Origin of the sequence: Brucella sp. NBRC 113783 (assembly GCF_040372265.1) — a bacterium.
GTDB classification, from domain to species: Bacteria; Pseudomonadota; Alphaproteobacteria; order Rhizobiales; family Rhizobiaceae; genus Brucella; species Brucella teleogrylli.
The window spans coordinates 111,335-215,125 of record NZ_BAABRX010000008.1 but is presented as its reverse complement, the minus strand read 5'-3'; the positions used below and the strand labels follow the sequence as shown (position 1 = coordinate 215,125).

Below are 103,791 nucleotides of genomic sequence, written 5' to 3'. Positions count from 1 at the left end.
TCATAACCTGAAGGCTGAGGAGGACAAGGAATTAATCCAGCGAATCAATTCCACGACGAACGGCGCTAGCCTGACTCCGCAACCAAATCATCACACCAAAAGCCCCGCATAAACAATGCGGGGCTTTCCGCGTTCTAAGGGCGAGAAAAAGGCGGAGGGCTCTTTTGGTGTCAAAAAGACCAAAGCCTGAGCCCCACCATGGTACTCAAAAGCGCCGGAGAACGCAGTGCGTGGCGTTTTATTAAGTGCATCTAAAGAGTTTGATGCCGAGATAGCTATACGATAACAAGGTCAGTCGCTAACGAGATTTCAGATTGTGCAATGCCGGACGCGGTGAGTGCCTCGCAGAGCTCTATAAGGCGCTCGTACTGACCTGAATCAGTACCTATCAACGTACATCAATGACTTGTTGACGAACCATAGTGTAATGACCTTTTTGATTTTTACTTAATAGGGGGCGCGCTCGGATGCGCGCGGTGCAATGCGATCGTTTCAGGGGATGTGCGCCTCTCTACGCTACGGCATGATCAGGGCCGGACTTGACGTAGCTGCTGTCCCCTTTGTTCGCTCGATCTTCCCAAATGCCGCCGGACGTGGCGTGATTTTTACCTTGCATCATGTTCGCCCTGCGGTCGCTGAACCATTTTCCCCTAATGCACATCTGTCGGTCACACCGGAATTTCTGGAAGAAGCGATCAGCGCGGCAATCGGTGAAGGGCTAACACCCGTTCATTTGCATGACCTGCCCGCTTTGCTTGCTGATAAGGGCGACAGGCGCAAATTTGTGGCGTTCACCCTTGATGATGGCTATCGCAACAACGCCACGTTCGCGGCGCCGATATTCGCAAAATTTTCTGTCCCCTACACAATCTTCATCAATCCCGGGTTTGTGGAACGGCAGCGCAGCGCATGGTGGGAAACTGCCGAAGCATTGACGCGTAAGGCGTCGTGCTTCGCGTTCGATTTTGGCAGAGGGATGGTCAATGTTCGCTGCGAGACACTCAGTGCAAAGCTAGCAGCTTTTGATCGGTTCACAGACTTTGTTCAGGCTATCGATGAAGATGAAGCTGTGCGCCGGATCGATGCGGCAGCGCAGCTCCATGGCGTGGCACCAATGGCGATTGTCGAAAATCTGGTGATGGATGAAGGCGAGTTACGCTTACTGGCGAAAGACCCGTTGGTTCATTTTGGCGCGCATACGATCAACCACGTCAATCTGCGTCGTGTGAAGGATGATAGGCTGCATCAGGAGATAGAGCAGTCTGCTGCTGCTATAGAACGCTATGTCGGGCAGCGCCCGCGCTCTTTCTCTTATCCCTATGGCTGGCCGACTGCCGTTGGTGAACGAGAGACGTCCGCAGTTGCAGATGCAGGGTTTTCCGTTGGGGTGACCACCCAGCCGGGCGTGTTGAGCTGTGACCGCGTTCAATCCCTTATGAGACTGCCGCGTGTGTCGCTGAACGGCTATTATCAGAAGAAGCGCTATGTGAAGGCGCTCATCTCCGGCGTTCCGTTTAAATTCCTGAAAAACAACTGAGACAGTGGTTGCGGTTCGAGGCGGACTCAGACCGCTTATAAGCAAAAATCCCGGACGAAGCCGGGATTTTGAAAGCTAGACTGATCAGAAAACTGGAGCGGGCGAAGGGATTCGAACCCTCGACCCCAACCTTGGCAAGGTTGTGCTCTACCCCTGAGCTACACCCGCTCGCGCCAGCCGATTCTATCAAGAACCGATTCTGTCAGGCCCGCGCTATATGAACCAAGCAAAGAGAGATTGCAACAGGTCGGCACTGCTAATTTTGCATTGTTTTCAACGCATCCGACTGATCATGCAGTTAACAGATTGCAGGCGAATTTACCGCACGCTGGATGCACTTCCCTCCATCACAGCCGGTGCATTGGGCGCCAGCACATTGCAGGACGGAGCTGCTTCAGCTGTCTGCGATGTCGAAGCGACAACGTTTTCCTGTTCATATTTGTCGACCTTCATCGACTTGTTTTCGCGCCAGTTGCCGCGAAGATAAAGAACGCCCGCCATCAGCATGGTGGATAGCATGGCGACCGGAAAACTGAGCCAAAGTGCATCGACACCGAGCCAATCGCGCAAGCCAACCGCAACGCCGAGCCGAACCGGATACATTGATACGAACAGAATGATAAGTGGCCAGATCACCTGTCCATTGGCGCGGACCGTTCCGAACAGGACCATGGAGACACCAAAGGCGATGAACCCCCAGGTCGCCATTTTGCCGATATGCTGGCCGATCGGGATCGCAGAACTGTCAGCGCCGAGAAATATCTCCATCGCCTGCCGGTCGGCCATGAGCAGGACAACCACGAGAACACCGGTCATCAGGATCGCATAGAGCACACCGGTGCGGGTGATGTTGCTGACACGGTCCCAGTTGCCGGCGCCGATATTCTGGGCGGCCATGGCGCTGACCGCCGCGCCAAGCGCCATGGCTGGCATCTGCACATAGGTCCATAGCTGCTGGGTTGCGCCGAAGGCAGCTGTCGTATCGACGCCTTCCTGATTGACCAGCCGCATCATAGTCAGCATAGCGCTCGAAACCACGATCATCTGGATTCCCATCGGCAGCCCCTTGCTGAAGATCAGTTTCAGCACTTTGAGGTCTGGTATGAGAAACCGCAGTTCCTCACCTTTCAAACGCAAGGGGAGATCCTTGCGATAGATGTAGAACAGCATGGCTGCGAGGCTGATGTAATTTGCAACCGCAGTGGCGAGCGCCGAGCCGGATATGCCCAAGGCCGGGATCGGACCGATCCCGAGGATGAGCAGGGGATTGAGGACGATATCCAGGATGACCGCCAGGCCCATGAAGATCAAAGGCGTGATGGAGTCGCCGCTGCCGCGCAGGGCCATCATCAGGATTGTCTGCATAAGGATGGCAGGCATGGCCACGAAGGTGACTTGCAGGAAGGCGCGGGCCAGAGGCGCGATTATGTCCGGCGTACCCAACAGCGTCAGGACATGCGGCGCCAGAAACCAGCCAGCAATGGAAACGAGTATGCTGATCGGCACGAAAGCGCCAAGCGTGGTGCCCGTGATGGCGCGCGCGGTTTCGAGGTCGCGGCGCCCGAAAGACTGCCCGATCAGAATGGTCGAGGCCATGCCGAAACCGAAGACAAAGGCCGTGAGCAGAAACATGACGAGATTGCCGTTGGTCGTGGCCGCCAGCGCATCCGTTCCGAGCAAATGGCCGATCCAGATCGTATCGATGGAACCGTTTGCCGATTGCAGGATCGACGATCCAAGCGTCGGTAAGGCGAAGAGCAACAGGGCTTGATTGATCGGCGCTGTCGTCAGATCCATCTGTGTCTTCATACGCCCTCAATAATATTATGAATTACGTTTTACGAAATGCAGCGTTTCCAAATTAAACCGAATTATCAAAACTGCTACAGCTTTATTGTTCCGCATTGTCGGGGCCACAAATCTGGCGGCTTTACGGCAAGATTTTATGTAAGTTTAGCTTTGACGAATACATCGTAACGGGTGCTTTTGCCCAAGATTTGATGTGAGGGCTTGCGCAAGCCCGCCATCGGTTCGGCACGCAACGGCCACTTCAGCACCACCCGATTGACCGCTGCTTCGAGCGCCACCTGCATCAGCTTTTCCGCATCGGGATCAGTGCCAACGATCTCGCGGATCTGTCGCATTTCCTTTTTGACGAGCGCCGTGTTGCCGCGTGGCGGGTGCATCGGATCGACCATCACCACCTGTGGCCGCAACGCTGGCAACAGCTCGCAGGAATCGCCGTGCAGCAAGGTCATCCGCGCCACGGTTTCAGCATATTGGCCGCCTTCTGCCGCGGCGCGCGCTAGACCCTCCGCCAGCAATGCATGCATTTTTTCCGAGCGCTCGATCAAGGTGACGCGAGCGCCAAGCGAAGCGAGCAAAAATGCGTCGCGTCCTAGACCCGCCGTCGCATCGACAATCTCGGGTGTGACGCTGCCGGTAAAGCCAACGGCTTTGGCAAGCGCCTGTCCGCGTCCTTCACCGGAGCGAAACCGGTGACCGACAGCACCGCCGACGAAATCGACAACCAGCTCCGATGTATCTATTTTCTGCGACATCTATGATCTCGACACAGGATCAGAACGGGCAAGGCGCGGTGAATGTCACGTCGCGCCCGTCGGGATGGCGGAAGGCTAGCTGTTCCGCATGCAGAAGCAAGCGGTCGGCTGCTGCCAGTGCCGCGCCGTCCGCATAAAACTCGTCGCCCAGAATGACATGACCGATTGCCAGCATATGGACGCGTAATTGATGCGTGCGGCCAGTCAGAGGAAAGAGACGCAAGCGCGTGCTGTTTTCACCGCGGCTCAAGACCTGCCAGCGTGTCTGGGCCGGTTTGCCATGCTCGTGGTCGACCCGATGGCGCGGCTTGTTGTCGGGATCGATAGCCAGCGGCAGATCGATGAAACCTTCGTCGCTGTCCATATGTCCCCAGACTTCGGCAATATAGGATTTTTCGGTGGTCCGGGCCTCGAACTGCGCGGCCACATAAGCATGGGCTTTTTTGTTCAGCGACATCAGGACCAGACCGGACGTGTCCTTGTCCAGACGGTTGATCATCAGCGCGCGGGGAAACTGCTTTTGCACCCGCGTGGCAAGGCTGTCGGAGAGGGTGGGATGCCGACCGGGGACAGACAAAAGCCCGCTTGGCTTGTCCAGCACCAGAAGATCCGCATCGCGATGAACTATGGAGATATAAGGCTCCAGCGGCGGATTATAAATGGGGGCAACGGATGACAACACACTCATGCTGCCTTCTAGCATGGTTCATTGGGCACAGAGAAGTATTGCTGCGATGCTAGGTTATGGATTTCGATGAAGAAAATGGCGGAGAGGGTGGGATTCGAACCCACGGTGGAGTTACCCCCACGCCGCATTTCGAGTGCGGTACTTTCGACCACTCAGCCACCTCTCCGCATTGTGCAATCCGGTAAAGCGATCTATATAATCGCACCGTCAAACAGCATCAAAAGCGAATGCTAAGTGTGTAGCGGCTCAATAGCGGGCTGATTGCAATTAGACAAGACCTAATTTGCATTCTCTCGTGAAAATTCTTGACTTTTCCCACGTTCCGAACCTATAAGCACCAGACCTTAGGCGTGGGGCAATCCGCGCCTATTGTTTTGATTGATGATTTCCGGGTTTTCCGGGGCGGCAATCAAGGGGCGCAAGCCCTTCACTTAACCGACTGATAAAAAGACGGCCCATCACTTCGGCGCTAATGTCGTGGAAATGAGAGCCGGACCGAACAACCGAAAGGACAACAAATGTTCGCAGTCATCAAGACCGGTGGCAAGCAGTACCGCGTTGCCGCAAACGATCTGATCAAGGTCGAAAAAGTTGCTGGCGAAGCCGGTGACATCGTAGAATTCGCAGAAGTTCTGATGGTCGGCTCGACCATTGGCGCACCAGTCGTCGCAGGCGCTCTCGTGACCGCCGAAGTCGTCGAACAGGGCCGTGCCCGCAAGGTCATCGCGTTCAAGAAGCGTCGCCGTCAGAATTCGAAGCGCACCCGCGGTCATCGTCAGGAACTGACGACGATCCGTATCTCGGAGATCCTCACCGACGGCGCAAAGCCTTCCAAGAAGGCCGCTGAGAAGAAGGCTCCGAAGGCAGAAGCCGCTGAAGGCGAAGCCGCAAAGCCGAAGAAGGCAGCGCCTAAGAAGGCTGCAGCCAAGGCCGAAACGGCTGAGTAAGTAGAGAGATTAAAGGAGAACACCAATGGCACACAAAAAAGCTGGCGGTTCCTCGCGTAACGGTCGCGATTCAGAATCCAAACGCCTTGGCGTGAAGAAGTTTGGCGGCGAAGCTGTGCTCGCTGGCAACATCATCGTGCGTCAACGCGGCACGAAGTGGCATCCGGGCGCCAATGTTGGCCTCGGCAAGGACCACACTATTTTTGCAACCACGAACGGTTCCGTATCTTTCCGTACGAAAGCCAACGGCCGCACGTACGTATCGGTAAACCCGATCGCGGAAGCAGCAGAGTAAGCCGGGCCTCTTAAAACCACCGGCGTCCCATCGGACCCGGTGTATATGGCAGCCTAGCCAAAAGATCGAAGGGAAGATGGGACCACCATCTTCCCTTTTTGCATCTGGAGGACAGAAAAATGGTTGTCGACGTTTTAGAAGAAGATTGTTACGCAGAAAGCTGTATGAGCCGGGATGAGGGTTTTGCCGATCTCTCCCCCGGTCTGGCGGCTGATCTGGAGCCTGAGTTGGCTCCCGTTTTAGATTGCCCCGTCTTGGTCACCGAAAGGCTGGTTCTGCGCCCGCCGCATGTCGAAGACGTAGATGCCATTTCCTATCTTGCCAACAATCTCCGTGTTTCGGGCATGCTCACTCGCATGCCGCATCCATATACGCGTGAGAATGCCGTCGATTTTGTTGATCGCGTGCGAAAAGGCGAGATGGGCAATTGCATCTACGCCATTACACAAGCTGAGACCGGCATCTTTATGGGTTGTTGCGGCATCCATGCGAATAAACATGGCGACGGGCTGGAGATCGGCTACTGGCTGGGCGAACCCTATTGGGGGCACGGCTTTGCAACTGAGGCCGCTCATTCGCTGATCGATCTGGTGTTCCGGGCAACGGCGGTCAACCGGCTGCATATTTCCTGCCGGGCGACCAACAACGGATCGCGCCGTGTGATTCACAAGTGCGGCTTCCAGTTCAGCAGCATGGGCATGTCGGATACGCTTGCCGCCGGAAACGTTCCGGTCGAACGCTATGTTCTCGACCGGCGCACCTGGATCGGCCTGAGAAGCTGGCAGTCATAAGATAATGAGGCCCTGCGGCCTTGTCCGCAGGGTCCGCAATTATCGGAGAGCGAAATGAATGATAAACATGGAAGCGCGCCAGAAAAGATCGTGCTGCGCGCCCTGGATAAGGGCGATCTGCATCGCTATCGCGCCATCAGACTGAGCGCACTGAGCCGCGCGCCACTGGCCTTTGGTTCGAGTTTTGAGGAAGAAAATGCCTATTCCGACAGCGTGTTTGCGCGCCGTCTGGAACAGGTGAATGGCAATATCATCTTCGGTGCTTTCGACGGTGAAAATCTGCTGGGAACGGCAGGCGTGTTTCGTCATGAACGCAAGTCCGAACGTCATCGCGGAACGCTCTGGGGCGTCTATGTGGCGCCGGAAGCGCGTGGACTGGAACTGGGCAAGGCTCTGGTTCAAAAAGTTATCGAACATGCTGCGGCGCATGTCATCGTTCTCGACGCCAAGGTGGTGGCGACGAACGAACCGGCAAAGCGGATTTATGAGGCGCTCGGCTTCAAGACCTATGGGACTGAGCCGAAGTCGCTTTTTGTGCAGGGGCAGTATCTGGATCAGGAACTGCTCTATATCGACTTCAGCGATGCGGTCTGGAAAGACAAAATCGGATGAAATCCGGCTACTGCAACTGTTTGCAGGAAACGGGTTTTGCTGTAATTGCAATTTGGCTCGCGCAATAGGTTGCGCGGGCCCGGGTTTAAGGCGTGAATGCGCCGCAAGAGGTAAGGTTCAATGAAATTTCTCGATCAGGCCAAGATCTATATCCGCTCCGGCGACGGCGGGGCAGGGGCCGTATCGTTTCGCCGCGAGAAATTTCTTGAATTCGGCGGTCCCGATGGCGGCGACGGCGGCCGGGGCGGTAATGTCTGGGTTGAAGGCGTGGATGGTCTCAACACGCTGATCGATTATCGCTATCAGCAGCATTTTCGGGCCAAGACCGGCATGCATGGCATGGGCCGCAACATGACCGGCGGCAAGGGTGACGATGTCGTTCTCAAAGTCCCGGTCGGAACGCAGGTTTTTGAAGAAGATGATGAAACGCTGATCTGCGATATCACCGAAGTCGGCCAGCGCTATCGTCTGGCCAAGGGCGGTAATGGCGGTTTCGGCAATCTGCATTTCACGACCTCGACCAATCGCGCGCCGCGCCGCGCCAATCCCGGACAGGAAGGCATCGAGCGCACCATCTGGCTGCGTCTGAAGCTGATCGCCGATGCCGGTCTGGTCGGTCTGCCCAATGCAGGCAAATCCACCTTCCTGGCCAGTGTGACAGCAGCCAAGCCGAAGATTGCGGACTATCCATTTACCACGCTTCACCCAAATCTTGGTGTTGCGCGCGTGGATGCACGTGAATTCGTGATCGCGGATATTCCGGGTCTGATCGAAGGCGCCAGCGAAGGCGTGGGCCTTGGCGACCGTTTCCTCGGCCATGTCGAGCGCACGCGGGTTCTGTTGCATCTGGTGTCGGCGCAGGAAGAAGACGTGGCGAAGGCCTATAAGGTCATTCGCGGCGAGCTTGAAGCCTATGAACATGGTCTCGCTGACAAGACGGAAATCGTCGCGCTGTCGCAGATCGATACGCTCGATTCCGATGCGCGCAAGGCCAAGGCCAAGGCGCTGAAGAAAGCCTGCGGGCGCGATCCGCTGCTGCTTTCCGCTGTCAGCCATGAAGGCATGAACGATGCGCTCCGCCAGCTTGGGGCTGTTATCGATGCAAGTCGCGCACAGGAAGCCGGAACGGCGCAAGTCGAAGAATAAGACTGAATGCGGCGAGAGGAATGAGAGCATGCTGAAGCAATTGAAAGACTATCGCCGCATTGTTGTAAAAATTGGTTCCGCCCTTCTGGTGGATCGCGCCAAGGGGCTGAAGCGCGACTGGCTGGAAAGCCTGGGACAGGACATTGCCGCCCTCCATCACGCAGGCGTCGAGGTGCTGGTGGTGTCGTCGGGCGCGATCGCGCTGGGGCGCACCGTGCTTGGTCTGCCGAAGAAAGCGCTGAAGCTTGAGGAAAGTCAGGCCGCAGCCGCTGCCGGTCAGATCGCGCTCGCCAAGGCCTATGCCGACGTGCTCGGCGGCCATGGCATCAAGTCGGGCCAGATTCTGGTGACGCTTTCCGATACTGAAGAGCGTCGCCGCTATCTCAATGCGCGCGCGACCATCGAGACGCTTTTGAAGCTGAAGGCCGTGCCGGTCATCAATGAGAACGACACGGTGGCGACGACAGAAATTCGCTATGGCGACAATGACCGTCTGGCCGCCCGCGTGGCGACCATGATGGGCGCTGATCTTCTGATCCTGCTTTCTGACATTGACGGGCTTTATACGGCGCCGCCGCACAAGAACCCGGATGCCGCGTTTTTGCCGCTGGTGGAAACCATCACGCCGCAGATCGAGGCGATGGCTGGTGCAGCTGCTTCCGAACTGTCGCGCGGCGGCATGAAGACCAAGCTTGACGCGGGCAAGATCGCCAATGCCGCTGGAACGGCGATGATCATCACCTCGGGTATCCGCATGGGGCCGCTTTCGGCGATTGATCGCGGTGAGCGTGCGACTTTGTTTGAAGCTGCCCGCGCGCCGGTCAACGCCTGGAAGACCTGGATTTCCGGCAATCTGGAACCGGCAGGCCGTCTGTCCGTGGATGCAGGTGCCGTGAAGGCGCTGAAATCGGGCAAGTCGCTTTTGCCAGCGGGTGTGAAGGAAGTGAGCGGCCAGTTCGAACGTGGTGACACGGTTGCCGTGCTAAACGAGGACGGTCGCGAGATTGCGCGTGGGCTGATTGCTTACGATGCCGATGATGCGCGCAAGATTGCCGGACATAAAAGCGATGAGATCAGCACCATTCTTGGCTATGATGCCCGGGCGGCTATGATCCATCGCAATGATCTCGTGGTGCGCGGCGCAGCCGTGGCTGCCGAGACCGAAAATGCCTGAACACTGAAAGGCGGGGAGAGGATGCTGAATAAAGTGGAAGCTGGAAGCGACATAGCCGCGATCATGGCCGAAGTGGGCCGCAAGGCGAAAGCCGCCGCAGCACCACTGGCGATTGCGGGTGCGGAACAGAAGAACAAGGCGCTTCTGGCCGCAGCCGACGCCATTCTCCAAAGCCGCGACGCCATTCTCGACGCCAACAAGCTTGATCTGGCCAATGCCGCCGAGAGTGGGATGGCCGCTTCCTTCGTGGATCGCCTGACGCTGGACGACAAGCGCATTGAGGCGATTGCAGAGGGCATCCGCGCCATTGCAGCATTGCCTGACCCGGTTGGCGCGGTTATCGCCGAATGGGATCGTCCCAACGGTCTGCATATCGAGCGCGTGCGCACACCGCTCGGCGTTATCGGCGTCATTTATGAAAGCCGCCCCAATGTGACGGCGGATGCGGGCGCGCTCTGCCTCAAGGCTGGCAATGCGGTGATCCTGCGCGGTGGTTCGGATTCGGCCCATTCGTCAGCGGCTATTCACAAAGCCCTGGTGGCGGGACTTGAAGCGGGCGGCCTGCCTGCCGATGCCATCCAGATCGTGCCGGTGACGGATCGCGCGGCGGTCGGTGAAATGCTGAAGGGCCTCGACGGCGCTATCGATGTGATCGTCCCACGCGGCGGCAAAAGCCTCGTCGCGCGCGTTCAGTCGGAAGCGCGGGTGCCGGTTTTTGCGCATCTGGAAGGCATCTGCCATCTTTATGTCGACAAAACCGCCCAACTCGACATGGCGCGCAAGATCGCGGTCAATGCCAAGATGCGGCGCACGGGCATTTGTGGATCAGCGGAAACGTTGCTGGTGGATCGCGCCGTCGCTTCGACGCATCTGGTGCCGATCCTTGAGGATCTGGCCGCCAAGGGCTGCGAAATTCGTGGCAGCGAAGAGGTGAGGGCGCTCTATTCGGCAGCGATAGTGGCGACGGAGGAAGACTGGGCCACCGAATATCTGGACGCGATCATTTCCGTGGCGCTTGTGGATGGTGTCGATGGCGCAATCCGGCATATCAACCGGTATTCCTCGCATCACACCGAAGCCATCGTCGCCGAGGATGCGGAAGCCGTTGCGCGTTTCTTCAACGAAATAGACTCCGCCATTTTGCTGCACAATGCCTCGACGCAATTTGCGGATGGCGGTGAGTTCGGCATGGGTGCGGAAATCGGCATCGCCACGGGCAAGATGCATGCGCGTGGCCCGGTGGGTGTCGAGCAGCTCACCTCGTTCAAATATCGCGTTCGCGGCAACGGGCAGATTCGAAGCTGATGCGCTTTGGCTTCGGTCTTTCCGCATTGAAGGAACAATATCCCGATGTGGGTGCGCATTATCTGCGCATGCCGCATGCCGAAAAAGGCATGGCGGTCGGCCTGTTTGGCGGTTCGTTCAATCCCCCGCATGGGGGTCACGCGCTGGTCGCGGAGATCGCCATCCGGCGGCTGAAGCTCGACCAGCTCTGGTGGATGGTAACGCCCGGTAATCCGTTGAAAGACCGTCGCGAATTGGCGCCATTGGCGGAAAGGTTGCGGTGGAGCGAGGAAATCGCCAGCGATCCGCGCATCAAGGTGACGGCGCTCGAAGCTGCCTTCAACGTGCGCTATACCGCCGATACGCTGGCCCTGATCCGCGACGCCAACCCGGGTGTGCATTTCGTCTGGGTGATGGGCGCCGATAATCTGGCTTCCTTCCATCGCTGGCAGCGCTGGCGCGAGATCGCCAATAATTTCCCGATTGCGGTGATCGACCGTCCCGGCTCGACGCTGGCTTACCTGTCGTCGCGCATGGCGCAGACTTTTTCGCATAGCCGTCTGGACGAGCAATATGCGCCGACGCTGGCGCGCCGCACACCACCGGCCTGGACCTTCATCCATGGGCCGCGTTCTTCGCTTTCATCAAGCGCCATTCGCAAGTCGGGTACACGATCTTGATGGTTTCGTGGCTGTCTCAACAAGATATGCGCAAAAAAGAACAAAATATTGAAAAAGTGAACGGCCCTGTAAGGTCCTGACTCTTGAAACAAAACAGGGACTCTGCCTATCTTAGCTATGTACGGTGCTTTTAACTGCCGTAGCAGCTTGTTCTTGTTAGAAAGGCAATACACTGAGAACAGCACTTGAGAAGAAGGCTCACCACGCGCCTTCACCGGTCAGGATGAACGAGACAGATCTCGTGTCCCAGACCTTCGACGCGGCCTTGGCCAGTCTCGAAAACTCCAAGGCAGAATCCATCATCCCCATCGACATTCGCGGAAGATCAACGATCGGCGATTATATGATCGTCGCGTCGGGCCGTTCGCACCGTCATGTGACGGCTGTGGCCGACCATCTTTTGCAGGCGCTGCATCAAGCGGGCTGCAAGAACCTGCGGGTCGAAGGGCTAGAAAGTGGCGATTGGGTCCTGATCGACACGGGCGATATCATCGTGCACATCTTCCGACCGGAAGTCCGTGACTTCTACAATATCGAGAAGATATGGCTCGATGACGATTTCGACGACGAACGCGCGTTGGGAACCGTCCATTGACCTGTCGTCTGCTGCGACCCGGCAGGCTTTAACTCCTGCCATATTGAGGGCGCGATGCGTGTGAGTGTTTATGCCGTGGGCCGGATGAAAGCCGGCCCCGAACGGGAGTTGGTCGAGCGCTATTTCGACCGTTTTTCCAAAGCTGGCCCGCCTTTGGGGCTGGAATTCGCCGGTGTGAGCGAAATCCCGGAAAGTCGTGGCCAGACCGTTGATTTGCGCAAGGCCGAGGAAGCGCAACGCATCCATGAAGCGCTGGATAATGGCGCGGCTCTTATTCTTCTCGACGAACGCGGCAAGGCGCTGGGTTCCGAAGCCTTTGCCGAGCGCATCGGGCGCATGCGTGATGATGGCAAGCGGCAGCTGATCGTCGCCATCGGCGGTCCAGATGGGCACGACCCGGCATTACGGTCGCGCGCCGATCTGGTTCTGGCGCTGGGCGAATTGACCTGGCCGCACCAGATTGCCCGCATTCTGATTGCCGAACAGCTTTATCGCGCTGCAACCATTCTGGCTGGCCATCCTTATCATCGGTCGTGAAAATCTTTGTTTCTTTGCTAAAGCGTTTCTTCTTGGGATTGCACTCTGCAAACAGAAGCGTTTAATGGTCTTACTCTATTGTTTTTATTAGAATATTCTGAAATGCACGAGGAAATGAGTAAGCCTACCGTCATCACGCTCTCGACCATTCCGCCCCGGTTTCACCTTTTAAAGCCAACGCTGCTGTCGCTTCTGTCACAAAGGCTGAAGGCGGCTGAAGTTCGGCTTTATATACCGCACACATACAGGCGCTTTCCCGATTGGGATGGGCGGTTGCCGGAAGTGCCTGCGGGCATAACGATCGTCCGCTGTGACGAAGATTTCGGCCCTGCGACCAAGGTTTTACCGGCTGCCCGTGATCTCAAGGGGCGGGACGTGGATATTCTGTTCTGCGACGACGACAAGATTTACGATGCCGACTGGCACCGGCGCTTCAAGACGGAAGCTGAGCGCAAGCCGGGTCATTGCATTGTTGAAGTCGGTGAAACATTTCCCGATATTGCCGATGCAGGCAGGCCTGCCGACCGGCTTCCGCGCAGTCGCTGGAGGGTCAAGGACGGCAAATACAGAATGAAGCGCATTGCTTCGCTGTTTTTGCACAAGCCGGACCTGAGCACGCCGGGCTATGTCGATCAGATTTCCGGCTTCGCTGGCGTTCTCGTTCATCCCGATTGGTTCGATGAATTGTTCTACGATATTCCCGACATCATGTGGACCGTGGATGATCCCTGGATTTCCGGCCATCTGGAAAGACGCGGCATTCCCATCTGGATGATCGGTGAAAACAGCCGCCGCGCCGAGGGTAAGGGAAGCGGCGTGAGCGCGCTGCTGAACCATGTCGAAGACGGACAGGATCGCGTGGATGCGGACCTGCTGGTGATCGATTATTTCCGGCAGCAATACGGCATCTGGCAAAAAACCGAAATGGTTGACGAAAAGGCGAGCCATCGCACGGCTTCCATGCGCGAAATGATGCGGCGCAGAAAAGTCGAGCTGGGATTGATGGCTGCTTGATGTCGTTCTGGAAACGAACTCTTTTTTGGTAATCAGGGTTTGCGATCATCGGGCTTATGGTTGATGTTTCGTTAACGGTATCGGGATAGGTTGGTCCCGATACCGTTTTCGGCTCTGAATTTGGCCTTGTTTCGTCCCGATAGAACACGCATGAGTCCTGTACTTCTTCCCAGCAAGCTCCGGCTGCTCGCTCTAACGCGGGTGGGCTTGTTTACGACCTTCACTGTTATTGGCATGATTGGGTATCCTCTGTCCGGCATTGCGCAGGATGCCTTGCAGCAGCAGCGCGATCAGGCGGCAGGCGAATATGAGCAGCTGACCAGTGAACTGACTGTGACCGGAGACAAGCTCAAGCAGCTGGAAAGCGAGGTTGCGAGCCTCAAGAAGGATCAGGACACGATCACCGCCGCCCTGATCCAGTCGGCCAAGACCGACAAGAAATTACAGCAGGACATTGCCGATATTGCCGAAAAGCTGGTCTCCCTGCACGAGCAGGAGGCCGGTATTCGCACATCGTTGCGGGCGCGGCGCGGGGTGCTGGCCGAAGTGCTGGCAGCCTTGCAGCGTATGGGGCTCAATCCGCCGCCTGCCATTCTCGTCCGGCCCGACGATGCGCTTGCATCGGTGCGCAGCGCCGTGCTGCTTGGCGCGGTCGTGCCGGAAATGCGCGGGCAGGTGGAAGAGCTGACCGGCGATTTGAAGGATATGCAGACGGTCACCGCTTCCATCACGCAGGAGCGCGAAAAGCTGCAACAGACCCGCACCACGCAGGCCGAGGAGCAGAAGCGCCAGTCGCTTTTGCTTGAAGAAAAGAAAAAGCTGCAGGCGCAGTCGGAACAGGAAATGGAAGCGCAGCGCAAGCGCTCGGCAGAACTGGCGGCGAAGGCGGGCAGCCTCAAGGAACTGATCGATACGCTTGACAAGCAGATGGCGGGCGTGCGTGACGCCGCCGATGCGGCGCGCAAGGCGGAAGCCGAGCGTCTGGCGTCGGCGCGGGAGCGCGCAGGCGAGGCAACGCCCGATGACAATCATCTGCGTGCGCAGACGAATTTCGCTTCCCTACAGGGAAAACTGGTACTCCCGGCGGCGGGCAAAACTGCACGCCGCTTCGGCGACAAGGACGGTGCTGGCGGCGCGATGATGGGGCAGGTGCTGGAAACCTTGCCTTCTGCCACGATTACGTCACCTTCCGATGGCGTTGTACTTTATGCGGGACCGTTCAGATCTTACGGGCAACTCTTGATCCTCGATGCTGGCAATGGATATCATATCGTGATGGCAGGCATGGGGCGAATCGATGTGGCGCAAGGCCAGTTTGTACTGGCGGGCGAGCCGGTCGCGGCGATGGGCGATAAACTTCTCGCGAGTGTTGCGCCGATAGAGGTGGGCAATGGTGCGCCGTTGCTTTACATTGAGTTTCGAAAAGATGGAAAACCCGTCGATCCGGCCCCATGGTGGACCGAGCGGCTTTCTGGAAGGACGTAAAAATGATACGTAAACTGTCGCTGCTGTTCGCCGGAGCCCTGATGGGAGCTTCCGCCATGGTGATGGTGCAGGGCGCTCCAGCTTCGACGGCTTTCGCAGCCGCCAAGGATGCTGACGTCTACAAAGACCTGGCGCTCTTCGGCGATATTTTCGAACGTGTGCGCGCGCAATATGTGACGCCGCCAGATGACAAGAAGCTGACGGAAAGCGCCATCAACGGCATGCTGACCTCGCTCGATCCGCATTCGTCCTATCTCAATCCGGAAGCCGCGCAGGATATGCGCGTGCAGACCAAGGGTGAATTCGGCGGCCTCGGCATTGAAGTCACCATGGACAATGATCTGGTGAAGGTGATTGCGCCGATCGACGATACGCCCGCCTCGAAGGCCGGTGTTCTCGCGGGCGATCTCATCACCAAGATCGATGGTCAGGAAGTGCGGGGCCTCAGCCTCAGCGATGCGGTCGACAAGATGCGCGGTGAAATCGGGTCCTCGATTGAGCTGACGCTCATGCGTCAGGGCGTCGACAAGCCGATCACGCTCAAGATTGCGCGCGCCGTCATCAAGGTGAAGGCCGTTCGTTACCGTGTCGAAAACGATGTCGGTTATGTGCGCGTGATTTCGTTCACCGAACAGACCGCTGAAGATCTCGGCAAGGCGATCAAGGATATCCAGAGCAAGATCCCGGGCGACAAGCTGAAGGGCTTCGTGCTTGATCTGCGCCTCAATCCGGGTGGTCTGCTCGATCAGGCCGTGGCTGTTTCCGACGCTTTCCTCGACAAGGGCGAAGTGGTTTCGACTCGTGGCCGCGATCCGCAGGACGTGACGCGCTTTGACGCCCGCAAGGGTGATCTGACCGACGGCAAGCCAGTGATCGTGCTGATCAATGGCGGTTCGGCCAGCGCTTCGGAAATCGTTGCGGGCGCTCTTCAGGACCACCGCCGCGCGACGGTGCTTGGCACACAGTCCTTCGGCAAAGGCTCGGTGCAGACCATCATCCCGCTTGGCGAAAACGGATCGCTGCGTCTGACCACGGCGCTTTATTACACGCCATCGGGCAAGTCGATCCAGGGCAAGGGCATCACGCCGGACATCAAGGTGGAACAGCCATTGCCGCCGGAACTAAAGGGTGAGGACGTCGTTCGCGGCGAATCCGAACTCAAGGGCCACATCAAGGGTAATGCCGAAGATGACAATGGCTCCGGTTCGTCGGCCTATGTTCCTGCCGATCCGAAGGATGACATCCAGCTCAACGAAGCTCTGAAGCTTCTGCGTGGTGAAGTGGCGAATGCCGCATTCCCGCCGGATCCGAAGAAGGGCGTGCTGAACTGATCGTTCCATGCTGGATCTGAACAGCCCGCTCGGACTGGACAAGAAACCGCGAAAGCGCGGGGGCGAACGCTCCCGCGCTTTTCGTTGGTCTTTGCTTGGCTTGGGCGCGGCAGTCGTACTGGGTATCGCGGGCGGTATGATGTTCACCGTCTGGCAGACCAACCGCGATGCTTTTCGCAAACCTGAAAAGGCGGCAATTGCCGAGGCGCAAACGCCGCCCGACGCCGCGGTCAAAACTGGGCAGCAGGCATCGACTGCGACCGGTAACACACCCGCGCCGGGCACCGCGCTGCGCGGAACCGGGGGGCAGCAAACCGGCCCGGCAATCATCAAGGTCACGCCTGATATGCCCAATGTCACTGCCGGGACGGCAGATGGCAATGTCGTCGTTGTTCAGAACCAGCACAAGGCAGGGCAGGACCAGCGGGTCGCGCATCTGCCGGAAAAGGCGCTGGTCGAGAAAAGCCCGACCGGACCATTGCCGGTGCGCGGGGCAGATGGTTTGCGCCCGATGGATGCCTATGCGGTGGGCTGGTCGGGTGCGCGGGGCGCAAGGATTGCGCTGGTTATTGGCGGGCTTGGCCTGTCACAGACCGGTAGCATGGAAGCTGTAGACAAGCTGCCATCGGAAGTGACGCTGGCCTTTGCGCCGCAGGGCAACAGTCTGCAGCGGTGGATGCAGGCGGCGCGCCAGAACGGCCACGAGCTGTTGCTGCAATTGCCGATGGAGCCATTCGATTACCCGCGCATCAACCCGGGGCGCAATACGCTGACGGTGGATGACGGGGTCGCCAAAAACCAGACGTCGCTTTTGTGGGCCTTGTCGCGCATGACCAATTATGCCGGGGTGATGAACTATATGGGCGCGCGCTTTACCGGCGAGGCGGAAGCATTCGCGCCGGTGCTGGGCGAGATCGGCAGGCGCGGGCTTTATTATCTGGATGACGGCACGTCAGCGCGTAGTCAGGCCGACCGGATCGCACAAAAGGACGCCGTACCATTTGCTGCTGCCGATGTGCTGATCGACGCGTCACAGGACCGCTCGGCGGTGCTTGACCGTCTCGAAGAGCTGGAACGCATTGCACGCGCCAATGGCAGCGCGATTGGCACCGGCTCCGCTTTTGGCGTGACCGTCGATGCGGTGCGGGATTGGGCCAACGAGGTCAAGAAACGCGGCATCGAAATCGTTCCGGTTTCGGCGCTGGTCCGTGACCCGGAACGTCAGTAAAACTTACATATCACGGAGAATGTCATGTCGAAGCATAAAGGTCCGGTCGATCCTGAAAGCTTGCCATATCGCCCCTGTGTCGGGCTGATGGTGTTGAACAAGGCCGGTCTGGTCTGGGCAGGTCATCGCATCGTCATTCCGGGCGATGAGATGGATGGCGCGACGCAGCTCTGGCAGATGCCGCAGGGCGGGATCGACAAGGGCGAGGACCCGGTCGAAGCCGCATTGCGCGAGCTTTATGAAGAAACCGGCATGAAGTCGGTCTCGCTGCTTGCCGAAGCGCCGGACTGGATCAATTATGATCTGCCACGGCATCTGGTCGGTCAGGCGCTTAAGGGCAAATATCGCGGCCAGACGCAGAAATGGTTCGCCTATCGTTTCGAGGGTGACGAGAGCGAGATCGCCATCAACCCGCCGCCCGGCGGTCATACGGCTGAGTTCGACCGCTGGGACTGGAAGCCGATGCAGCAACTGCCGGAGCTGATCGTGCCGTTCAAGCGGAAGGTCTACGAGGAAGTTGTCGCCGCTTTCCGGCATCTGGCGCCGTGATTTTTGGGCGCATTCTGTCGTAATTTCAGAGTGTGCTCAAATTTGCGCACCCCTCTTGTGCGTTGGACCAACATATTGTCAACTCACTCCAGTTGCGCCGGGTGACGGCGCTCCAACTGATTGTTTTGACGCACATCTCGCCCGAAAACCGTTTCACACTTTTCGGGATGTGCTCTGGAGGGAGAAAAGCGCATGGATGTTGGAAGTCTAATCGTATTTCTTTTTGTCGGCCTCGTCGCGGGCTGGCTGGCCGGTAAGGTTGTGCAGGGCGGCGGTTTCGGCATGATCGGCAATATCATTGTCGGCGTGATTGGCGCGTTCTTCGCGGGCTGGCTTTTGCCGCGCCTCGGCTTTTCGGTCGGCGGCGGTATCATTGCCTCGATCATCAATGCATTCATCGGCGCGGCGATACTTCTGATCATTCTGCGCATCGTCAAACGCGTCTAGAGTGTCAGCATGTTCTGCAAGGCCCGGCTTGTTGAAGCCGGGTCGTTCCATTCCCGAAGTCACGTGACATGACACCGAATTCCAAACTGTCGCTCGGTCTGGTTCTCACCGCATCGGCTGGTTTCGTTGATGCAATAGCCTTCCTGCAACTGGGCGGGTTCTTCGCTTCCTTCATGAGCGGCAACACCACGCAGCTCGGTGTCGCGCTTGCCGGTCAACCCGGCGTGCAGGGGACGGTGTTGGTCTGGTTTCCCGCCGTGCTGATCGTCCTGTTCTTCAGCGGCGCGTTTCTGGGCACGCTTGCCGTGCGAGCCTATGGTCGCTGGGGCAGCCTTTATGTCATGGCAAGCGTGGTAGTGATGCTCGTGCTGGTCAGTATCCTGCGGCGCGATGGGGCCATGCTCGTCCAGCCGGTGCTGCTGCTTGCCGCCGCCATGGGCGCGCAGAATGCCGCCGTGCAGCCGATCGGCGCGGCGCGTCTTGGCGTTACTTATGTCACGGGAACGCTATTCAATGCTGCCGCAGACCTCGCCGGTGCATTTCGCGGCGAAGTGCCGAAATGGCGCTGGGCGCAGCACGCCGCCGTGTGGCTGGCGCTGATGCTGGGCGCGGTGGGAGGCGGGTTGGGCCATTACTATATCGGCCTCGACGCCTTGTTCGTGCCGGTCGTGATGATTGTCGGTGTGATGGTTGCTTATGTCAAACTCAAGTGAATAGCGATTTTTCGCTTTCGACCAGTTCCGAGATCAAGGCCGATACCGCCGTCACACGGCGCAGCGTTCGGGCGGATTCATGATAGGCCAGCCAATAGGCGCGGCGGATGACCCGGTCCGGCAGAACCGGCACCAGATCGGGATCGGCGCGCGCGATGAAGGCATGCAATATGCCGATGCCCGCACCTGCGCGCACCGCTTCCACCTGGCCCAGCGCGCTCGACACTTCAAAAGCCGGTTTCCAGTCGCGACTGATTTCCGGCGCATAGGCGAGCGACGGGTTGATGACCAGATCTTCCACATAGCTGATCATGCGATGGTGGCTAAGGTCCTCGGCAGTTTCCGGCGTGCCATTGGCTTCCAGATAGCTGCGATGGGCATAGAGGCCGAGCGTATAATCGACCAGCCTGCGCGCGATAAGCCGCCCCTGATCCGGGCGTTCTACGGTGATGGCGATATCGGCCTCGCGCCGGGACAGCGAGAAGGACCGCGGCACCGGCACCAGCTGGATGGTGAGGTCTGGATATTGCTGTGTCAGGCGGGCAAGGCGTGGCGCCAGAAAGGTCACGCCGAAACCATCCGGCGCGCCGATGCGCACCGTGCCCGAAACCGCGACATCGGCATTGCCGACCTGCGCGCGGGCGGAGAGCATTTCCGCTTCCATGCGCTCGGCGGCGAGCAAAAACTCCTCGCCTGCTTGTGTTAGCGTCGAGCCATTGGTGCGCCGCGTCAAAAGTGTGGTGGAGAGCGCGGTTTCGAGCGCCGTCAGCCGTCGCGCCACGGTGGTGTGGTTCAGACCAAGCCGCTTGGCTGCGCCCAAAATCTGGCCCGAACGCGCCACCGCGAGGAATATTCGAATGTCATCCCAGTTCATGATGTAGGAGTACTATAAAAAATGCACAACGGATACGCTTTTCAGCGTCTTGCAATCACGAATTTGCAGAGTCAGGATAGGGATAACGATGGGGACGATGCGAGTCCTCATAAACGGTAATCAGGGAGGTTTCTCGATGCGCAATATCGGACATTTTATCGGCGGCAAGCATGTTGCCGGTAATAGCGGTCGCACCGCCGACGTTTTCCAGCCGCTCGACGGCACGGTTCAGGCCAAGGTGGCGCTTGCGACCAAGGATGAAGTGCGCGCTGCCGTTGAAAACGCCAAGGCTGCCCAGCCTGCATGGGCCGCGACGAACCCGCAGCGCCGCGTCCGCATCCTGCGCAAGTTCCTCGAACTCGTCGAAGCTGAATATGACAGCCTGGCCGAACTTCTGGCGCGCGAGCATGGCAAGACGATTGCCGATGCCAAGGGCGACATTCAGCGCGGTCTTGAAGTTGTGGAAGTCTGCCTCGGCTCTGCGCATATGCTGAAGGGCGAGTTCACCGACAATGCCGGTACGGGCATCGACACCTATTCCATGCGTCAGCCGCTCGGCGTTGTTGCCGGTATCACCCCGTTCAACTTCCCGGCCATGATCCCGCTCTGGAAGGCTGGTCCAGCGATTGCCTGCGGCAATGCCTTTGTTCTGAAGCCATCCGAACGCGATCCGGGCGTCCCGATGCGTCTGGCTGAACTGTTCATGGAAGCGGGTCTGCCTGCCGGCATCTTTAACGTCGTCAATGGCGACAAGGATGCCGTCGATGCGCTGCTCGACGATCCGGATGTGCAGGCCATCGGCTTCGTCGGCTCCACGCCGATTGCCCAGTACATCTACGGTCGCGGCTGCTCGAACGGCAAGCGCGTTCAGTGCTTCGGCGGCGCCAAGAACCACATGCTCATCATGCCCGATGCCGATATGGACCAGACCGTCGATGCGCTTATCGGCGCTGGTTACGGCTCGGCAGGCGAACGCTGCATGGCAATTTCGGTTGCTGTGCCAGTCGGTGAAGATACCGCCAACCGCCTGATGGAAAAGCTCATCCCGCGGGTTGAATCGCTTAAGATCGGCCCGTCCACCGACAATTCTGCCGATTACGGCCCGGTCGTCACGCAGGCTGCCCTTGACCGCATTCGCGGCTATGTCGATCTCGGTGTCGAAGAAGGCGCGAAGCTGGTTGTCGATGGCCGTAACTTCAAGATGCAGGGCTATGAAAATGGCTTCTACATGGGCGGCTGCCTGTTCGACAATGTGACGCGCGACATGCGCATCTACAAGGAAGAGATTTTCGGCCCGGTTCTCTCCGTTGTCCGCGCCAAGAATTACGAGGAAGCGCTCGCATTGCCGAACGATCATGAATATGGCAACGGCGTCGCCATCTTCACCCGCGACGGCGATGCGGCCCGCGATTTCGCAAGCCGCGTGCAGGTCGGAATGGTCGGTATCAATGTGCCGATCCCGGTTCCGATCGCTTACTACACCTTTGGTGGCTGGAAGGCTTCCGGTTTCGGCGATCTCAACCAGCACGGTCCGGATGCATTCCGCTTCTACACCAAGACCAAGACCGTCACCTCGCGCTGGCCGTCTGGCGTGAAGGACGGGGCAGAATTCGTCATCCCGACGATGAAGTAATTAGGCGCTACTCCTGCCTCATCCTGAGCTTGTCGAAGGATTTGGCAGGTGGCTGTGGGCACCTTGTCCCCCGTAAAACCCCACCCAAGCGGTGGGGTTTTTGTTTTCCAGTGTTTTGCGGTAGGATTCCTCGTCCGACTGTGCTACGGCGACGCTGTCCCCTTTCCTGAATGCAAAACGCTTCAGCAACGAAGAGACCGTTTCCTATGGCTGTCAGCTCCAAGCATATTCCCGCTCCCGATCTTCATCGGGTGCGCCGCGCCCTCCTTTCCGTTTCCGACAAAACCGGCCTGATTGAATTCGCCAAGGCGCTCCATGCGCATGGCGTCGAAATCCTCTCGACCGGCGGCACTGCCAAGTCCATTGCGGCGGAAGGCATTCCGGTGCGCGACGTTTCCGAAATCACCGGCTTTCCTGAAATCATGGACGGGCGCGTGAAGACGCTGCATCCGGCAGTCCATGGCGGCCTGCTCGCCGTGCGCAACGACCCGGAACACGTTGCCGCAATGGAAGAGCACAAGATCGGTGGTATCGATCTTGCCGTGATCAATCTCTATCCGTTCGAGGAAGTGCGCTTCCAGGGCGGCGATTACGACACGACCGTCGAAAACATCGACATCGGCGGCCCGGCCATGATCCGCGCTTCGGCCAAGAACCACGCCTATGTCGCCACCGTTGTCGATCCGGCCGATTATGCCGAAGTGGTCACCGAGCTTGAAAAGCATGCCGGTTCGCTGCCGCTCGCTTTCCGCAAGAAGCTGGCCGCCAAGGCTTTCTCGCGCACCGCAGCTTATGACGCGGCGATTTCCAACTGGTTCGCCGAAGCCATCGAAGAAGAAACGCCAATCTGGCGCTCGGTTGCGGGCAAGCTGCATTCGGTCATGCGCTATGGTGAAAACCCGCACCAGACTGCAGGCTTCTATCTCTCCGGCGAAAAGCGCCCGGGCGTTGCGACCGCAACCCAGCTTCAGGGCAAGCAGCTTTCCTACAACAACATCAACGACACCGATGCGGCTTTCGAGCTCGTCGCCGAGTTCGATCCGGCGCGCACGGCTGCCGTCGCCATCATCAAGCACGCCAATCCGTGCGGTGTGGCGGAAGGCGCATCGATCAAGCAAGCCTATCTGAAGGCGCTGGCGTGCGATCCGGTTTCGGCGTTCGGCGGCATTGTTGCGCTCAACAAGACGCTGGATGAAGAAGCCGCCGAGGAAATCGTCAAGATTTTCACGGAAGTCATCATCGCTCCCGATGCAACGCCGGGCGCGCAGGCCATCGTCGCCGCCAAGAAGAACCTGCGTCTTCTGGTGACGGGCGGTCTTCCTGACCCGCGCGCCAAAGGTATCGCTGCGAAAACGGTTGCCGGTGGCTTGCTGGTTCAGTCGCGCGACAATGGCGTCGTCGATGATCTCGACCTCAAAGTCGTGACCAAGCGTAGCCCGAGCGAAGCCGAGCTGAACGATATGAAGTTCGCCTTCCGCATTGCCAAGCACGTCAAGTCGAACGCCATCGTCTATGTGAAGGACGGCGCAACGGTTGGTATCGGAGCTGGCCAGATGAGCCGCGTCGACTCGGCGCGTATCGCTGCCCGCAAGGCGGAAGATGCAGCCGAAGCCGCCGGTCTGGCAGAGCCGCTGACCAAGGGTTGCGTGGTTGCCTCTGACGCATTCTTCCCGTTTGCGGACGGCCTGCTTTCTGCCGTTCAGGCAGGCGCTACGGCGGTTATTCAGCCGGGCGGCTCCATGCGTGACGAAGAAGTGATCGCTGCTGCCGACGAGCATGGCATTGCCATGGTCATGACCGGAATGCGCCATTTCCGTCATTAATTCATCGACTTAGAAATCTGAAAACGAGCCCCGAAACGAAAATTTTCGGGGCTTTTTGTTTTCATTGAGTTTCGAATTATTTCGTTTTAAATTCGTTTATGAGCGCTCACGTAAATACGGGAGCTGCTTTGCATCAGGGGGAGGACGCGGAGGCATAGCAAGCTTTTTCATACCTGATGTAAACTAAAAGCATTTTACACAAACATATTCGAACGGGAGGATACTGTGAGTACCAAGCAATTTATCGGCTCCATCGATCAGGGAACCACCAGCACGCGCTGCATCATTTTCGATCAACTGGGCGATGTCATCGCGATGGATCAGCGCGAGCATGAGCAGATTTACCCCAAGGCCGGCTGGGTGGAGCATAGCCCGCTTGAAATCTGGCGCAACACGCAGCACGTCGTCGCGGAAGCGTTGAAGAAGGCCAAACTGACGGCAGCGGATATCGCCGCGATCGGCATTACCAACCAGCGCGAGACGACGCTGCTCTGGGACAAGGCGACCGGCCAGCCGCTTTATAATGCGCTTGTCTGGATGGATACGCGCACCGCCGATCTGGTGGCGCAATATACGAAGAATGGCGGTGCGGATCGTCTTCGCGCCCGGACGGGGCTGCCGATCACCACCTATTTCGCCGGACTGAAGCTGCGCTGGATTCTCGACAATGTTCCGGGCGCGCGCCAAAAGGCCGAAGCAGGTGAGGCGCTATTTGGCACCATCGATACATGGCTGGCCTGGAACCTTACCGGCGGACCGGATGGCGGCATTCACATTACCGATGTCACCAATGCCTCGCGCACGCAGTTGATGGATATTGCAAGCCTGCAATGGGATGCGGAAATTCTGGACCTCTTCCATATTCCGCGCGCTTGTCTGCCGGAAATCCGCTCATCGAGCGAGGTTTATGGCGAGATTTCGGTTCGGTCCCTGCGCGGCGTCCAGTTTGCGGGAATTCTGGGTGACCAGCAGGCAGCTTTGTTCGGTCAGGCCTGTCTTGAGCCGGGCGCGGCCAAGAACACTTATGGCACGGGCTGCTTCATGCTGATGAATACGGGTGACAAGCTCGTTTCGTCCGATTACGGCCTGCTGACCACCGTTGCCTATAAGATCGGCGATGCCCCGCCGTCTTATGCGCTGGAAGGCTCCATCGCCATTACCGGCGCGCTGGTGCAATGGCTGCGCGACAATCTCGGTATCATCCGCAACAGCAGCGATATCGAAACGCTCGCCCGTACTGTCGATGATAATGGCGATGTCTATTTCGTCCCGGCATTTTCCGGTCTTTATGCGCCGCATTGGGAATCGTCTGCGCGCGGCGTCATTGCCGGGCTGACGCGCTTTGCCAATAAGGGTCATATTGCCCGCGCTGCACTGGAGGCAAGCTGCTATCAGGTGCGCGAGGTGCTGGAAGCCATGGTAAAGGATTCCGGCGTGGAGATCGGTGAACTGCGCGCCGATGGCGGCATGACTGTCAACGAATTCGTCATGCAGTTTCAGGCCGACATTCTGGATGTCCCGGTGGTCCGCCCCAAGATCGTGGAAACCACGGCGCTGGGGGCGGCTTACTCGGCTGGGCTTGCCGTCGGCTACTGGAAATCCATGGAAGATGTTGTCGAAAACTGGCAGGTCGGCCATCGCTGGCACCCGAAGATGCCGAAGAAGGAGCGTGAACGCCTGTTCGCCTCATGGGAAAAGGCGGTTCAGCGCTCCCTGAACTGGGTGGATTAAGGCCAATTCGGCGCTCTATAAGGCCGCCTTGTCGGCAGGATAGGGCGTCGCTTTCGTCAGACAGAGACCAGCGGCGAAGAAGATCACCAGCACCGCCATTCCAATGGCTGCCGACCCGCTGATGGCGGTGACGGTGGCGACAAGAAATGGCGCGAGGAAACTGGTGGCGCGGCCCGCCAGCGCGTAGATGCCGAAATAGCGTCCCGACTCTTCCGGCTCGATGCTGCGGGCAAACCATGAGCGCGACGAGGCCTGCACAGGGCCGAAGGCCGCGCCGATCATCAGGCCATAGATGAGATAGGCATGTTCGGCAGGCGTCGAAAAAAGCCCCTGCGCGGTGCTTTCCGCAAAGGGTAGCAGCCCGAAGAACGTATAATCGCGCCCTGTCGATACAATGCCGAGCGTGGCGAGCAGCAACAGGATCAGCGATGCGATGACCACGGCTTTTGAGCCGAAACGTGAATCGACGCGGCTGGCGACAAGGCAGCTGAAGATCGCCATCACATTAAGGATCATGCCGAACAGGCCGATCTCGGTAATCGACCAGTGAAACATGGCGGCAGCATAGCCGCCGCCCAGCGCCAGCAAAGCGTTGACGCCGTCCTGATAGACCATGCGGGCAATGAGAAAGCGCAATATGCCGGAGCGCTGGCGCACCTCGCGCAGCGTGGCTTTCAGCTCAGAAAGGCCATGGCGTAGCGCCTTGCGCAGAGGTTCGCCGCGCGCCGAATCCGGGGTGAACAGGAACATCGGCAGCACAAAGATCAGATACCAGAGCGCTGCAAGCGGGCCGGTGATGCGGGCGTCTTCACCGGTGGTCGGATCAAGGCCAAAAAGAGGATCAACGCCGATGATCGTTTTGCCGGTTTGCGGTGACCCGGCCAGAAACAGCACCACGAAGACCAGCACGATCATGCCGCCTAGATAACCAAGCCCCCATGCGATATTGGAAATGCGTCCGATATCTGCACGTGGCACAAGACGCGGCATCATGGAATCATTGAAGACGATGGAAAATTCAGCTGCCACCGAGGCGATCGCAAAGGCCAGCAGCACCCAGAACAGGCTTGCTCCCGGCGCCGCGAACCAGAGGAGCGACAGGCTGACGATCTTCAGAACGGCGAAGAAGCCGATCCACGGTTTGCGCGCGCCGGTGCGGTCGGAAACAGCGCCGAGCACAGGCGACAGAATGGCGATGATAAAGCCCGCCGCCGCGATGCCATAGCCCCATGCAACTTGCCCGGCTTCCGGGCTTGCCGCCATGCGGGAGATAAAATAGGGGCCGAAAACAAAGGTCGTGACGACGGTAAAAAACGGTTGCGCCGCCCAGTCGAACAACATCCAGCCCCATATGCCGCGCCGTGACGCATAGCTGCGTTCGCTGACTGTCAGATCGCTCAAATGCCACTCCCTTGCGAATGTGGCCGGAGCTTATAGGGCGAGCGACAACCTCACAAATGAAAAGGGCGGCCTTAAGCCGCCCTTTCATTTTTATTGCCGGGCGCGGATTACTGCGCCAGATCGGACATCAGGCCAGCGGCGACAGCCAGCCGCGAGACGGTGAGGTCGCCGCCTTCGGTGAGCGCGACCATGCGATTTCTGACCTGCTCGATCCGGACGCCGTCCGCATCGAGCCACGCCGCTGCCGGGTCTTTCTCCTTGGCGAAGCGCTTCAACGCCGCGATGGTGATCCCGCGTGCCGCCTGCGTGATGGTCTCGCTCGCACGCGACAGGGCCAGTCCGTCATAATAGTCGGTGACGGGGATGGACCGTGCCGCATCTTCGATGCGTCCGATGCGGAAGGCTTCCAACACGCCAAAATAGGCCTTGGCGGTTGCCACCAGATCGGCGTTCGCCAGATGCGCGATCAGCGCGATATCCGGCATGATGCCCGCAAGCTGGAGATTGGCGAGACGCTGGGCCAGCTTTTCCGGTGCGCCCTTTTCCACGAAGGCAGCCTTGTCGGCACGCACCGTGTTGCGCAGGAATTCAGGCATCAGGCCTTCGAAACGCGGTTCCAGTTCGGCACGCGCCTTGACGATGGTGCCGACCAGTTCGGTGAGGTTTGCGCGGGTCGTATCATTGCGCAGCACCCATGCCGTCGTCGCCTGCAACATTTCGCCGACGAGATGGTAGAACTGGTTCTGCACATCGCCCGGCACGCGATTGTCGAGCGCATCGATGGCGTCATAGACTGCGTCGATCTCGAAACCGTCACGCACCGCGATATAGGCGCGAACAATATCCGAAGGCGACTTGCCGGTCGTGTCGGCCAGACGGCTGATGAAGGTGATACCGCCGCGATTGATGACATCATTTGCCAGCAAGGTTGCAACGATTTCCCGCTTCAGGCGGTGGCCCGAGATTTCCTCTGCGTAAGTCTTGGCCATACGTTTCGGGAAATAGCCGAACAGCAGTGACTGGAAGTAAGGCTCGTCTGGAAGCGCACTTGCCACCAGATCGTCACTGAGCGACAGCTTGGCATAGGCCAGTAGGACCGCCAGTTCCGGGCGGGTCAGTGGATGGCCTGCCTTCTGGCGATCAGCCAGTACGGTGTCGGACGGCAGATACTCGACCTTGCGATCCAGCAGTTTGCGGTGTTCCAGTTCCGCCATGAAGCGGGCCTGGTAGGGGAGTTCGGCAAGTCCCTGACGTTCGCTCAGCGAAAGCGCCAGCGGCTGCAGATAGTTGTTGCGCAGCACGAGCTCCGAAACATCGTCGGTCATGCTGACCAGAAGCTTGTTGCGGGCAGGGCGCTTGAGCTTGCCCGAACGCATAGCAGCGGCCAATGCGATCTTGATATTGACCTCGACGTCCGAGCAGTTGACGCCAGCCGAATTGTCGATGGCGTCGGTGTTGCTGCGACCGCCTGCAAGCGCATATTCGATGCGCCCGCGCTGGGTCATGCCGAGATTGGCGCCTTCGCCGATCACACGGGCGCGAACATCCGAACCGGTGATGCGAATGGCGTCATTGGCGCGGTCGCCCACCTGCGCATCCGTTTCGCTGGACGCGCGGATATAGGTGCCGATGCCGCCGAACCATAAGAGATCAACCTGCGCTTTCAGGATGGTCGTCATGATTTCCTGCGGCGTCGCCGTGGTCTTGGCAAGGCCGATGGCAGCCGCTGCCTCGGCAGACAGGGTGATGGTCTTTTGGCTGCGGCTATAGACACCGCCGCCCGACGAAAGCTTCGAGCGATCATAGTCCTGCCAGCTTGAGCGCGGCAGTTCGAACAGGCGCTTGCGCTCGGCAAAGCCGTCCGCCGGAACCGGGTTCGGATCGATGAAGATATCGCGATGGTCGAAGGCGGCAATGAGCCTGATCTGCTCGGAAAGCAGCATGCCATTGCCGAACACATCGCCCGACATGTCGCCCACGCCGACAACCGTGAACGGCTCGGTCTGTATATCCATGTCGAATTCACGGAAATGCCGCTTCACGGCTTCCCAGCCGCCACGGGCGGTGATGCCCATGCCTTTGTGGTCGTAACCGGCAGAGCCGCCCGACGCGAAAGCATCGTCCAGCCAGAAATCATGCGCCTGACTGATGGCATTGGCCGTATCGGAGAAGGTGGCCGTGCCCTTGTCGGCGGCGACGACGAAATAAGGATCGTCATTGTCGTGGCGCACGACATTTTGCGGCGGCACCACAGCGCTGTCATGGATATTGTCGGTGACCGACAGAAGCGTCGAGATGAACACCTTATAGGCGTCGCGTCCCGCTTCGAAGACGGCATTGCGGTCGCCGCCCACCGGCAGGCGCTTCGGATAGAAGCCGCCCTTGGCGCCGACCGGCACGATCACCGCATTCTTGACCTGCTGCGCCTTGACGAGCCCCAGCACTTCGGTGCGGTAATCCTGCGCGCGGTCCGACCAGCGCAGACCGCCACGGGCGACCGCTCCGAAACGCAAATGCACGCCTTCGACTTCCGGGCCGTAGACGAAAATTTCGCGATACGGGCGCGGATCGGGCAGTCCATCGACCAGCCGCGGATTGAGCTTGAAGGCGAAGGTGACACGCGGCTTGCCTTCGGCATCCAGCGTATAGGCGTTGGTGCGCAGCGTCGCTTCGATCAGGTTGCGGAACCGGCGCAGGATCTGGTCGTCGTCGATGCTCGGCACACCGAGAAGGGCGGTTTCGATGGCGTCGATCAGCTTCTTTTCCGCTGCGTCACGGCGCTTGGCCGTTGGGTTGAAGCGCAAATCGAACAGCGAATAGAGATCGCTGGCGATTTCCGGATACCGGTTGAGGGCGGCGGCGATGAAGCCCTGCGAATAGGCGATACCCGCCTGCTGCAGATAACGGCCATAGGAGCGCAGAATCATGATCTGGCGTGCGGTGAGGCGGGCCGTCTGCACCAGCGCGTTATAGCCGTCATTGTCGGCAAAGCCGTCCCAGACAGTGCGGAACACGTCTTCCAGCATTTCGCCGTCATCGGAAAGATCAACCGGTGCGCCATAGGCGTTCACAAGCTGCATGTCGTGCACATAGACCGGCGCACCATCTTGACCGGCATGGGGCAGATCAATGGTCTGTTCGCTGACGACGCGGAAGCCCATATTTTCCAGAAGCGGAACGCGCTGCGACAGCACCACCGGCGCGCCGTGATGATAAAGTTTTAGCGAAACCGCATCCGGTCCATCGGTGCGATAACGGTAGAAATCCACGAAAAGCGGTGCTTCCGGGCTGAGACCCGCAATGCGCTCCGCATCGACCAGCGCTTCCGGTGCGGTGAAGATTTCGCGATAGGATGGCGGGAAGCTCGCGGCCAGCGCCACGACACCAGCATCGGCGTTTTCCACGCTTTCACGCACCGCATCTTCCCAGGTGCGGACGATGGAACGCACTTCCGCCTCCAGCGCTTCGCGATCCACATGCGGCGTGGAGCGTTCGTGACGGCGAATGACGAACTGAACGCGCGTCAGGCCGTTTTGAAGGAAGACCGGATGGAATTCAAAGCTGTCGCCGCCATAGACGTCGACGAGATAGCGACCGATCTTTTCACGTACGACCGAGTCGTAACGGTCGCGCGGTATATAGACCAGCACGGTCGCGAAACGGCCAAAACGGTCGAGGCGCGGAATGGCGCGCACACGCGGACGCTCGCCCAGCGCGAGGATGAGTTCGGCATTGGCCGTCAGGCTTTCCGTGTCGATCTGGAAAAGCTCGTCGCGCGGATATTCTTCCAGCACGTTGATCAGCGCCTTGCCAGAATGGTCTTCCCGGTTGAAGCCCAGGTGCTTGATCACCGCATCGGCCTTCGAGCGAATGAACGGAATGCTGGACACCGAGCTTATATAGGCGACCGAGGTGAACAGGCCGACGAGGCGCAGTTCGCCAATGGCTTCGCCCTTCGGTCCGAAAATCTTCACGCCGATATAGTCGAGATAGGAGCGGCGATGCACCAGTGACAGCGTATTCGCTTTGGTGACGATCAGCGGCTCGTTGCTGTCGAGGAATTCGGTAACCTCGCGCGGCGTGACGGTATCGTCGTCATCCTTGCGCAGCACGCGCACTTCATTGTCGCCAAGGACGCCCAGCGGCTCCTTGACGGCGACGAGGCTGCGCTTCTTGCCCGAACCTTCAAAAGCAAGCTCACGCATGCCGAGGAAGATGAAATGATCGTCGCGCAGCCATTCGAGGAAGGCGATGGCTTCCGGCATGGCGGCATTGCCGTTCAGCTCGTAAGCGCGCTGGTAATCTGCGATGGCGTCATCGAGACGCTTCAGCATCGGCTTCCAGTCGCCGACGGCAAAACGCACCTGTCCGAGAACGCGCTTGAGCCCGTCCGTCAGGTCGGCCTTGGCCTGCTTGCCGAGCGCTGGCAGATGAATCTGTACAAGGCTGACGCGCTCAACGCCCTTGGCAGGTGCGAGCTGCGATGCTTCGCCGAGAATAACCAGCCCATCCTTTTCCCGGGTAACATCGAGAACCGGGTGCACGACCATGAAAATCTGGCCGACGTGATTGTTCAGCTCGCCCAGAATGGAATCGAGCAGGAACGGCATATTGTCGTTGACGATGGTGATTACGCTCACCGGGCGACCATGGCGTTCGATACCGTTATCGACGCTGATGATGCTTTTGCCCTTGCGGTAGGATTCAAGAGCCGCATAGCCATGACGGGCTGAACTGTCGAGCGCTTCGGCGTCGTAAGCTGCCAGATCTTCTGGCGGTGCCCACTCGAAGAGAAGCTGCGAGAAGGCTGCCAGCGCCTTGGGCTTCCCCCCCTTTTTGTCCTCTTTGCTTGCCTTGGAATTCTTAACTTTGCTCGACCGATCCTGCTTTGCAGTCACGTCGGATACTCCTGTCATGATGGCAATGCGCGCCAAACTAGCAGATCAGACATTTCTTTCGATGACAAATTGCTGCGACTATCGAAAAAAATCCTGAAAAGTCAGAAAAATGGCATCTAATCCATTTAATTTGGAATAAAATATCGAAAACTTTGGGCGATTTTTCTAAAAATACCGGGGAAATTCCCGGCGCGCTAAAAATTGGCGTCAGCCGACGGCGGAATTGCCACAATTCAGACCAAAGTCGTAGATGATTCTGAGATGCTGGCGCTGTCAGAGCTCGATCAGATGATCGTCCAATTCGTTCATATTATCGGCGCCTGCGGGGAAGTGCTTTTCCAGCAACGTGCCAGCCTGATCAATCGCCGTGACGAAGCCCTCCGCCATTTGTGACCGCGATGCGTGATGGATCAGCGTCGCGACAATGGCGTTCCATTCGTCTTGCTCAACACGGGCATGGATGCCTGCATCGGCAATCACTTCGGCATAATGCTCGGCCATGGAAACAAACAGCAGAATGCCGGTGCGGTTTTCGGTGATGTGGACATTGCGCGCCAGAAACTGTTGCAGCGCATTGAGATGGGCGCGCTTGTAGCGGATGCGGCGAGGCACCAGCAACATGCGGATCGATGGTAGCAGCCAGAGAACCAGCATGGCCGAAATGAAAGCGGCGAGAATGGACAGGCCGAACATCGGCAGGCTGATATCAAACCAATACCAATGGGCGAGGCAGGCTGCGATCACCGAAGCAAGCAGGATGCCGCAGGTTGCGACAAAGCCAGCTGCAAAGAAATAGTCGTCGCTGCTGCGCGCCAGCACCGCATAGATTTCGCCACTGGTGCCTGCTTCCGCGTCCCGGATGGCGTCAGCGATGCGAGCATGGTCTTCGGCGCCGATCAGCGTATGGTGCTTCATCGCTACCTCTCCCTACCAGCTTCCAGAGGCGCCGCCGCCCCCCGATGAGCCGCCGCCCCCGCCAAAGCCGCCACCGCCGCCGCCGGATGACCAACCACCGCCACCACCCCAGCCGCCGCCGCGACCGCCGGAGCTGCCGCTTGAATTGGTGTTCAGCGTCATACCCAGCCATTCATAGCGTCCGGGGCCGAGCTTGCGTCCGAAGATCGGGGCAAGCACTGCGAAGCCGAACCCGCCGAAGAAAATCAGACACCAAAAGGTGATGAAGATGACCGCAACCCAGTCCACATCGTCACTACTGGTTTGCGCATTACGCTTGGCGCGCGCTTCCAGTTCGGCGGCGTCGCCGGAGAGAACGGAGAGAATGCCGTCCACGCCCTGCACGATGCCGCCACTATAGTCGCCGGTGCGGAAGGCTGGAATGATGGCGCCGTTGATGATGACGCTCGACAGCGCGTCGGTCATGGTGCCTTCAAGCCCGTAGCCGACCTCGATGCGGACTTTGCGGTCGTTCGGGGCGACAACGAGCAGTATGCCGTTATTTTCCTGCCTCTGGCCGAGAGCCCAGCTGCGGAAAAGGCGGTTTGAATAGGATTCGATGTCCTCGCCATTGAGGCTCGGCACCGTCACCACCACCACCTGATCGGAGGATTTAGCCTCGAAATCCGCCAGTTTCTGGGTCAGTTGCTGCCGTTCAGCCGGATCGATGATGCCTGCATTGTCCACCACACGGCCGGTCAGCGCCGGTGTGGCCTTCTGTGCCGTATCCTGCGCCCATGCAGCCGAGGTTGGTTGCAGGGTCAGGACAGCGGAAAACAGCAGAAGCAGGCATGCAAACAGGTATCGCGGCCAGTGAAGGCCGCGATGCCGATGCCGGAATGCTGCGCCCGTCGCCACGGAAGCGACCGTCAGTTAAACTTGACTTGCGGTGCTGCCTGGCTGCCGGCGTCGGCGCTGAAGGTCTGCATCGGTTGCGCGTCGCGATACCAGATCCACGTCCAGATCATGGTCGGCATGGTCCGCAGCGTGGTGTTGTAGACGCGAACCGCCTCTATATAGTCGCGGCGCGCCACGGCGATGCGGTTTTCCGTGCCTTCAAGCTGCGATTGCAGCGCAAGGAAATTCTGGTTGGCCTTGAGGTCCGGATAGCGCTCGACCACCACCATCAGGCGCGACAGGGCGCTGGTGAGGTTGGCCTGATTGTCCTGAAACTGCTTGAAAAGTTCAGGATTGTTGAGCGTTTCCGGCGTGATCTGCACCTGCGTCGCCTTGGCGCGCGCATCGATCACCGCTTGCAGCGTTTCCTTTTCGTGGGCGGCATAGCCCTTCACGGTCTCGACCAGATTGGGCACGAGATCGGCGCGGCGCTGGTACTGGTTCTGCACCTCGCTCCAGGCGGCCTTGGCCTTTTCCTCATTGGTCGGAATCGTGTTGAAACCGCATGCCGAAAGCAGCGGAACCAGAAGGGTGAGACCAAGGGCGATGAGAATACGGCGGAAAGAGAAAGAAGAGGCAACCGTCGCAGCCGACATGGGTTTCTCCTGAAAAAAGACGCTTTGCCAAGCGCCCGAGTACGGATGTCGTGGCCCGAATATTCGCATTCACGAAAATGCGAGCCGTCAAATCAACAAGATAGCGTAATTTTGCGCAGCGTCCAGCCCGTTTGCAACACTGTTCCACCCCTGTCCGGGCGCAGAGGGCGGGTGGGCCAGAACCGGCTTCGCGCTTGCAATGGCGCAATTCTATGTTGACTCTATCAACATCTTCAATATTGATAGAGTCAACATAGGGGAGGCGCCGAACCACGGCGTATGCAGCAATGACGGAACCGACCAATCAGGCTGACATCGGCGCATTGCGCGCCTTCAATCGAGCCTATACGCGTCGTCTCGGCCTGTTGAACGCGCATCTCGACAAAAGCCCGTTCACCCTGACCGAAGCGCGCATTCTCTACGAGATAGCAAACCGCACCGCGCCGACGGCGGCGGACATCATGCGGGCGCTGGGGCTTGATCGCGGCCAGCTCAGCAGAACATTGAAGCGCTTCACCGAGCGCGGACTGATCGAGACGGAACAGCACCCGGATGGCGGGCGCAGCCGCCCCATTCTGCTGACCGAAGCTGGCCGCAAGACGTTCAACGCTCTGGAACGCAATACCTGTGATACAGTGGGCGAACTTCTGGATGGCTTACAGCCCGACCGCCGCCGCGATCTGCTGACGGCTGCCGGGGCAATCATGCGCGTTTTCGACGAGGGGCAAAACGGGCAGGTGCAATTGCGTGATCTCAAAGCCGGTGATCTCGGCTGGATCATCCATCGTCAGGCCATCCTCTATACCGGCGAATATGGCTGGAACAATGAGTATGAGGCGCTTGTCGCCCGCATTCTTGCTGATTTCACGGAAAATTTCGACCCTGCCCACGATGCCGGCTGGGTGGCGGAAATCGACGGTCGCGTGGTCGGTTCAGTCTTTTTGGTCAAGGGCGGTCAGCCCGGACTTGGCAAGCTGCGCCTGCTCTATGTCGAGCCGGATGCGCGGGGCGCAGGTGTGGGGGCGAAACTCGTCAACGCCTGCATCGAGCGCGCGCGGGCTGTCGGTGATGAGCATCTCACGCTCTGGACGAACAGTGTGCTGACCGCCGCTCGGCGTCTTTACGAGCGCGCCGGATTTAAGCTTGTCGAAGAAGCGCCACACCATTCCTTCGGTGTCGATCTGATCGGTCAGATATGGGAACTGGACCTTACGGCAAGTCTTCAAGGACAAATGAAGGCCAGCGCATAAAAGAAAAGCGGCGGATTGCTCCGCCGCTTTCTCAAAATGCAAACTGCGCGAAAGATTATTCGCTTGCAGCAGCTTCTTCAGCCGGAGCGGCTGCGGCTTCAGCGGCAGCAGCAGCAGCTTCTGCAGCCTTCGCAGCAGCTTCTTCTTCAGCCTGCTTGGCCAGAGCGATACGCTCCTGAGCCTTCTTGCCCGGCTCACCCTTGGTCGGGTTGCTGCGGGCCGGACGCTTGGCAATGCCAGCCTGGTCGAGGAAGCGCAGAACGCGGTCGGTCGGCTGTGCGCCCTGGGCGATCCAATGCTGGATGCGGTCGGCGTCGAGCTTTACGCGTTCAGCGTCCTTGGCCAGCATCGGGTTCCATGCGCCAACGGTTTCGATGAAACGGCCGTCACGCGGGCTGCGGACGTCGGCAACAACGACGTGGTAGTAAGGACGCTTCTTGGAGCCAGCGCGGGCGAGACGAATCTTGAGGGACATTTTTTCTTTCCTTTAGACAAATTGTTCGGCCCTGACGGGCTATCGGTTGTTCTGCCCATCTGGGCAATGGATCGAGCCGTTATCGGCTATTTATTTTCCGCTGTGGTTGGCAGCGGCATGCTCATGATGCCGAATGACTTCCTTCACGATGAAGTTCAGGAATTTTTCGGCGAAATCGGGGTCGAGATGGGCATCGACAGCCAAAGCGCGAAGACGCTCGACCTGACGCTTTTCGCGAGCCGGGTCAGCCGGGGCGAGGCCCCGTTCGGCCTTCAGCACGCCCACTGCCTTTGTGCAGCGGAAGCGTTCAGCCAGCATATGGATCAGCGCCGCATCGATATTGTCGATGGAGGCGCGCAGTGACAGAAGTTCGGCGGGTGCAGTGTTCTGTTCGTCGCTCATAATGCTCACTTTTTCTTCGGCAGACCCGGAAGGCCGCCACCGAGACCCGGAAGCTTGGGTCCGCCCAAACCGGGAAGACCGCCGCCCGAAAGCCCAGGCAAACCGCCGCCTTTCGTCAGACCGGCTGCTTCCGCCTGCTTGGCAAGCGCCTCAAGCTGCTTCGGGTCCATCTTCGACAGATCCGGCATGCCGCCGAGGCCGCCCATGCCGCCACCCAGACCGCCAAGGCCCATCTTGCTGGCAAGACCGCCCATCATCTGCTTCATCATTCCGCCTTTGCCCTTGCCCATGACTTTCATCATGTCGGCCATCTGGCGGTGCATCTTGAGAAGCTTGTTAATGTCGGCGGCGTTGGTGCCGGAACCCTTGGCGATGCGCTGCTTGCGGCTGTGCTTCAAGAGGTCCGGATTGGCGCGCTCAGCCTTGGTCATGGAACCGATAATGGCAAGCTGGCGGTCGAACACCTTGTCGTCGAGGCCGGCTGCAGCAACCTGATCCTTCATCTTGCCCATGCCGGGCATCATGCCCATGATGCCGCCCATGCCGCCGAGCTTCTTCATCTGGCCCAACTGGTCGGCGAGATCGTTGAGATCGAACTTGCCGGACTGCATTTTCTTGGCCATCGCAGCGGCTTTTTCCGCGTCGATGTTTTCAGCAGCTTTTTCGACGAGCGAAACAATGTCGCCCATACCCAGAATGCGGTCGGCGATGCGCTTCGGATAGAATTCCTCAAGCGCATCCATTTTTTCGCCGGTGGCGATCAGCTTGATCGGCTTGCCGGTGATGGCGCGCATCGAAAGCGCTGCGCCGCCACGGCCATCGCCGTCCATGCGGGTCAGAACGATACCGGTAATGCCGACGCGTTCATCGAAATTGCGCGCCAGATTCACGGCGTCCTGACCGGTCAGGCTGTCGGCGACAAGCAGAATTTCATGCGGATTGGCGGCCTTGCGGATATCCGCCATTTCCACCATCAGCGGCTCGTCGATATGCGTGCGGCCTGCGGTGTCGAGAATGACGACGTCATGGGCGCCGAGCTTTGCAGCCTGAACGGCGCGCCTGGCGATTTCAACCGGCGACTGACCGGCGATGATCGGCAGCGTGTCGACGCTGGTCTGGATGCCCAGCTGGCGAAGCTGCTCCTGCGCGGCGGGACGGCGCGTATCAAGCGACGCCATCAGCACCTTCTTGCGCTGGCGTTCGGTGAGGCGCTTGGCGATCTTGCCGGTGGTGGTCGTCTTACCCGAACCCTGCAAGCCGACCATCATGATGACGACCGGTGCCGGTGCGTTGAGATCGATGGAAACGCCTTCGGTGCCGAGCATCTCGATAAGCTCGTCATGGACGATCTTGACGACCATCTGACCGGGCTTGATGCTCTTCAGGATTTCAGCGCCGACGGCCTTCTCACGAACGCGGTCGGTGAAGGAGCGAACCACTTCCAGCGAAACGTCGGCTTCGATGAGCGCACGACGCACTTCGCGCAGCGCCGCCGTCACGTCGCTTTCGGAGAGAGCGCCGCGTCCGGTGAGGCCGTTCAGAATGGAGCCAAGACGCTCCTGAAGTGATTCAAACATCGCGTTTCCTTATATCCGGGAATAGGCGGGAGGCTTCATCCGGGATAGATCGTCCCGCGTGTCTGCCAGTTCAAGAAGCACCCAAAGCGATACAGCACCCGAGGGCGCATCGCGCTGTCGGATGTGGACCTCCGGGATCGTTTTATACCATAATGGGTCCCGGTCGGTGGCTCGCGTTCTGAAGATCGCGGATAGATTGAGGGGTGGATTAGGCGTCGAAGAGCCGAATGTCAAGCAAAACTCGGTCAAATTGCCGTTCTTTCACCCAATTTAGCGCATATCCGCCGATGACAATACAGTGTGGTAATGGCAAATTCCCGCATAAGGCGAATCAATTTCGCTAAACAGTTCACAGCTGATCACTTCACAAGGAGAGAAGAATGGCGTTGACTGCCAAGGGCCGGATTTGGGCGGCGACAGTTCTTGCAGCAGGCATGTTTGCGGGTGCAGGCGCGGCTGAAGCCGCACAATGCGGCAACAATGCTGCCGGCTACAATGCGTGGCTGCAGCAGACCCTGAAGGAAGCGCCGTCGCGCGGCGTTGGCAAGGCGGGCCTCAGCGCGCTGGCCAACACCAAATATGCGCAGGCCACCATCAATGCCGACCGCAACCAGAAGAGCTTCAAGCTCTCCTTTGAAGACTTCATGAAGAAGCGCGGCGCGGATACGATCATCAAGCGCGGCAAGGCCATGAAAGCGCAGAACGCGGCTCTCTTCGCCAATATCGAAAAGCGTTATGGCGTTCCTGCCGGTCCGTTGATCGCGATCTGGGGCATGGAAACCGGCTTCGGCAACTATCTTGGCAAGCAGCACACGATTTCAGCCGTTGCAACGCTGGCCTATGATTGCCGCCGCACCGAATATTTCACCGGTCAGCTTTATGCGGCTCTCAAGCTGGTCGATCAGGGCGATCTCAGCCCGCAGGCAGTTGGCGCCATGCATGGTGAAATCGGCCAGACGCAGTTCATGCCGGCAAACGTCCTGAAATACGGCGTCAGCGGTTCGGGCAGCGCCCATTTCGACCTGAAGAACAAGGCGGATGCTCTCCACTCGACTGCCAACTTCCTGGTCGGTCACGGTTGGAGCCGTGGTGCAGGCTATCAGCCGGGTGAGCCGAATTACGGCGCGATCCAGGGCTGGAACGCCGCGCAGGTTTACCAGCGCGCCATTGCCGTCATGGGCAAGGCCATCGACGGGAATTAACAGAAACCACGGAGCGCTGCCAAAGCGCTCCGCTCTGCCTGGAAACAAAAAAGCCCCGGTCGAACCGGGGCTTTTTATTGCCGTCTGGCAGGAATTACAGAATAGGCTCACCGGCTTCGGGGCGTTTGAAGTCGCCGCTCTGCTGATCCATGACCCAGAGCTCGCCGGTCGAAATATCGAACCATGCGCCGTGCAAGGTGAGCTTGCCCTTCTTCTCCAGAATATCGACGCAGGGGAAGGTGCGCAGATTATTGATAGAGTAGCGGATGGAAATGCGCTCCAGCGCTGTCTGACGCTCGGTCGGCGTCATCAGGCTGTTGCCGCTGACGGCTTCAGCCGCAGGTGCAATCAGGCTCATCCACTTGCCGATGAAATCACCGGGCGACAGGGGCGCGCTTTCCGTATCGAGCGCAGCCTTGATGCCGCCGCAGCGCCCATGGCCCATGACGACGATGTGCTTGACCTTGAGGCTTTGCACCGCAAATTCCAGCGCAGCCGATGCCGCATGAAACTCGCCGTCAGGCTCGTAAGGGGGAATGAGATTGGCAACATTGCGCAGGACAAACATTTCGCCCGGCGCAGAGTTGAAGATTGTTTCGGGAGCAGCGCGGGAATCGCAGCAGGCAATAACCAGAGTTTCCGGTGATTGTCCTTTTTCCGCCAGTTCGCGATAGCGCGCGGTTTCCCGTGCGAAATGCTCCGTCATGAAGGTTCTGTAACCTGAGAGGAGTGTGTCCGGAAGATCAGCCATAACGTTCCAATATCCCTAACGAAAACCGAGATCAATCAAAATGATCATGCCGCAGAAAGGTCGCTGAGGCGTCAGGCGCGCAATCCCTTGGTCGGGTGCACAAGACGGCGCGTCTGCACCATGGCCATCGGCGAGGCGAGGCTGGAGGCATCGGCTTCCAGCATCAGTTCGTCGGCGCCGCGTTTTGCCGACCGCGCCATGATTTCGAACACGGCAGCGGTGGTGCTTTGCAGAGTCTTTTCTTCCGACAATCCTGAAAGGCGGCGCGCAAGAAACACCGCCGATGTCAGGTCGCCGAGTCCGTTGGTGGGGCCGTCTACCTTGCGATGTTCTGCCATCAGCGCCATGGTCGGCGTCAGCAATATATTGCCGATGCTGCCCGCCATCAGCGGGAAGGCGGAGGTGACCAGCATGGTTGCCGGGCCAGCGTCCAGGGCAGCTTCCATCAGTGATTTGTTGTCTTCGAGCGGCACGCCGGTCAGCCAGGACAGTTCAAACCGGTTGGGGGTGGCGATATCCGCAAGCGGCATAAGTTTGTCGCGAATGCCGATGGCGGTTGCCTCGGGCACATAGAGGCCCTTTTCATCGCCGATGACCGGATCGCAGAGATAGACGGCGTTCGGGTTGCGCGCCTTGACGCCTTTGACCAGCTCAGCGACAGCTGCCGCCTGTTCCGGGTGACCCAGATAGCCGGTCAGGATTGCGCCGACTTCGCCCAGCCACGGGGCGCGCTGGAGATCCTGCATCAGGCGGGAAAACTCTTCGGGCGGTGGCACGATGCGTCCGGCAGGACCATGGCCGGGATGCCAGGGCAGGACAACCGTTGGCACAGCCCAGACCGGAAAGCCCAGCGTTTCCAATGCGAAGACGGCTGCCCGGTTACCCACCGAACCGCGCACGACATGGCTTGAAATGACAATAACGGTTGTCGCGTCCGAAGGCGCAGAAAGCGTCATGTTAGACCTAGCTTTGCATGAGATAAAAGACGAGCCAGACGATGATCGTCAGCGTGATGAGAAGGCCCAGCGTCCGCCCGATGCGGGTGGCCCAGAGTTCGATGCGGTCGTTTTCAGGTGTGTCCCCGGCGGCAAGGTGTGTGGCGGTGCGGGCAAAACCACGGCGGACGATACCTTCCGCGCCGGTTTGCTCGCGTTCCAGCCGCTCCAGAATACGGCGCGCTTCTTCCTGGCGCTCGCGTCCCGGACCGCCGGCGTCCTCGCCTATGCCAGCCTGCTGGCGTTCACCCATGATCTGCCTGCCTTGCCGAAGTGACTCACATCCGAAACCCGGCATAGCATCGTGCCCGAAATGATGTTCTGCAAGCGGAATAGTTGCATTCTATGTGAGCTTAACGACAAGCTTGCCAAAATTGCCGCCGTCGAGCATCGAAATGAAGGCCTTTGGCGCGTTTTCGAGCCCCTCCACAATGTCTTCTCGATAGCGGATTTGTCCGTCAGCGATCCATTTCGCCATATCGTGATAAAATGCGGGGCGTTGATCGCCAAAGTCGCGCTGGATGAAACCGCGAATGGTCAGGCTCTTGGACAGGATATCACGCATCACAAGCGGCAGGCGGTCGGGACCGTCGAATGGGCCGCTCTGGTTATACTGCGCGATAAGCCCGCAAACCGGCACACGGGCAAACTGGTTGAGAAGTGGGAAAACTGCTGCAAAGACCTTGCCACCGACATTTTCGAAATAGACGTCGATGCCGTCCGGGCAGGCCAGCGCCAATTCCTGTGCGAAATTCGGGCTGCGATGGTCAACCGCAACATCAAAACCGAATTCGTCAATCAGCGCCTTGCATTTATCTGCGCCGCCGGCAATGCCGATGGCCCGCGCGCCTTTCAGTTTGGCGATCTGACCGACCGCAGAACCGACAGGACCTGTCGCTGCCGCAACGACCACCGTTTCGCCTTCCTTGGGCTGGCCGATGGTCAAGAGGCCGGAATAGGCGGTGAAGCCCGGCATGCCGAGAACGCCAAGGGCGGTGGTGAGCGGTGCCTGTTCAGGGTCAAGTTTGCGCAAGGTGGAGGCATTGGCCACCGCATAGCTTTGCCAGCCGGAATGAGACAAGACGAAGTCACCGGGCGCGAAGCCCGCGCTGCGGCTTTCCACCACTTCGCCCACCGTGCCGCCTTCCATGACGGAACCGATTTCCACCGGGGCGGCATAGGATTTGGCAGCGCTCATGCGACCGCGCATATAGGGGTCGAGCGAAAGATAGCGCAGCTTCAGAAGCACTTCGCCTTCGCCAGCGCTCGGAACTGCCGCTTCTTCCAGCCGGAAGTTTTCCGCCGTGGGGCGTCCGTCTGGACGCGATGCAAGCACGATGCGCTGATTGATCTTTTCGCCCATGGGATAAACTCCTGTTGTTGAGGACCGCCTTAAACCGGAACGGCATGCGATGCATCCGGTTCCGCGACGGTTACTCACTTTTGAAGACGGCTTGGTGAAGAACTGCTATGGAATGATGTAACAGTGATTTGTAAATCCATTCGCTTTGAGGCCAAAGCAAAATGACCCAAGATACGTTGTTTCTTCTGACCCCGGGTTTCAAAGATCCGGCCTATCCCGGACAGGAATTCTATTGCTGGCACTGCGCGCTGATTGAGGGTGTTCTGGTGTCGTTTCCGTCGCTCGGTGGAGATCTGAAGATCGAGCGCGTCGCATTTTCCCGGCCACGTGAGAAGGTGATCCAGCTTGCGGGTGAGGAAAACCAGTCACTGCCATTGCTGATCTTGAAGGACGGCGACCGCTCGCCGCTGGAAACGGGCACCTATCTGGGGCGTTCGCTGATTGCCGATCCACACAAAATTCTGGCCGCGCTGACAGAGCGGCACGGTTTCCCAACGCCGCATCCGTGAACGTGTAAAAGCGTTAGACGTAGCTTCCGAGCGCCACGCGGCTGAACTGCCAGTTGACCTCCGGCAATTCGGAGGCCGGGAAGGACAGCACGATCTGCTTGGATGTGACAGGTCCGCGGAACCCAGCGAAGAAGATCGTGTCTTCCAGTTGCGGCGCGACTTCGAAACAGGAGAAAACCCAGGTGTCGTCCCGATCGGCAGACAGGACGATCAGGCCGTTCTCGTCATAGGAAATGTCGACCGACGGGTGCAGGTGGAACCGCACCGCAATATTGTCGCGTCCATTGGCTTTCAGCGGTCGTCCGTCGCCACGGTAAAAGCGATCTGCCCCCTGAATGACGCTGCCATTGTGCGACAGCACGAGACGGCGCTCGTGATAAATGCCGAACAGGCGCGCATAGCCGTCATGGCTCGCCACAAAACCTTGTCGCCCCATTTCTTCGATGCGGTCACGCTGTACGCGCGTCGGTCCGGCAATGATCGGCGTACCGATCATGTTGGAGAGGCCAGCATTGAGGCTGAACCGGCACGACGATGTGTCGTTGATAGTCGCTGTCGAATGGGCAGCCGTGGAGCGTCCCAATGGACGAAATTCCGGCGGGCCGAAACGGTCGATGCCGGAATTGACGATATAGCGCTGGCGTCCGGAGGACATTTCAAAGGCAAGGCAGCCCGCATGGGCATCCCGCGAGGCAGTGACCGGCGGCGGCAGGCCGGTATCGGCGATGATGGTCGTCGATCCCATGGAAAGACGTTCATAGCCGGAATAGGGCGCATGGGTCAGCGGTGAGCCGGCGGTTTCGTCATGACGCAGCACGGAAATGATCCATTCCAGCATTATCGGGCCCACGCCGTTGAACAGTGCAAGGCTGCCATCCTGATGGCGGAAGAAGCGCAATGCGGGCAGCATACGCTCAACCGCCTCGATCAGGGCCTTGGGTGGCGATTCCGTGCCATTGGCATAGGTCTGGCGCAGCGGCAGAAGATCGGCCAGCAGCTCCAGAACGGTTACCGGATTGCGCGAAATATGCCCGCCATCGGGCAAAATCTGGCGCTTCAGTTCATATTCGAGATTGCGTCGGGCGGCGCGGGCAGTCGGCGGTGAGACCGGCAATGCAAGGGCGGCGAAAGCGAGCGCGATACGCGCGCGCAGACGCTCTTCGCCGTCGTCCATCGCGCCCGCAACGGTGCGCAAGTAGCGGACCTGCATGGCGAGAGACCGCATGAATTTGCGATAGGCCGGCATTTCTGCGCCGGAGAGGATCAGGTTGGAATGCTGCAACCAGGCGATGATGCGCTGTGCTGTCACTTCTGGCGCCCATGCGAGACCGCCGATGCGCTTGCCGAACATGCGCATCCAGTCATCGACCAGCGCCCGCGCATTGGCGGTCGCCAGTTCGCTGTTGGCGCTTTTTAAATGGCGCAGCCAGCCGAAGCTCTGAAGCGCTGCTTCCCATTCGGGGGTCGGCGGCTCAACGGCAAATGGCGAAAGCCCGCCGGTTTCGACAAGGCGACCTGCCAGCGCGAAGCGCCCGTGATAGAATTCCTGCGCCAGCTGCGGGTCGGCGACGCGCAGATCGGGCGGTGCAATCAGGATACGGTCGGGCGTAAAGCCGGTGAAGCGCCAGCTGTAAAGCGGCCCCATACGCAGGCGGCGGCTGAACTTGCGCCACGCCTGTGCAACGGCCAGTCCCCAAAGGTGAGGGGTTTCGCTCAGCGCGACTGCCACCCGGTCTTTCTCCGTATCTTTTGTCATTGTGCCTACGCATTATCCAACGCAAAACCGCTTCGCACTTTTGCTGGAAATGCTCAAATCCTTTAGGCCGGATCAGAATTCCAGCCTTCTTTACAATTCTATAGAATGATGAATCGAGCGTTAACCATAACGGGTATCGCACCCCGTTATGACAATTTTTACGATTTAGTTTGGCTTACGCGCGCCGCTTGAAGCGTGCTGCGAAGAAACCGTCCATGCCCGCCCTATGCGGATCGCCGTTGAAACGCTCGGGCGGAAGATCGGCTGGCGTGGAACGAAGATAGCCTTCGCTGGTGATCAGACCTTCCAGACCGGCGCAATCGTCCACGGTGATCGGGAAAGGCTCCAGCAGCGGATTTTCTGCCGCCTTGCGGGCCATTTCCTCGCCCTCAAGCGGATGCAGCGAGCAGTTGGAAAAGACGATGACGCCGCCGGGCTTTACCAAGGTTGCAGCATGGGCCAGCAGCTTGCCCTGAAGATCGGCAAGCTTGGTGATATCCTGTGGCGTCTTGGTCCACGGAACGTCGGGATGACGGCGCACCGTACCGGTGGAAGAGCAGGGCGCATCGAGCAGAACCGCGTCGAAAAGCTCTTCCGGCGCAAAATCCATCAGATTGGTCGCAACGGTCTTCGCCTCGAAACCGAGACGCTCCAGATTGCCGCGCAGGCGCTTCAACCGGTTTTCCGACAGGTCGAGCGCGGTGACATCGGCACCCTGTTGCACGAGCTGGGCCGTCTTGCCGCCGGGCGCGGCGCAGAGATCGGCGACGCGTTTGCCCTTGATATCGCCCATCAGGCGTGCAGGCAGGCTTGCCGCCACGTCTTGCACCCACCAGTCCCCCTCGGCGAAGCCCGGAAGGTCGGTCAGCGCACCCTCCACCGTCTGCACACGGACAGAACCGTTCGGCAGCGCAATGCCGCCCAGTTTTTCGGCCCATAGCTCCGGGTCGCTCTTCACGGTGAAATCGATTGGCGGCTCATAGGCATGCATGGCGAAGATGGCCGCAGCCTTTTCCGCGCCGTAAGCATCGACGATGCTCTTGGCGAACCATTCGGGCACGTTGCCTTCCGGTAGCAACGTGTGTGCCAGCGCGCGTTCCTTGTTGCGCGACAGGCGACGCAGCAATGCGTTGACCAGACCGGCATATTTGCGATTGCGCGGATCGGCATTGGCGGCTTCCACCGCCAGATCCACCGCCGAATGGTCGGGAAGGTTGAGATAGAAAATCTGCGCCACGGCGACATGCAGCAAATGCTTCAGCGCAACGGCATTTTCCGGCAGCGGGCGGTCGAGACGTTTGGAAATGGCCCGTTCAATGGCGCCGCGATTGCGCAGGCTTGCACCCAGAATCGCACGTACCAGCGCGCGATCACGCGGCTCCAGCGCCAGATATTGCGGATGGCCATGGCTGTTGTCGGTGAGACCGTCCAGCGAGGTGTTCTTTTCGATCACCGCACCCAGCAGGCGCGCCGCACATTGACGCGCGCTCAAGCCGGGGCGTTCCACCGCGTTGTTCTGCACCGATGGCTTGTTGTTTCCGCGCTTTGGCGCGGGCTTCTTATCGTTCACGCTATTCTGCTTTTATGAGATGATTTTCAGGACCATGGCCCCCGATAACCGGAACCGCCACTGTTGTTATCGCCTGCATTACCACTTCTTTGGCCCCAGGGACCACTGTTTTGTGACGGGGCAGCAGCGCGGGGAGCCATTCCGGTTGAGCGAATGCCCATTTCTCCGGCCAATTGTTCAAGCGCCGCGATGCGATTGTCGGTGTCCGGATGGGTTGAGAAAAGATTGTCGGCACCCCGTCCGCTCAGCGGATTGATGATGAACATATGCGCCGTTGCCGGGTTGTGTTCGGCATTTTCATTGACGGTCGCCTTGGCGCTGCGGGCGATCTTGTTAAGCGCCGAAGACAGCCATAGCGGGTTGCCGCAGATTTCTGCGCCACGTTTGTCGGCGGCATATTCGCGGGTACGGCTCACGGCCATCTGAACGATCATCGCGGCAAAGGGCGCGACGATCATCGCCAGAATGGTGCCGATAACACCAATGACACCATTGCCGTTTTCGCGGTTGCCGCCGAGGAAAAAGGCGAAATTGCCGAGCATCGAAATGGCACCGGCCAGCGTCGCCACGATGGTCATGGTGAGCGTATCGCGGTTTTGCACATGCGCCAGCTCATGCGCCATCACGCCCGCGACTTCTTCCGGCGTTAAGCGCTGGAGAAGACCCGTGGTGGCGGCGACAGCCGCATTTTCGGGATTGCGCCCGGTGGCAAAGGCGTTGGGCTGGTCCTCGTGGATGATGAACACCTTTGGCATCGGCAAGCCGGCATTGGCGGCAAGTCCGCGCACCATGCGGTAATAATCCGGCGCCGTGCGCTCATCGACCTGCTGCGCATTGTACATCCGCAGCACCATCTTGTCGGAGTTCCAGTAACCGAACAGGTTCATGCCGACAGCAAACACCAGCGCGATCATCATGCCGCCGCCGCCGCCCAGCAAATAGCCGATGCTCATGAACATGACTGTCATGAGAGCAATCAGCATGGCAGTTTTCGTCATATTCATGCGTCGTGATCTCCAATTCAGCGAGAGTTTATCTCAAACAGGGTTTTGCGTCCCACCTATTCCTGCCTATATGATGGGTATCAAAAGCCTGCGCTTCAATAATAGGACTTCAGCGGATGACCGATAAACGCGACGAAACCGACATCGACGAGAACGCTGCGCCGCGCAAGTTTGACGATCTGCCTCCGGCTGCCCAGCGCGCCCTCAAGGAAGCGGAAGAACGCCGCGCTACCGAAACCAGTGCCAAGGCCCCGCGTGAAATCGGCGGGCGCGGTGGCAAGGACCCGGCGCGTTTCGGCGATTGGGAGATTAAGGGTAGGACAATCGACTTCTAAGCTTCGGATATTTCAGCTACCGCGGCCTGCGCGCGCCCCTCATCCTGAGCCGGTGCGTAGCACCGTGTCGAAGGACGAGGCTGTGCTTCCCTCCTGATCCTTCGAGACAGCGGCCTTCGACAAGCTCAGGACGCTTCCTCAGGATGAGGAGGGCGCATCCAAAAATGAAAAGGCCGGGAAAATCCCGGCCCTTCTGTTTTACTTCTTGTTTTGACGGTTTTCGATCAGGTCGTCCACCACGCCCGGATCGGCGAGGGTTGACGTGTCGCCCAGTGAACCGAAATCGTCTTCGGCGATCTTGCGCAGGATACGGCGCATGATCTTGCCCGAACGGGTTTTCGGCAGGCCGGGCGCGAACTGGATCTTGTCCGGTGTGGCGATGGGGCCGATTTCCTTGCGCACGTGCTGGGTCAGCTCCTTGCGCAGTTCGTCGGCGTCCTGTGTTTCTGCGCCGGTCATCAAGGTGACGTAGCAATAAATGCCCTGTCCCTTGATCCCGTGCGGATAACCAACAACGGCAGCTTCGGAAACCGAATGATGTGAGACAAGCGCCGATTCGATTTCCGCCGTGCCGAGGCGATGGCCGGAAATATTCAGCACGTCATCGACGCGACCGGTGATCCAGTAATAACCGTCTTCATCGCGGCGGCAGCCGTCACCGGTGAAATACTTGCCCTTGTAGGTGGAGAAGTAAGCCTCGATGAAGCGCTTGTGATCGCCGTAAAGCGTGCGCATCTGGCCGGGCCAGCTGTCGGTGATGCAGAGATTGCCATCGGTCGCACCATCGACCACATTGCCTTCATTATCCACGAGCTCCGGCTTGACGCCGAAGAACGGGCGCGTGGCGGAGCCGGGCTTGAGGTCGGTCGCGCCGGGCAGCGGCGTGATCAGAATGCCGCCGGTTTCCGTCTGCCACCAGGTATCGACGATGGGCGACTTTTCCTCGCCGACCACATGATAATACCATTCCCAGGCTTCCGGATTGATCGGCTCGCCGACCGAGCCAAGCAGGCGCAGCGATGAGCGGGAAGAACGCGTCACAAATTCATCGCCAGCGCCCATCAGCGCGCGGATCGCCGTTGGCGCGGTATAGAAGATGTTGACATGGTGCTTGTCGATGACTTCCCAGAACCGGCCCTGATCGGGGAAATTCGGCACGCCTTCAAACATGAGCGTCGTGGCGCCATTGGCCAGCGGTCCATAGACGATATAGGAATGGCCCGTGACCCAACCCACATCCGCCGTGCACCAGTAGGTGTCGCCGTCGTGATAGTCGAAGACATATTGGTGCGTCATCGAAGCATAGACGAGATAGCCGCCGGTGGTGTGCAGCACACCCTTCGGCTTGCCGGTGGAGCCGGACGTGTAGAGGATGAAGAGCGGATCTTCCGCATTCATCGGTTCCGGTTCGCAATGCGGCTCGACGCTGGCGACTTCCTGATGATACCACAGATCGCGGCCACGGCCCCAGCTGACCTTGCCGCCGGTGCGGCGCACGACCAGCACCTTGTTGACCATGACATATTGCTTGGCGGCAATATCGATGGCGGTGTCGGTGTTTTCCTTCAGCGGAACCGGCTTGCCGCCACGCACGCCTTCATCGGCGGTGATGACAAATGTGGATTCACAATCGACGATACGACCGGCCAGCGCTTCGGGTGAGAAGCCTGCGAAAACCACGGAATGCACCGCGCCGATGCGCGCGCAGGCGAGCATGGCATAGGCGGCTTCCGGAATCATCGGCAGATAGATCGTGACGCGGTCGCCCTTCTTGACGCCATGCTTCTTGAGCACATTCGCCATGCGGCAAACGTTCTCATAGAGCTCGCGATAGGTAATCTTCTTGTCGATATAGGGGTTGTCGCCTTCCCAGATGATGGCGACCTTGTCGCCACGGCTCTTCAGGTGGCGATCAATACAATTATAGGAAACGTTGGTGACGCCGTCTTCATACCACTTGATGGAGACGTCGCCGTTGAAATCGGTGTTCTTGACCTTGGTGAAAGGCTTGAACCAGTCGATGCGGCGACCGTGCTTGGCCCAGAAGCCATCCGGATCGCTCACGCTTTCCTTGTACCATTCGAGGTAGGTCTCATTGTCAATGAGCGTGTTCTTCTTTGCCTCCGGCAGCACGGGGTAAAGCTTTTCCGACATCATTTCCTCCAAGTTTCACCAACGTCCTCTCGTCGGTGCGTGGTTCGTAACCACTGTTGGGTCTTATCTAGCTTCCTAAGCGGTGAAGGTAAATTAGACGATAGGACCGTCTGCCGTCCACAATGACGCAGGTTAAATCTCTGCATTGGCAGCACTCATGCCTCTATGGTGTTAACATATTGTTTTTACACTTTAAAAACTATTTGGAGCGATTATCTCAAATACGGGAGCCAAATATATGGCTCTTCAAAAAAAGGGGAAATCGCCATGACGACGTCCGCTTTTCACGCGAGATCGGCCTTCGAACTGCAACTCGCCGGTTACGGTCTGACGACGGCAAAACTTTTCTATCACATGCCGGATCACCCGCATCTGCTGCAGCTGTTTGTCTGGCAGGAATATGATGTCGCGCCGGAATTTCCGGTGCTGCATCATTTCATCGAGTTCTGGAAACGGGAGATCGACGGGCCGCTGCATTCGGTGACATATACCCATTGCCGCTTGCTCGGCCCATCGGACTGGAAAAATGTGCAGGGGGAGATCGTTCTGCACTAACTTCCTGCACGACTGAAAAAAATCAGGCCGGAGACGTATAGGACCGACCGCCGAAAATCGCTGAGCCGACCCGAACCGAGGTCGCGCCGAAGCCGATAGCGGTCTCATAATCGCCTGACATGCCCATGGAGAGCTTCTCGACGCCAGCTTCGCGGGCGAGCTTTTCCAGCAGGGCAAAATGTGGTCCCGGGTTTTCATCGGCAGGCGGGATGCACATCAGCCCTTCGATGGCGAGGCCATGTTCATCACGACAGCGGGCGACAAAGGCGACGGCGTCCTTCGGTGCGATGCCGGCCTTTTGTTCTTCCAGACCCGTATTGACCTGCACATAAAGTTTCGGGCTCTTGCCCTGCTTGGCGATCTCGTCGGCAAGCGCGGCTGCGATCTTCTCGCGGTCCACCGTTTCGATGACGTCGAACAGGGCGACGGCATCGGCTGCCTTGTTGGATTGCAACGGGCCGATCAGATGCAGTTCGATGCCGGAATAATGGTCGCGCAGTTCAGGCCATTTGGCTTGTGCTTCCTGCACACGGTTTTCCCCGAAGACGCGCTGTCCGGCGTCGAGCGTCGGGCGGATCGCATCCGCATCGAAGGTTTTCGACACGGCGACGAGCGTGACCGAACCTTCGTTGCGATGCGCTTCCTTTTCGGCATTGGCGATTGCGGCCTTGACCGTGTTCAGGTTCGTGACGATATCTGACATGAAACTCTCGCTTTCAGGCTTTTCATCCGCAAAAGGTTGACGCTTTCGCCAATACGTGGTGAAGGTCGCCATTAAATATCGACTCTCCTTATTGCATCACCTTCGTACGAGTAAATACGGACATGGCAGCCGAACGTTATAATCCGCGCGTGGCGGAAGCTCACTGGCAGAAAGTCTGGGAAGAAAACCGGACTTTCGAAACGGACAACAGCGATCCGCGCGAGAAGTATTATGTGCTTGAGATGTTCCCCTATCCATCGGGGCGCATCCATATGGGCCATGTGCGCAACTATGCGATGGGCGATGTCGTTGCCCGCTACAAGCGTGCCAAGGGTTTCAATGTGCTCCACCCGATGGGTTGGGACGCGTTCGGCATGCCTGCGGAAAATGCCGCGATGCAGAACAAGGTGCATCCGAAGGAATGGACCTACCAGAACATCGAAACGATGAAGCGCCAGCTCAAGTCCATGGGCCTGTCGCTTGATTGGTCGCGTGAATTCGCGACCTGCGATGTGGAATATTACCATCGTCAGCAGATGCTGTTCATCGACCTGTTCGAAAAAGGTCTGGTGACGCGCAAAACCTCCAAGGTCAACTGGGACCCGGTGGACAACACCGTGCTCGCCAATGAGCAGGTGGTGGACGGTCGCGGCTGGCGCTCAGGCGCGCTGGTCGAACAGCGCGAACTGACGCAGTGGTTCTTCAAGATCACTGATTTCAGCGAGGAATTGCTGGCCGGTCTCGACACGCTCGACCAGTGGCCGGAAAAAGTTCGCCTGATGCAGCGCAACTGGATCGGCAAGTCGGAAGGCTTGCAGGTTCGTTTCGCGCTCGACGGCAAGACGGCACCGGAAGGCTTCTCGGAAATCGAGGTTTACACGACGCGTCCCGACACACTGTTCGGCGCGGCTTTTGTCGCGATTTCCGCCGATCATCCGCTGGCCAAAAAGCTTGCCGAAGGTAATGCTGCGCTGACCGGCTTCATCGAAGAATGCCACCAGCACGGCACCTCGCTTGCAGCGCTTGAAACCGCTGAAAAGAAGGGCTTTGATACCGGCGTCAAGGTCAAGCACCCGTTCGACGAGAACTGGGAGCTGCCGGTCTATGTCGCCAATTTCGTGCTGATGGAATATGGCACGGGCGCTGTTTTCGGCTGTCCGGCGCATGACCAGCGCGATCTGGATTTCGCCAATAAATATGCGCTGAAGGTAACGCCGGTCGTGCTGCCGAAGGGCGAGGACGCTGCCACTTTTGCCATCACCGACTCGGCCTATACCGATGACGGCGTGATGATCAATTCGCGTTTCCTCGATGGTCTGGCGCCGGAAGCAGCCTTCAACGAGGTTGCAAACCGTCTGGAACAGACCACGCTTGGCAATCGTCCGCAAGCGGCCCGCAAGGTGCAGTTCCGTCTGCGCGACTGGGGCATTTCGCGCCAGCGCTATTGGGGCTGCCCGATCCCGATGATCCATTGCGAGAGCTGTGGCGTCAATCCGGTGCCGCGCGCCGACCTGCCGGTCAAGCTGCCGGACGATGTGGATTTCGACCGTCCGGGCAATCCGCTGGATCGTCATGCCACGTGGCGTCATGTGAAGTGCCCGAAATGCGGTGGCGAAGCCCGGCGCGAGACCGACACGATGGATACGTTTGTCGATTCGTCCTGGTACTATGCGCGCTTCACGGCGCCGTGGGAAAACGAGCCGACCGATCGTGCGATTGCAGACCGCTGGCTGCCGGTCGACCAGTATATCGGTGGTGTCGAACACGCGATCCTGCATCTGCTCTATTCGCGCTTTTTCACCCGCGCCATGAAGGTTACGGGCCATGTCGGTCTGGATGAGCCCTTCAAGGGCCTGTTCACGCAGGGCATGGTTGTGCACGAAACCTACAAGGCCGATGGTCAGTGGGTTGCTCCTGCCGATATCCGCATTGAGGACATTGACGGCAAGCGCACCGCAACCATGCTGGACAGCGGTGCGCCGGTTGAAATCGGTTCCATCGAGAAGATGTCGAAGTCGAAGAAGAATGTCGTTGATCCTGACGATATCATCTCTTCTTATGGTGCAGATACTGCGCGCTGGTTCATGCTGTCCGATTCGCCGCCGGAACGTGACGTTATCTGGACGGAAGCAGGCGCCGAAGGCGCACATCGTTTCGTGCAGCGCGTCTGGCGTCTGGTGTCGGAAGCAGCCGAACATCTGAAGGATGTCGCGCCGAAGACCGGTTCGCAGGGCGAAGCGCTTGCCGTTTCCAAGGCCGTGCATAAGACGGTCAACGCTGTTGGCGACGATATCGAAAAGCTCGCTTTCAATCGCGGCGTTGCGCGACTTTATGAGCTGGTGAATGCGCTTGCAGCACCGTTGCAGCTTGTCGCTTCGGACAAGGCCGATGATGAGCTGAAGGGCGCTGTTCGTGACGCCACGGAAAAGCTTATCCAGATGCTCGCACCGATGATGCCGCATCTTGCTGAACAGTGCCTGACGGAACTGGGCGGCAAGATCGCCGGACAGCAAACGTTGGTCGCCCGCGCGCCATGGCCGCTCTTCGACGCCGCATTGGTGGTGGAAAACGAGATCGTGATGCCGGTGCAGATCAACGGCAAGAAGCGTGGGGATTTGACAATCGCCCGCGACGCTGATCAAGCTAGCATCCAGCAGGCGGTGCTCGAACTTGACTTCGTCAAGGCTGCGCTCAACGGGGGCTCGCCGAAGAAGATTATCGTGGTGCCGCAAAGGATCGTCAATGTCGTTGCCTGATCGTTTCCTCTCCGCAATCAAGACTTTCCGCGTCGCTTTTGTGGCTGTGGGAGCTGCGGTTCTCCTTGCTGGCTGCACGGTGCAGCCGCTTTATTCGTCGGGCGGCGGCGCCGGTGGTTCGATCGGCGGCAGTGTGACGCCGGATATGCGCACCAAGCTTGCTTCCGTGTCCATCGATCCGGCTGGCGATGTCTATGGCCAGCAGGTGCGCAATCGCCTGATCTTCCTGCTCGGCGGTGGCGCTGGCGAACCAGCCAACCCGATGTATCGTCTGAGCCTCGGCCTCAGCACGAGCACGATTTCCGCCGTGAGCGTGGATATCGGCGATCAGACCGACCGCACGGGCCGTCCATCGGCTGGTATCGTCAAGGCGACGTCGAATTTCGTGCTGCGTGACAAGGACGGCAAGCCGCTTGCCACGGGCACACGAACGACGGGCGCTTCCTTTGATCGTCCGCGTCAGGAATTCGCAAACCTTCGTGCAGAACGCGATGCGCGCAAGCGCGCCGCGGAAGAACTGGCCGAACAGGTTTTCCTCGCATTGGCGCAGAAGCTGTCGAAGCTCTGATCGTTCCTCTGATCTGAAATCACAAAAGCGGCGCTTCCGGGCGCCGTTTTTTTTGTTTCGCTAACCACAAAAAGGCTCAAGGAATTCAGCAAGGTAACATTGCTGTTCCCTGCAAACATTTTTATAACTCCTTGTTTTAAATGAACTAATTTACAATTTGCATATTGCCCGAGGCGTGACGCGAAAAATGGGAAGCGACTTCCCCATGCGTCATGCGTGAAAGCCGCGCGGTGTGTCCGTCGGTTCAATCATTATTTCAGGAGTATTCAGATGATGCGATTTTCAGACCTCATGAAAGGCATGGCCTTTGCGGCACTAGGCGTGGCGGGACTGGCCGTTGCGGGTCCGGCAGCGGCACAGGAAAAGGCAGCGCCGTTGCAGTGGCAGTTTTTCCAGGCCGATGAGAATGGCTTCAACCGGACGCCGGTTCTGTTGACGGGGGAAAAGGAAGCCATTCTGCTCGATGGCGGTTTTACCTTCTCCGATGGCAAGGCAGTTGCCGAAAAGATCAGGGAAACCGGCAAGAAGCTCACCACGGTCTATGTCAGCCAGAGCGACCCCGACTATTATTTCAACCTGCGCGAGATCAAGTCGGCTTTCCCGGATGTCAAAATCATCGCTGCTCCTGAAACCGTTGCCGCCATCAATGGCAATGTCGAGACGAAGCTTAAGGTCTGGGGACCGCAGCTGAAGGATAATGGCCCGCAGAACCTCTCCGATCTGGTCCTGCCGCAGGCCTCGGATGTGAAGACGCTCACGCTGGAAGGCAACGAGATTGAGATCGTCCCGGCTGAAGGCATGAAGAACCGCCGCTATCTTTGGGTGCCATCGCTGAAGGCGGTGTTCGGCGGCGTGTTGATTGGCGCAGGCGAGCATATCTGGCTGGCCGATACGGCTGACAAGGCGCAGCGCGAGGCATGGATCAAGAACCTCGATGCGATTGCGGCGCGCAATCCTGAAGTGGTTGTCCCGGCCCATATGATGGCCGGTTCTGCGACGGATGTTTCGGCGGTCAAATTCACCCGCGATTATATCGCTGCATTCGATGAGGAGGCCGACAAGGCCAAGGATAGTGCCACGCTTATCGCTGCGATGAAGAAGCGCTATCCGGATCTGGGCGGCGAAAGCAGCCTGGAACTGGGCGCCAAGGTCATCAAGGGCGAGATGAAATGGGAATAATGCGCGGCCAAGAGACAATCGCCGGTTCGAGCCTGTGACGGCCTTGGCCGGTTGATTGGAATTTGTGGTTCGCATCGAGACGGATATAAAGGGCGGCGCGGCATGTGCCGCCCTTGTTGTGTCAGCCTGTTGTGGAGATCATGCGCCTCGCTTCCTTTTCGGCCAAAGGCTATCGTTCGCTGCGTTCTGTCCGGTTCGATCTTGGACAGGTGACGGTGTTCGTCGGTGAAAACGGGGCGGGCAAATCCAATCTCTATCGGGCTTTGCAACTGATCAAGGCGGCTGCGGAAGGCAATTTCTCCACGGAGATCGTGCGGGAAGGCGGCATGCAGTCGGCCATGTGGAGCGGCGGTCGTCGCAAGCACGAATCGGCGCGGATCATTCTGGAAGCGGATTTCGAGGACGAAAGGCTGGCGTCGCGCCTTTCCTATCGGGTGGAGGCGGGTTTGCCGCCACCTGTTTCCGGGGCATTTCCTTTCGAGCCGCAGATCAAGGAAGAACAGCTTAATCTCGATACGGGTCGTCGCCCGGTCGATCTCATGGACCGGCGCGGTCCGGCGGTCTTTGCCCGCGATGGGGAAGGGCGGCGCATGGAGCATCCGACGCGGCTTCTGACATCGGAAAGCGGGCTGGCCGTGCTTGGTCAGTCGGGCCATTATCCCGAGATCGGCGACCTCGCGGCGCAACTGCGTGGCTGGCGATTTTATCACGGCTTCCGAAGCGACCGCGACGCTCCTGCACGCCAGCCTTCCATTGCGGCCACCGCAGCCATGCTGGACGAGGATGGCGGCAATCTTGCCTCAGTCTTTGCCACGCTTGCGCATATCCGTCAGGATACGGTCGATCTGGATCGCTTTATAGAAGAGGCGCTGGATGGTGCGAAACTGGTCGTTCCTTATCCGGAAGAAACCGCCAGTTTCGGCCTGAATTTTCCAGCTTTCCCGCCCCGCATCTTTCGACCCGGCGAATTGTCCGACGGACAGATTCGCCTATTGGCGCTGGCGGGCGCGCTTTTAGCCTACCGCCTGCCGCCATTGATCGCGCTGAACGAACCGGAAGCAAGCCTGCACCCGGACATGATCCCGTCACTTGCGAGAATGATCGCGCAGGCATCCGAGCGCAGCCAGATCTGGGTTGTAACCCATTCCAGCGCTCTTGCCAGCGCTATAGCCGAGCATTGCGGCAGCAGGCCGATTCGGGTCAGCAAGCAGGATGGTGAAACGGTTCTGGAATAAAAAAGCGGGCCGAAGCCCGCCTTTCATTTGTTTCGCAAAAATCGCTGATTAAGCGATCTTCTGACCGGTCTTCGCCCAATCGGCGAGGAAGGTTTCGAGGCCCTTGTCGGTCAGCGGATGCTTGACGAGCGCCTTGAGCGTTGCCGCAGGCGCGGTCACGACATCGGCACCGATCAGCGCTGCTTCCTTGACGTGATTGACGGTGCGAACCGAAGCGGCAAGAATTTCGGTGCGGAAATCGTAATTGTCATAGATCGTGCGGATTTCCGCAATCAGTTCCATGCCGTTGATAGCCATATCGTCGAGACGACCGATGAACGGCGAAATGAAGGTCGCGCCAGCCTTGGCTGCAAGAAGCGCCTGATTGGCCGAGAAGCAGAGCGTCATATTGACCTTGTGGCCATCGGAAGACAGAGCCTTACAGGCCTTCAGTCCGTCGAAGGTTACGGGCAGCTTGATGCAGATATTATCTGCATATTTGGCGATGTGGGCAGCTTCCTTCATCATCTGCTCATATTCGGTCGCGGCAACTTCGGCAGAAACCGGACCCTTGACGAAGGAGCAGATTTCCTTGGTAACTTCCTCGATATTGCGACCCGACTTCAGGATGAGGGATGGGTTGGTGGTCACGCCATCGACCAGTCCAAGGTCGTTCAGTTCGCGGATTTCCTTGACGTCCGCAGTGTCCACGAAAAACTTCATAACAGCGTTCCTCCATAGTGAGCGCGGGTGGTTTTGGGAGCTAAATCCGTTTAAGTCCCGGAAGGTGGCTTTTCTTTAGCGCAAAGCCGCGCCAAGGTCACGCGATCATGTCGAAAGATTCGCACGATATTGCTAACCCTGTTCTGGGCCTGTTTTCGGACGCGCTGCCGGGCTTCACGCCGCGCGTGGTTCCCGTGCTGGTGCCTATGCCAGCAGAACGGCCTTATTCTTATATGGTCCCGGAGGGCATGAACGTCCAGCCCGGGTCGATCGTGCGCGTCCCGCTCGGACCGCGTGAAGTCGCGGGCATCGTCTGTGAGGGCGAAACCGATGCGGTCGACGCCAAAAAGCTCAGAGCGATTTCCGAAGTGTTCGATTGTCCGCCGGTGGATGGCGAGATGCTCCGCTTCATGCGCTGGGCTGCGGATTACACGCTTTCGCCGCCCGGCATGGTGGCGCGTATGGTTTTGCGCGTGCCTGCCGCCTTCGACCCCGAGCCGTCTGTGCCGGGCCTGCGTTATTCCGGCGGTGAACCGGAGCGCATGACCGACGCGCGCGCCCGCGTGATGGAGCTTGCCCGCGACGGGCTTGCCTGGACCCGGTCGGGTCTCGCCCATGCGGCGGGCGTTTCGGCAACGGTCGTAGAGGGATTGAAGGCGCAGGGCGTCTTTGATGAAGTGATGCTGCCACCGCCCGCCGTAGTGGCGAAGCCCCACACGGATTATGCCCGCGCCACGCTCTCGGAAGACCAGCAGGCAGCTGCCGAAATGCTTTCTGATTCCGTCGCGGCGGATTGTTTTTCCGTTTCCCTCCTCGATGGCGTGACGGGATCAGGCAAGACCGAAGTTTATTTCGAAGCTGTCGCCAAGGCGCTCGATCAGGGCAAGCAGGTGCTGATTCTCCTGCCCGAAATCGCGCTGACACAGCAGTTTCTCGACCGCTTTCATGATCGTTTCGGTGCCAAGCCCGCCGAATGGCATTCAGACCTTGCGCCCCGCACCCGCGAGCGCGTCTGGCGTCAGGTCACGGAAGGCACGGTACGGGTGGTTGCGGGCGCCCGTTCGGCGCTGTTTCTGTCCTTCAAGGAACTGGGGCTGATCGTGGTCGATGAAGAACATGATCCGGCTTACAAACAGGAAGACCGGGTTTTCTACAATGCCCGCGATATGGCCGTCGTGCGCGGCCATATTGGCGGTTTCCCGGTGGTGCTGGCTTCGGCGACACCCTCCATTGAAAGTCAGGTCAATGCGGATCAGGGCCGCTACAAGCGAATCAAGCTTTACGGGCGCTATGCGGAAGCCGCACTCCCCGATCTTAAAACCATCGACATGCGGCGGTCACCGCCGCCGCCGGGACGCTTTCTGTCGCCCGCACTCACCGAAGCGGTCGGCAAGACCGTCGCGCGCGGCGAACAGGCCCTGCTGTTCCTCAACCGTCGCGGCTATGCGCCGCTGACATTGTGCCGGGTGTGCGGTCACCGCTTTCAGTGCCCGCAATGTTCAAGCTGGCTGGTCGAGCATCGCTTTCGCGGCCAGCTGATGTGCCATCAGTGCGGTTATCATGAGCCGACGCCGGAAGCCTGTCCCGAATGCGGCACGCTCGATCATCTGGTCGCCTGTGGCCCCGGCGTGGAACGGATCGCGGAGGAAGTTGCCGCGACGTTCAACGAAGCGCGAATCATAGTGCTTTCGTCTGATATGGCGGGCGGCGTGAAGCGGCTGCGTCTGGAACTCGACGCCATTGCGAAGGGCGAGGCGGATATCGTCATCGGCACGCAGCTCGTCGCGAAGGGGCACAATTTTCCCAATATGACGCTGGTAGGTGTGGTGGATGGCGATCTGGGGCTGGCCAATGGCGACCCGCGCGCCGCCGAACGCACGTTCCAGCTTCTCAATCAGGTGACGGGCCGTGCGGGCCGTACGGGTCGCAAGAGCCTCGGTTTGATCCAGACCTATCAGCCGGATCATCCGGTGATGCGCGCCATTGTCAGCGGCGATGCGGAAGCCTTTTATGCCCGCGAAATCGAGGAGCGGGAGCGCAGCGCTCTGCCACCATTCGGACGGCTTGCTGCGCTGATCATCTCGGCCGATAACCGCCCGGATGCGGAAAACCATGCGCGCGCGCTTCGCCGCGCCGCGCCGTCCTCTTCGGAGGTTTCCGTACTCGGTCCCGCTGAAGCGCCGCTGGCGCTGGTGCGCGGCAGGCACCGCTTCCGAATATTGATCCACGGGACAAAACGCGCGGATATTCAATCCTTTATCCGTGCTTTGCTGGCTGCATCACCCAAGGAGCGAGGCTCAATCCGGGTGCAGGTTGACATCGACCCGCAAAGCTTTTTGTAAGGTTGGGCAACTATCGACGTTCATGCAAGAAATAGGGGCTTGCTTCTCTAGTCGCTAGAGGATGCAGACTGGCTTTCAAGGTTCCAATGAGGCTTGAGACCAATGAAATATACCCCTTCCCAACCCGCGCAATCATCAGCGAAGAATGGTCCCGGATTCTGGCTGGTCGCCCTTTTTGGGCTGGTGGTCTGGACATTGTTAATGTGGTTTGCCTATTCCATCTCGGATGCTGTGATCGTCTGGATCAGCGGCAACGGAGCGGTTCTGGCCGAGACCGGAAAAAGCCTGATCGGCTCGGAAGTAACAGCGCTGCTGGATACGACCAAACTGGACCAGATAGCCGGTTCAGGTATTGAATTGCTGCAGAGTTTGCTTGCGCCCGCACTTGCGATCATCTGGGTGATCGGTGCCGTGGCCATCCTCTTCATCCGGTCGATTCTGGCGCGTATCATCGGGATGCGCGGTTCGCTGTCGCGCTGAGGACTGGCTCCATTGATGTGCGTTCATGCCGTGCGATCGGTTTTCGTTTGGGCAAAACTGGTTTATAGCCGTGCTGTTCAAATTGAGGGGTGATCGCGATGGAATTCTATCTTCCCACCACGACCGGCGAATGGCTCGCCTGGAGCTCGGCAGCCGTGACGGCCTTTGCGGGCATCGTCATGCTGTTTGCGCCCGGCATCACCATGAAGCTGTTGCGGTTGCAGCCGGTCAATGCGCGACCGGAAGCGTTCAGTTCCATCCGCGCCGTGCTGGCCGGTCCATATCTCGGTCTGGGGCTTGGCTGCCTCATTTTTGCACAACCCTTCTTGTGGGTTGTTCTGGGGGCGGCGTGGGGCTTCGCCCTGTTCGGGCGCTTCATCTCGATGATGTCCGATAATGTCGGACGCGGCGGCGGCACGATCTATAACTGGTTGGCAGGAATTGTAGAATTCCTTCTGGCCGCCGGGCCATTGCTCTACGCTTTTGGCTTCATCGGTTAACCCTGCGACTTTTTTGATCGGAAAACGCGACAAAACTTACACAAAAGTGCGGGATTCGCGTGTTGCGAGTCCGGTTCGTCTATGCTAGACGGCAATCACATTTCGGTGTTGACGTGCTCGCGCGTCAGTGGTTTTCCGGAAACATTCAATAAAATCATCGGCTTGGCGTCCTGAGCAACATTGGGCCCCAAAAGGATGGTTTCAACGTAGAGAGCAGGTTGTTCGTGGCTGAAACGTCTTCGCTCATTTCAGGTGTGGCACAGCGTTACGCCGGATCGCTTTTCGAGCTGGCGCTCGAAGCCAAGTCCGTTGCTGCTGTGGAGAAAGATCTTGTTCGTTTCGAGGCGCTTCTGAGCGGAAGCGAGGACCTCAAGCGTCTGATCTCCAGTCCGGTATTTTCTTCGGAAGACCAGCTCCATGCGATCGGCGCCATTGCCGACAAGGCGGGCATCAAGGGTCTGGTAGGAAATCTCCTGCGCGTCGTCGCAGCGAACCGCCGCCTTTTCGCCCTGCCGGGCATCATCGCCGCATTCCACAAGATTGCTGCTGAACATCGCGGAGAAGTTTCCGCCGATGTCACTTCCGCGCATGCGCTGACCGCTGCGCAGGAAAACGAATTGAAGGCAACGCTGAAGAGCGTGGCCGGCAAGGACGTGACGATTAACGTCACCGTCGATCCGTCGATCCTCGGCGGTCTTATCGTCAAGATGGGTTCGCGTCAGATCGACACGTCCCTTCGCACCAAACTATCTTCTCTCAAGCTTGCACTGAAAGAGGTCGGCTGATGGACATCCGCGCTGCGGAAATTTCCGCTATCCTGAAAGAGCAAATCAAGAACTTCGGCAAGGAGGCTGAGGTCTCCGAAGTCGGTCAGGTTCTGTCCGTCGGCGACGGTATTGCTCGCGTCTATGGTCTGGACAATGTTCAGGCTGGTGAAATGGTCGAATTCCCCGGCGGCATTCGCGGCATGGCGCTCAACCTTGAAAACGACAATGTTGGTGTCGTTATCTTCGGTGCCGACCGTGACATCAAGGAAGGCGACGTCGTCAAGCGTACCGGCGCCATCGTTGACGTGCCTGTTGGTCCGGGTCTGCTCGGCCGCGTTGTCGACGCTCTCGGCAATCCGATCGACGGCAAGGGCCCAATCGTTGCTACCGAGCGTCGCCGCGTCGACGTCAAGGCACCGGGCATCATCCCGCGCAAGTCGGTTCATGAGCCAATGTCGACCGGCCTCAAGGCTGTTGACGCTCTGATCCCGGTTGGTCGTGGTCAGCGCGAGCTGGTCATCGGTGACCGTCAGACCGGCAAGACCGCCATCATTCTCGACACCTTCCTGAACCAGAAGCCGATCCACGACAACGGCCCGGACAGCGAAAAGCTTTATTGCGTTTACGTTGCTATCGGCCAGAAGCGTTCGACTGTTGCTCAGTTCGTCAAGGTTCTCGAAGAGCGCGGCGCACTCGAATATTCGATCGTTATCGCTGCTACCGCTTCCGATCCGGCTCCGATGCAGTACCTCGCTCCGTTCGCAGGTTGCGCAATGGGCGAATACTTCCGTGACAACGGTCAGCACGCTCTCATCGGTTACGACGATCTGTCCAAGCAGGCCGTTGCTTACCGTCAGATGTCCCTTCTGCTTCGTCGTCCTCCGGGCCGTGAAGCTTATCCGGGCGACGTTTTCTATCTGCACTCCCGTCTTCTCGAACGCGCTGCAAAGCTCAACGACGAAAACGGCGCTGGCTCGCTGACGGCTCTGCCGGTCATCGAAACGCAGGGCAACGACGTTTCGGCCTTCATTCCGACCAACGTGATCTCCATCACCGACGGCCAGATCTTCCTCGAAACCAACCTGTTCTATCAGGGTATCCGTCCGGCTGTTAACGTCGGTCTGTCGGTTTCGCGCGTTGGTTCTTCGGCTCAGGTCAAGGCCATGAAGCAGGTTGCCGGTTCGATCAAGGGCGAGCTCGCCCAGTATCGTGAAATGGCCGCCTTCGCACAGTTCGGTTCGGATCTCGATGCCTCGACCCAGCGTTTGCTGAACCGTGGCGCGCGTCTGACCGAGCTTCTCAAGCAGCCGCAGTTCTCGCCGCTCAAGACGGAAGAACAGGTTGCTGTGATTTATGCCGGTGTGAATGGCTATCTCGACAAGATCGCCGTCAACCAGGTTGGCAAGTTCGAAGCAGGTCTTCTTTCTTCGTTGCGCACCGAGCACAAGGATGTGCTGGATGCGATCCGCGATCAGAAGGCACTCACCGACGACATCAAAGCAAAGCTCAAGGCAGCGGTCGACGCGTTCGCCAAGTCTTTCGCTTGAATTTTGTGACGGGATGAACGGATGCCTTCACTAAAGGATCTGAGAAACCGTATCGCCTCGGTCAAGGCGACGCAGAAAATCACCAAGGCGATGCAGATGGTCGCCGCGGCGAAGCTGCGCCGTGCCCAGGAAGCTGCGGAGGCCGCTCGGCCTTACTCGCAGCGCATGGGCGCCGTTCTCGCTAATATCGCGCAGAATGTCAGCGGCGAAGATGCACCGGCATTGATGGCCGGTACAGGTAAGGACGACGTGCATCTGCTCGTCGTCTGCACTGCAGAACGTGGCCTTTGCGGCGGTTTCAACAGCCAAATCGCACGCCTGGCGCGCGATCATACCCGCAAGCTCCTCGCTGAAGGCAAGACGGTCAAGATCATCACGGTCGGCAAGAAGGGCGCAGATATTCTGCGTCGTGAATTTGCCTCTCTGATCATCGACCACGTCAATTTGCGCGAAGTCAAGCAGCTCGCTTTTGTGCATGCCGACCAGATCGGCCACAAGGTGATCGAGCTGTTTGAACAAGGCGCATTTGATGTCTGCACCCTGTTCTATTCCGAATTCAAGTCGGTGATTGCACAGATCCCGACTGCGCAGCAGATCATTCCGGCTTCGGCTGGCGATGTTGCGCAGGCGGACGCTGCAGGCGATGCGATTTATGAGTACGAACCTGATCCTGCGGCGATCCTGAGCACGCTGATCCCACGCAACATTTCGGTCCAGATTTTCCGCGCACTGTTGGAAAATGTGGCGGGCGAAATGGGCGCGAAGATGAGCGCCATGGACAATGCGACGCGTAATGCCGGTGACATGATCAACAAATTGTCGATCACGTATAACCGTCAGCGTCAGGCTCAGATCACCAAGGAACTGATCGAAATCATTTCGGGCGCGGAAGCGCTCTAGGGTTTACCGCATGGTCTATCCGGGAAGTCTGCAACTTTTCGGGACCATGCTAACGGAAGGTAAGGATCGATGGCAAAAGCAGCGACCCCGAAAACTACCGCCGCGGCCGAAGCAAAGCCGGCAGCGGCGAAGAAGGCTCCAGCCAAGGCTACACCAGCTAAGGCGGCTGCCGCCAAGACGCCAGCAGCTCCCAAGGCTGCAGCGACCGGTGCAGTTGGCAAGATCACTCAGGTCATCGGCGCTGTTGTCGACGTACAGTTCGAAGACGGTCAGCTGCCGCTGATCCTCAACGCTCTGGAAACCGACAATCTGGGCAACCGCCTGGTTCTCGAAGTTGCGCAGCATCTGGGCGAAAACACCGTTCGCACCATCGCCATGGACTCGACCGAAGGTCTGGTTCGCGGTCACGAAGTGCGCGACACCGGCAACCCGATCATGGTTCCGGTTGGTGAAGAAACGCTTGGCCGCATCATGAACGTCATCGGCGAGCCGGTTGACGAAGCTGGTCCGATCAAGACCACTGCGCGCCGCGCGATTCACCAGGAGGCTCCTGAGTATATTGAACAGTCGACCGAAGCTGAAATCCTGGTAACGGGCATCAAGGTCGTCGACCTTCTCGCTCCTTACGCCAAGGGTGGTAAGATTGGTCTGTTCGGCGGCGCCGGCGTCGGCAAGACCGTTCTCATCATGGAATTGATCAACAACGTCGCCAAGGCGCACGGTGGTTACTCGGTATTCGCGGGCGTTGGTGAACGTACCCGTGAAGGTAACGATCTTTACCACGAAATGATCGAATCGGGCGTCAACAAGCTCGGTGGCGGTGAAGGCTCCAAGGCCGCACTCGTTTACGGTCAGATGAACGAGCCTCCGGGTGCGCGCGCTCGCGTTGCCCTTTCGGGTCTGACGGTTGCTGAAAACTTCCGTGACAAGGGCCAGGACGTTCTGTTCTTCGTGGACAACATCTTCCGCTTCACGCAGGCTGGTTCGGAACTTTCGGCTCTTCTCGGCCGTATTCCTTCCGCTGTGGGTTATCAGCCGACGCTGGCAACCGACATGGGCGCGATGCAGGAACGCATCACCACGACGACCAAGGGTTCGATTACCTCGGTTCAGGCAATTTACGTTCCTGCCGACGATTTGACCGATCCTGCACCGGCTACGTCGTTCGCTCACTTGGACGCGACCACCACGCTGAACCGTTCGATCGCTGAAAAGGGTATTTACCCGGCTGTGGATCCGCTGGAATCCACGTCGCGTATGCTCGACCCGATGATCGTTGGTGAAGAACACTACGCCGTTGCCCGTCAGGTGCAGGCGATTCTGCAGCGCTACAAGGCTCTTCAGGACATCATCGCCATCCTCGGCATGGACGAACTGTCGGAAGACGACAAGCTGACCGTTGCGCGCGCTCGTAAGATCGAACGCTTCCTGTCGCAGCCGTTCTTCGTTGCTGAAGTCTTCACCGGTTCGCCAGGCAAGCTTGTCGCGCTCGAAGACACCATCAAGGGCTTCAAGGGCCTTTGCGCAGGTGAATACGATCATCTTCCAGAACCGGCCTTCTACATGGTCGGCTCGATTGAAGAAGCGATCGAAAAGGCGAAGAAGCTGGCTGCTGAAGCCGCTTGATGAATTGAGTTTCCCGGTGGGCCGAAAGGCCCACCGAGACGACCTGTTCATTTGTTTGAGCACGATCTTTTCGCAAACCGGTTTCCAGTTTCGAGATCACGCTCAGGAAATTTAAGTGAGAACCATGGCTCAAGCTTTCCAATTCGAACTCGTGTCGCCTGAACGCCTCCTGCTTTCCGCGCAGGTGACGGAAGTCGTCATTCCGGGTAGCGAAGGCTATCTGACGGCTCTCGCCGGTCATTCGCCGCTGATGTCGACGATCATGCCGGGAGTCGTTTCGGTGAAGCTTGCCGACGGCAAGTCTGACTCTTATGTGGTTTTCGGCGGTTTTGCCGATATTACCCCGCAGAGCTGCACCGTGCTGGCCGAATCCGCAACGCATGTCGACGCCATTGAGCCGTCGGACATTACGCGCCGCATCGATGAAGCCCGTAAGGCGCTCGATGATGCGACTTCGCCGGAGCATCGCACCAAGGCCGAAATCTTCCTGCACCAGCTGATGACGCTGCAGGGCGCGGTTATACCGGGCTGATACGGTAGAAAATTCACATATATTTGGGAAAGCGGACTCTGGTCCGCTTTTCTTTTTGGTTTTATTGTTCGTGTATATTTTTCTTATTTAAAATTTATTCATACTACCCGTTACTTCGGTTCTTTAATTCAGTCGCTCGCGAAGATCTTATTCTCGCACAACCTACCTTCAGCGGGTTTAAACTTCACGCTTGCGTGAGTTTTGCGTGCGGCCATTGAAAATGAACCGTGGGCCATTTATCCAGAAACACAATCGTTAGTTTACTAATATATAAGGCATCGGATATGAGCACCGCAGATCTCAGAGCAGAAATGATTGATGCCATGGCGAAGGTCAACCGCAGGCTTCGCACCGTTTTTGACGCCAGGGTAAAAGAGCGGGGCCTGACACTGGCGCGCGCGCGCACGCTACTGGCATTGATCGAGCAGGAAGGTCTTTATCAAAAGGAGCTGGCCGAAACGCTGGAGATCGAGAATGCGACCATGGTTCGTCTTCTCGATGGCCTGGAACGCCAGTCATTCATCGAGCGCCAGACGGTCGAGGGTGATCGCCGCGCCAAGCGGGTGGTGATGACCGAAGAGGGCAAGATTCTGGCCGAGCAGGTCGAAAAGCTTGCCGGTGATGTGCGTGAAGACCTGCTTGAAGGCGTGACCGACGAGGAATTGAGCGTGGCGCTGAATGTGTTGCGCAAAATGTCGGAATCAATGAACAAGACACATTGAGCGTCGCTCTCTTCGCACGACAACCAGCCGGGGCTAGCGTTCCGGCTTTTTCGTTTGCTCACGGTTTTGTGTAAATCTGCCCTTAAGCTGGTCTACTTGTGCCATTTTTCGGTCGCCAGTGCAGCGTTCACTGCACCCACAATTTTCAGGTTGGCTGCCGGGAGCGCCGGAAATGCGTTATTCGACTCAGACCCTTGTGGGCCTCATGGCTATTCTTTCCATCGTTTCGGTGCAGGCCAAAGATATGCGCCACGGTACCCGCCATTCCTATGCGCTGGCGCTCAACGATGTGAATACGGATGACGGCATGGTTTTCGACACCAATGCATCGACTTCGTTCGACGTGGCGACCGAGCGCACGCGAAGAAATGTTGTTTTGCGTTGAGCCGCCAGAGCATTTCCAGCAAAAGTGCGTAGCGCCTACGCGGGGAAATCAGTCCACTGGACTGATTTCTGCTCCCGCTTCGATACGTAGGATAATGCTTAAAAACAAATAAATAGAGCGGTTCCACGATTCCGTCTCAAACGTCAAATTCGAAAAATCCACTAGATACATATACTTGCTAGTGGTCTTTTTGATTCCAACATTTGCTCAGCGCGTGAACCGAGGGATGCAAATGTTGGAATCAGACCACTAGGTCAGGGGGCAAGCGTGCGCAGATATTCCATCAGTTCACTTGCCGTATTGCTGGCGCGTTCCGGTTCGCGTGACACGATGGCCTCAATGAGCGCCGCATGGGCATTCGCTGAACCGGTGATGCTGGCCGAGGGCCGCAAACGGAACCAGAACCGGCGACTATGCGTCTGAAGCGGGGCCGCGAGACGGGTCGCATAAGGATTATTGGCCGCCGAGCCAAGCACGATGTCGAAAGCCTTGTCGGCATCAAGAAATGATTGCACATCTTCATTGGGAATTGCCTGCCGCATGGCGGCCGCTGCCGCTTCCAGCCGCTGATAGTCACGCGGGCTGCCGAAACGGGCGGCATCGCGCGCCAGCACACGCTCGACGCCTTCGCGGGCATCGAGAACCTTGGCGAAATCCTTGGGGTCGATGGGCGTGATCGCAATGCCGGAACGGGGGCGAACCTCCATCAGCCCTTCCCAGGCAAGCCGCTGAATGGCTTCACGCAGCGGCGTGCGGCCCATGCCCGTCAGCTCAATGAGCGTGCGTTCATTGACCACAGCTCCCGGCTCCAGCTCAAGCGTGACGACCATGCGTTCCAGCGTCTGATAGGCTTGCTCGGCAAGGCTTTCGCCGCCCAGGCTATCAATGGCGGGGATCGATTTGCCGGTGGCGCTCTTGATCGACCGTTCGCGGAGGCTCGTCTGTGTCATGTGGTCCAGTGTCTTCTATGATGGCAATTGACAGGAAACGATCCTACAAATATATCTCTGATATATCAATATCGACCAAGGTAATAGCCTTGCCGCACCCGTCCTCGCACTACCGGGTTTGAGCATAGTGTTATTCCGAAAATTTGTTGGACGGGGGATTTTCCCAATTTCAAAGTTAGCCTGATTTCGAACCAGCGTCGTGCCGGGCAGGGATCGATAGCGAATACGAAATCAGTTACCGGGAACCCGGTATTGACAAAGGCAGGGGCTCCATTCGTGATGACGCCTCGATCTGCATCGGTGGGGAGCCGCAAAAAGAATGAAATCTGATCCCAAAAATCAACAGAAAATGGGTCAGCAGGATATTGTTATCATCGGCGGCGGCATTGTCGGTTCTGCGACGGCAGCCTTGCTTGCCGAGGCCGGACGAAATGTCCTCGTCATCGATCGCACGGGCATCTGCGAGGAAACCAGTTCGGGCAACGCGGCGGCGCTTGCTTTTTCGGATATTCTGCCGATGGCGTCCAAGGGCGTCATGCGCAAGGTGCCGGGCTGGCTGATGGATCCGCTAGGGCCGTTTTCGATCCGCCCGTCCTATTTTCCGAAAATGGTGCCGTGGCTTTATCGTTTCTGGCGCGCCAGCAGCGCCGGGGCGCTGGAGAAAACCGCTGTCACACAGGCAAATATCATGCGGCTTGCGGAAAGCGAGATGCTGGCCCTGATCGACCGGGCCGGTCTGCGCGACCGCTTGCGGGAAGACGGCAATCTGGAGCTTTATGAATCCGAAGCGGAACTGACTGCCGCGTTGCCAAGCTGGGAAATTCGCGAGAAGGCTGGCATTGCGCACGAGCATGTCCACGGCGCGCGACTGGCCGAATTGCAGCCGGGCCTAAGCCCGCGCATTGTGGCGGGGACTTTCGTGCCCGGCTGGAAGAATGTCAGCGATCCGAAACTGTTCGGACAGGCCATCTGGGCCCATGCGGAGCGCCTCGGTGCGCGCTTCTCGAAAGCGAAGGTGACGAGCGCGCAACCGGCTGATGGCGGCGCGCGCGTGCGTCTTGAAGACGGCACGGAAATCAGCGCGAAGAACCTCATCGTGATGACGGGCGCCTTTTCGCGGGAATTCGCCAAGGGCTTTGGCGATGTCGTGCCGCTTGATACCGAGCGCGGTTACAACACCACGCTGCCGGTCGGTGCTTTCGATGTGAAGCGGCAGCTCACCTTCCCAAGCCATGGTTTTGTCATCACGCCGATGGCGACAGGCTTACGCGTCGGCGGCGCGGTTGAATTCGGCGGGCTTGATCTGCCGCCAAATTATGCGCGCTCCAAAGCTATGTTGACCAAGGCCTCCCGCTTCCTGCCGGGTCTCAAGACCGAAGGCGGACGCGAGTGGATGGGCTATCGTCCGTCCATTCCGGACTCTCTGCCGGTCATCGGACGGGCCTCATCTGGCGGCAATGTTTTCTACGGCTTCGGCCACGGCCATCTGGGGCTCACGCAATCTGCAGCGACGGCACGCCTCATCCGCGATCTGATCACCGGCGCGAAGCCTGCAATCGATATCGAACCATTCAAGCCTCAACGTTTTCGGAACTGACCATCATGGCAAGACATTCTTTTTTCTGCGTCGACGGACATACCTGCGGCAACCCAGTGCGCCTGGTGGCTGGCGGCGGCCCGAACCTCGAAGGTTCGACCATGATGGAGAAACGCGCGCATTTTCTGCGCGAGTTTGACTGGATCCGTACCGGCCTGATGTTCGAACCGCGCGGCCACGACATGATGTCTGGCTCGATCCTCTATCCGCCGACGCGCCCGGACTGCGATGTGGCGGTGCTGTTCATCGAGACCTCGGGTTGCCTGCCCATGTGCGGTCACGGCACCATCGGTACGGTGACCATGGCGATCGAGCAGGGCCTCGTGACACCGAAGACGCCTGGCAAGCTCAATCTCGACACGCCAGCGGGTCTCGTTGCCATCGAATATGAGCAGAACGGCCAGTATGTGGAGCGCGTGCGCCTCACCAATGTTCCGGCTTTCCTTTATGCGGAAGGCTTGGAAGTGGAATGCCCCGATCTTGGCACGCTCAAGGTCGATGTGGCCTATGGCGGCAATTTCTACGCTATCGTCGAGCCGCAGGACAATTACACCGACATGGCCGATTACAGCGCCTTGCAGCTGATCGCCTGGAGCCCTGTTCTGCGTCAGCGCCTGAATGAGAAATACAAGTTCCAGCACCCGCTGCTCGCCGATATCAATCGCCTGACGCATATTCTGTGGACCGGCAAGCCGACCAAGCCGGAAGCACATGCCGGCAATGCCGTGTTCTATGGCGACAAGGCCATCGACCGTTCGCCTTGCGGCACCGGCACATCGGCTCGCATGGCGCAGCTGGCCGCCAAGGGCAAGCTGAAGCCGGGCGACGAATTCGTGCATGAATCTATCATCGGTTCGCTGTTCCACGGTCGCGTGGAGCGGGCGGTGGAAGTCACGGGGCCTGAAACGGGCCAGGAAACCGTGTTGCCGGGTATTATTCCGTCAATTGCGGGCTGGGCACGCATGACCGGTTATAATACGATCTTCATCGATGACCGGGACCCTTTTGCTCACGGTTTCACAGTTGCATAAAAACGGGTACGGCTGGTCAAAAATGACCAGCCACCCTATTTCTTGCCTTTTGAGGCTTCGGGGAAAATATGGAATAACGCGCCCGTTTCGGTAGAAAAGGACGCATAAAGGGGCTTTTCATAGGGGACATAACCGGTTTGCGGAGAGATGAAGCAATTAGTCTTTTGTTTTAGACGAAAGGGCTTGCATTCCGTGATGCAGCCGTTAGGTGTAATCGACCGGGAAAAAAATGAGGGTGCACGAAATAATAATGCGCCAATAAGATTCCGGCTTGTAAAATGGGTGGCTTTTCGATGGAATATTTCCTCCAGCAGGTGATCAACGGGCTCGCGCTCGGTTCGATCTATGGCCTGATCGCCATCGGCTACACGATGGTCTATGGTATCATCGGCATGATCAACTTTGCTCATGGCGATGTCTTCATGCTCGGCGCCTTTATGGCGCTGATTGTTTTTCTCATCATCACAACTTTCATCGGGGCGCTGCCGATTGCGTTGCTGCTGCTTCTGATGATGGTGGTCGCTATGCTCATGACCGGCTTGTGGAGCTGGACGATTGAGCGCGTGGCCTACCGGCCGCTGCGCGGTTCGTTCCGCCTTGCGCCGCTGATCACGGCAATCGGCATGTCGATCGCATTGTCCAATTTCGTCCAGGTAACGCAGGGCCCGCGCAACAAGCCGGTTCCACAGCTTCTGAACGGCTCCTACAGCCTGTTCGGCACCGACGTCACGATTTCGCTGAAGCAGATCGTCGTGATCGTGGTCACCGCCGTGCTGCTGACGATCTTCTGGTACATCGTCAATCGCACGTCGCTTGGCCGCGCCCAGCGCGCCTGTGAGCAGGACCGCAAGATGGCCGCACTTCTCGGCATCAATGTCGACCGTGTGATTTCGCTGACCTTCGTGATGGGCGCCATGCTCGCAGCCGTCGCCGGTACGCTTTATCTGTCCTTCTACGGTGTGATTTCCTTCGCCGACGGGTTCATCCCCGGCGTTAAGGCGTTCACGGCCGCGGTTCTGGGCGGTATCGGTTCGCTTCCGGGCGCTGTTGTCGGCGGCCTGCTGATCGGTCTGATCGAAGCGCTCTGGTCGGCTTATTTCTCGATCGACTACAAGGATGTCGCGGCGTTTTCGATCCTGGCCATCGTGCTGATCTTCATGCCGTCGGGTATTCTTGGCCGTCCTGAAGTCGAAAAGGTGTAATCATGGCTGTACAGTCGAGTTCACGCCCGGATTCCCTTTTTGGCCGGGCCATTCGCGAGGGTATCGTCGCCGGTCTTCTGGCGCTGGGCCTCTTTATCCTGATCATCGGTTTCAAGACCGAGCAGAACATCAACAATGAACTGGTGCTGGTGCAGCGCTGGGGTGCACTGGCCGTCATGGTTGCGCTGGCGGCGGTGGGACGCTTCCTGTTCGTCGCCTTCCTGCAGCCGCAGCTGGAGGCGCGCAAGCTCGCCAAGAGCAGCCGGACGGTTGCCGCCACCGATGGCCAGTCATTCTTCCGCACCCATTTCTCCAAGCTCGGCGTTGCCTTCCTCTTTGCCTATCCGATCCTGATCGTTCTGGCGCTGGGCTGGCAGGGCTCGCTCAAATGGGTCGATAATTTCGGCGTCCAGATCCTCATCTATGTGATGCTGGCCTGGGGGCTCAACATCGTCGTCGGTCTCGCCGGTCTTCTTGATCTCGGCTATGTGGCTTTCTACGCGGTCGGCGCCTATTCCTATGCGATCCTGTCCAGCTATTTTGGCCTGTCCTTCTGGATGCTACTGCCCATGGCAGGCATTCTGGCCGCAACCTGGGGCATCATTCTAGGCTTCCCGGTCCTGCGATTGCGCGGTGATTATCTGGCCATCGTGACGCTCGCTTTCGGTGAAATCATCCGTCTGGTGCTAATCAACTGGACCGATCTCACCAAGGGCACCTTCGGTATTTCGGGTATCGCCAAGGCCACCTTCTTCGGTTTGCCTTTCAAGGCCGGCCCGGATGGTTTTGCCGCCCATATGGGAATTGCCTTCTCACCGGCGCATTACAAGTTCTTCCTCTATTACGTCATTCTGCTGCTGGCACTTCTGACCGCCTGGGTCACGATACGTCTGCGCCGCATGCCGGTTGGCCGTGCGTGGGAAGCGCTGCGTGAAGACGAAATCGCCTGTCGTTCGCTCGGCATCAACACCACGACCACCAAGCTCACGGCTTTTGCCACGGGCGCCATGTTCGGCGGTTTTGCAGGCTCGTTCTTCGCGGCGCGTCAGGGCTTCGTGAGCCCGGAATCCTTCGTGTTTCTCGAATCGGCGGTTATTCTCGCCATCGTGGTTCTTGGCGGCATGGGATCGCTCGTCGGTATCGCCATTGCTGCAATCGTCATGATCGGCGGCACGGAAATCCTGCGTGAAATGGGCTTCCTGAAGGCGATCTTCGGTCCCGATTTCACGCCTGAACTCTATCGTATGCTCATCTTCGGGCTCGCCATGGTGGTTGTCATGGTCTGGAAGCCGCGCGGTTTTGTCGGAAGCCGAGAACCAAGTGCGTTCCTGCATGAGAAGAAGATGGTGTCGGGTGCCTTTACCAAGGAAGGGCACGGCTGATGGCGGAGACAGCGAGAATGCCTGACAATGTTCAGAAAGACACTGTTCTTCAGGTTGAGCATCTGTCGATGCGCTTCGGTGGCCTTGTCGCCATCAACGATCTGAGCTTCGACGTGAAGCGTGGTGATATTACCGCGCTGATCGGCCCGAATGGTGCCGGTAAAACCACGGTCTTCAACTGCATCACCGGCTTCTACAAGCCGACTGGTGGCATGTTGACCATGCATCGCAATACGGGCGAGACTTTCCTTCTGGAGCGTCTTCCTGATTTCCAGATCACCAAGCAGGCCAAGGTGGCGCGCACCTTCCAGAATATTCGCCTGTTTTCGGGCCTGACCGTTCTGGAAAATCTACTGGTCGCGCAGCACAACACGCTCATGCGCTCGTCGGGTTACACGGTCCTTGGGCTTCTCGGCCTGCCGGGTTACAAGAAGGCCGCCAAGGAGGCTATCGAAAAGGCACGTTACTGGCTGGAAAAGATCAACCTCACCGCACGTGCGGATGATCCGGCTGGCGATCTGCCCTACGGCGATCAGCGCCGTCTGGAAATCGCCCGCGCCATGTGCACCGAGCCGGAAATCCTCTGCCTCGACGAACCGGCAGCAGGTCTCAATCCGCGCGAGTCGGCGGAGCTGAACAAGCTTTTGCTCGATATCCGCAAGGAAACGGGAACCTCGCTCCTGCTGATCGAGCACGATATGTCGGTGGTGATGGAAATTTCCGACCACGTGATCGTGCTGGAATATGGCACCAAGATTTCCGATGGATCGCCGGAAGAAGTCCGCAACGATCCGCGCGTCATCGCCGCTTATCTCGGCGTGGATGACGAGGAAATCGCCGAGCTGATCGATGAGGCCGACAAGCCCGGTACGGGCGATCCGGCGGATTTCATCGCGACCCAGCTTGCCGAAGAAGCGATCGAGCAGGAAAAATCGGCGGAAGTCGTGCAGTTCGCCGGTGGACTGGCCGCGCCACGCGATGGCAAGGCCGACAACCTGACGCTCGTCAAGGGCATCGGTGCGGTCAACGAGAAGAAGCTGAACGAGCACGGCATCTATCATTTCGATCAGATCGCCGCGTGGTCCGAGGCCGACATCAAGCAGGCCGAAACCTATCTGGAATTCGATGGCCGCATCGCCCGGGAAGACTGGGTGGGGCAGGCGGCGCAATTGGCCGCCGGTCAGGCGACCGAATTCTCGAGCCGCGTCGAAGCCGGTGATGTTCCGACGAGCCACAAGACCACTCCCGCAAAGGCGCCGCGCAGCCGCAAAGCTCCGGCCAAGCCGAAGAAGGGAGGCGAATGATGCAGGCTGAAACCATGCAGAAAAAGCAACCGCTTCTGGCTGTTGAAAAAGTCGAGACCTATTACGGTAACATCTGTGCGCTGAAGGGCATCGACCTGACGGTGGACGAAGGTGAAATCGTAGCCCTGATCGGCGCCAATGGTGCTGGCAAGTCCACGCTGATGATGACGATTTTCGGTTCGCCGAAAGCGCGCACCGGTCGCATTCTCTTCAACGGCAAGGACATTACGTCCATGCCGCCGCATGAGATTGCGAAGCTGCGTATCGCGCAGTCGCCGGAAGGGCGTCGCATCTTCCCGCGCATGACGGTTCTGGAAAATCTCCAGATGGGCGCGAGCCTCGACAATCAGCAATACTTCGAAGAAGACGTGAAGCTGATGTTTGACCTGTTCCCGCGTCTCAAGGAGCGTATCAGCCAGCGCGGCGGTACGCTGTCGGGTGGTGAGCAGCAGATGCTGGCCATTGCCCGTGCGCTGATGGCGCGTCCGAAGCTTCTGCTTCTCGACGAGCCGTCGCTTGGTCTCGCACCGCTGATCGTCAAGCAGATCTTCGAGGCAATCAAGGAACTGAACCGCACACAGGGCCTGACGGTGTTTCTCGTCGAGCAGAACGCATTCGGCGCGCTCAAGCTCGCCGACCGCGGTTATGTGATGGTCAACGGGTCGATCACGATGAGTGGTTCGGGCCGCGATCTTCTGGCTGATCCGGAAGTGCGCGCCGCCTATCTCGAAGGCGGAAGGCATTAAGGAGGAAATCATGCAGGGTATTCTCTACGAAGAACCGTCTTTCTGGCTGTTTTTCCTCATTACGTGTCTTCTCGGCGGCTGGGCTGCCTGGATGACAGGCCGCGCCTGCGCGCAGACCTGGCGCAGCCTGCCGCAGCTGCTGGTCTATCTGATCCCGCTGGGCGCTGCGGTGCGTTTCATCCACTTCGCGCTGTTTGAAGGCACGCTGCTCTCGCTGCACTATTATCTGGTGGACACGATCGTGCTGATGATCATCGGTGCGATCGGGTTCCAATATACGCGCACCAAACAAATGGTGCGGCAGTATGGCTGGCTTTATGAAAAAGCTTCGCCGCTGAGCTGGAAAGCAAAATAATTCGAAGCTTCGCCGTTCGCGGCGGAGCTTTTTTTACAAGATCACGTTGACAGTATCATGATTCAGCGTAGATATTGCTGAGTATTCAGCAAGATAATAATGCGATGCAAAACGTCGTATCGGGGTAAATACAAGGATGGGAGTTCCAAAAATGAAGAAGTATCTTTTTTCGGGCGTGGCTCTTGCTGCTGTGATGGCTTTTGGTGGCTCTGCATGGGCTGATGTACTTCTGGGCATCGGTGCGCCGCTGACCGGCCCGAATGCCGTTTACGGTGCGCAGATCCAGAAAGGCGCCGAAGCTGCTATCAAGGAGATCAACGATGCCGGCGGCATCAACGGCGAGAAGATCGCAATCACGCTCGGCGACGACGTTTCGGATCCGAAGCAGGGCATTTCGGTGGCTAACAAATTCGCTGCCGATGGCGTGAAATATGTTGTCGGTCACTTCAACTCGGGCGTTTCGATTCCGGCTTCGGAAGTTTATGCCGAAAACGGCATTCTCGAAATTTCGCCTGCTGCAACCAACCCGGTCTATACCGAGCGCCAACTGTGGAACACGTTCCGTACCTGCGGCCGTGACGACCAGCAGGGTATCGTTGCCGGTCAGTACATCTTCGACAACTTCAAGGATGCGAAGATCGCCGTCATTCACGACAAGACCCCCTATGGTCAGGGTCTTGCCGATGAAACCAAGAAGAAGCTCAATGAACTCGGCACCAAGGAAGCCCTTTATGAAGGCGTGAACGTCGGCGAAAAGGACTTCTCGGCGCTGATCGCCAAGCTCAAGCAGGCTGGCGTGACGGTTGTCTATTGGGGTGGCCTGCATCCGGAAGCTGGTCTGATCATCCGTCAGATGGCTGACCAGGGCCTCAAGGCCCAGTTCATCTCGGGCGACGGTATCGTGTCGAACGAACTGGCTTCGATTGCTGGCGACGCTGTTGCCGGTACGTTGAACACCTTCGGCCCGGATCCGCGCAACAACCCGGACAACGCCGACCTCGTCAAGAAGTTCCGCGACGCTGGTTTCGAGCCGGAAGCCTACACGCTTTATTCCTATGCAGCTGTTCAGTCGCTCGCTCAGGCCGCCAAGGCCGCGGGCAGCAACGACCCGCAGGAAGTTGCCAAGGCGCTGAAGGAAAAGGGCCCGTTCAAGACCGTGCTCGGCGATATTTCCTATGACGAAAAGGGCGATCCGAAGCTCCCGGGCTACGTCATGTACAAGTGGGAAAAGGGCGCTGACGGGAAATACACCTACATTCAGCAGAAGTAAAAACGCATTATTATTGCGTCAATGGAGAATGCCCGGTCATCGTGCCGGGCATTTTTCTTTTGTTTGCTAATATAAAATCTTAAAAAACAGAATGGTCTGATTGAGCGCGTTGATCTTGAGGGGGGCAATGCGCGCGCAATTTTCTGTAAAAAATGTATTTAAAAACAGTGTATTATAACATTTCCGATACTCGACCTATTGTTGAATGACCTCCGTCGCATGACCTCATGCGAAAAACGCCGAAAGTTGAGGATTTCTACGCTTTACTTTTACGTCTCTGCGATTTTACCTAGCAAGGTGATTTTGCGTAGTGTGATTCTCTACGTTTAATCTCGCCTTCTGGGGAGGAGGCCGGTCATGCGGGCGGAGGTGCTTCATTTTCCCCCAAACTGCACCCGAAACGGGAATGCGGAATAGCCGGTTTCTTTCGACATAAAGAGACAGGGCAGTGCCGGTTCAGTTGGCAATGCTCGAAGTGGGAGTAATCGAAATGAAGAAGTCTTTGTTCTGCGGCGTTTGCCTTTCGGCTCTGGTCGCTTTTGGCGGCGCAGCCTTTGCCGATGTCATGCTCGGTGTTGGCGCGCCTTTGACCGGCAGTCAGGCCGCATTTGGCGAGCAGATCAAGCGTGGTGTTGAAGCTGCTGTCGCGGAAGCCAATGCCAAGGGTGGCATGAATGGCGAAAAGATCAGCATCGTTTATGGTGATGATGCCGCCGATCCGAAGCAGGGCATTTCGGTTGCAAACAAGTTCGTTGGCGATGGCGTTCAGTTTGTCATCGGCCACTTCAATTCCGGCGTCAGCATTCCGACATCGGATATCTATGCCGAAAACGGCGTGCTGATGATCGCACCGGGCACCACCAACCCGACCTTTACCGAGCGTGAACTGTGGAACACCTTCCGCACCTGCCGTCGTGACGACCAGCAAGGCATCGTCGCCGGAAAATACATGGCCGACCATTACAAGGATGGCAAGGTTGCGATCCTGCACGACAAGACGCCTTACGGTCAGGGCCTTGCCGACGAGACCAAGAAGTCGCTCAACGAGAACGGCATGAAGGAAACGCTTTATGAAGGCGTGAATCAGGGCGACAAGGATTTCTCGGCGCTGATTTCCAAGATGAAGGCCGCAGGCATCACGGCTGTCTATTGGGGCGGCATGCACCCGGAAGCTGGTCTTCTGATCCGCCAGATGGCCGATCAGGGCCTCAAGGCGCAGTTCATTTCGGGTGACGGTATCGTTTCCAACGAACTGGCTTCGATTGCGGGCGATGCGGTGGCTGGCGTCATGAACACTTTTGGCCCGGACCCGCGCGACGACAAGGCGAATGCAGACCTGATCAAAGCTTTCCGCGACAAGGGTTTTGAGCCGGAAGCTTATACTTTCTATGCCTATGCCGGTGTGCAGTCGCTGGTCAGCGCCGCCAATGCAGCAGGCAGCAACGATCCGCAGGAAGTTGCAACGGCGATGAAGGACAAGGGGCCGTTCAAGACCGTGCTGGGTGAAATCTCCTTCGACAAGAAGGGTGATCCAAGCCTGTCGCCTTACGTCATGTTCGAATGGCGGAAGGGTGAAGACGGCAAGTATAATTACTTCCAGAAGTAATTCTGCCTGATATATTGGCATAAATTGCTATAAAATTAATCAGAATGCCCGGCTTTTAGCCGGGCATTTTGTTTTTAATTGGTGGTTGCACAGTTTGTTTGCGCTTGATCATATTGCAAGGTAAGCAATGGCGCCTTCGTCTTTGCAGTTAGGGAGATCTGCCTTGCCTATCAGGAAAATTCTGGTCGCCAATCGATCTGAAATCGCAATTCGCGTATTCCGCGCCGCCAATGAGCTGGGGCTCAAAACGGTGGCCATATGGGCCGAGGAGGACAAACTTTCCCTGCATCGCTTTAAAGCGGACGAGAGCTATCAGGTCGGTCGTGGACCGCATCTGGCGCGCGATCTGGGGCCGATCGAAAGCTACCTGTCGATCGACGAGATCATCCGCGTCGCCAAGCTTTCCGGTGCCGACGCCATTCATCCGGGCTACGGCCTGTTGTCGGAAAGCCCGGAATTCGCCGAGGCCTGTGCCGAAAACGGCATCATCTTCATCGGTCCGAAGCCGGAAACCATGCGCCGTCTCGGCAACAAGGTTGCAGCGCGCAATCTGGCCATCGAAATCGGCGTGCCGGTGGTGCCAGCCACCGATCCGCTGCCGGACGATATGGAAGAGGTGAAGAAGCTTGCGGCACAGGTAGGCTATCCCGTCATGCTGAAAGCCAGCTGGGGTGGCGGCGGTCGCGGCATGCGCGCCATTCGTTCCGAAGCCGATATCGCCCGCGAGGTCACGGAAGCCAAGCGTGAAGCCAAGGCAGCCTTCGGCAAGGACGAGGTCTATCTTGAAAAGCTCATCGAGCGCGCGCGCCATGTCGAAGTGCAGATTCTGGGCGATACCCATGGCAACGCGGTGCATCTGTTCGAGCGCGACTGCTCCATCCAGCGCCGCAACCAGAAGGTCGTGGAGCGGGCGCCTGCGCCTTATCTCAACGATGCGCAGCGTCAGGAACTAGCCAATTACGGCCTGAAGATCGCCCATGCCACCGATTATATCGGCGCGGGTACGGTCGAATTCCTGATGGATGCCGATAGCGGCAAGTTCTATTTCATCGAGGTCAATCCGCGCATTCAGGTTGAGCATACCGTCACAGAGCAGGTGACGGGCATCGATATCGTCAAGGCGCAGATTCATATTCTGGAAGGTGCCGCCATCGGTACGCCGGAATCGGGTGTGCCGCGCCAGCAAGACATTCGCCTCAACGGCCATGCGCTGCAGTGCCGTATCACGACGGAAGACCCGGAACAGAACTTCATCCCCGATTACGGGCGCATTCAGGCTTACCGTTCGGCCTCGGGCTTCGGCATTCGCCTTGATGGCGGCACGGCCTATTCGGGCGCATTCATCACCCGCTATTACGATCCGCTTTTGGTGAAGGTCACGGCTTCGGGCGCGACGCCGCTGGAAGCCATCCGCCGTATGGACCGCGCGCTGCGTGAATTCCGTATTCGCGGCGTGGCGACGAACCTCACCTTCCTCGAAGCGATCATCAATCATCCGAAATTCCAGTCGAACGACTATACGACGCGGTTTATCGACACCACGCCGGAACTGTTCGAGCAGGTGAAGCGGCAGGACCGTGCCACCAAGCTTCTGACCTATATTGCCGATGTGACGGTCAACGGCCATCCTGAAACCAAAGGTCGCGCTAAGCCGGCTAAGGATGCTGCAAAACCACGCGTGCCATGGTTCGGCGATACGCCGGTTGCGGACGGCACCAAGCAACTTCTGGACAGTCTCGGACCGAAGAAGTTTGCCGAATGGGTACGCAATGAAAAGCGCGTTCTGGTCACCGATACGACCATGCGCGACGGTCACCAGTCGCTGCTGGCCACCCGCGTGCGCACCTATGACATTGCGCGCATCGCCAATACCTATGCGCAGGCTTTGCCGAACCTTTTCTCGCTGGAATGCTGGGGCGGCGCGACCTTCGACGTTTCAATGCGCTTCCTGACGGAAGATCCGTGGGAACGTTTGGCGCAGGTGCGCGAGGGCGCGCCGAACCTTCTCCTGCAAATGCTGCTGCGCGGCGCCAATGGCGTTGGCTACAAGTCCTATCCCGACAATGTGGTGAAGTATTTCGTGCGCGAAGCCGCGCGCGGCGGCATCGATCTGTTCCGCGTGTTCGACAGCCTCAACTGGGTTGAGAACATGCGCGTTTCGATGGATGCGGTGCTGGAGGAAAACAAGCTCTGCGAAGCAGCCATCTGCTATACGGGCGATATTCTGAACCCGGACCGGGCCAAATACGACCTGAAATATTACGTCAATCTGGCGAAAGAGGTCGAAAAGGCAGGCGCGCATATCATCGCGGTCAAGGATATGGCCGGTCTTTTGAAGCCCGCCGCTGCACGCGTCCTGTTCAAGGCGCTGCGTGAGGAAACCGATCTGCCGATCCATTTCCACACCCATGACACGTCCGGCATTTCCGCCGCGACAGTGCTGGCTGCGGTGGACGCGGGCGTTGATGTGGTTGATGCGGCGATGGATGCCTTGTCCGGCAACACTTCGCAGCCTTGCCTCGGCTCCATCGTGGAGGCGCTGCATGGTGCCGAGCGCGATCCGGGGCTTGATCCTGAATCGATCCGCCGCATCTCGTTTTATTGGGAAGCGGTGCGCAATCAATATGCGGGCTTCGAAAGCGATCTCAAGGGGCCGGCTTCGGAAGTCTATCTGCACGAAATGCCGGGCGGGCAGTTCACCAATCTGAAAGAACAGGCGCGTTCGCTGGGCCTCGAAACCCGCTGGCATGAAGTGGCGCAGGCCTATGCCGATGTGAACCGGATGTTCGGTGATATCGTCAAGGTCACGCCGTCCTCCAAAGTGGTGGGCGATATGGCGTTGATGATGGTCAGCCAGGATCTGGACGTCAGCGATGTCGAGAACCCGTACAAGGATATCGCCTTCCCGGATTCGGTGGTTTCGATGATGCGCGGTGAACTGGGGCAGCCGCCTTCGGGCTGGCCGGCAGCACTTCAGAAGAAAGTACTGAAGGGCGAAAAACCGTTCACCGTGCGTCCCGGCTCGCTGCTGGCCGCTGCCGATCTCGATGCGGAGCGCAACGGGTTCGAAGAAACCGTGGGCCGCAAGATCACCGATCAGGAGTTCGCTTCGGCACTGATGTATCCGAAAGTGTTCACGGATTTCGCAGCCGCGCAGGAAACCTACGGCCCGACAAGTGTTCTGCCTACGCCGGTTTATTTCTACGGCCTCAAGCCGGAAGAAGAAGTTTTCGTCGATCTGGAGCGTGGCAAGACGCTGGTGATCGTGAATCAGGCGATGAGCGAAACCGACGAGAAGGGCATGGTCACCGTGTTCTTCGAACTGAACGGCCAGCCGCGCCGCATCAAGGTGCCGAACCGCGCCAAGGGTGCCTCCGGCGGTGTCCGTCGCAAGGTGGAAACCGGCAATGACAAACAGGTCGGCGCGCCAATGCCGGGTGTCATCTCGACGGTCGCCGTTACCAACGGTCAGAAGGTTTCGCAGGGTGATGTGCTGCTTTCCATCGAAGCGATGAAGATGGAAACGGCAATTCATGCCGAGCGCGATGGCGTCATTGCCGAAGTGCTGGTGCGCCCCGGCGAGCAGATCGATGCCAAGGATCTCCTGGTCGTCTATTCGGAGTAATTCTTGGTTCAACGGAAGCGGGGCGATTTGGGGTCGCAGTACCCGACGCCTCCGTTTCCCTCATCCTGAGGAGCCGTTGAAAACGGCGTCTCGAAGGGCGAGGGAAATGCACGGCGCCTGCCCTCGTCCTTCGACAGGCTCAGGATGAGGGGGAGGCGTAGCGCCCGTCAGACCGAACGGTCGCTTTCGCAGCAGTGAAACCATCGGAAATCCCATGCCGCGCCTGTCAAAAGGCGCGGCATTTGTTTGCGCTTGCAGTATGTGCAAATTCTGATATGCATGTTTGTGCCGGTTTATGCATGTTTATGCTTGTTGGGAGAATTAAGTGGCGACGGAGCTTTTGCTTCACGAAAGACAGGCGCGTATTCAGGACCTGTTGCAGCAGTCGGGTCGCGTGCTGGCGACGGAGTTGGCTGAGAGCTTTGGCGTGTCGGAAGACACGATACGCCGCGATCTGCGTGATATGGCGGCTGCCGGTCTCTGCAAGCGTGTTTACGGCGGCGCTCTGAAAGCTGCACCGTCATCGCTGTCGCTGGCCGAGCGCGACGGGGAACGCACGGCGGCCAAGGCGGCGCTGGCGGGTGTGCTGCTTGGTCTGATTGAGCCGGGCATGACGGTGTTTCTGGACGCGTCCTCGGTCAACACGGCATTGTCGCGGCTTCTGGTGGAACGCGGCGAGGCGCTCACAGTTGTTACCAATACGCCGTCGATTGCGGCTATTTTGCTTCAGTCGTCGAAAATAGAGGTGATCACGATCGGCGGGCCGATTGATCGCCGTGTCAGTGCGGCGGTGGGCGCGCGGGCCTTGCGCGATGCGGAAACAGTGCGTCCTGATCTGTGCGTGCTGGGTGCCTGCGGCGTTGCGGCGGAAATCGGCGTTACGGCTCTTTTTCTGGACGATGCCGAGTTCAAGCGCACCATTGCCAGCCGCAGCCGGTCTGTCGTACTGGCAATCACCAATGACAAGCTTGGCACTGTTGCAGCGCATGATGTCGTCTCGCTGGATGATATTGGTGTCATGGCTGTTGAACAGGATGCCGATGAGAAATTGCTCGCGCCTTTTGTGGCGGCGGGCGTGAATATATTACGCGCGGCAACAGGCCGTGGCTGAGGGACATATGGAACAGGTTTCCGGACGGGAAGATACCGCGCCGTCGCGCGCGCCGATGATCACCAAAGAGCGTGTCGCTGTCGCGCTGCTCTTTCTGGCTAACGGCTATATTTTTGGCGGCTGGGCTCCGAAAATTCCAGAATTCGCCGCACGCCTTGGGCTGGATAGCGCAGGCATGGGGCTGATGATCCTCGTCTTCGGCGTCGGCTCGCTGGCCATGATGCCGGTGGCAGGCGCCTTGTCGGCGCAGCGCGGTTCCGGCGCGGTGGTGCGTATTTTCGCACTGGCCTTTATTCCGGCGCTACTGATCATCGCTCTGGTGCCCAATGTGGTCACAGCGGTCATCGTGATGTTTTATTTCGGTGGCACCATGGCTGCGATGGATGTGGCGATGAATGCCAATGCGGTCGCCGTGGAAAAATCCATGCGCCGCGCCATCATGTCGTCCTGTCATGCATTCTGGAGCCTCGGCGGGCTTATCGGCGCAGCGACAGGCGGCTTTCTCATCACGCAGTTCGGCTCGACTGTTCATGCGCTGGTCGCGACCATCGCTGCAGCGATAATGATTGCTGTCGCGTGGCCATCGATCATTGCCGACAAGTTCCACCATCCAAGCGGCGAAAAGCAGAAGCTCACCCTGCCGCGCAATCCGCTGCCCTGGCTGGTGGGTGTGATGGCCCTGTTCTCGATGGTGCCGGAAGGCGCGATCATCGACTGGAGCGCTTATCACATGCGCCAGGATCTGGGCGCGTCGGTCACGCTCGCGGGTTTCGGCTTTGCGGCCTTCTCCTTTTCCATGGCGGTGATGCGCTTTGCGGGCGATCTGGTGCGCGACCGTTTCGGTGCGGTGCGGACGCTGCGCGCCTGCACGACAATTGCTATTATCGGCATGCTGATCGTCGGCTTTTCCACCGATCCCTATGTGTCGCTGGTCGGTTTCGCCATCTGCGGCATCGGCATTTCCAACATGGTGCCGATAGCCTTTTCGATGGCCGGCAACATGCCGGGCGTGAATCCGAGCGTCGGCCTGTCGATTGCCACCACGCTTGGCTATTCCGGCATGCTGGTGGCCCCGTCGCTGATCGGCTTTGTTGCCAAACATAGCGGTTTCGGCGTGGTGTTTATCGCGCTGCCAGTCCTGCTTCTTGTTGTGCTGGCCTTTTCCAGCCTCGCCCGCTACGCCGACCAGAAGCATTAGTCTCTATTTTTACGCATTATCCAGCGCAAAACCGCTTCGCACTTTTGCTGGAAATGCTTTTTATTCCGCGGTCCAGCCGCCTTCGACCGGCAGGGCCGCGCCATTGATCTGCGCAGCGGCATCGGTGGCGAGAAAGGCGGCAAGCGCGCCGATCTGCGCGGTGGTGACGAATTCCTTCGTCGGCTGTTTATCGAGCATCACTTCGCGGATCACCGTTTCACGATCCATGTTGTGCGCTTTCATCTGATCGGGAATCTGCGCCTCCACAAGCGGCGTCAGCACATAGCCGGGACAGATGGAATTGGCGGTGATCTTCGCGGTCGCCAGTTCCAGCGCCAGTGTCTTGGTAAAGCCGACAATGCCATGCTTGGCCGCAACATAGGCCGACTTGAACGGCGAGGCGACCAGCCCGTGGGCGGATGCAATATTGATGATGCGTCCCCAGCCGCTCGCGCGCATATGCGGAATGGCGGCGGCGGATGTATGGAAGGCGGAGGTCAGGTTGATCGCGATGATGCGGTCCCACTGCTCGGTCGGGAATTCTTCCACCGGGGCGACATGCTGGATGCCCGCATTGTTGACCAGAATATCGGCGCTGCCGAAAGCCTTGACGCTATCGGCGATCAGCTTGCGGCAGTCGTCGCCCTTCGACATATCGGCTGCGATATAGACCACGCTTGCGCCATGTTCCTCGCCCAGCATGCGGGCAAGCGCATGATCTTCGTCGCGGTCGGTGAAGGAATTGATCACAACGTTGTGTCCCGCAGCCGCCAATGCGTGGGCGATGCCAAGGCCGATCCCTGAATTGGAGCCGGTGACAATAGCGGTTTTGCGGGCAGTTGCGTCGGTCATGGTCTGGCATCCTCGTTTATGATGGCGCGCATAATGAGAGGGCGACAATGCGTCGGCAAGTGATTATATAGATCGAAATCCTCATAAGTGCAGACCCAGTTAAGAACAGAGCAAAATGTCTTCCGAGACCGTCAGCTATTTCTCGCATCCTTTCCCTCGTCGCCAATCGGTGGGCGTCAGTGTCGGCGGCGTTGTCGTCGGCGGCAGCGCGCCGGTTGTCGTGCAGTCGATGACCAATACGGATACGGCGGATGTGGACGCCACCGTCGCGCAGGTCGCAGCCTTGCATCGCGCGGGTTCCGAGATCGTGCGCATTACGGTGGATCGTGACGAATCTGCTGCCGCCGTGCCGAAAATCCGCGAAAGGCTGGAGCGTCTCGGCCATAATGTCCCGCTGGTCGGCGATTTCCATTATATCGGCCACAAGCTGCTTGCCGATCATCCGGCCTGTGCGGAAGCGCTGGCGAAATATCGCATCAATCCGGGCAATGTCGGTTTCAAGGACAAGAAGGACAAGCAGTTCGCCGATATCGTCGAAATGGCGATCCGCTACGACAAGCCGGTGCGTATCGGCGTCAACTGGGGTTCGCTTGATCAGGAATTGCTGACCACCTTGATGGATCGCAATCAGGATGCGGGCGCGCCGTTGAGCGCACAGGAAGTCATGCGCGAGGCCCTCGTGCAGTCGGCGCTGATTTCCGCCAATCTGGCCGAAGAGATCGGTCTCAGTCGCGACAAGATCATTCTGTCGGCCAAGGTCAGTCAGGTGCAGGACCTGATCGCCGTCTATACGATGCTGGCGCAGCGTTCCAATCATGCGCTGCATTTGGGGCTCACCGAGGCTGGCATGGGCACCAAGGGCATCGTCGCCTCGTCGGCTGCCATGGGCATCCTGTTGCAGCAGGGCATCGGCGACACGATCCGTATTTCGCTGACGCCGGAACCCGGCGGCGACCGCACCCGCGAAGTGCAGGTGTCGCAGGAGCTTCTGCAGACCATGGGCTTCCGCCAGTTCATCCCGATTGTCGCAGCCTGTCCCGGTTGCGGACGCACGACATCGACAGTGTTTCAGGAACTGGCGCAGACCATTCAGGACGATATCCGCCGCAACATGCCGGTCTGGCGTGAAAAATATCCAGGCGTGGAAGCGCTATCGGTCGCGGTGATGGGCTGTATCGTCAACGGCCCGGGCGAATCGAAACATGCCGATATCGGTATTTCTCTTCCCGGCACGGGCGAAACGCCGTCCGCGCCGGTGTTTGTCGATGGCAAGAAGGTCACCACTTTGCGCGGCCCTGCCATTGCCGAAGAGTTCCAGAAGATGGTTGCCGATTATATCGAGAACCGTTTCGGCCTTGGGCAGAAGATGGCTGCCGGACAGAATTAACACTACAGTTGCATTCTTCGTGATGCCGGTCTGCAACGCGCAATTTCCTGCGCTCCGGTGCTCACGTACATTGAAGTACGCTCCGCTCCGGTGCTCAAAAATCACTCGTTTCGCCACGGCCTGACGAATTTGCAACTGTAGTGCTAAGCCGAGCAGGTTACTGCGCGCGTCGCAGCTTCTGGTGTTGTTTTTAGTGTTGCCGCCCAGAAGACGAGCGTGGCAAGGCTGATGCCTGCGCCAAGCAGGCACACGCCATTCCAGCCCGCACGGGCATAGACCCAGGTTGAAACCGCTGAGCCACTCGCACTGCCGATGGAATAGAAAACCATATAGGCAGCGGTCAGCCGGTTCTGCGCATCCGGGCGCACGCGATAGATCATGGCCTGATTGGTCACATGGACCGCCTGCAGGCCGAAATCGATGATCAGCACACCCGCGACCAGCCACAGCAAAGACTGTCCGAGCAGGGCGATGGGCGCCCACGCCACCAGCATCAATGTGAGTGCTACGCCGGTCATGCGCTGTGCATGGCCGCGATCCGCAGCACTCCCGGCCCGTGAGGCGGCCAGCGCTCCGGCGGCGCCCGCAAGGCCAAAGAGGCCGATCTCCGCATGGCTCAATTCAAAGGGCGGTGCACTCAGCGGCATTACCAGCGGTGCGAGCAGGGTGGTGATATCGGCAAAGATCAGCATGGCGATGATAGCGCGGATGCGCAGCACGGGCTCCTCTTTGAAAAGGGTTGCGAGCGAGAGGATCAGCGCCGGATAGGAAACGCTTGCGGCTTGTCGGGTCTGGCGCGGCAGGCTGCACCAGAGCATGAGGCCGATCAGCAAGGTAATCACCGCTGAACTGAGATAGACGCTGCGCCAGCCGCCAAGGTCGGTTAGCGCGCCTGCAACCGCGCGGGCGAGCAAGATGCCAAGCACGATACCGCTGGTCACAATCCCCACGACATGGCCGCGCCGCGCCGGTTCGGCAAGGCTTGCGGCATAGGCGACGAGGGCCTGTGTCACCACGGCAAGAAGGCCGGTCGCTGCCATCGCGAGAAAGAGCAAGGATGGTTGTCCGGCAATGCCTACGGCGGCAAGTGTCAGCGAGGACAGGAGAAAATGCGCGACGATCAGTTTGCGCCGGTCGAAGAGATCGCCGAGCGGCACCAGAAAGATCAGGCCCAGCCCGTAGCCGATCTGGCTGGCACCGACGATCAGTCCTGCCGTGGAGCGGTCTAGCCCTATATCGTCCGCCATCACATCCAGAAGCGGATGCGCAAAATAGACATTGGCAACGGCAAGACCGCTCGCAATGGCAAATAGAAGAAGCGTTGGGGTGGATAGCGATGGGCGCGCGTCACTGTTCGCGGCAGTTTGCGCTGCCGCGTCGGGAGAGATCTGCATGATGAGCTCCAGCAATTTTGGTTTTATTATGAAACCATTTTGCTTGTAGCGAAATAAGTTTTATATTGCAACCAAATTGAATGGATGGAGTGAGATGGTTCGCAAGAAGAGCCTGAAGGGCGACTATTGCCCCAGTGCGCGGGCGCTGGATGTGATCGGCGACTGGTGGTCGCTGCTGATCGTGCGCGAGGCCTTTGACGATGTGACGCGCTTCAGTGCCTTTCAGAAGAATCTGGGCATTGCGCGCAATATTCTGGCCGAGCGTCTGCGCAAGCTGACGGGCGAGGGCATTCTGGAAAGCGTGCCTGATCCCAATGGCGGCGCGCATCAGGAATATCGGTTGACTGCGAAAGGGCGCGATCTTCTGCCAGTGGTCGTCGCGTTACGGCAATGGGGCGAGAAGCATCTGTTTACGCCGGAGGAGCCGCATTCACGGCTGGTGGACAGCGTGTCCGGTCACGACATCGCAAAGCTCGACGTGCGCGCACAGGATGGACGCGTACTTTCCGTCGATGATGTCGTTCTGATCAAGGTTCGAGAGGACGATCTCTGAGTATCAGCTCTGGCGTTCGGCGATGAAGCGCGCGGCCTGCTTGAGAATGTCGGCATCCTTGCCGAACGGCGCGAGCAGGCTTTCCGCCTGGGCGACGAGGCCGGACAATTGCTTGCGCGTCCAGTCGATGCCATGCAACGCCACAAGCGTGGCCTTGCCAGCAGCCGCATCCTTGCCCGTTGCCTTGCCCATTGCAGCGGCGTCTGCCGTCACGTCCAGAAGGTCGTCGGCAAGCTGGAAGGCGAGACCAATGGCCGAACCGAATTCCGCCATGCGTTCGCGATCTTCGCAGGAGGCGTCGGCGATGATGGCTCCTGCTTCGCAGGCAAAGCGGATCAGCGCGCCGGTCTTCATCGCCTGAAGCGTGATGATACCGGCTTCGTCTGGCTTTTTTGTCTCGGCCATCAGATCGAGGGCCTGCCCGCCCGCCATTCCGCCAAGGCCGGAAGCGCGGGCAAGGGCGGAAACCAGTTTTACGCGCACGGAGGAATCGAGATCGGTCTCGTCAGCGGCAATAATGTCGAAGGCGTAGGTGAGGAGGCTGTCGCCCGCGAGAATCGCAGCCGCTTCATCAAACGCCTTATGCACTGTCGGCTGGCCGCGGCGCAGATCATCGTCGTCCATGGCCGGAAGATCATCGTGGACAAGCGAATAGCAGTGGATGCATTCCAGTGCAGCCGCGACCCGCAAGACGGCATCGCCGCTCTTGCCGAACAAGGCCGCACTTTCCACAACGAGGAACGGACGCAGTCTTTTGCCGCCATTCAGCACACCGTGACGCATGGCCGCGATCAGCCGTTCCGGTCGGGCGATCTCGCCGGTGCGCAGGCGCTCGTCAAGAAGCCCGATCAGCGTCGTCTCTACTTCGTGGGCGCGACGGTTGAGGGCATCGGTGAATTCGACAGTCACATTTTCCATGATGATCGGCATGGACGAAAGCGCTAATTTGGTCAACTGGGCATATCGATCAGCACAGGCTTTTTCATCAGACGGTCATCAAACGTTGTGTTTCCAGCTTGTTTCCAACGCAGGATTATGGAATCGGGTTCTATATTATTAAAGAATGGTTTATGTCGCTGGGGGAGTACATCAGGCGGTGGACGTGGCCAAAATCATCATCAAGAGCAAAAACGGGCGCAATTACCTGGCTGATCCCGTGTGGGGGCGCCGGATTGTTCTCGCCTTCCGCTTTCTGGTGGTGCTGGCGGTGTTGCCCCTGTTTCTCCTGCTTGTCTATTCGGTTCCCTTCGTGCGCCCGGTCTCGATGCTGATGGTGAAGGACTATGTCCTGTTGCAGGATGTGGACCGGCGATGGGTGAGCATCGACGATATTTCCCCGCATTTGATCAATTCGGTCATGATGGCGGAAGACGGTCAGTTTTGCAGCCATGGCGGCGTGGACTGGCATCAACTGAGCATCGTGCTGGATGATGAGGGCGGCCCAAGCCGGGGTGCTTCCACCATCACCATGCAGACGGTGAAGAACCTCTTCCTGTGGAATGGACGCTCCTTCATTCGCAAGGGGCTGGAATTTCCGCTGGCGCTGGCCGCCGATGCAATCCTGTCGAAGCGGCGCATCATGGAGATTTACCTGAATATCGCCGAATGGGGACCGGGCATTTATGGCATCGAAGCCGCCGCCCAGCATTATTTCAAGCGACCGGCGGCAAAGCTCAATGCGCAGCAGGCAGCCCTTCTCGCGGTGACGCTGCCCAATCCGGCGCTGCGCAATCCGGCCAAGCCGACCCGCAACATGCAGCGCCTCGCACGGGTCGTTGCCGGTCGCGCGGTGCGCTCCGGCCCCTATGTGACCTGCGTACAATAAATGCCGGTCATGAAAAAAAGATCAGACTCCGGCTGGTCAAAGCCCGCAAGAGCGTGTATAGGCACCTGACTTTCCGGAATTTTGTCCGCTGTGACAGGCTCCACCGGGGCCGTGCCGGACGTTTATTGACCGATCAGTGGAGCTGGATCCATGGCAGTACCTAAAAGAAAAACGTCTCCGTCGAAGCGCGGCATGCGCCGTTCGGCTGACGCTCTGAAGGCCCCGACCTATGTCGAGGACAAGAACTCGGGCGAACTTCGTCGTCCGCATCATATCGATCTGAAGAGCGGTATGTATCGCGGCCGTCAGGTCCTCGAAGCTAAGGAATAGGTCTGACGCTGCGGTTACCGCGGCTAGCAGACAGGTTTCAAAAACGCCGTTTCCGGGAAACCGGGAGCGGCGTTTTCTTTTATGATTTTTTTGAAAAATTGTTGAGGTTCGTAATATAGTTAATATTTACTTTTACCTTTTGATAAAAAAACAAAATTAAGCCGCATTTACGGTCAATATTATCAATTGTATGTTGTTTATTTAATAAATTTATCGGTTATGAAAATGGAAGAATATTTCAAATCTGCAATTTTAAACTCTGGAATTTCATTCAGCTGCGTCGTTTCACTGTTCGATGTAATCGACAATGCGAGCTATAATGAATTTCATTCAACGAATATGTCAGATACACCCAGTTTGAATGGGCATTTGGACGAAGATGGCGCCACGGCCATTACGCATTTCGCGCTCAATAATCTGGGATAACTGATGCGATGTGAAGGCCGCGAGTATTTCGCGGCCTTTCTCATTTTGTGCTCAGCCTGCATCCGCAGCAAAGCCTGCCTTTTCTATACCCGCGATCGCGACAGCTTCGTCATTGTCGGACGTATCTCCTGAAACACCGACAGCGCCGATAATTTCTCCATCGCTATTCTTGATGATGACACCGCCCGGCACAGGCACGATTCTGCCGCCGGAGACGCCCGAAAGACCTTCCAGAAAATGCGGGCGGTCCTTGGCCTGATTGTGCAGCCAGCGCGAACCACTTCCGACCGCCAGAGCGCCGAAAGCCTTACCGGATGCGATTTCGAAGCGCAGGATCGACGTGCCGTCCTGACGCTGAAACGCCTTGAGATTGCCGCCAGCATCGAAAACCGAGACCGCCAGCGGCTTGAGCTTCAGTTCGGCGGCCTTGGCAAAGGCCGTCGCGATGATGGAATTGGCCTGATCGAGCGTGAGTTGGACCATGGGGAACTCTCCTGTTTCAATGCAGCTAGTTTAGCGCCTGTCGGATGATCCGCATCCGCTAAAGTACCTCCTTTTCGGAGAAACAGCTTTTCGCTTTGCTGAAGGTTTGATGTAGTCCTTGCCAAGGCGCGCTTTTTGGTTTTTCTCTGTCGCAACAGTTTGTCACGGAGGAATAGCATGACTGCCGCAACCGATCCGAAAGCTATCGTTATCGCCAGCGCCGCGCGTACGGCGGTGGGCTCCTTCAACGGTGCTTTCGCCACTGTTCCCGCCCATGAGCTGGGCGCAACGGTCATCAAGGCGGCTCTCGAACGGGCGGGCGTTGCTGCTGACGATGTCGATGAAGTCATTCTCGGACAGGTGTTGACGGCAGGCGAGGGGCAGAACCCGGCGCGTCAGGCTGCTATGGCGGCTGGCTGCCCGAAAGAAGCAACGGGCTTTGCGATCAACCAGCTTTGCGGCTCGGGCCTGCGCGCCGTTGCGCTCGGCATGCAGCAGATTCAGTCGGGCGATGCGAAAGTTATCGTCGCTGGCGGTCAGGAATCGATGTCCATGGCGCCGCATTGCGCGCATCTGCGCGGCGGCGTGAAGATGGGCGATTTCAAAATGATCGACACCATGATCAAGGACGGACTGACCGATGCGTTTCATGGCTATCACATGGGGATCACCGCAGAAAACATTGCGCGCCAGTGGCAACTGACCCGCGCCGATCAGGATGAATTCGCGCTCGCGTCCCAACAGAAGGCGGAAGCGGCGCAGAAGGCCGGAAAGTTCGAGGATGAAATCGTCCCGTTCACCGTCAAGACGCGCAAGGGCGATGTTGTCGTTTCATCCGACGAATATATTCGTCCGGGCGCGACCCTCGAAGCGCTGACCAAGCTGAAGCCAGCTTTCGACAAGGAAGGCACGGTGACGGCGGGCAATGCATCTGGCCTCAATGACGGCGCTGCGGCAGTCGTGCTGATGGAAGCCGAGGAGGCAAGCAAGCGTGGCGTCAAGCCGCTGGCGCGCATCGTTTCCTGGGCAACGGCTGGCGTCGATCCTTCGATCATGGGTACGGGTCCGATCCCAGCCACGCGCAAGGCGCTGGAAAAGGCTGGCTGGACGGTGGCCGATCTGGAACTGGTGGAAGCCAATGAAGCTTTCGCCGCGCAATCCTGCGCCGTGGTTCGTGATCTGGGTCTCAACCCGGAAATCGTCAACGTGAATGGCGGCGCAATTGCTATCGGTCATCCAATTGGCGCTTCCGGCGCGCGGGTGCTGACCACGCTGCTTTATGAAATGAAACGCCGCGATGCCAAGCGCGGTCTCGCGACACTCTGCATCGGTGGTGGCATGGGCGTTGCCATGTGTGTCGAGCGCGACTGATCAACTTACCGATCAGGCTTTATCTTAGGGGCAGGCTGTGGGTTTCTGCAGCCTGCCTTTTTATGTCCGCAAACACAGGTTTGATAGCGAATGAGGGATAGGGCTGTTTTGGATTACCCGCTCAAAGGTTAACGCCAAACGCCTTCTCTGTTCGTTTTAGGGTGTATCGTTGCGTCAGCTGATGTTTCAATATGGTGCGGTTTGGCAAAAGCCTACCAGATGTGGTGAGAACAAAGAGGGAAAATTGATCGATCACCGATTCGTCGCCGATTCGTTCCGGCTTTGGCCTGAAGGTTAATGAAAACGGCTTTGGCGGCTTGATTTTCGATAACCAACTATTAGGAATTGTTAAGTTTTCTTTAAGCTGCTCAAACTGTCATCGCTCACTCTTGACGCGCTTTGGTCAAAAGTTAACGGCGATGGTGTTTTGTTCTGTTTATGTCAGGACGTTGCGCATGGGAGACTCAGCATATGGTGCCTATCGACAATCCGGTTACCATATGTTGCCGTGAACAAAAGGCGAAGGAATCAGAGTCAGCGATTCGTAGCCGATTCGTTCCAGAGTCGTTCTATTCGTTAAATTGGACCCTTTGTTAAAATCGGGCGTTTGGTAAAACTGTCAGGCTGCCTCTGTAAAAACTCGGGCGGCTTAAACTTAACAGGAGCGCTTTCGGCCAAGGTCGTATAGTGCTATCGCAACACACGACAATCGGCACCCCAGTTGCATGTTGGGGTGCTTGTACCGGGAATCAATTATTGGCATGAACCAACGCCCTGCCCATGATTTGCCGCTGAGCTTGAGCGGTCGCGACGTGACTGCGGTGCTGGGGCCGACCAATACAGGCAAAACCCATCTCGCCATCGAGCGCATGCTGTCGCACGGCAGCGGCATGATTGGCCTGCCGCTGCGCCTTCTGGCGCGTGAGGTCTATAATCGTGTCGTGGAGCGGGTGGGCGTCGCCAATGTCGCGCTGGTCACGGGCGAGGAAAAGATCGTCCCGCCCACTGCGCGTTATTCCGTCTGCACCGTCGAAGCCATGCCGCGCCGCACCGATGTGGCATTCGTCGCCATCGACGAGGTGCAACTCGCGGGCGATCTGGAACGCGGGCATATTTTCACAGATCGCATTTTGCATCTGCGCGGACGGCAGGAAACACTCCTGCTCGGTGCCGCCACCATGCGCGCCATTCTGGAAAAGCTCCTGCGCGGCATCAATGTGGTGACGCGTCCGCGCCTGTCGCATCTGGCCTATGCCGGTTCCAAAAAGATCACGCGCTTGCCGAACCGTTCGGCCATCGTCGCTTTTTCCGCCGACGAGGTTTACGCCATTGCCGAGCTGATCCGTCGCCAGCGCGGCGGGGCTGCGGTGGTCATGGGGGCTTTGTCGCCGCGCACACGCAATGCGCAGGTCGAGCTTTATCAGTCCGGCGATGTGGACTTTCTGGTCGCGACCGATGCCATCGGCATGGGGCTCAATCTCGATGTCGATCATGTGGCCTTCGCGCAGAACCGCAAATTCGACGGCTATCAGTTCCGTGATCTGACGCCAGCCGAAGTGGGGCAGATTGCCGGTCGTGCCGGTCGTCATCTTCGCGATGGCACATTTGGCGTGACGGGGCAGGTGCAGCCCTTCGACGACGAGATGGTCGAACGGGTGGAAGCGCATAATTTCGATCCGGTGAAAGTGCTGCAATGGCGCACGGAGCGTTTCGACTTTTCGTCGATTGAAGCCTTGCGCCGATCACTGGAAACACCGGCACCAGTCGAGGGGCTGGCCAAGGCTTTGCCGGCTGTCGACCAGCAGGCGCTTGAAAATCTGTCGAAAGACGGAGAGATTGTGCGCCTCGCGACAACACCGGCGCGGATTGAACTTTTGTGGGATGCCTGTGCACTCCCGGATTATCGTAAGATCGCACCGGCACAACATGCCGATATCATTGCGTCTATCTATCAGGATCTAGTGCGCCGAGGGAGCGTCGATGAAGATTATATGAGCGAACAGGTGCGCCGCGCCGACAGTACAGAGGGGGAAATCGACACTCTGTCGCACCGCGTGGCGCAAATTCGAACCTGGACTTTTGTGTCGCACAGGCCCGGATGGCTTGCCGATCCGACACACTGGCAGGAAAAGACGCGCGAAATAGAGGACAGATTGTCCGACGCGCTTCATGAAAGGTTGACGAAACGCTTTGTAGACCGCAGGACAAGCGTGCTTATGAGGCGCCTGAGAGAGAATGCCATGCTTGAAGCAGAAATCAGCCCGGCCGGAGACGTGAGTGTCGAAGGCCACAATGTTGGGCAACTGGAAGGATTCCGTTTCACCGCCGACGTCCAGGCCGAGGGGCCAGACGCGAAGGCGGTGAAGACGGCTGCGCAAAAGGCGCTGGCCGCCGAGTTCGATCGCCGTGCGGAGCGCTTTGCGGCTGCTCCCAACGGAGACTTCGCACTTGGTTCGGACGGTGTGTTGCGCTGGGTCGGTGCAACCGTTGCAACTTTGGTCGCCGGTGACGACATTATGAAGCCGCGCACGGTGATCCTTGCCGACGAACAGCTCACCGGTCCGGCACGGGACAAGGTTGCTGCGCGCATCGATCGTTTCGTGGCTCACCACATCGAAACCGTTCTGAAGCCTCTGACCGATCTGGCCGGCGCCGATGCGCTGACCGGCATGACGCGCGGTCTCGCTTTCCAGATCGTTGAGAATCTCGGCATTCTCCAGCGCCGTGAGGTGGTGGAGGAAGTGCGCGGTCTCGATCAGGATTCGCGTGCGGCACTGCGTCGCCTCGGCGTGCGCTTCGGCGCCTATCACGTGTTCATGCCCATGCTGCTGAAGCCGGCTCCCGCCGGTCTCATCACGCTGCTCTGGGCCTTGAAGAACGATGGCCGCGAGCGTGCCGGTTACGGCGATGTGGTCAATGTTCTGGCCGCTGGTCGTACCTCAGTTGTGGTCGATCCGGCTTTCGATCCGATGTTCTATCGTCTGGCAGGCTATCGTGTGCTGGGCCGTCGTGCGGTTCGCATCGATATTCTGGAGCGTCTTGCCGATCTCATCCGTCCGGCTCTGGCCTGGCGTCCGGGTTCGGGTACGCGTCCGGATGGCGCTTATGACGGCGGACGTTTCATCGTCACGCCTGCCATGATGTCGATCCTCGGTGCGACCACCGAAGACATGGAAGAAATCCTGAAAAGCCTGGGCTATCGCCATGAGGCGATGGAAGCTGGCGATGTTGCCGCCAAGCTTGCGGAACTGGATGCGTTCGCTGCCGAAGCTGCCGCCAAGGATGCAGGCGCTGCCGTTTCTGCTGTTGCAGCGGAAGCGGAAAAGCCTGCCGTGCCTGCGGCGGAACCGGTGCCTGCGCCGGTTGTCGCTGTTGAAGTGAAGGCCGAAGAGACCGCACCTGTGGCGGAAGCGCCTGCTGCTGAAGCCGCTGCACCTGCCGGTGACGCGGTTGCGGAAGAGCCGAAGCCGGTTCTCCTGTGGCGTCAGGGCCGTTTCGAAGGTCGTAGCCGCAATCAGGACCAGAACAACCGTCAGCGTCATGGTGGCCAGCACAATCGCGGCCAGCAAAACGAGGCGCGCAAGTCCGAAGGCGGCGACGAGCAAAATGCGCGTGGCGGCAAGCGTTTCGACAAGAACAAGCGCCACAACCATGACGGCGAAGGTCAGGGCAAGCGCGAAGGCTTCAAGGGCAAGCCGCGTGACGGTGGCGGTCGTGATCGCCAGCCGAAGCGCGATCACGCTGCCCCCCATGGCGCGTCTAATGGCAACAAGCGTTTCGAACAGGAACGTCCGGCACGGATCGATCCCGACTCGCCGTTTGCCAAGCTGCTGGCTCTCAAGGAGCAGATGAAGAAGTAAGATGACCGGCGAACACAGCGGAAGACAGCGTATCGACAAGTGGCTGTTATTCGCGCGCGTGGTCAAATCAAGATCGCTGGCGGCGAAACTCGCCGTCGGCGGCAAGGTCCGGGTCAACCGGGATAAGATCGAGCAGGCCGCTCATCAGGTGAAAATCGGCGATGTGCTGACCATCACGCTTGATCGCCGCATCCTCGTTTACAAAGTGCTTCTGCCCGGCGAGCGGCGTGGTCCTGCTCCGGAAGCCCAGCTTCTCTATGAAGATTTGTCGCCAGCGCCAGCCTCTTCGTCCGAGATGACGGCGGCTGCCCTGCCGCAGCGCGAAAGCGGCGCGGGACGCCCCACCAAGAAAGAACGCCGCGATACGGACCGTCTGCGCGGGATTTGATCTGGACGCGTTGCCGCAGCGTTGAAGACAGCTGCGATGGAAATTGCGCCGTAAAGTGTTTTGACGAAAGTGTTTTCTACGCTTAGGGATTGAGACGAAAAGCCGTTTCTGCTGTGTGGCCTATGCTTACAATGCGGCGATTGCACCCTTGTCAGAGAGAGATAAAATCGCTACCTCACGCTGTGTCACGAAGAACATGGCGATGAAAAGGGTCGGATGATCCGGGATTGCTCCATGGGTCGTGATGTCGTGGCGAGATATTCCGTGACGCAGCCATTCCCATGGACCTGTCGAAATATCGGCGCAAATAAACAGGATAGACAAGCCTCCACTCGGGAAGAGGGGCGGTAACAGGAGTTCGACGATGACTTATGTCGTGACCGATAATTGCATTCGCTGCAAATATACGGACTGCGTCGAGGTCTGTCCGGTCGATTGCTTCTATGAAGGCGAGAACATGCTCGTCATCAATCCTGATGAATGCATCGACTGCGGCGTGTGCGAGCCTGAATGCCCTGCCGAAGCGATCAGCCCGGATACTGAGCCTGGCCTCGACAAGTGGCTGGAGCTGAATACGGAATATGCGGCGAAGTGGCCCAATATCACCGTCAAGAAAGATGCCATGCCGGAAGCCAAGGAAATGGACGGCGTCACGGGCAAGCTCGAAAACCATTTCTCCCCGGAGCCCGGCAGCGGCGACTAGGCCCAAAGGCCCGTCTATCGTCTTGTCATCGCATGTAGATTAGCTTTGCCTTTCACTTGCTTTTTCTACACGAAGGCGGCAAAAGACGAATAAAATCACGGGAAAGCACCGGCAAAACAGGTGTATTGAGTTGCCAGACGAGACATATCTGGCAATTTGTTGATTCTTTCGCGAAATTGTGTTAGCCTGCACCAATAATTTCGGTGACTGGACGTCAATTCGTGGCGCAAAAGCGTTTTTCTCAGAAAGGCTGATGTTTTTTACCGGGCTAAAATTGGCACCGGGGTGGATGATTGCGATCAAACGCAAGGTCCTGAAAAGTTGTTGGCTTCTCAGGGCGGTTTTATGCGCCGCAACACCATTCCGTTCCTGCTCCTTTTCTTGCCCGTTAGAGAAAATCTGCCGTTAGAGGCGTTTCCGGTTCATCGCATGTTGCAGTCAGATGAAAAGCATCTGACGCCGCATAAATGCGCCTAACAGCGGCTCAGAGTGCCGATCTGCTTATGAGATCGACTTGCTCTGGCGCCGACAACAGCTTCCGCGCTTCTCAGAAGTGCGGTCGGGTATCATGTGTCAACCGGCGGGTCGCGCCGGGCACAACAGGGAGTATTGAAGCGTATGTCATCCCAGCAGAAAAAATCCGCAATCCGTGGTGGTTTCAAGACCGGTGAGTCGATTGTGTATCCGGCTCATGGCGTTGGTCAGATCGTAGCGATCGAAGAGCAGGAAGTGGCTGGTCACAAGCTTGAACTTTTCGTGATCGATTTCGAAAAAGACAAGATGCGTCTGAAGGTTCCGGTCGCCAAGGCCGCAACCATCGGTATGCGCAAGCTGTCGGAAACGGATTATGTGGAGCGTGCTCTGAAGGTGGTGCAAGGTCGTGCTCGTGTGAAGCGTACCATGTGGTCGCGCCGCGCGCAGGAATATGATGCGAAGATCAATTCCGGCGATCTGATCTCGATTTCGGAAGTCGTGCGCGATCTTTTCCGTGCCGAAAACCAGCCGGAGCAGTCCTATTCGGAACGCCAGCTTTATGAAGCTGCGCTCGACCGCATGGCTCGCGAAATCGCAGCCGTCAACAAGCTGTCGGATACCGAAGCTGTCCGTCTGATCGAAGCCAATCTGGCCAAGGGTCCGAAGCGCGGCAAGGCCGATGCTGAAGCCGACCTTGAAGACGATGAAGTCGAAGCTGCATAAGTTTTGCTTTTCTTGATGTTTAAAAAGCCCGGCGAAAGCCGGGTTTTTTATTTGTGCTGTTCAAAGCGCCTCGTTTCACGCTGGTCTGATTATGTTGGGCGGTGGCGAATATTTGCTTCAAAGTGGAATTGTTTTCTCAAGCGATTGTTTACCCCAGCCGGCTTTTGTCAGCGTTGTCAGATATTTATACTTTTCGAAGGGAACCAGATCGCTTTTCGCGCGTTGTGAAAAGATACCAGTTCGTAATGGGTCTGTTTTGCGGCGTTTGAACGTGTGCCTCAAGACTGTTCCGAGAGGGCGTTCTGAACGACTTATGTAAGTGTTCAATTGTTCTTCGTGTAACTGGCATATCCTTCAGCCTGGCGTCCAGAAGGGTGCCAGTTCAGAACAGGAGAACCAGATGAAGCCGTCATCAATAAGCAGTTCTTCCGCAGTTCCCGCACCTCGCATGCTTCCGGCTGCGCGTAATCTCCCAACGCCAGCCTCATCCTCCCAATCCATGATCCGCAGCGCAATGTCGGCTCCTTATCTGGAGCGCGAAGAGGAGCGGGCTCTCGCCATTCGCTGGAAAGAATTGAAAGACCAGGATGCCCTGCATCGCATCACATCCGCGCATATGCGCCTTGTGATTTCCATGGCCGGGCGTTTTCGCAAGTTCAAGCTGCCGATGAATGATCTCATTCAGGAAGGCTACGTCGGTCTTCTGGAGGCCGCCGCCCGTTTCGACCCGGACCGGGAGGTGCGCTTCTCGACCTATGCTTCCTGGTGGATCCGCGCATCCATGCAGGACTATATTCTGCGCAACTGGTCCATCGTTCGCGGTGGCACGAGCTCGGCGCAGAAAGCCTTGTTCTTCAACCTTCGCCGTCTGCGCTCGAGACTTGCCCAAGCTGACGACAGCATGACCAAGGCCGAAATCTATCGCGAGATTTCGGATCAGCTTGGCGTTTCGGCCACCGATGTGGAGTTCATGGACAGTCGCCTGTCCGGGCCTGACAGCTCACTGTCCGCTCCGGTCAACAATGATGAGTCCGGGGCTTCGCGGCGCATGGACTTTCTGGTCGACGATCATCCGCTTCAGGATGAAGTTGCCGAAAGCTCCATCGATATGGAACGCCGGAACCAGTGGCTGCATGTGGCGCTGCACTCGCTCAATGAGCGCGAGCTGCACATCATCCGCGAGCGGCGTCTGGACGATGATGGCGTGACACTGGAGGCGCTGGGCGAAAAGCTCGGTATTTCAAAGGAACGTGTGCGCCAGATTGAAAGCCGCGCGCTGGAAAAGCTCAAGATTGCTCTGCTCAGCCAGCATGAACTGGCAGCCTATCAGGCTTGAGAAGCGGATAAATCAGGCAACGCAAGAAAAGGGGCGGTTCGACCGCCCTTTCTTTTGGGGTCAGGACTTGTCGCCTTCGAGGCGGTTTGTCCAATCTTCGACCTTGCGGTTTTCCAGACGGCGCACCGCATAGCGCTTCCAGCTATCAGCCAGATGCGGGATATTGGCCATGAGCGCCAGCTCGTCGTAATTCAGCATATCAACATAAAGCAGATGCCAGACGCGGTGCAGCGACCATTCCGGTGAAAGACGGTCGACCAGCACTATGCTGTCGCCAGTCTCCGCTTCCCCTTCTTCCAGCACGCGATAATACCAGCCGGTACGTCCGGTCTTCTGGACGCGGATTGCCATGTCCGGCGTTTCGAAACGCGCATTAAGCTTCCAGCAGGGCTGACGTCCTTGCGACACTTCGACTAGCGCGGTTCCGAAACGGAAACGGTCGCCGACAGCGACGTTGTGTTCGTCGAGGCCGGTGGTGGAAATATTCTCGCCAAAAGCGCCTGCTGCGCCGAGGCGGTGATTGTCGCCGATATCCTTGCGCCACAGGGCGTAATGATCGCGAGGATAATGATGCAGCGCCTTCTCCGGCCCGCCATGCACCTTGCGGTCGCCTTGCTTATCGCAATCCAGCCCGACCGATGTGACACGGACCTTGCCGGTGACGGGGCGCTTGTCGATGGCGCTTGGCGCGTTGCGGGGACCGAGCGGAGCGATCTGGCCTGCAAGCAGGGCGTCGATGCGGGTTTCCATGTTACTCACTGATGATTTTCACGCGGTCGCCGACCGAGACGGTGGCGCCGGCTGGCATGGCGTTGAGCAGGCGGAACAGTTCCAGCTTGCGCGTGGTGCCCTGAACCCGTGACGAAAGGCTCGCCATGGTGTCACCCGGTTTCACCGTCACAACGCGGATGCGCAGCGGCTTGATGGCGTTCTGCTCGGCAGGTGTCAGAAGACGGAAGGACTGCGTCACCGTCTGCGAGGCCGGAAGCAGCGCGGTGCTGCCCTTTGGCGCGGCGGTGAGGAAACGATAGACCTTGTCGTTTGCGCCAATCACCACGATGTCGAACTGCCAGCGGTCGGCAGCGGCACGTGCAGTTGCGGCTGGCAATCCATTGACGGTGGTTGACTGAATGGAGCTTTCATCCAGCCCCGTGACCCAGCCCGATTTGATATAATCGGTGAGGCTGGAACCGGATGGCAGGGATGCGCCGTCAAACCGGATCGCCACTTCGCCGGGACCGCTCGCCATGACCGCGGTGGCGGAATTGTCGATGGTGAAGCCGTCAGGCGCGCGGAACGTTACGCCGAGCTTCGGATGGATGAAGGTCTGTTCGCGAATATAACCCTCATTGGGCGAGTCGCCGTAAAGCAGCCCGTCAATGCCATTGAGGAACGAATCACGGTCGGTTGTGCCGACGCCCGGCGCGCCGATACGGCGGGCATGGCCGAGCGCCAGTTCGATGCGTTGCGGCGTTGCCGGATGGCTCGCGAGGAAGTCGAGGCTGGCATCGGTCGCGCCCGATACGGAACGGAAACCGGTATAGGCTTCCATCGACTGCAGGAAACGTGCCGAGGCGAATGGATCATACCCCGCTTCGCCGATCATCTTGATGCCGATGGCATCGGCTTGCAGTTCCTGATTGCGCGAGAACTGGGCAAGCCGCAGCTTGCCGCGAATGAGCGCTTCACGGCTGGCCGATTCATTATGCAGCACTTCGCTGGCCACGCGACCGGCGATCTCGGTTTCCGCTTCCTTTTCCTGCCGCAGAATGCCGTGATTGGCGACGACGTGGCCCATTTCATGGGCGATTACGGCTGCGACTTCCGAGGAATCATTGGCGAGCGCCAGCAGGCCGCGCGTCACATAAAGATAGCCGCCGGGCAGGGCAAAGGCGTTGATGTTGGGCGAATCGAGAATGGTGATGCGGTAGGTCTGCTCCGGCTTGTCGGAAACGGTCGTGAGCTTGCCCACGATCTTCGCGACCATGCGCTCCAGCCGCTGGTCCTTATATTCGCCGCCATAGGTGGCGAGGATGCGCGGATGCTGTTGCGCGCCGATCTGCGCCAGCTTGTCGTTGCGCGTCACATTATCGACCGTCACCGGATTGTCCGATGGCTGCAAGCCGAGATCCTTGCTGGAATTGATCGACTGGCAGCCGGAAATCAAGGCGACAGCAAACAAGCCAAAGCCAATGGCTGCTTTCCGCCAATTGCGCTGCGCCCGTTCTGGCAGGGAGACTGGAAGACACAGGGAGGCCCGGATACGGGTCTTGTGACGGAACAGTATTTTATCCTCGCGATTCATAGATCATCAGGTCGTCCGCAAATCTAGTCACAGACCAGCAGACGTACAAGCGGCCCAATAGAGTTGAATACGGTTCTTCCGGGCGGATTGCGAACAAAATATGTCCGCTACCGTAACTCTATTTGAGATTTACCCGCGCTTGTCACCGATATAGCGCCGCAGCGCTTCAGGTCCAGTCTCCGACAGGAGGTCGCGAGCGTGGCCTTGCGCCGCAACCGCACCATTTTCGATAAACAGCAATTGCGCATCGAGATAGAGCGCATCTTCCGGCGTGTGCGTAACCATCAACACAGTCATGCCGGTTTCGCGGCGCAATTCATTGACGAGATCGAGCATCTGATGGCGCAATGCTGGCCCAAGCGATGCAAAGGCTTCGTCCAGCAGCAGCACCGGGCGTTCGCGAACAAGTGCGCGGGCAATCGCCACACGCTGGCGTTCGCCACCGGACAGGGCTTCGGGCTTGCGCTGCTCCTTGTCCTTGAGGCCGACGCGGGTCAGCGCTTCGGCGATGGCTGCGCGGTCGCTATCCGTCAGTTTCAGGTTTGGTGCGCGACCAAGGCCGATATTTTGCGCGACGGTGAGATGGGCAAACAGGTTGTTTTCCTGAAACACCATCGAAACTGGCCGCTCCGGCGGCGGCAGTCGGGTCACATCGACACCCCCGATGGCAATGGTGCCGGATGAGGGCGTCTCAAAACCGGCAATGAGGTTCAGGAGCGTGGATTTTCCCGAGCCGCTTGG

The 103,791-nt window shown here is 58.4% G+C and carries 93 protein-coding genes and 2 tRNA genes (1 of these 95 running past the window's edge); 62 read left to right on the top strand and 33 right to left on the bottom strand.

The annotated features are described in order from the left end of the window. The first annotated feature begins 733 nt into the window (after positions 1 to 733). Positions 734 to 1,537 (top strand): polysaccharide deacetylase family protein, encoded by an 804-nt coding sequence (locus ABWW11_RS20965; RefSeq protein ID WP_353411487.1) that lies wholly within the window; start codon positions 734 to 736, stop codon positions 1,535 to 1,537. 93 nt (positions 1,538 to 1,630) lie between these two features. On the opposite strand, the gene ABWW11_RS20960 is transcribed toward ABWW11_RS20965, so the two are convergent. The 5 genes from ABWW11_RS20960 to ABWW11_RS20940 form a co-directional block, all read right to left on the bottom strand. After that, positions 1,631 to 1,705 (bottom strand) — tRNA-Gly (locus tag ABWW11_RS20960). A 150-nt stretch (positions 1,706 to 1,855) separates the two neighbouring features. Next, a complete protein-coding gene (locus ABWW11_RS20955; RefSeq protein ID WP_109369863.1) occupies positions 1,856 to 3,346 on the bottom strand; it encodes an MATE family efflux transporter in 1,491 nt (496 codons plus the stop codon). 134 nt (positions 3,347 to 3,480) lie between these two features. Continuing rightward, positions 3,481 to 4,098, bottom strand: a complete 618-nt coding sequence (locus ABWW11_RS20950) for a class I SAM-dependent methyltransferase (protein ID WP_109369862.1) — start codon at positions 4,096 to 4,098, stop codon at positions 3,481 to 3,483. 19 nt (positions 4,099 to 4,117) lie between these two features. After that, positions 4,118 to 4,786 (bottom strand): pseudouridine synthase, encoded by a 669-nt coding sequence (locus ABWW11_RS20945; RefSeq protein ID WP_109370325.1) that lies wholly within the window; start codon positions 4,784 to 4,786, stop codon positions 4,118 to 4,120. Between the two features lie 76 nt (positions 4,787 to 4,862). Then, a tRNA-Ser gene (locus tag ABWW11_RS20940) sits at positions 4,863 to 4,952 on the bottom strand. 352 nt (positions 4,953 to 5,304) lie between these two features. On the opposite strand from ABWW11_RS20940, the gene rplU reads away from it, so the two are divergent. The 17 genes from rplU (at position 5,305) to ABWW11_RS20855 (ending at position 19,614) form a co-directional block, all read left to right on the top strand. Further along, entirely contained in the window at positions 5,305 to 5,733 is a 429-nt protein-coding gene (rplU, locus tag ABWW11_RS20935) for a 50S ribosomal protein L21 (protein WP_109369861.1), read from the top strand. Positions 5,734 to 5,758: 25 nt separating this feature from the next. After that, a complete protein-coding gene (rpmA, locus tag ABWW11_RS20930) occupies positions 5,759 to 6,028 on the top strand; it encodes a 50S ribosomal protein L27 (RefSeq protein WP_109369860.1) in 270 nt (89 codons plus the stop codon). Between the two features lie 119 nt (positions 6,029 to 6,147). Beyond that, positions 6,148 to 6,819: a GNAT family N-acetyltransferase gene (locus ABWW11_RS20925; protein WP_109369859.1), complete on the top strand. Its 672-nt coding sequence runs from the start codon at positions 6,148 to 6,150 to the stop codon at positions 6,817 to 6,819. A gap of 54 nt (positions 6,820 to 6,873) precedes the next feature. After that, entirely contained in the window at positions 6,874 to 7,431 is a 558-nt protein-coding gene (locus ABWW11_RS20920; protein ID WP_109369858.1) for a GNAT family N-acetyltransferase, read from the top strand. Between the two features lie 120 nt (positions 7,432 to 7,551). After that, a complete protein-coding gene (gene obgE / locus ABWW11_RS20915) occupies positions 7,552 to 8,577 on the top strand; it encodes a GTPase ObgE (protein WP_109369857.1) in 1,026 nt (341 codons plus the stop codon). Positions 8,578 to 8,605: 28 nt separating this feature from the next. Further along, on the top strand, positions 8,606 to 9,751 hold the full coding sequence (proB, locus tag ABWW11_RS20910; RefSeq protein ID WP_109369856.1) for a glutamate 5-kinase: 1,146 nt from the start codon (positions 8,606 to 8,608) through the stop codon (positions 9,749 to 9,751). A 21-nt stretch (positions 9,752 to 9,772) separates the two neighbouring features. Continuing rightward, positions 9,773 to 11,056, top strand: coding sequence for a glutamate-5-semialdehyde dehydrogenase (locus ABWW11_RS20905; RefSeq protein WP_109369855.1), 1,284 nt, complete (start codon positions 9,773 to 9,775; stop codon positions 11,054 to 11,056). Then, on the top strand, positions 11,056 to 11,715 hold the full coding sequence (locus ABWW11_RS20900) for a nicotinate-nucleotide adenylyltransferase (RefSeq protein WP_109369854.1): 660 nt from the start codon (positions 11,056 to 11,058) through the stop codon (positions 11,713 to 11,715). The genes ABWW11_RS20905 and ABWW11_RS20900 overlap by 1 nt, the downstream gene beginning before the upstream one ends. 223 nt (positions 11,716 to 11,938) lie before the next feature. Further along, the gene (gene rsfS, locus ABWW11_RS20895; protein WP_109369853.1) at positions 11,939 to 12,310 is read left to right on the top strand and encodes a ribosome silencing factor; all 372 of its coding nucleotides are present in this window, start codon (positions 11,939 to 11,941) and stop codon (positions 12,308 to 12,310) included. A gap of 54 nt (positions 12,311 to 12,364) precedes the next feature. Further along, positions 12,365 to 12,847: a 23S rRNA (pseudouridine(1915)-N(3))-methyltransferase RlmH gene (gene rlmH, locus ABWW11_RS20890; RefSeq protein ID WP_109369852.1), complete on the top strand. Its 483-nt coding sequence runs from the start codon at positions 12,365 to 12,367 to the stop codon at positions 12,845 to 12,847. Positions 12,848 to 12,961: 114 nt separating this feature from the next. Beyond that, a complete protein-coding gene (locus tag ABWW11_RS20885; protein ID WP_124915903.1) occupies positions 12,962 to 13,861 on the top strand; it encodes a glycosyltransferase family 2 protein in 900 nt (299 codons plus the stop codon). 234 nt (positions 13,862 to 14,095) lie between these two features. Next, positions 14,096 to 15,346, top strand: coding sequence for a murein hydrolase activator EnvC family protein (locus ABWW11_RS20880; RefSeq protein ID WP_244597180.1), 1,251 nt, complete (start codon positions 14,096 to 14,098; stop codon positions 15,344 to 15,346). A 2-nt stretch (positions 15,347 to 15,348) separates the two neighbouring features. Continuing rightward, positions 15,349 to 16,677 carry a S41 family peptidase gene (locus ABWW11_RS20875; RefSeq protein ID WP_121538681.1) on the top strand — a complete coding sequence of 443 codons (1,329 nt, stop codon included), beginning with the start codon at positions 15,349 to 15,351 and terminating at the stop codon, positions 16,675 to 16,677. A 7-nt stretch (positions 16,678 to 16,684) separates the two neighbouring features. Continuing rightward, on the top strand, positions 16,685 to 17,905 hold the full coding sequence (locus tag ABWW11_RS20870; RefSeq protein WP_109369848.1) for a divergent polysaccharide deacetylase family protein: 1,221 nt from the start codon (positions 16,685 to 16,687) through the stop codon (positions 17,903 to 17,905). 24 nt (positions 17,906 to 17,929) lie between these two features. Beyond that, positions 17,930 to 18,454 (top strand): RNA pyrophosphohydrolase, encoded by a 525-nt coding sequence (locus tag ABWW11_RS20865; protein WP_109369847.1) that lies wholly within the window; start codon positions 17,930 to 17,932, stop codon positions 18,452 to 18,454. A 192-nt stretch (positions 18,455 to 18,646) separates the two neighbouring features. Beyond that, positions 18,647 to 18,901: a GlsB/YeaQ/YmgE family stress response membrane protein gene (locus ABWW11_RS20860; protein ID WP_078340905.1), complete on the top strand. Its 255-nt coding sequence runs from the start codon at positions 18,647 to 18,649 to the stop codon at positions 18,899 to 18,901. Positions 18,902 to 18,969: 68 nt separating this feature from the next. Then, entirely contained in the window at positions 18,970 to 19,614 is a 645-nt protein-coding gene (locus ABWW11_RS20855) for a YoaK family protein (RefSeq protein WP_109369846.1), read from the top strand. On the opposite strand, the gene ABWW11_RS20850 is transcribed toward ABWW11_RS20855, so the two are convergent. Continuing rightward, positions 19,607 to 20,488: a LysR family transcriptional regulator gene (locus ABWW11_RS20850; RefSeq protein WP_109369845.1), complete on the bottom strand. Its 882-nt coding sequence runs from the start codon at positions 20,486 to 20,488 to the stop codon at positions 19,607 to 19,609. The genes ABWW11_RS20855 and ABWW11_RS20850 overlap by 8 nt on opposite strands. A 136-nt stretch (positions 20,489 to 20,624) precedes the next feature. Here ABWW11_RS20850 and ABWW11_RS20845 point away from each other — a divergent pair, with 136 nt between their 5' ends. The 3 genes from ABWW11_RS20845 (at position 20,625) to glpK (ending at position 25,675) form a co-directional block, all read left to right on the top strand. After that, positions 20,625 to 22,121: a CoA-acylating methylmalonate-semialdehyde dehydrogenase gene (locus tag ABWW11_RS20845; RefSeq protein WP_109369844.1), complete on the top strand. Its 1,497-nt coding sequence runs from the start codon at positions 20,625 to 20,627 to the stop codon at positions 22,119 to 22,121. A gap of 206 nt (positions 22,122 to 22,327) precedes the next feature. Next, positions 22,328 to 23,944 carry a bifunctional phosphoribosylaminoimidazolecarboxamide formyltransferase/IMP cyclohydrolase gene (purH, locus tag ABWW11_RS20840; RefSeq protein ID WP_121538673.1) on the top strand — a complete coding sequence of 539 codons (1,617 nt, stop codon included), beginning with the start codon at positions 22,328 to 22,330 and terminating at the stop codon, positions 23,942 to 23,944. A 225-nt stretch (positions 23,945 to 24,169) separates the two neighbouring features. Further along, positions 24,170 to 25,675, top strand: coding sequence for a glycerol kinase GlpK (gene glpK / locus ABWW11_RS20835; protein WP_319080575.1), 1,506 nt, complete (start codon positions 24,170 to 24,172; stop codon positions 25,673 to 25,675). Between the two features lie 15 nt (positions 25,676 to 25,690). Here glpK and ABWW11_RS20830 read toward each other — a convergent pair whose 3' ends face one another. From ABWW11_RS20830 to ABWW11_RS20810, 5 genes are all read right to left on the bottom strand, one after another. Beyond that, positions 25,691 to 27,016, bottom strand: coding sequence for an MFS transporter (locus tag ABWW11_RS20830; RefSeq protein ID WP_371831121.1), 1,326 nt, complete (start codon positions 27,014 to 27,016; stop codon positions 25,691 to 25,693). A 167-nt stretch (positions 27,017 to 27,183) separates the two neighbouring features. Then, positions 27,184 to 31,974 (bottom strand): NAD-glutamate dehydrogenase, encoded by a 4,791-nt coding sequence (locus ABWW11_RS20825; protein WP_319080574.1) that lies wholly within the window; start codon positions 31,972 to 31,974, stop codon positions 27,184 to 27,186. A gap of 273 nt (positions 31,975 to 32,247) precedes the next feature. Then, entirely contained in the window at positions 32,248 to 32,889 is a 642-nt protein-coding gene (locus ABWW11_RS20820) for a TPM domain-containing protein (RefSeq protein WP_109369840.1), read from the bottom strand. 12 nt (positions 32,890 to 32,901) lie between these two features. Beyond that, a complete protein-coding gene (locus tag ABWW11_RS20815) occupies positions 32,902 to 33,717 on the bottom strand; it encodes a TPM domain-containing protein (RefSeq protein WP_109370323.1) in 816 nt (271 codons plus the stop codon). Positions 33,718 to 33,797: 80 nt separating this feature from the next. Beyond that, positions 33,798 to 34,421 carry a LemA family protein gene (locus tag ABWW11_RS20810; protein WP_109369839.1) on the bottom strand — a complete coding sequence of 208 codons (624 nt, stop codon included), beginning with the start codon at positions 34,419 to 34,421 and terminating at the stop codon, positions 33,798 to 33,800. A gap of 287 nt (positions 34,422 to 34,708) precedes the next feature. Here ABWW11_RS20810 and ABWW11_RS20805 point away from each other — a divergent pair, with 287 nt between their 5' ends. After that, positions 34,709 to 35,671, top strand: coding sequence for a bifunctional helix-turn-helix transcriptional regulator/GNAT family N-acetyltransferase (locus tag ABWW11_RS20805; RefSeq protein ID WP_109369838.1), 963 nt, complete (start codon positions 34,709 to 34,711; stop codon positions 35,669 to 35,671). Positions 35,672 to 35,726: 55 nt separating this feature from the next. On the opposite strand, the gene rpsP is transcribed toward ABWW11_RS20805, so the two are convergent. The 3 genes from rpsP to ffh form a co-directional block, all read right to left on the bottom strand. Beyond that, positions 35,727 to 36,146 carry a 30S ribosomal protein S16 gene (gene rpsP / locus ABWW11_RS20800; RefSeq protein WP_109369837.1) on the bottom strand — a complete coding sequence of 140 codons (420 nt, stop codon included), beginning with the start codon at positions 36,144 to 36,146 and terminating at the stop codon, positions 35,727 to 35,729. A 90-nt stretch (positions 36,147 to 36,236) separates the two neighbouring features. Next, entirely contained in the window at positions 36,237 to 36,548 is a 312-nt protein-coding gene (locus tag ABWW11_RS20795) for a chorismate mutase (RefSeq protein WP_078339573.1), read from the bottom strand. A 5-nt stretch (positions 36,549 to 36,553) separates the two neighbouring features. Beyond that, positions 36,554 to 38,125 carry a signal recognition particle protein gene (gene ffh / locus ABWW11_RS20790; RefSeq protein ID WP_078339572.1) on the bottom strand — a complete coding sequence of 524 codons (1,572 nt, stop codon included), beginning with the start codon at positions 38,123 to 38,125 and terminating at the stop codon, positions 36,554 to 36,556. A 380-nt stretch (positions 38,126 to 38,505) separates the two neighbouring features. Between ffh and ABWW11_RS20785 the strand changes: the two genes are divergently transcribed. Beyond that, positions 38,506 to 39,327, top strand: a complete 822-nt coding sequence (locus ABWW11_RS20785; RefSeq protein WP_109369836.1) for a lytic murein transglycosylase — start codon at positions 38,506 to 38,508, stop codon at positions 39,325 to 39,327. Positions 39,328 to 39,421: 94 nt separating this feature from the next. On the opposite strand, the gene ABWW11_RS20780 is transcribed toward ABWW11_RS20785, so the two are convergent. The 4 genes from ABWW11_RS20780 to curA form a co-directional block, all read right to left on the bottom strand. After that, on the bottom strand, positions 39,422 to 40,078 hold the full coding sequence (locus tag ABWW11_RS20780; RefSeq protein ID WP_109369835.1) for a carbonic anhydrase: 657 nt from the start codon (positions 40,076 to 40,078) through the stop codon (positions 39,422 to 39,424). Positions 40,079 to 40,149: 71 nt separating this feature from the next. Further along, positions 40,150 to 41,034 carry a pyridoxal kinase PdxY gene (gene pdxY / locus ABWW11_RS20775; RefSeq protein ID WP_109369834.1) on the bottom strand — a complete coding sequence of 295 codons (885 nt, stop codon included), beginning with the start codon at positions 41,032 to 41,034 and terminating at the stop codon, positions 40,150 to 40,152. A gap of 7 nt (positions 41,035 to 41,041) precedes the next feature. Next, positions 41,042 to 41,326 (bottom strand): hypothetical protein, encoded by a 285-nt coding sequence (locus ABWW11_RS20770; protein WP_109369833.1) that lies wholly within the window; start codon positions 41,324 to 41,326, stop codon positions 41,042 to 41,044. A 90-nt stretch (positions 41,327 to 41,416) separates the two neighbouring features. Next, complete coding sequence (curA, locus tag ABWW11_RS20765) at positions 41,417 to 42,436, bottom strand: NADPH-dependent curcumin/dihydrocurcumin reductase (protein ID WP_109369832.1); 1,020 nt, start codon at positions 42,434 to 42,436, stop codon at positions 41,417 to 41,419. 161 nt (positions 42,437 to 42,597) lie between these two features. Between curA and ABWW11_RS20760 the strand changes: the two genes are divergently transcribed. Continuing rightward, a complete protein-coding gene (locus ABWW11_RS20760; protein ID WP_109369831.1) occupies positions 42,598 to 42,945 on the top strand; it encodes a DUF3088 domain-containing protein in 348 nt (115 codons plus the stop codon). Between the two features lie 13 nt (positions 42,946 to 42,958). Here ABWW11_RS20760 and ABWW11_RS20755 read toward each other — a convergent pair whose 3' ends face one another. From ABWW11_RS20755 to htpX, 3 genes are all read right to left on the bottom strand, one after another. Beyond that, complete coding sequence (locus ABWW11_RS20755; protein WP_319080573.1) at positions 42,959 to 44,701, bottom strand: heparinase II/III family protein; 1,743 nt, start codon at positions 44,699 to 44,701, stop codon at positions 42,959 to 42,961. Positions 44,702 to 44,876: 175 nt separating this feature from the next. Then, a complete protein-coding gene (locus ABWW11_RS20750) occupies positions 44,877 to 46,271 on the bottom strand; it encodes an RsmB/NOP family class I SAM-dependent RNA methyltransferase (protein WP_109369829.1) in 1,395 nt (464 codons plus the stop codon). Between the two features lie 26 nt (positions 46,272 to 46,297). Further along, the gene (gene htpX, locus ABWW11_RS20745) at positions 46,298 to 47,275 is read right to left on the bottom strand and encodes a zinc metalloprotease HtpX (RefSeq protein WP_109369828.1); all 978 of its coding nucleotides are present in this window, start codon (positions 47,273 to 47,275) and stop codon (positions 46,298 to 46,300) included. 116 nt (positions 47,276 to 47,391) lie between these two features. On the opposite strand from htpX, the gene ABWW11_RS20740 reads away from it, so the two are divergent. Continuing rightward, complete coding sequence (locus ABWW11_RS20740) at positions 47,392 to 47,610, top strand: DUF1674 domain-containing protein (RefSeq protein ID WP_109369827.1); 219 nt, start codon at positions 47,392 to 47,394, stop codon at positions 47,608 to 47,610. 198 nt (positions 47,611 to 47,808) lie between these two features. Here the strand turns inward: ABWW11_RS20740 and acs are convergent, their stop codons facing one another. Then, positions 47,809 to 49,764 carry an acetate--CoA ligase gene (gene acs, locus ABWW11_RS20735; protein ID WP_109369826.1) on the bottom strand — a complete coding sequence of 652 codons (1,956 nt, stop codon included), beginning with the start codon at positions 49,762 to 49,764 and terminating at the stop codon, positions 47,809 to 47,811. A 267-nt stretch (positions 49,765 to 50,031) separates the two neighbouring features. On the opposite strand from acs, the gene ABWW11_RS20730 reads away from it, so the two are divergent. Next, complete coding sequence (locus tag ABWW11_RS20730; RefSeq protein ID WP_109369825.1) at positions 50,032 to 50,319, top strand: usg protein; 288 nt, start codon at positions 50,032 to 50,034, stop codon at positions 50,317 to 50,319. A 22-nt stretch (positions 50,320 to 50,341) separates the two neighbouring features. Here ABWW11_RS20730 and ABWW11_RS20725 read toward each other — a convergent pair whose 3' ends face one another. Then, positions 50,342 to 51,022, bottom strand: coding sequence for a YggS family pyridoxal phosphate-dependent enzyme (locus ABWW11_RS20725; RefSeq protein ID WP_109370321.1), 681 nt, complete (start codon positions 51,020 to 51,022; stop codon positions 50,342 to 50,344). 122 nt (positions 51,023 to 51,144) lie between these two features. Here ABWW11_RS20725 and leuS point away from each other — a divergent pair, with 122 nt between their 5' ends. The 4 genes from leuS to ABWW11_RS20705 all read left to right on the top strand — a co-directional run bounded on the left by leuS (position 51,145) and on the right by ABWW11_RS20705 (position 56,760). Next, positions 51,145 to 53,778: a leucine--tRNA ligase gene (gene leuS / locus ABWW11_RS20720; protein WP_319080572.1), complete on the top strand. Its 2,634-nt coding sequence runs from the start codon at positions 51,145 to 51,147 to the stop codon at positions 53,776 to 53,778. Then, positions 53,765 to 54,346 carry an LPS assembly lipoprotein LptE gene (lptE, locus tag ABWW11_RS20715; RefSeq protein WP_109369823.1) on the top strand — a complete coding sequence of 194 codons (582 nt, stop codon included), beginning with the start codon at positions 53,765 to 53,767 and terminating at the stop codon, positions 54,344 to 54,346. Before leuS ends, lptE begins: the two co-directional genes overlap by 14 nt. 270 nt (positions 54,347 to 54,616) lie before the next feature. Further along, positions 54,617 to 55,525: an MBL fold metallo-hydrolase gene (locus tag ABWW11_RS20710; RefSeq protein ID WP_244597179.1), complete on the top strand. Its 909-nt coding sequence runs from the start codon at positions 54,617 to 54,619 to the stop codon at positions 55,523 to 55,525. Positions 55,526 to 55,665: 140 nt separating this feature from the next. Then, complete coding sequence (locus ABWW11_RS20705; protein ID WP_109369822.1) at positions 55,666 to 56,760, top strand: AAA family ATPase; 1,095 nt, start codon at positions 55,666 to 55,668, stop codon at positions 56,758 to 56,760. Between the two features lie 48 nt (positions 56,761 to 56,808). Here ABWW11_RS20705 and fsa read toward each other — a convergent pair whose 3' ends face one another. After that, positions 56,809 to 57,462, bottom strand: a complete 654-nt coding sequence (fsa, locus tag ABWW11_RS20700; protein ID WP_109369821.1) for a fructose-6-phosphate aldolase — start codon at positions 57,460 to 57,462, stop codon at positions 56,809 to 56,811. A 107-nt stretch (positions 57,463 to 57,569) separates the two neighbouring features. Between fsa and ABWW11_RS20695 the strand changes: the two genes are divergently transcribed. From ABWW11_RS20695 to ABWW11_RS20650, 10 genes are all read left to right on the top strand, one after another. After that, a complete protein-coding gene (locus ABWW11_RS20695; protein ID WP_319080571.1) occupies positions 57,570 to 59,804 on the top strand; it encodes a primosomal protein N' in 2,235 nt (744 codons plus the stop codon). 102 nt (positions 59,805 to 59,906) lie between these two features. Continuing rightward, entirely contained in the window at positions 59,907 to 60,284 is a 378-nt protein-coding gene (locus tag ABWW11_RS20690) for a hypothetical protein (protein ID WP_124915896.1), read from the top strand. A 98-nt stretch (positions 60,285 to 60,382) separates the two neighbouring features. Further along, the gene (locus ABWW11_RS20685) at positions 60,383 to 60,784 is read left to right on the top strand and encodes an AGROH133_08824 family phage infection protein (RefSeq protein WP_109369818.1); all 402 of its coding nucleotides are present in this window, start codon (positions 60,383 to 60,385) and stop codon (positions 60,782 to 60,784) included. Positions 60,785 to 61,008: 224 nt separating this feature from the next. After that, complete coding sequence (locus ABWW11_RS20680) at positions 61,009 to 61,569, top strand: F0F1 ATP synthase subunit delta (RefSeq protein ID WP_109370319.1); 561 nt, start codon at positions 61,009 to 61,011, stop codon at positions 61,567 to 61,569. Beyond that, the gene (atpA, locus tag ABWW11_RS20675) at positions 61,569 to 63,098 is read left to right on the top strand and encodes a F0F1 ATP synthase subunit alpha (protein WP_124915895.1); all 1,530 of its coding nucleotides are present in this window, start codon (positions 61,569 to 61,571) and stop codon (positions 63,096 to 63,098) included. The genes ABWW11_RS20680 and atpA overlap by 1 nt, the downstream gene beginning before the upstream one ends. A gap of 21 nt (positions 63,099 to 63,119) precedes the next feature. Continuing rightward, complete coding sequence (locus tag ABWW11_RS20670; RefSeq protein WP_109369817.1) at positions 63,120 to 63,998, top strand: F0F1 ATP synthase subunit gamma; 879 nt, start codon at positions 63,120 to 63,122, stop codon at positions 63,996 to 63,998. Positions 63,999 to 64,067: 69 nt separating this feature from the next. Continuing rightward, a complete protein-coding gene (atpD, locus tag ABWW11_RS20665) occupies positions 64,068 to 65,624 on the top strand; it encodes a F0F1 ATP synthase subunit beta (RefSeq protein WP_109369816.1) in 1,557 nt (518 codons plus the stop codon). A 124-nt stretch (positions 65,625 to 65,748) separates the two neighbouring features. Continuing rightward, positions 65,749 to 66,156: a F0F1 ATP synthase subunit epsilon gene (locus tag ABWW11_RS20660; protein ID WP_078339547.1), complete on the top strand. Its 408-nt coding sequence runs from the start codon at positions 65,749 to 65,751 to the stop codon at positions 66,154 to 66,156. 284 nt (positions 66,157 to 66,440) lie between these two features. Beyond that, positions 66,441 to 66,878 (top strand): MarR family winged helix-turn-helix transcriptional regulator, encoded by a 438-nt coding sequence (locus ABWW11_RS20655; protein WP_109369815.1) that lies wholly within the window; start codon positions 66,441 to 66,443, stop codon positions 66,876 to 66,878. Positions 66,879 to 67,050: 172 nt separating this feature from the next. Beyond that, positions 67,051 to 67,263: a hypothetical protein gene (locus tag ABWW11_RS20650; RefSeq protein WP_109369814.1), complete on the top strand. Its 213-nt coding sequence runs from the start codon at positions 67,051 to 67,053 to the stop codon at positions 67,261 to 67,263. A gap of 254 nt (positions 67,264 to 67,517) precedes the next feature. Here ABWW11_RS20650 and ABWW11_RS20645 read toward each other — a convergent pair whose 3' ends face one another. Then, a complete protein-coding gene (locus ABWW11_RS20645) occupies positions 67,518 to 68,213 on the bottom strand; it encodes a GntR family transcriptional regulator (RefSeq protein ID WP_109369812.1) in 696 nt (231 codons plus the stop codon). 319 nt (positions 68,214 to 68,532) lie between these two features. On the opposite strand from ABWW11_RS20645, the gene ABWW11_RS20640 reads away from it, so the two are divergent. The 12 genes from ABWW11_RS20640 to ABWW11_RS20585 all read left to right on the top strand — a co-directional run bounded on the left by ABWW11_RS20640 (position 68,533) and on the right by ABWW11_RS20585 (position 84,640). After that, the gene (locus ABWW11_RS20640; RefSeq protein WP_109369811.1) at positions 68,533 to 69,810 is read left to right on the top strand and encodes an NAD(P)/FAD-dependent oxidoreductase; all 1,278 of its coding nucleotides are present in this window, start codon (positions 68,533 to 68,535) and stop codon (positions 69,808 to 69,810) included. Between the two features lie 5 nt (positions 69,811 to 69,815). Further along, positions 69,816 to 70,841: a 4-hydroxyproline epimerase gene (locus tag ABWW11_RS20635; RefSeq protein ID WP_319081185.1), complete on the top strand. Its 1,026-nt coding sequence runs from the start codon at positions 69,816 to 69,818 to the stop codon at positions 70,839 to 70,841. A gap of 293 nt (positions 70,842 to 71,134) precedes the next feature. After that, positions 71,135 to 72,043 carry a branched-chain amino acid ABC transporter permease gene (locus tag ABWW11_RS20630; protein WP_109370318.1) on the top strand — a complete coding sequence of 303 codons (909 nt, stop codon included), beginning with the start codon at positions 71,135 to 71,137 and terminating at the stop codon, positions 72,041 to 72,043. Positions 72,044 to 72,045: 2 nt separating this feature from the next. Next, the gene (gene livM / locus ABWW11_RS20625; RefSeq protein WP_109369809.1) at positions 72,046 to 73,425 is read left to right on the top strand and encodes a high-affinity branched-chain amino acid ABC transporter permease LivM; all 1,380 of its coding nucleotides are present in this window, start codon (positions 72,046 to 72,048) and stop codon (positions 73,423 to 73,425) included. 17 nt (positions 73,426 to 73,442) lie between these two features. Beyond that, on the top strand, positions 73,443 to 74,729 hold the full coding sequence (locus tag ABWW11_RS20620; protein WP_371831116.1) for an ATP-binding cassette domain-containing protein: 1,287 nt from the start codon (positions 73,443 to 73,445) through the stop codon (positions 74,727 to 74,729). Then, positions 74,729 to 75,475, top strand: coding sequence for an ABC transporter ATP-binding protein (locus ABWW11_RS20615; protein ID WP_109369807.1), 747 nt, complete (start codon positions 74,729 to 74,731; stop codon positions 75,473 to 75,475). Before ABWW11_RS20620 ends, ABWW11_RS20615 begins: the two co-directional genes overlap by 1 nt. Before the next feature lie 10 nt (positions 75,476 to 75,485). Then, the gene (locus ABWW11_RS20610) at positions 75,486 to 75,830 is read left to right on the top strand and encodes a DUF6867 family protein (protein WP_109369806.1); all 345 of its coding nucleotides are present in this window, start codon (positions 75,486 to 75,488) and stop codon (positions 75,828 to 75,830) included. A gap of 151 nt (positions 75,831 to 75,981) precedes the next feature. Continuing rightward, a complete protein-coding gene (locus ABWW11_RS20605) occupies positions 75,982 to 77,100 on the top strand; it encodes a branched-chain amino acid ABC transporter substrate-binding protein (protein WP_109369805.1) in 1,119 nt (372 codons plus the stop codon). A 490-nt stretch (positions 77,101 to 77,590) separates the two neighbouring features. After that, positions 77,591 to 78,706, top strand: a complete 1,116-nt coding sequence (locus ABWW11_RS20600; protein WP_109369804.1) for a branched-chain amino acid ABC transporter substrate-binding protein — start codon at positions 77,591 to 77,593, stop codon at positions 78,704 to 78,706. Between the two features lie 127 nt (positions 78,707 to 78,833). Then, a complete protein-coding gene (gene pyc / locus ABWW11_RS20595; RefSeq protein WP_109369803.1) occupies positions 78,834 to 82,331 on the top strand; it encodes a pyruvate carboxylase in 3,498 nt (1,165 codons plus the stop codon). 325 nt (positions 82,332 to 82,656) lie between these two features. Then, entirely contained in the window at positions 82,657 to 83,442 is a 786-nt protein-coding gene (locus tag ABWW11_RS20590; protein WP_109369802.1) for a DeoR/GlpR family DNA-binding transcription regulator, read from the top strand. Positions 83,443 to 83,449: 7 nt separating this feature from the next. After that, positions 83,450 to 84,640: an MFS transporter gene (locus ABWW11_RS20585; protein ID WP_109369801.1), complete on the top strand. Its 1,191-nt coding sequence runs from the start codon at positions 83,450 to 83,452 to the stop codon at positions 84,638 to 84,640. Between the two features lie 60 nt (positions 84,641 to 84,700). Here ABWW11_RS20585 and ABWW11_RS20580 read toward each other — a convergent pair whose 3' ends face one another. After that, positions 84,701 to 85,492, bottom strand: a complete 792-nt coding sequence (locus tag ABWW11_RS20580) for a 3-hydroxybutyrate dehydrogenase (RefSeq protein ID WP_109369800.1) — start codon at positions 85,490 to 85,492, stop codon at positions 84,701 to 84,703. Between the two features lie 115 nt (positions 85,493 to 85,607). Between ABWW11_RS20580 and ispG the strand changes: the two genes are divergently transcribed. Next, entirely contained in the window at positions 85,608 to 86,879 is a 1,272-nt protein-coding gene (ispG, locus tag ABWW11_RS20575; protein ID WP_319081321.1) for a flavodoxin-dependent (E)-4-hydroxy-3-methylbut-2-enyl-diphosphate synthase, read from the top strand. A gap of 143 nt (positions 86,880 to 87,022) precedes the next feature. Here the strand turns inward: ispG and ABWW11_RS20570 are convergent, their stop codons facing one another. Further along, on the bottom strand, positions 87,023 to 88,273 hold the full coding sequence (locus ABWW11_RS20570) for an MFS transporter (protein ID WP_109370317.1): 1,251 nt from the start codon (positions 88,271 to 88,273) through the stop codon (positions 87,023 to 87,025). A gap of 94 nt (positions 88,274 to 88,367) precedes the next feature. Between ABWW11_RS20570 and ABWW11_RS20565 the strand changes: the two genes are divergently transcribed. Then, positions 88,368 to 88,826, top strand: coding sequence for a winged helix-turn-helix transcriptional regulator (locus ABWW11_RS20565; protein ID WP_121538609.1), 459 nt, complete (start codon positions 88,368 to 88,370; stop codon positions 88,824 to 88,826). A 3-nt stretch (positions 88,827 to 88,829) separates the two neighbouring features. Here ABWW11_RS20565 and ABWW11_RS20560 read toward each other — a convergent pair whose 3' ends face one another. After that, a complete protein-coding gene (locus ABWW11_RS20560; protein ID WP_109370316.1) occupies positions 88,830 to 89,744 on the bottom strand; it encodes a polyprenyl synthetase family protein in 915 nt (304 codons plus the stop codon). 184 nt (positions 89,745 to 89,928) lie between these two features. On the opposite strand from ABWW11_RS20560, the gene mtgA reads away from it, so the two are divergent. Together mtgA and rpmF are read left to right on the top strand one after the other, a co-directional pair. Then, positions 89,929 to 90,651, top strand: a complete 723-nt coding sequence (mtgA, locus tag ABWW11_RS20555) for a monofunctional biosynthetic peptidoglycan transglycosylase (protein WP_171318714.1) — start codon at positions 89,929 to 89,931, stop codon at positions 90,649 to 90,651. Between the two features lie 150 nt (positions 90,652 to 90,801). Next, on the top strand, positions 90,802 to 90,981 hold the full coding sequence (rpmF, locus tag ABWW11_RS20550) for a 50S ribosomal protein L32 (RefSeq protein WP_006467787.1): 180 nt from the start codon (positions 90,802 to 90,804) through the stop codon (positions 90,979 to 90,981). Between the two features lie 477 nt (positions 90,982 to 91,458). Here the strand turns inward: rpmF and ABWW11_RS20545 are convergent, their stop codons facing one another. Beyond that, the gene (locus ABWW11_RS20545) at positions 91,459 to 91,890 is read right to left on the bottom strand and encodes a GlcG/HbpS family heme-binding protein (protein WP_109369795.1); all 432 of its coding nucleotides are present in this window, start codon (positions 91,888 to 91,890) and stop codon (positions 91,459 to 91,461) included. Between the two features lie 177 nt (positions 91,891 to 92,067). Between ABWW11_RS20545 and ABWW11_RS20540 the strand changes: the two genes are divergently transcribed. The 3 genes from ABWW11_RS20540 (at position 92,068) to ABWW11_RS20530 (ending at position 97,509) form a co-directional block, all read left to right on the top strand. Further along, positions 92,068 to 93,261, top strand: a complete 1,194-nt coding sequence (locus tag ABWW11_RS20540) for an acetyl-CoA C-acetyltransferase (protein ID WP_109369794.1) — start codon at positions 92,068 to 92,070, stop codon at positions 93,259 to 93,261. Positions 93,262 to 94,022: 761 nt separating this feature from the next. Continuing rightward, positions 94,023 to 97,121 (top strand): helicase-related protein, encoded by a 3,099-nt coding sequence (locus ABWW11_RS20535; protein ID WP_124915890.1) that lies wholly within the window; start codon positions 94,023 to 94,025, stop codon positions 97,119 to 97,121. A gap of 1 nt (position 97,122) precedes the next feature. After that, positions 97,123 to 97,509: an RNA-binding S4 domain-containing protein gene (locus ABWW11_RS20530; RefSeq protein ID WP_319080534.1), complete on the top strand. Its 387-nt coding sequence runs from the start codon at positions 97,123 to 97,125 to the stop codon at positions 97,507 to 97,509. Between the two features lie 126 nt (positions 97,510 to 97,635). Here the strand turns inward: ABWW11_RS20530 and ABWW11_RS20525 are convergent, their stop codons facing one another. Then, entirely contained in the window at positions 97,636 to 97,833 is a 198-nt protein-coding gene (locus ABWW11_RS20525) for a hypothetical protein (RefSeq protein WP_124915889.1), read from the bottom strand. Between the two features lie 40 nt (positions 97,834 to 97,873). Between ABWW11_RS20525 and fdxA the strand changes: the two genes are divergently transcribed. The 3 genes from fdxA (at position 97,874) to ABWW11_RS20510 (ending at position 100,745) form a co-directional block, all read left to right on the top strand. Next, positions 97,874 to 98,212, top strand: a complete 339-nt coding sequence (gene fdxA, locus ABWW11_RS20520) for a ferredoxin FdxA (RefSeq protein ID WP_109369791.1) — start codon at positions 97,874 to 97,876, stop codon at positions 98,210 to 98,212. Between the two features lie 618 nt (positions 98,213 to 98,830). Then, on the top strand, positions 98,831 to 99,409 hold the full coding sequence (locus tag ABWW11_RS20515; RefSeq protein ID WP_109369790.1) for a CarD family transcriptional regulator: 579 nt from the start codon (positions 98,831 to 98,833) through the stop codon (positions 99,407 to 99,409). 400 nt (positions 99,410 to 99,809) lie between these two features. Next, the gene (locus ABWW11_RS20510; RefSeq protein WP_109369789.1) at positions 99,810 to 100,745 is read left to right on the top strand and encodes an RNA polymerase factor sigma-32; all 936 of its coding nucleotides are present in this window, start codon (positions 99,810 to 99,812) and stop codon (positions 100,743 to 100,745) included. A gap of 60 nt (positions 100,746 to 100,805) precedes the next feature. Here ABWW11_RS20510 and ABWW11_RS20505 read toward each other — a convergent pair whose 3' ends face one another. The 3 genes from ABWW11_RS20505 to thiQ form a co-directional block, all read right to left on the bottom strand. After that, a complete protein-coding gene (locus ABWW11_RS20505) occupies positions 100,806 to 101,495 on the bottom strand; it encodes an MOSC domain-containing protein (RefSeq protein ID WP_109369788.1) in 690 nt (229 codons plus the stop codon). Between the two features lies 1 nt (position 101,496). Then, complete coding sequence (gene cdlP, locus ABWW11_RS20500; RefSeq protein WP_109370315.1) at positions 101,497 to 102,927, bottom strand: cell division protease CdlP; 1,431 nt, start codon at positions 102,925 to 102,927, stop codon at positions 101,497 to 101,499. Positions 102,928 to 103,179: 252 nt separating this feature from the next. Then, on the bottom strand, positions 103,180 to 103,791 hold the 3' portion of the coding sequence (gene thiQ / locus ABWW11_RS20495) for a thiamine ABC transporter ATP-binding protein (RefSeq protein WP_109369787.1). 111 nt of this gene lie beyond the right edge of the window; the window shows 612 of its 723 coding nt (coding positions 112-723); its start codon lies beyond the right edge, outside the window; its stop codon occupies positions 103,180 to 103,182.

Bases quoted from the DNA above. Each gene is read 5' to 3' on its own strand.
- ABWW11_RS20955 (WP_109369863.1), bottom strand. From the start codon at position 3,346: ATGAAGACACAGATGGATCTGACGACAGCGCCGATCAATCAAGCCCTG.
- ABWW11_RS20950 (WP_109369862.1), bottom strand. From the start codon at position 4,098: ATGTCGCAGAAAATAGATACATCGGAGCTGGTTGTCGATTTCGTCGGC.
- ABWW11_RS20945 (WP_109370325.1), bottom strand. From the start codon at position 4,786: ATGAGTGTGTTGTCATCCGTTGCCCCCATTTATAATCCGCCGCTGGAG.
- rplU (WP_109369861.1), top strand. From the start codon at position 5,305: ATGTTCGCAGTCATCAAGACCGGTGGCAAGCAGTACCGCGTTGCCGCA.
- rpmA (WP_109369860.1), top strand. From the start codon at position 5,759: ATGGCACACAAAAAAGCTGGCGGTTCCTCGCGTAACGGTCGCGATTCA.
- ABWW11_RS20925 (WP_109369859.1), top strand. From the start codon at position 6,148: ATGGTTGTCGACGTTTTAGAAGAAGATTGTTACGCAGAAAGCTGTATG.
- ABWW11_RS20920 (WP_109369858.1), top strand. From the start codon at position 6,874: ATGAATGATAAACATGGAAGCGCGCCAGAAAAGATCGTGCTGCGCGCC.
- obgE (WP_109369857.1), top strand. From the start codon at position 7,552: ATGAAATTTCTCGATCAGGCCAAGATCTATATCCGCTCCGGCGACGGC.
- proB (WP_109369856.1), top strand. From the start codon at position 8,606: ATGCTGAAGCAATTGAAAGACTATCGCCGCATTGTTGTAAAAATTGGT.
- ABWW11_RS20905 (WP_109369855.1), top strand. From the start codon at position 9,773: ATGCTGAATAAAGTGGAAGCTGGAAGCGACATAGCCGCGATCATGGCC.
- ABWW11_RS20900 (WP_109369854.1), top strand. From the start codon at position 11,056: ATGCGCTTTGGCTTCGGTCTTTCCGCATTGAAGGAACAATATCCCGAT.
- rsfS (WP_109369853.1), top strand. From the start codon at position 11,939: ATGAACGAGACAGATCTCGTGTCCCAGACCTTCGACGCGGCCTTGGCC.
- rlmH (WP_109369852.1), top strand. From the start codon at position 12,365: ATGCGTGTGAGTGTTTATGCCGTGGGCCGGATGAAAGCCGGCCCCGAA.
- ABWW11_RS20885 (WP_124915903.1), top strand. From the start codon at position 12,962: ATGAGTAAGCCTACCGTCATCACGCTCTCGACCATTCCGCCCCGGTTT.
- ABWW11_RS20880 (WP_244597180.1), top strand. From the start codon at position 14,096: ATGATTGGGTATCCTCTGTCCGGCATTGCGCAGGATGCCTTGCAGCAG.
- ABWW11_RS20875 (WP_121538681.1), top strand. From the start codon at position 15,349: ATGATACGTAAACTGTCGCTGCTGTTCGCCGGAGCCCTGATGGGAGCT.
- ABWW11_RS20870 (WP_109369848.1), top strand. From the start codon at position 16,685: ATGCTGGATCTGAACAGCCCGCTCGGACTGGACAAGAAACCGCGAAAG.
- ABWW11_RS20865 (WP_109369847.1), top strand. From the start codon at position 17,930: ATGTCGAAGCATAAAGGTCCGGTCGATCCTGAAAGCTTGCCATATCGC.
- ABWW11_RS20860 (WP_078340905.1), top strand. From the start codon at position 18,647: ATGGATGTTGGAAGTCTAATCGTATTTCTTTTTGTCGGCCTCGTCGCG.
- ABWW11_RS20855 (WP_109369846.1), top strand. From the start codon at position 18,970: ATGACACCGAATTCCAAACTGTCGCTCGGTCTGGTTCTCACCGCATCG.
- ABWW11_RS20850 (WP_109369845.1), bottom strand. From the start codon at position 20,488: ATGAACTGGGATGACATTCGAATATTCCTCGCGGTGGCGCGTTCGGGC.
- ABWW11_RS20845 (WP_109369844.1), top strand. From the start codon at position 20,625: ATGCGCAATATCGGACATTTTATCGGCGGCAAGCATGTTGCCGGTAAT.
- purH (WP_121538673.1), top strand. From the start codon at position 22,328: ATGGCTGTCAGCTCCAAGCATATTCCCGCTCCCGATCTTCATCGGGTG.
- ABWW11_RS20830 (WP_371831121.1), bottom strand. From the start codon at position 27,016: ATGTTGTTCGACTGGGCGGCGCAACCGTTTTTTACCGTCGTCACGACC.
- ABWW11_RS20820 (WP_109369840.1), bottom strand. From the start codon at position 32,889: ATGAAGCACCATACGCTGATCGGCGCCGAAGACCATGCTCGCATCGCT.
- ABWW11_RS20810 (WP_109369839.1), bottom strand. From the start codon at position 34,421: ATGTCGGCTGCGACGGTTGCCTCTTCTTTCTCTTTCCGCCGTATTCTC.
- ABWW11_RS20805 (WP_109369838.1), top strand. From the start codon at position 34,709: ATGACGGAACCGACCAATCAGGCTGACATCGGCGCATTGCGCGCCTTC.
- rpsP (WP_109369837.1), bottom strand. From the start codon at position 36,146: ATGTCCCTCAAGATTCGTCTCGCCCGCGCTGGCTCCAAGAAGCGTCCT.
- ABWW11_RS20795 (WP_078339573.1), bottom strand. From the start codon at position 36,548: ATGAGCGACGAACAGAACACTGCACCCGCCGAACTTCTGTCACTGCGC.
- ffh (WP_078339572.1), bottom strand. From the start codon at position 38,125: ATGTTTGAATCACTTCAGGAGCGTCTTGGCTCCATTCTGAACGGCCTC.
- ABWW11_RS20785 (WP_109369836.1), top strand. From the start codon at position 38,506: ATGGCGTTGACTGCCAAGGGCCGGATTTGGGCGGCGACAGTTCTTGCA.
- ABWW11_RS20780 (WP_109369835.1), bottom strand. From the start codon at position 40,078: ATGGCTGATCTTCCGGACACACTCCTCTCAGGTTACAGAACCTTCATG.
- pdxY (WP_109369834.1), bottom strand. From the start codon at position 41,034: ATGACGCTTTCTGCGCCTTCGGACGCGACAACCGTTATTGTCATTTCA.
- ABWW11_RS20770 (WP_109369833.1), bottom strand. From the start codon at position 41,326: ATGGGTGAACGCCAGCAGGCTGGCATAGGCGAGGACGCCGGCGGTCCG.
- curA (WP_109369832.1), bottom strand. From the start codon at position 42,436: ATGGGCGAAAAGATCAATCAGCGCATCGTGCTTGCATCGCGTCCAGAC.
- ABWW11_RS20760 (WP_109369831.1), top strand. From the start codon at position 42,598: ATGACCCAAGATACGTTGTTTCTTCTGACCCCGGGTTTCAAAGATCCG.
- ABWW11_RS20755 (WP_319080573.1), bottom strand. From the start codon at position 44,701: ATGACAAAAGATACGGAGAAAGACCGGGTGGCAGTCGCGCTGAGCGAA.
- htpX (WP_109369828.1), bottom strand. From the start codon at position 47,275: ATGAATATGACGAAAACTGCCATGCTGATTGCTCTCATGACAGTCATG.
- ABWW11_RS20740 (WP_109369827.1), top strand. From the start codon at position 47,392: ATGACCGATAAACGCGACGAAACCGACATCGACGAGAACGCTGCGCCG.
- acs (WP_109369826.1), bottom strand. From the start codon at position 49,764: ATGTCGGAAAAGCTTTACCCCGTGCTGCCGGAGGCAAAGAAGAACACG.
- ABWW11_RS20730 (WP_109369825.1), top strand. From the start codon at position 50,032: ATGACGACGTCCGCTTTTCACGCGAGATCGGCCTTCGAACTGCAACTC.
- ABWW11_RS20725 (WP_109370321.1), bottom strand. From the start codon at position 51,022: ATGTCAGATATCGTCACGAACCTGAACACGGTCAAGGCCGCAATCGCC.
- leuS (WP_319080572.1), top strand. From the start codon at position 51,145: ATGGCAGCCGAACGTTATAATCCGCGCGTGGCGGAAGCTCACTGGCAG.
- lptE (WP_109369823.1), top strand. From the start codon at position 53,765: ATGTCGTTGCCTGATCGTTTCCTCTCCGCAATCAAGACTTTCCGCGTC.
- ABWW11_RS20710 (WP_244597179.1), top strand. From the start codon at position 54,617: ATGATGCGATTTTCAGACCTCATGAAAGGCATGGCCTTTGCGGCACTA.
- ABWW11_RS20705 (WP_109369822.1), top strand. From the start codon at position 55,666: ATGCGCCTCGCTTCCTTTTCGGCCAAAGGCTATCGTTCGCTGCGTTCT.
- fsa (WP_109369821.1), bottom strand. From the start codon at position 57,462: ATGAAGTTTTTCGTGGACACTGCGGACGTCAAGGAAATCCGCGAACTG.
- ABWW11_RS20695 (WP_319080571.1), top strand. From the start codon at position 57,570: ATGTCGAAAGATTCGCACGATATTGCTAACCCTGTTCTGGGCCTGTTT.
- ABWW11_RS20690 (WP_124915896.1), top strand. From the start codon at position 59,907: ATGAAATATACCCCTTCCCAACCCGCGCAATCATCAGCGAAGAATGGT.
- ABWW11_RS20685 (WP_109369818.1), top strand. From the start codon at position 60,383: ATGGAATTCTATCTTCCCACCACGACCGGCGAATGGCTCGCCTGGAGC.
- atpA (WP_124915895.1), top strand. From the start codon at position 61,569: ATGGACATCCGCGCTGCGGAAATTTCCGCTATCCTGAAAGAGCAAATC.
- ABWW11_RS20670 (WP_109369817.1), top strand. From the start codon at position 63,120: ATGCCTTCACTAAAGGATCTGAGAAACCGTATCGCCTCGGTCAAGGCG.
- atpD (WP_109369816.1), top strand. From the start codon at position 64,068: ATGGCAAAAGCAGCGACCCCGAAAACTACCGCCGCGGCCGAAGCAAAG.
- ABWW11_RS20660 (WP_078339547.1), top strand. From the start codon at position 65,749: ATGGCTCAAGCTTTCCAATTCGAACTCGTGTCGCCTGAACGCCTCCTG.
- ABWW11_RS20655 (WP_109369815.1), top strand. From the start codon at position 66,441: ATGAGCACCGCAGATCTCAGAGCAGAAATGATTGATGCCATGGCGAAG.
- ABWW11_RS20650 (WP_109369814.1), top strand. From the start codon at position 67,051: ATGCGTTATTCGACTCAGACCCTTGTGGGCCTCATGGCTATTCTTTCC.
- ABWW11_RS20645 (WP_109369812.1), bottom strand. From the start codon at position 68,213: ATGACACAGACGAGCCTCCGCGAACGGTCGATCAAGAGCGCCACCGGC.
- ABWW11_RS20640 (WP_109369811.1), top strand. From the start codon at position 68,533: ATGAAATCTGATCCCAAAAATCAACAGAAAATGGGTCAGCAGGATATT.
- ABWW11_RS20635 (WP_319081185.1), top strand. From the start codon at position 69,816: ATGGCAAGACATTCTTTTTTCTGCGTCGACGGACATACCTGCGGCAAC.
- ABWW11_RS20630 (WP_109370318.1), top strand. From the start codon at position 71,135: ATGGAATATTTCCTCCAGCAGGTGATCAACGGGCTCGCGCTCGGTTCG.
- livM (WP_109369809.1), top strand. From the start codon at position 72,046: ATGGCTGTACAGTCGAGTTCACGCCCGGATTCCCTTTTTGGCCGGGCC.
- ABWW11_RS20620 (WP_371831116.1), top strand. From the start codon at position 73,443: ATGCCTGACAATGTTCAGAAAGACACTGTTCTTCAGGTTGAGCATCTG.
- ABWW11_RS20615 (WP_109369807.1), top strand. From the start codon at position 74,729: ATGCAGGCTGAAACCATGCAGAAAAAGCAACCGCTTCTGGCTGTTGAA.
- ABWW11_RS20610 (WP_109369806.1), top strand. From the start codon at position 75,486: ATGCAGGGTATTCTCTACGAAGAACCGTCTTTCTGGCTGTTTTTCCTC.
- ABWW11_RS20605 (WP_109369805.1), top strand. From the start codon at position 75,982: ATGAAGAAGTATCTTTTTTCGGGCGTGGCTCTTGCTGCTGTGATGGCT.
- ABWW11_RS20600 (WP_109369804.1), top strand. From the start codon at position 77,591: ATGAAGAAGTCTTTGTTCTGCGGCGTTTGCCTTTCGGCTCTGGTCGCT.
- pyc (WP_109369803.1), top strand. From the start codon at position 78,834: ATGGCGCCTTCGTCTTTGCAGTTAGGGAGATCTGCCTTGCCTATCAGG.
- ABWW11_RS20585 (WP_109369801.1), top strand. From the start codon at position 83,450: ATGGAACAGGTTTCCGGACGGGAAGATACCGCGCCGTCGCGCGCGCCG.
- ABWW11_RS20580 (WP_109369800.1), bottom strand. From the start codon at position 85,492: ATGACCGACGCAACTGCCCGCAAAACCGCTATTGTCACCGGCTCCAAT.
- ispG (WP_319081321.1), top strand. From the start codon at position 85,608: ATGTCTTCCGAGACCGTCAGCTATTTCTCGCATCCTTTCCCTCGTCGC.
- ABWW11_RS20570 (WP_109370317.1), bottom strand. From the start codon at position 88,273: ATGCAGATCTCTCCCGACGCGGCAGCGCAAACTGCCGCGAACAGTGAC.
- ABWW11_RS20565 (WP_121538609.1), top strand. From the start codon at position 88,368: ATGGTTCGCAAGAAGAGCCTGAAGGGCGACTATTGCCCCAGTGCGCGG.
- ABWW11_RS20560 (WP_109370316.1), bottom strand. From the start codon at position 89,744: ATGGAAAATGTGACTGTCGAATTCACCGATGCCCTCAACCGTCGCGCC.
- rpmF (WP_006467787.1), top strand. From the start codon at position 90,802: ATGGCAGTACCTAAAAGAAAAACGTCTCCGTCGAAGCGCGGCATGCGC.
- ABWW11_RS20545 (WP_109369795.1), bottom strand. From the start codon at position 91,890: ATGGTCCAACTCACGCTCGATCAGGCCAATTCCATCATCGCGACGGCC.
- ABWW11_RS20540 (WP_109369794.1), top strand. From the start codon at position 92,068: ATGACTGCCGCAACCGATCCGAAAGCTATCGTTATCGCCAGCGCCGCG.
- ABWW11_RS20535 (WP_124915890.1), top strand. From the start codon at position 94,023: ATGAACCAACGCCCTGCCCATGATTTGCCGCTGAGCTTGAGCGGTCGC.
- ABWW11_RS20530 (WP_319080534.1), top strand. From the start codon at position 97,123: ATGACCGGCGAACACAGCGGAAGACAGCGTATCGACAAGTGGCTGTTA.
- fdxA (WP_109369791.1), top strand. From the start codon at position 97,874: ATGACTTATGTCGTGACCGATAATTGCATTCGCTGCAAATATACGGAC.
- ABWW11_RS20515 (WP_109369790.1), top strand. From the start codon at position 98,831: ATGTCATCCCAGCAGAAAAAATCCGCAATCCGTGGTGGTTTCAAGACC.
- ABWW11_RS20510 (WP_109369789.1), top strand. From the start codon at position 99,810: ATGAAGCCGTCATCAATAAGCAGTTCTTCCGCAGTTCCCGCACCTCGC.
- ABWW11_RS20505 (WP_109369788.1), bottom strand. From the start codon at position 101,495: ATGGAAACCCGCATCGACGCCCTGCTTGCAGGCCAGATCGCTCCGCTC.